The organism is Bradyrhizobium valentinum, from assembly GCF_001440405.1.
GTDB classification, from domain to species: domain Bacteria; phylum Pseudomonadota; class Alphaproteobacteria; order Rhizobiales; family Xanthobacteraceae; genus Bradyrhizobium; species Bradyrhizobium valentinum.
The window spans coordinates 1-91,472 of the sequence record NZ_LLXX01000120.1 but is presented as its reverse complement, the minus strand read 5'-3'; the positions used below and the strand labels follow the sequence as shown (position 1 = coordinate 91,472).

89 protein-coding genes and 2 riboswitches are annotated in these 91,472 nt (G+C 63.0%); of the genes, 41 read left to right on the top strand and 48 right to left on the bottom strand.

Annotated features, from left to right (window positions below; translation table 11 throughout):
• Nucleotides 1-1,508, top strand: a 1,508-nt coding sequence (locus CP49_RS20055) for a PAS domain-containing sensor histidine kinase (RefSeq protein WP_156438527.1), incomplete at its 5' end; no start/stop codon positions are given.
• A gap of 149 nt (nucleotides 1,509-1,657) precedes the next feature.
• On the opposite strand, the gene CP49_RS20050 is transcribed toward CP49_RS20055, so the two are convergent.
• Entirely contained in the window at nucleotides 1,658-2,374 is a 717-nt protein-coding gene (locus tag CP49_RS20050) for a glutathione S-transferase family protein (protein WP_057851938.1), read from the bottom strand.
• 108 nt (nucleotides 2,375-2,482) lie between these two features.
• Between CP49_RS20050 and CP49_RS20045 the strand changes: the two genes are divergently transcribed.
• The 4 genes from CP49_RS20045 to CP49_RS20030 all read left to right on the top strand — a co-directional run bounded on the left by CP49_RS20045 (nucleotide 2,483) and on the right by CP49_RS20030 (nucleotide 6,421).
• Nucleotides 2,483-3,127 carry a TetR/AcrR family transcriptional regulator gene (locus CP49_RS20045; protein ID WP_057851937.1) on the top strand — a complete coding sequence of 215 codons (645 nt, stop codon included), beginning with the start codon at nucleotides 2,483-2,485 and terminating at the stop codon, nucleotides 3,125-3,127.
• 344 nt (nucleotides 3,128-3,471) lie between these two features.
• On the top strand, nucleotides 3,472-4,440 hold the full coding sequence (locus tag CP49_RS20040) for a Bug family tripartite tricarboxylate transporter substrate binding protein (protein WP_057851936.1): 969 nt from the start codon (nucleotides 3,472-3,474) through the stop codon (nucleotides 4,438-4,440).
• Nucleotides 4,437-4,922 carry a tripartite tricarboxylate transporter TctB family protein gene (locus CP49_RS20035; protein ID WP_057851935.1) on the top strand — a complete coding sequence of 162 codons (486 nt, stop codon included), beginning with the start codon at nucleotides 4,437-4,439 and terminating at the stop codon, nucleotides 4,920-4,922. The genes CP49_RS20040 and CP49_RS20035 overlap by 4 nt, the downstream gene beginning before the upstream one ends.
• Nucleotides 4,922-6,421: a tripartite tricarboxylate transporter permease gene (locus CP49_RS20030; protein WP_057851934.1), complete on the top strand. Its 1,500-nt coding sequence runs from the start codon at nucleotides 4,922-4,924 to the stop codon at nucleotides 6,419-6,421. Before CP49_RS20035 ends, CP49_RS20030 begins: the two co-directional genes overlap by 1 nt.
• 87 nt (nucleotides 6,422-6,508) lie before the next feature.
• Here CP49_RS20030 and CP49_RS44795 read toward each other — a convergent pair whose 3' ends face one another.
• A complete protein-coding gene (locus CP49_RS44795; protein ID WP_156438526.1) occupies nucleotides 6,509-6,829 on the bottom strand; it encodes a hypothetical protein in 321 nt (106 codons plus the stop codon).
• Nucleotides 6,830-7,215: 386 nt separating this feature from the next.
• Here CP49_RS44795 and CP49_RS20025 point away from each other — a divergent pair, with 386 nt between their 5' ends.
• Together CP49_RS20025 and CP49_RS20020 are read left to right on the top strand one after the other, a co-directional pair.
• A complete protein-coding gene (locus tag CP49_RS20025) occupies nucleotides 7,216-7,497 on the top strand; it encodes a hypothetical protein (protein WP_057851933.1) in 282 nt (93 codons plus the stop codon).
• 248 nt (nucleotides 7,498-7,745) lie between these two features.
• On the top strand, nucleotides 7,746-8,573 hold the full coding sequence (locus CP49_RS20020) for a metallophosphoesterase family protein (protein WP_057851932.1): 828 nt from the start codon (nucleotides 7,746-7,748) through the stop codon (nucleotides 8,571-8,573).
• Here the strand turns inward: CP49_RS20020 and CP49_RS20015 are convergent.
• Together CP49_RS20015 and CP49_RS20010 are read right to left on the bottom strand one after the other, a co-directional pair.
• A complete protein-coding gene (locus CP49_RS20015) occupies nucleotides 8,512-8,997 on the bottom strand; it encodes a Crp/Fnr family transcriptional regulator (RefSeq protein ID WP_057851931.1) in 486 nt (161 codons plus the stop codon). The two genes, CP49_RS20020 and CP49_RS20015, sit on opposite strands and share 62 nt — an antisense overlap.
• Before the next feature lie 136 nt (nucleotides 8,998-9,133).
• On the bottom strand, nucleotides 9,134-9,451 hold the full coding sequence (locus tag CP49_RS20010; RefSeq protein ID WP_057851930.1) for an ArsR/SmtB family transcription factor: 318 nt from the start codon (nucleotides 9,449-9,451) through the stop codon (nucleotides 9,134-9,136).
• A 115-nt stretch (nucleotides 9,452-9,566) separates the two neighbouring features.
• Between CP49_RS20010 and CP49_RS20005 the strand changes: the two genes are divergently transcribed.
• The 3 genes from CP49_RS20005 to CP49_RS19995 all read left to right on the top strand — a co-directional run bounded on the left by CP49_RS20005 (nucleotide 9,567) and on the right by CP49_RS19995 (nucleotide 13,585).
• Nucleotides 9,567-10,523, top strand: a complete 957-nt coding sequence (locus tag CP49_RS20005; protein WP_057851948.1) for a threonine/serine dehydratase — start codon at nucleotides 9,567-9,569, stop codon at nucleotides 10,521-10,523.
• Nucleotides 10,524-10,705: 182 nt separating this feature from the next.
• Nucleotides 10,706-11,731: a Fe(3+) ABC transporter substrate-binding protein gene (locus CP49_RS20000; protein ID WP_057851929.1), complete on the top strand. Its 1,026-nt coding sequence runs from the start codon at nucleotides 10,706-10,708 to the stop codon at nucleotides 11,729-11,731.
• Nucleotides 11,732-11,938: 207 nt separating this feature from the next.
• Nucleotides 11,939-13,585, top strand: a complete 1,647-nt coding sequence (locus CP49_RS19995) for an ABC transporter permease (protein ID WP_057851928.1) — start codon at nucleotides 11,939-11,941, stop codon at nucleotides 13,583-13,585.
• A 164-nt stretch (nucleotides 13,586-13,749) separates the two neighbouring features.
• Here CP49_RS19995 and CP49_RS19990 read toward each other — a convergent pair whose 3' ends face one another.
• The 7 genes from CP49_RS19990 to CP49_RS19960 all read right to left on the bottom strand — a co-directional run bounded on the left by CP49_RS19990 (nucleotide 13,750) and on the right by CP49_RS19960 (nucleotide 20,596).
• Nucleotides 13,750-14,406 (bottom strand): GNAT family N-acetyltransferase, encoded by a 657-nt coding sequence (locus tag CP49_RS19990; protein WP_338060368.1) that lies wholly within the window; start codon nucleotides 14,404-14,406, stop codon nucleotides 13,750-13,752.
• 1 nt (nucleotide 14,407) lies between these two features.
• On the bottom strand, nucleotides 14,408-15,058 hold the full coding sequence (locus CP49_RS19985) for a 3-oxoacid CoA-transferase subunit B (protein WP_057851927.1): 651 nt from the start codon (nucleotides 15,056-15,058) through the stop codon (nucleotides 14,408-14,410).
• A gap of 21 nt (nucleotides 15,059-15,079) precedes the next feature.
• On the bottom strand, nucleotides 15,080-15,787 hold the full coding sequence (locus CP49_RS19980; protein WP_057851926.1) for a CoA transferase subunit A: 708 nt from the start codon (nucleotides 15,785-15,787) through the stop codon (nucleotides 15,080-15,082).
• An 84-nt stretch (nucleotides 15,788-15,871) separates the two neighbouring features.
• On the bottom strand, nucleotides 15,872-16,645 hold the full coding sequence (locus CP49_RS19975; protein WP_057851925.1) for a hypothetical protein: 774 nt from the start codon (nucleotides 16,643-16,645) through the stop codon (nucleotides 15,872-15,874).
• Nucleotides 16,645-16,773, bottom strand: a complete 129-nt coding sequence (locus tag CP49_RS48670) for a hypothetical protein (RefSeq protein ID WP_276326486.1) — start codon at nucleotides 16,771-16,773, stop codon at nucleotides 16,645-16,647. The genes CP49_RS19975 and CP49_RS48670 overlap by 1 nt, the downstream gene beginning before the upstream one ends.
• Before the next feature lie 77 nt (nucleotides 16,774-16,850).
• Complete coding sequence (locus CP49_RS19965) at nucleotides 16,851-17,303, bottom strand: hypothetical protein (RefSeq protein ID WP_245310766.1); 453 nt, start codon at nucleotides 17,301-17,303, stop codon at nucleotides 16,851-16,853.
• Between the two features lie 26 nt (nucleotides 17,304-17,329).
• Complete coding sequence (locus CP49_RS19960) at nucleotides 17,330-20,596, bottom strand: CHAT domain-containing tetratricopeptide repeat protein (RefSeq protein ID WP_245310765.1); 3,267 nt, start codon at nucleotides 20,594-20,596, stop codon at nucleotides 17,330-17,332.
• Between the two features lie 480 nt (nucleotides 20,597-21,076).
• Between CP49_RS19960 and CP49_RS19955 the strand changes: the two genes are divergently transcribed.
• Nucleotides 21,077-23,002, top strand: coding sequence for an AsmA family protein (locus CP49_RS19955; RefSeq protein ID WP_057851945.1), 1,926 nt, complete (start codon nucleotides 21,077-21,079; stop codon nucleotides 23,000-23,002).
• Nucleotides 23,003-23,129: 127 nt separating this feature from the next.
• Here CP49_RS19955 and CP49_RS19950 read toward each other — a convergent pair whose 3' ends face one another.
• The 4 genes from CP49_RS19950 to CP49_RS46140 all read right to left on the bottom strand — a co-directional run bounded on the left by CP49_RS19950 (nucleotide 23,130) and on the right by CP49_RS46140 (nucleotide 24,737).
• On the bottom strand, nucleotides 23,130-23,438 hold the full coding sequence (locus tag CP49_RS19950) for a hypothetical protein (RefSeq protein WP_057851922.1): 309 nt from the start codon (nucleotides 23,436-23,438) through the stop codon (nucleotides 23,130-23,132).
• A gap of 17 nt (nucleotides 23,439-23,455) precedes the next feature.
• Nucleotides 23,456-23,785 (bottom strand): type II toxin-antitoxin system RelE/ParE family toxin, encoded by a 330-nt coding sequence (locus tag CP49_RS19945; RefSeq protein WP_057851921.1) that lies wholly within the window; start codon nucleotides 23,783-23,785, stop codon nucleotides 23,456-23,458.
• A gap of 166 nt (nucleotides 23,786-23,951) precedes the next feature.
• On the bottom strand, nucleotides 23,952-24,179 hold the full coding sequence (locus CP49_RS19940; RefSeq protein ID WP_057851920.1) for a hypothetical protein: 228 nt from the start codon (nucleotides 24,177-24,179) through the stop codon (nucleotides 23,952-23,954).
• Between the two features lie 147 nt (nucleotides 24,180-24,326).
• Nucleotides 24,327-24,737, bottom strand: a complete 411-nt coding sequence (locus CP49_RS46140; RefSeq protein ID WP_197423158.1) for a hypothetical protein — start codon at nucleotides 24,735-24,737, stop codon at nucleotides 24,327-24,329.
• A gap of 98 nt (nucleotides 24,738-24,835) precedes the next feature.
• Between CP49_RS46140 and CP49_RS42960 the strand changes: the two genes are divergently transcribed.
• The 7 genes from CP49_RS42960 (at nucleotide 24,836) to CP49_RS19905 (ending at nucleotide 31,935) form a co-directional block, all read left to right on the top strand.
• Nucleotides 24,836-25,015, top strand: a complete 180-nt coding sequence (locus tag CP49_RS42960; protein WP_244608723.1) for a DUF3072 domain-containing protein — start codon at nucleotides 24,836-24,838, stop codon at nucleotides 25,013-25,015.
• Nucleotides 25,016-25,112: 97 nt separating this feature from the next.
• Nucleotides 25,113-25,532: a hypothetical protein gene (locus CP49_RS19930; protein WP_057851918.1), complete on the top strand. Its 420-nt coding sequence runs from the start codon at nucleotides 25,113-25,115 to the stop codon at nucleotides 25,530-25,532.
• A 5-nt stretch (nucleotides 25,533-25,537) separates the two neighbouring features.
• Nucleotides 25,538-26,731: an extracellular catalytic domain type 1 short-chain-length polyhydroxyalkanoate depolymerase gene (locus CP49_RS19925; protein ID WP_057851917.1), complete on the top strand. Its 1,194-nt coding sequence runs from the start codon at nucleotides 25,538-25,540 to the stop codon at nucleotides 26,729-26,731.
• Between the two features lie 643 nt (nucleotides 26,732-27,374).
• Nucleotides 27,375-27,524, top strand: coding sequence for a helix-turn-helix domain-containing protein (locus CP49_RS19920; RefSeq protein WP_245310764.1), 150 nt, complete (start codon nucleotides 27,375-27,377; stop codon nucleotides 27,522-27,524).
• Nucleotides 27,525-28,642: 1,118 nt separating this feature from the next.
• Nucleotides 28,643-30,028: an ABC transporter substrate-binding protein gene (locus CP49_RS19915; protein WP_057851916.1), complete on the top strand. Its 1,386-nt coding sequence runs from the start codon at nucleotides 28,643-28,645 to the stop codon at nucleotides 30,026-30,028.
• A 186-nt stretch (nucleotides 30,029-30,214) separates the two neighbouring features.
• Nucleotides 30,215-31,087, top strand: a complete 873-nt coding sequence (locus CP49_RS19910) for a carbohydrate ABC transporter permease (protein WP_057851915.1) — start codon at nucleotides 30,215-30,217, stop codon at nucleotides 31,085-31,087.
• Nucleotides 31,084-31,935, top strand: coding sequence for a carbohydrate ABC transporter permease (locus tag CP49_RS19905; RefSeq protein WP_057851914.1), 852 nt, complete (start codon nucleotides 31,084-31,086; stop codon nucleotides 31,933-31,935). Before CP49_RS19910 ends, CP49_RS19905 begins: the two co-directional genes overlap by 4 nt.
• A gap of 117 nt (nucleotides 31,936-32,052) precedes the next feature.
• On the opposite strand, the gene CP49_RS19900 is transcribed toward CP49_RS19905, so the two are convergent.
• Genes CP49_RS19900 through CP49_RS19890 form a run of 3 tightly spaced genes read right to left on the bottom strand, consistent with a single transcriptional unit; the run spans nucleotide 32,053 to nucleotide 34,879 of the window.
• On the bottom strand, nucleotides 32,053-32,868 hold the full coding sequence (locus CP49_RS19900; protein WP_057851913.1) for an ABC transporter permease: 816 nt from the start codon (nucleotides 32,866-32,868) through the stop codon (nucleotides 32,053-32,055).
• Nucleotides 32,868-33,782 (bottom strand): ABC transporter permease, encoded by a 915-nt coding sequence (locus tag CP49_RS19895; RefSeq protein ID WP_057851912.1) that lies wholly within the window; start codon nucleotides 33,780-33,782, stop codon nucleotides 32,868-32,870. Before CP49_RS19895 ends, CP49_RS19900 begins: the two co-directional genes overlap by 1 nt.
• Complete coding sequence (locus tag CP49_RS19890) at nucleotides 33,779-34,879, bottom strand: ABC transporter ATP-binding protein (RefSeq protein ID WP_245310767.1); 1,101 nt, start codon at nucleotides 34,877-34,879, stop codon at nucleotides 33,779-33,781. The genes CP49_RS19895 and CP49_RS19890 overlap by 4 nt, the downstream gene beginning before the upstream one ends.
• 225 nt (nucleotides 34,880-35,104) lie before the next feature.
• Here CP49_RS19890 and CP49_RS19885 point away from each other — a divergent pair, with 225 nt between their 5' ends.
• Nucleotides 35,105-36,424 (top strand): tetratricopeptide repeat protein, encoded by a 1,320-nt coding sequence (locus CP49_RS19885; protein WP_057851911.1) that lies wholly within the window; start codon nucleotides 35,105-35,107, stop codon nucleotides 36,422-36,424.
• A 78-nt stretch (nucleotides 36,425-36,502) separates the two neighbouring features.
• Here CP49_RS19885 and CP49_RS19880 read toward each other — a convergent pair whose 3' ends face one another.
• The 3 genes from CP49_RS19880 to CP49_RS19870 all read right to left on the bottom strand — a co-directional run bounded on the left by CP49_RS19880 (nucleotide 36,503) and on the right by CP49_RS19870 (nucleotide 41,782).
• Nucleotides 36,503-37,537: an adenylate/guanylate cyclase domain-containing protein gene (locus CP49_RS19880; RefSeq protein WP_245310763.1), complete on the bottom strand. Its 1,035-nt coding sequence runs from the start codon at nucleotides 37,535-37,537 to the stop codon at nucleotides 36,503-36,505.
• On the bottom strand, nucleotides 37,534-39,003 hold the full coding sequence (locus CP49_RS19875) for a glycerol-3-phosphate dehydrogenase (RefSeq protein ID WP_057851910.1): 1,470 nt from the start codon (nucleotides 39,001-39,003) through the stop codon (nucleotides 37,534-37,536). The genes CP49_RS19880 and CP49_RS19875 overlap by 4 nt, the downstream gene beginning before the upstream one ends.
• Nucleotides 39,004-39,079: 76 nt before the next feature.
• Nucleotides 39,080-41,782: a sensor domain-containing protein gene (locus CP49_RS19870; protein ID WP_057851909.1), complete on the bottom strand. Its 2,703-nt coding sequence runs from the start codon at nucleotides 41,780-41,782 to the stop codon at nucleotides 39,080-39,082.
• Nucleotides 41,783-42,040: 258 nt separating this feature from the next.
• Between CP49_RS19870 and CP49_RS19865 the strand changes: the two genes are divergently transcribed.
• Nucleotides 42,041-43,144, top strand: coding sequence for an NAD(P)/FAD-dependent oxidoreductase (locus CP49_RS19865; protein WP_057851908.1), 1,104 nt, complete (start codon nucleotides 42,041-42,043; stop codon nucleotides 43,142-43,144).
• Nucleotides 43,145-43,245: 101 nt separating this feature from the next.
• Here CP49_RS19865 and CP49_RS42955 read toward each other — a convergent pair whose 3' ends face one another.
• A complete protein-coding gene (locus CP49_RS42955) occupies nucleotides 43,246-43,431 on the bottom strand; it encodes a YdcH family protein (protein WP_082646108.1) in 186 nt (61 codons plus the stop codon).
• A gap of 240 nt (nucleotides 43,432-43,671) precedes the next feature.
• Between CP49_RS42955 and CP49_RS19855 the strand changes: the two genes are divergently transcribed.
• The 3 genes from CP49_RS19855 (at nucleotide 43,672) to CP49_RS19845 (ending at nucleotide 44,639) form a co-directional block, all read left to right on the top strand.
• Entirely contained in the window at nucleotides 43,672-43,878 is a 207-nt protein-coding gene (locus tag CP49_RS19855; RefSeq protein WP_057851906.1) for a YdcH family protein, read from the top strand.
• Nucleotides 43,879-44,091: 213 nt separating this feature from the next.
• Nucleotides 44,092-44,358 (top strand): hypothetical protein, encoded by a 267-nt coding sequence (locus tag CP49_RS19850; protein ID WP_057851905.1) that lies wholly within the window; start codon nucleotides 44,092-44,094, stop codon nucleotides 44,356-44,358.
• A gap of 29 nt (nucleotides 44,359-44,387) precedes the next feature.
• Complete coding sequence (locus CP49_RS19845; protein WP_057851904.1) at nucleotides 44,388-44,639, top strand: hypothetical protein; 252 nt, start codon at nucleotides 44,388-44,390, stop codon at nucleotides 44,637-44,639.
• Between the two features lie 29 nt (nucleotides 44,640-44,668).
• Here CP49_RS19845 and CP49_RS19840 read toward each other — a convergent pair whose 3' ends face one another.
• Nucleotides 44,669-45,352, bottom strand: a complete 684-nt coding sequence (locus CP49_RS19840) for a GGDEF domain-containing protein (protein WP_057851903.1) — start codon at nucleotides 45,350-45,352, stop codon at nucleotides 44,669-44,671.
• Nucleotides 45,353-45,504: 152 nt separating this feature from the next.
• On the opposite strand from CP49_RS19840, the gene purE reads away from it, so the two are divergent.
• Complete coding sequence (gene purE, locus CP49_RS19835; protein ID WP_057851902.1) at nucleotides 45,505-45,993, top strand: 5-(carboxyamino)imidazole ribonucleotide mutase; 489 nt, start codon at nucleotides 45,505-45,507, stop codon at nucleotides 45,991-45,993.
• Nucleotides 45,990-47,093: a 5-(carboxyamino)imidazole ribonucleotide synthase gene (locus CP49_RS19830; protein WP_057851901.1), complete on the top strand. Its 1,104-nt coding sequence runs from the start codon at nucleotides 45,990-45,992 to the stop codon at nucleotides 47,091-47,093. The genes purE and CP49_RS19830 overlap by 4 nt, the downstream gene beginning before the upstream one ends.
• 322 nt (nucleotides 47,094-47,415) lie before the next feature.
• Here the strand turns inward: CP49_RS19830 and aqpZ are convergent, their stop codons facing one another.
• Complete coding sequence (aqpZ, locus tag CP49_RS19825; protein ID WP_057851900.1) at nucleotides 47,416-48,138, bottom strand: aquaporin Z; 723 nt, start codon at nucleotides 48,136-48,138, stop codon at nucleotides 47,416-47,418.
• Nucleotides 48,139-48,391: 253 nt separating this feature from the next.
• Between aqpZ and rpsU the strand changes: the two genes are divergently transcribed.
• Nucleotides 48,392-48,694 carry a 30S ribosomal protein S21 gene (gene rpsU, locus CP49_RS19820; protein ID WP_028350145.1) on the top strand — a complete coding sequence of 101 codons (303 nt, stop codon included), beginning with the start codon at nucleotides 48,392-48,394 and terminating at the stop codon, nucleotides 48,692-48,694.
• Nucleotides 48,695-48,936: 242 nt separating this feature from the next.
• Nucleotides 48,937-49,581 (top strand): tetratricopeptide repeat protein, encoded by a 645-nt coding sequence (locus CP49_RS19815; RefSeq protein WP_057851899.1) that lies wholly within the window; start codon nucleotides 48,937-48,939, stop codon nucleotides 49,579-49,581.
• A gap of 123 nt (nucleotides 49,582-49,704) precedes the next feature.
• Here the strand turns inward: CP49_RS19815 and CP49_RS19810 are convergent, their stop codons facing one another.
• From CP49_RS19810 to CP49_RS19745, 14 genes are all read right to left on the bottom strand, one after another.
• On the bottom strand, nucleotides 49,705-50,790 hold the full coding sequence (locus CP49_RS19810) for a hypothetical protein (RefSeq protein WP_057851898.1): 1,086 nt from the start codon (nucleotides 50,788-50,790) through the stop codon (nucleotides 49,705-49,707).
• A 185-nt stretch (nucleotides 50,791-50,975) separates the two neighbouring features.
• Nucleotides 50,976-51,269, bottom strand: coding sequence for a cupin domain-containing protein (locus CP49_RS19805; protein WP_057851897.1), 294 nt, complete (start codon nucleotides 51,267-51,269; stop codon nucleotides 50,976-50,978).
• Nucleotides 51,270-51,284: 15 nt separating this feature from the next.
• On the bottom strand, nucleotides 51,285-52,382 hold the full coding sequence (locus CP49_RS19800) for a calcium:cation antiporter (RefSeq protein WP_057851896.1): 1,098 nt from the start codon (nucleotides 52,380-52,382) through the stop codon (nucleotides 51,285-51,287).
• Nucleotides 52,383-52,442: 60 nt separating this feature from the next.
• Nucleotides 52,443-53,249: an alpha/beta hydrolase gene (locus CP49_RS19795; protein ID WP_057851895.1), complete on the bottom strand. Its 807-nt coding sequence runs from the start codon at nucleotides 53,247-53,249 to the stop codon at nucleotides 52,443-52,445.
• 18 nt (nucleotides 53,250-53,267) lie between these two features.
• Nucleotides 53,268-54,665: an NAD(P)(+) transhydrogenase (Re/Si-specific) subunit beta gene (locus tag CP49_RS19790; RefSeq protein ID WP_057851894.1), complete on the bottom strand. Its 1,398-nt coding sequence runs from the start codon at nucleotides 54,663-54,665 to the stop codon at nucleotides 53,268-53,270.
• A gap of 47 nt (nucleotides 54,666-54,712) precedes the next feature.
• A complete protein-coding gene (locus CP49_RS19785) occupies nucleotides 54,713-55,030 on the bottom strand; it encodes a proton-translocating transhydrogenase family protein (RefSeq protein WP_057851893.1) in 318 nt (105 codons plus the stop codon).
• Nucleotides 55,031-55,041: 11 nt separating this feature from the next.
• Nucleotides 55,042-56,169 carry a Re/Si-specific NAD(P)(+) transhydrogenase subunit alpha gene (locus tag CP49_RS19780; RefSeq protein ID WP_057851892.1) on the bottom strand — a complete coding sequence of 376 codons (1,128 nt, stop codon included), beginning with the start codon at nucleotides 56,167-56,169 and terminating at the stop codon, nucleotides 55,042-55,044.
• Nucleotides 56,170-56,304: 135 nt separating this feature from the next.
• On the bottom strand, nucleotides 56,305-56,457 hold the full coding sequence (locus tag CP49_RS19775) for an aa3-type cytochrome c oxidase subunit IV (RefSeq protein ID WP_057851891.1): 153 nt from the start codon (nucleotides 56,455-56,457) through the stop codon (nucleotides 56,305-56,307).
• Between the two features lie 83 nt (nucleotides 56,458-56,540).
• Nucleotides 56,541-56,927, bottom strand: coding sequence for a type II toxin-antitoxin system death-on-curing family toxin (locus CP49_RS19770; RefSeq protein WP_057851890.1), 387 nt, complete (start codon nucleotides 56,925-56,927; stop codon nucleotides 56,541-56,543).
• Nucleotides 56,924-57,184, bottom strand: a complete 261-nt coding sequence (locus CP49_RS19765; RefSeq protein WP_057851889.1) for an AbrB/MazE/SpoVT family DNA-binding domain-containing protein — start codon at nucleotides 57,182-57,184, stop codon at nucleotides 56,924-56,926. The genes CP49_RS19770 and CP49_RS19765 overlap by 4 nt, the downstream gene beginning before the upstream one ends.
• 118 nt (nucleotides 57,185-57,302) lie before the next feature.
• Nucleotides 57,303-57,923: a dioxygenase family protein gene (locus CP49_RS19760; protein WP_156438525.1), complete on the bottom strand. Its 621-nt coding sequence runs from the start codon at nucleotides 57,921-57,923 to the stop codon at nucleotides 57,303-57,305.
• A 70-nt stretch (nucleotides 57,924-57,993) separates the two neighbouring features.
• Nucleotides 57,994-59,856, bottom strand: coding sequence for a M3 family oligoendopeptidase (locus tag CP49_RS19755; protein ID WP_057851887.1), 1,863 nt, complete (start codon nucleotides 59,854-59,856; stop codon nucleotides 57,994-57,996).
• Nucleotides 59,857-59,902: 46 nt separating this feature from the next.
• Complete coding sequence (locus tag CP49_RS19750) at nucleotides 59,903-60,346, bottom strand: hypothetical protein (RefSeq protein ID WP_057851886.1); 444 nt, start codon at nucleotides 60,344-60,346, stop codon at nucleotides 59,903-59,905.
• A complete protein-coding gene (locus CP49_RS19745; protein ID WP_057851885.1) occupies nucleotides 60,343-60,675 on the bottom strand; it encodes a helix-turn-helix domain-containing protein in 333 nt (110 codons plus the stop codon). The genes CP49_RS19750 and CP49_RS19745 overlap by 4 nt, the downstream gene beginning before the upstream one ends.
• A gap of 168 nt (nucleotides 60,676-60,843) precedes the next feature.
• On the opposite strand from CP49_RS19745, the gene CP49_RS19740 reads away from it, so the two are divergent.
• The 5 genes from CP49_RS19740 to CP49_RS19720 all read left to right on the top strand — a co-directional run bounded on the left by CP49_RS19740 (nucleotide 60,844) and on the right by CP49_RS19720 (nucleotide 67,829).
• Entirely contained in the window at nucleotides 60,844-61,095 is a 252-nt protein-coding gene (locus tag CP49_RS19740; RefSeq protein ID WP_156438524.1) for a hypothetical protein, read from the top strand.
• A gap of 119 nt (nucleotides 61,096-61,214) precedes the next feature.
• A complete protein-coding gene (locus CP49_RS19735; RefSeq protein WP_057851942.1) occupies nucleotides 61,215-61,859 on the top strand; it encodes a TerC family protein in 645 nt (214 codons plus the stop codon).
• Nucleotides 61,860-61,960: 101 nt separating this feature from the next.
• A complete protein-coding gene (locus tag CP49_RS19730) occupies nucleotides 61,961-63,460 on the top strand; it encodes a sigma-54-dependent transcriptional regulator (RefSeq protein WP_057851883.1) in 1,500 nt (499 codons plus the stop codon).
• Nucleotides 63,461-63,823: 363 nt separating this feature from the next.
• A complete protein-coding gene (locus CP49_RS19725) occupies nucleotides 63,824-65,971 on the top strand; it encodes a L,D-transpeptidase family protein (RefSeq protein ID WP_057851882.1) in 2,148 nt (715 codons plus the stop codon).
• Between the two features lie 253 nt (nucleotides 65,972-66,224).
• Nucleotides 66,225-67,829: a peptidoglycan L,D-endopeptidase MepK gene (locus tag CP49_RS19720; RefSeq protein ID WP_245310761.1), complete on the top strand. Its 1,605-nt coding sequence runs from the start codon at nucleotides 66,225-66,227 to the stop codon at nucleotides 67,827-67,829.
• Between the two features lie 35 nt (nucleotides 67,830-67,864).
• Here the strand turns inward: CP49_RS19720 and CP49_RS19715 are convergent, their stop codons facing one another.
• Together CP49_RS19715 and CP49_RS19710 are read right to left on the bottom strand one after the other, a co-directional pair.
• On the bottom strand, nucleotides 67,865-68,137 hold the full coding sequence (locus CP49_RS19715) for a DUF2312 domain-containing protein (RefSeq protein ID WP_057851880.1): 273 nt from the start codon (nucleotides 68,135-68,137) through the stop codon (nucleotides 67,865-67,867).
• 257 nt (nucleotides 68,138-68,394) lie between these two features.
• A complete protein-coding gene (locus CP49_RS19710) occupies nucleotides 68,395-68,697 on the bottom strand; it encodes a DUF1244 domain-containing protein (RefSeq protein WP_057851879.1) in 303 nt (100 codons plus the stop codon).
• A 200-nt stretch (nucleotides 68,698-68,897) separates the two neighbouring features.
• Between CP49_RS19710 and CP49_RS19705 the strand changes: the two genes are divergently transcribed.
• Together CP49_RS19705 and pyk are read left to right on the top strand one after the other, a co-directional pair.
• The gene (locus CP49_RS19705; RefSeq protein ID WP_057851878.1) at nucleotides 68,898-69,479 is read left to right on the top strand and encodes a DUF1036 domain-containing protein; all 582 of its coding nucleotides are present in this window, start codon (nucleotides 68,898-68,900) and stop codon (nucleotides 69,477-69,479) included.
• A complete protein-coding gene (gene pyk / locus CP49_RS19700) occupies nucleotides 69,476-70,912 on the top strand; it encodes a pyruvate kinase (RefSeq protein WP_057851877.1) in 1,437 nt (478 codons plus the stop codon). Before CP49_RS19705 ends, pyk begins: the two co-directional genes overlap by 4 nt.
• 54 nt (nucleotides 70,913-70,966) lie before the next feature.
• On the opposite strand, the gene CP49_RS19695 is transcribed toward pyk, so the two are convergent.
• Together CP49_RS19695 and CP49_RS19690 are read right to left on the bottom strand one after the other, a co-directional pair.
• A complete protein-coding gene (locus tag CP49_RS19695) occupies nucleotides 70,967-71,392 on the bottom strand; it encodes an OsmC family protein (RefSeq protein WP_057851876.1) in 426 nt (141 codons plus the stop codon).
• A 93-nt stretch (nucleotides 71,393-71,485) separates the two neighbouring features.
• A complete protein-coding gene (locus CP49_RS19690; protein ID WP_057851941.1) occupies nucleotides 71,486-72,160 on the bottom strand; it encodes a TetR/AcrR family transcriptional regulator in 675 nt (224 codons plus the stop codon).
• Between the two features lie 286 nt (nucleotides 72,161-72,446).
• On the opposite strand from CP49_RS19690, the gene CP49_RS19685 reads away from it, so the two are divergent.
• On the top strand, nucleotides 72,447-73,256 hold the full coding sequence (locus CP49_RS19685; protein ID WP_057851875.1) for a sialate O-acetylesterase: 810 nt from the start codon (nucleotides 72,447-72,449) through the stop codon (nucleotides 73,254-73,256).
• 57 nt (nucleotides 73,257-73,313) lie between these two features.
• On the opposite strand, the gene CP49_RS19680 is transcribed toward CP49_RS19685, so the two are convergent.
• From CP49_RS19680 to CP49_RS19665, 4 genes are all read right to left on the bottom strand, one after another.
• Nucleotides 73,314-74,537: a glycosyltransferase family 87 protein gene (locus CP49_RS19680; protein WP_057851874.1), complete on the bottom strand. Its 1,224-nt coding sequence runs from the start codon at nucleotides 74,535-74,537 to the stop codon at nucleotides 73,314-73,316.
• A gap of 252 nt (nucleotides 74,538-74,789) precedes the next feature.
• Nucleotides 74,790-75,920: a ribonucleotide-diphosphate reductase subunit beta gene (locus CP49_RS19675; protein ID WP_082646106.1), complete on the bottom strand. Its 1,131-nt coding sequence runs from the start codon at nucleotides 75,918-75,920 to the stop codon at nucleotides 74,790-74,792.
• Nucleotides 75,921-75,946: 26 nt separating this feature from the next.
• On the bottom strand, nucleotides 75,947-78,865 hold the full coding sequence (locus tag CP49_RS19670; protein WP_057851873.1) for a ribonucleoside-diphosphate reductase subunit alpha: 2,919 nt from the start codon (nucleotides 78,863-78,865) through the stop codon (nucleotides 75,947-75,949).
• 119 nt (nucleotides 78,866-78,984) lie between these two features.
• Nucleotides 78,985-79,200, bottom strand: a riboswitch (cobalamin riboswitch).
• 145 nt (nucleotides 79,201-79,345) lie between these two features.
• Nucleotides 79,346-80,767: a short-chain fatty acyl-CoA regulator family protein gene (locus tag CP49_RS19665; RefSeq protein WP_057851872.1), complete on the bottom strand. Its 1,422-nt coding sequence runs from the start codon at nucleotides 80,765-80,767 to the stop codon at nucleotides 79,346-79,348.
• A 134-nt stretch (nucleotides 80,768-80,901) separates the two neighbouring features.
• Between CP49_RS19665 and CP49_RS19660 the strand changes: the two genes are divergently transcribed.
• From CP49_RS19660 to CP49_RS19635, 6 genes are all read left to right on the top strand, one after another.
• Nucleotides 80,902-81,333 (top strand): acyl-CoA thioesterase, encoded by a 432-nt coding sequence (locus tag CP49_RS19660; RefSeq protein WP_057851871.1) that lies wholly within the window; start codon nucleotides 80,902-80,904, stop codon nucleotides 81,331-81,333.
• The gene (locus CP49_RS19655) at nucleotides 81,330-82,883 is read left to right on the top strand and encodes an MmgE/PrpD family protein (protein ID WP_057851870.1); all 1,554 of its coding nucleotides are present in this window, start codon (nucleotides 81,330-81,332) and stop codon (nucleotides 82,881-82,883) included. The genes CP49_RS19660 and CP49_RS19655 overlap by 4 nt, the downstream gene beginning before the upstream one ends.
• An 11-nt stretch (nucleotides 82,884-82,894) precedes the next feature.
• A complete protein-coding gene (prpC, locus tag CP49_RS19650; protein ID WP_057851869.1) occupies nucleotides 82,895-84,067 on the top strand; it encodes a bifunctional 2-methylcitrate synthase/citrate synthase in 1,173 nt (390 codons plus the stop codon).
• A gap of 10 nt (nucleotides 84,068-84,077) precedes the next feature.
• On the top strand, nucleotides 84,078-84,998 hold the full coding sequence (gene prpB / locus CP49_RS19645) for a methylisocitrate lyase (RefSeq protein ID WP_057851939.1): 921 nt from the start codon (nucleotides 84,078-84,080) through the stop codon (nucleotides 84,996-84,998).
• 104 nt (nucleotides 84,999-85,102) lie between these two features.
• Nucleotides 85,103-85,316, top strand: a riboswitch (cobalamin riboswitch).
• 108 nt (nucleotides 85,317-85,424) lie between these two features.
• Nucleotides 85,425-87,809 carry a 5-methyltetrahydropteroyltriglutamate--homocysteine S-methyltransferase gene (gene metE, locus CP49_RS19640; protein WP_057851868.1) on the top strand — a complete coding sequence of 795 codons (2,385 nt, stop codon included), beginning with the start codon at nucleotides 85,425-85,427 and terminating at the stop codon, nucleotides 87,807-87,809.
• Between the two features lie 392 nt (nucleotides 87,810-88,201).
• On the top strand, nucleotides 88,202-88,399 hold the full coding sequence (locus tag CP49_RS19635) for a hypothetical protein (RefSeq protein WP_057851867.1): 198 nt from the start codon (nucleotides 88,202-88,204) through the stop codon (nucleotides 88,397-88,399).
• Between the two features lie 136 nt (nucleotides 88,400-88,535).
• Here CP49_RS19635 and ftsH read toward each other — a convergent pair whose 3' ends face one another.
• Entirely contained in the window at nucleotides 88,536-90,458 is a 1,923-nt protein-coding gene (gene ftsH / locus CP49_RS19630) for an ATP-dependent zinc metalloprotease FtsH (protein ID WP_057851866.1), read from the bottom strand.
• 266 nt (nucleotides 90,459-90,724) lie between these two features.
• Nucleotides 90,725-91,472: tRNA lysidine(34) synthetase TilS (tilS, locus tag CP49_RS19625; protein ID WP_057851865.1), on the bottom strand; the 748-nt coding region annotated here is incomplete at its 5' end.

The window sequence follows — 91,472 nt, the reverse complement described above, 5'->3', positions numbered from 1 at the left end:
TCGGCATCCTGATCTACCGGCTCGACCGGCTGCTGTATGCCAACCCTGCCTTCCTGACGCAGATGGGCTATCTGAGCCTGCATGCGCTGGAAGACGCCGGCGGCCTCGACGCGCTCTACGTCGAACCAGGCGCCTCCAACGCCTCCTCGACATCGGACACCGGCAGACCGGTGACGATTTCCGCAAGCATGCCCGCGGATGCCGATGCGCAATCATCGGCCGCCGACGCCCGCCTCTACACGATTTCATGGGACGGCGATTCCGCCCTCGCCTTGATCTTCTCGGGCACCCGCCATGAGGGCGCGGCGATCGCGGCCGCCATCGCGCGAGCCGAGCCGGCATCGGCGCCTGACGTCTTCGAACCGGAGCCTGACGCTTCCGAACCGTCGGATGTCGGCCATGCCAACGCCGAAGACCTCGCCGCCATCCTCGACACCACGGCCGAAGGCATCCTGATGTTCGACGCCGAGGGCAACATCAATGCGGCCAACCGTAGCGCCGAAGCGCTGTTCGGCCATGACGGCAACGAACTCGCCAGGCGTAATCTCGCCGATCTCTTCGCGCCCGAGAGCCAGCACGGCGTGTTCGAATATCTCGCCGGCATCAAGGCGTCCGGCGTCGCCAGCCTGCTCGATCACGGGCGCGAGGTACTGGGCCGCGAAAGCAAGGGCGGCATCATCCCGCTGTCGATGACCATGGGCCGCACCCGCTCTGACGGCCCGAATTTCTTCGCGGTGTTCCGCGATCTCTCGCAAGCCAGGAAGACCGAGAGCGAATTGCGCGAGGCGCGGCGGCTGGCCGAACGCGCCGCCAATGCCAAGGCCGACGTGCTGGCGCGGATCAGCCACGAGGTCCGCACGCCGCTGAACGCCGTCATCGGCTTTTCCGAAGTGATGATCGGCGAGCGTTTCGGCGCGCTCGGCAACGAGCGCTACCTCGAATACATGAAGGACATCCGCGCCTCCGGCGAACGCGTGGTCGCCATCATCAACGACCTGCTCGATCTCTCAAGGATCGAAACCGGCAAGCTCGATCTCGCCTTCACCAACCAGAACCTTAACGAGCTGGTCGAGAGCTGCGTTGCGGTACTGCAGCCGCAGGCCAACCGCGAGCGCATCATCATCCGCACGTCACTGGCGCACACGCTGCCGCCCGTGACCGCGGACGCGCGGGCGCTGCGCCAGATCACGCTCAACCTGATCGGCAATTCGATCCATCTCGCCAATGCCGGCGGACAGGTCATCGTCTCGACCGCCTTGTCCGATTTCGGCGAGGTGATGCTGCGGGTCCGCGACACCGGCCATGGCCTCAACGATAATGAGGTCGCCGCCGCGCTCGAGCCGTTCCGCACGCGGGCGCCGTCGGATCAGGCCGAGAGTTCGAACTTCAGCCTGTCGCTGACCAAGGCCCTGGTCGAAGCCAACCGCGCGAAATTCCAGATCAAGACCGGCGGCCGTTCCGGCACGTTGATCGAGATCGTATTTCCGCACGCGATCGCGCGGGCTTAATCTTACTGCATCATAGCGGCTCAACCCTCATCCTGAGGAGCCCGCAGAGCGGGCGTCTCGAAGGATGGGCCACGGGCCTCATGGTTCGAGACGGCGCTCCGCGCCTCCTCACCATGAGGGTTACAGGCGTACGTAGCCGCAAGCGTCGATCATTCCGCTTTTGACGGAAGAAACGCCGGTACGCTGAGGCCCTGGCCGCGCAAGTAATCGGCCATCGGACCGACTACTTTGATGACCGCCGGTCTTGCCGTCATGCGCTGCCGCCATTGCAGAAGCCTCGGCGTTTCGCTGGTCATGTCGGCGCCCCAGCGCGCGCCGAAGAGCTGGGCCATATAGAACGCGATATCGGCAAAGGAATACGCGCCGCCGAGAAACTCGCGGTCATCAAGCACGCTCTCCATTGTTCGATAGTAAGCGGCAGCGCCCGCGCGCGCGAGCTCCGCGGCGGGATCATCAGGCGTTTTCCAGAGCTGCATCAACTTGATGATATGAGGGAAATAGACCTCATCCGATTCATGTTCCAGCCGGCGAGACCACGCGCGCGCTGCAGACATCGCAGGCCACAGCGCAGGATGAGGCTCGATGTCTTCAAGATACTCGAAAATTTGGGTGGAATCGAAGATCTCGAGGTCACCGTCGATCAGTACTGGGACCTGTCGTTTCGGATTGATGCGCAGCACTTCAGGATGCTTTGGCGCATAACCCTCCTTCATGGTGAAGGGGACCATGACCAGTTCGAAATCGATGTTCTTCTCGTGCGCCGCGATCTGGACCTTTGCGCCGAACATGCTCAGGGGACCGGAGAACAGCCGGATTTTGCGATCGCTGCCTCGCGCTTCTCGATCGGATCGAACATTCTCGGGCATCGATGTTCCTCCACGATCATCACACTCGCGAGATCAAAAACAAACAGGTTGCCCTGTTTTTGTCAATCCGATAGACGGCTTCTGTGCCGATAGCGGTGGGAGTTCCTCATGACCAAGAAACCGGCCAGCGGCCGCTCGCGAACCAACGATCCCGCCGGAGTGAGAAAGCGCATCCTGGATGCAACAGCGGACGCCTTCCAGAAGCGGGGCTATCACTCGACCAGCACGCACGACATTGTTCGCGCGGCCGGCGTAACGGCGGGCGCCCTCCACCATCATTTCCCCACGAAGAAGGTGCTTGCGCTCAACGTCATCCAGGAGCGCGTCGCGCAAGCCGTCGACAAGCATTGGCTCGAGCCGGTCAGGTCCGCACGCGGCGCGGAGGAAGGGATACGTACGGCGTTCGAGCAGATCGCGTCGGCCCTCGATCGGTCCAGGGCTATTCTGGGATGCCCGCTCAACAATCTGGCGCTCGAGCTTTGCGCGGCAGATTCCGAATTTCGAGAGGCGATCGAGAGCATCTATGACAATTGGCGCAAGGTGATTGCCGACAAACTGCGGGCGGATTTCGCCGGCGCTTTCGACGCCGAGGCCTTGGCCACCTTCGTCATTGCGTCTTATTCAGGCGCTATCGCCCAGGCCAAGGCAAAGCAAAGCACGACTCCTCTTCGGACGTGCGCCACGCAATTGGCGTTTCACTTTCGCTCAAGGCAAATGCCGAAGACGAAAGCCGCCCGCGCTTCAAGGCCGTAGCGAAATTTTCGGAGGCTAATCCAGAATCGCGATCAGCACACGGTGCTTTCTCCGCTCCCTCTCCCCGTCCTTCACGGGGTCGAGACGAGCGAAGCTCGCTCTTAGAGGGTTGGGGTGAGGGGCCCTCTCCGCGAGCTCTGAATGACGTGAGACCTGTACCCCCTCACCCGGCGCTTCGCGCCGACCTCTCCCCGCAAGCGGGGCGAGGTTGGAGATGCGGCGAGATCTTTTACTGAAGGACCGGGTTCGGACACGTAAAGGTCCTGCTGGACAGCGACGCCTTTTCCGGCTGATATGCGACGAATTGACACATAATGGCTCCGCGTGAGCCTGGAGGAAATCCCATGATCCCGTTTCATGCGCGCCTGTTCGGCGCGGTCGTCGCGTTGAGCCTTGCAGCAGGCGGCCCTGCCCTCGCGCAGCAGCTCGAGCTCAAGATAATGGCGCCTGCTGCACCCGGCGGCGGATGGGATCAAACCGCCCGCTCGATGCAGCAGGCGCTGGTCGCCGCCAAGATCGCCCGCAGCGTCCAGGTGACGAACGTTGCCGGCGCCGGCGGCAGCGTCGGCATCGCGCAGTTCGTCAACGGCGCCAAGGGCGACGGCAACCAGATGATGGTGAACGGTTTCGTCATGGTGGGCGCGCTCGCCATGAACAAGTCGCCGGTGACGCTCGAACAGGTGACGCCGATTGCGCGGCTAACCGAGGAAATCCAGGTGATCGTGGTGCCGGCGAATTCGCCGATCAAGACGGCGGAGGATCTCGCCGCCGCCGTGAAGGCCGATATCGCGAAAGTGACCTTTGCCGGCGGCTCCGCCGGCGGCGTCGACCATGTGATGGCGGCGTTGTTTGCGGGAACGATCGGCGCCGACGCGAAGAAGATCAACTACATCCCGTTTTCCGGAGGCGGCGAGTCGCTGGCGGCGATTCTCGGCGGCAAAGTCACCGCCGGCATTTCCGGACTGAGTGAGTACGAAGGCCAGATCAAGTCAGGCAAACTGCGCGCGCTCGGCGTGACGTCGGAGAACCGCATCGCCGGCCTCGATATTCCGACCTTCAAGGAACAGGGGATCGACCTCGTGCTCGCCAACTGGCGCTCGGTCGTCGCGCCTCCCGGCATCACGCCGGAACAGCGTAAGACCCTGAGCGATGCGGTGGAGAAGATGGTCAAGTCGGACGCCTGGAAGGACATCCTCAAGCAGAAGGGCTGGGATGACGCCTATCTCGGCGGCGATGCGTTCGCGGATTTTCTGAAGAAGGAAACCGCGCGCGTCACTGACGTGCTGAAGTCGGTCGGCCTAGTCAAATCATGACGGATAGTCCGCAGGAGCCGGCGGCGCGGCGCGTCGATCGTGCCGGCGTCGTCGTTGCGCTCGCGCTCGCGGCACTTGCCGCGGTGCTGGTATGGGACTCGCGTCAACTGCCATCAACCACGATGTACGGGATGGGGCCCGAGGTGATGCCGGTCGTCATCGCGATCGGACTCGGCCTGCTCGCGATCGGCAATCTGATCGACGCCCTGCGCGGCGACCTGCCGCCGCGCGAGAGCGCCGATCCCAGGGCTGTGCTGCTGATCCTCGGGGGTCTGGTGCTGCTGATCGCCATCATCGGCCTCGGCGGCGGCTTCATCCTTGCGACCTCGGCGCTGTTCGTCACCACCTCGGCGGCCTTCGGACGGCGCGCCATCCTCGCCGACTTCGCGATCGCCATCGTGATCACCACGCTCGTCTACCTCGCCTTCGATCGGCTGCTGACGCTCAGTCTTCCTGCCGGCCCTCTGGAAAGACTGCTGTAATGGAAACTTTTGCCGCGCTCGCGCATGGCATGGCTGTCGCCGTGCAGCCCATGAACCTGCTCTACGCGCTGGTCGGCGTGTTCCTCGGCACTGCGGTCGGCGTGCTGCCCGGCATCGGCCCGGCGCTCACCGTCGCATTGCTGCTGCCGGTCACCTACAAGCTCGATCCCGGCGGCTCGCTGATCATGTTCGCCGGCATCTATTACGGCGGCATGTATGGCGGATCGACCACCGCCATCCTGATCAACACGCCCGGCGAGAGCGCATCGATGGCGACCGCGCTCGAGGGCAACAAGATGGCCAGGGCCGGGCGCGGCGGTCCGGCGCTTGCGACCGCGGCGATCGGCTCGTTCGTCGCGGGCACGCTCGCGACCATCGGCCTCGCCTTTCTGGCGCCGTGGCTGGTCGATTTCGCGGTGCGCTTCGGGCCTGAAGATTACTTTGCGCTGATGTGCGTGGCCTTTGTCACGGTGTCGGCGACCTTCGGAAATTCGCCGGTCCGCGGACTGACCAGCCTGTTCATCGGGCTGACGCTCGGCCTGATCGGCATCGATAAGCTCACCGGCCAGGCCCGGCTCGCGTTCGGCATCCCCGAACTGCTCGACGGCGTCGAGGTGACGACGCTGGCGGTCGGCCTGTTCGCCTTGGGCGAAGCGCTCTACGTCGCATCGCGCCGCCATCACGCCGAGGAGAAGATCGAGCCGGTGCGCGGCTCGCTGTGGATGACGATGGAAGACTGGAAGCGGTCGTGGAAAGCGTGGCTGCGCGGAACGATGTTCGGTTTTCCGATCGGCGCGCTGCCTGCCGGCGGCGCGGAAATTCCGACCTTCCTGTCCTACTCGACCGAGAAGCGGCTGTCGAAACATCCAGAGGAATTCGGCAGGGGCGCGATCGAAGGCGTCGCGGGGCCGGAAGCCGCCAACAACGCCTCCGCCGCCGGCACCCTGGTGCCGCTGCTGACGCTCGGGCTGCCGACCTCGGCCACGGCTGCGATGATGCTGGCGGGCTTTCAGCAATACGGCCTGAACCCGGGGCCGCTGCTGTTTGCCGAGCGGCCCGATCTGGTGTGGGGCCTGATCGCCAGCCTGTTCATCGCCAATGTCATGCTGCTGGTCCTCAACCTGCCGCTGGTTGGCCTGTGGGTGAAGCTGCTCGCGATCCCGCAGCCGTGGCTGTACGCCGGCATTCTCGTGTTCGCGACCATGGGCACCATCGCGGCAAAGCCATCGGTCGTCGAACTGTCGATGCTGGCAGGTTTTGGCGTGCTGGGCTTTTTGATGCGCAGGTTCGATTTTCCGATCGCGCCTGTCGTCGTCGGTCTCATCCTGGGGCCGATCGCCGAAAGCCAGTTGCGCCGGGCGCTTGCGATCAGCCTCGGCGATCCGCTGGTGCTGCTGCAAAGTCCGATGTCGGCCACGCTGCTCGGCATCGCGCTGATCGCGCTACTGGCGCCGTTCGTGCTGAAGGGGCTCGGTCGGTTCAGGGCAAGCGAGGATTAGGGCCGACCGAGTTGAGCGGCCGGCCACCACCGCTGTGCTGCGATCAGACGCGGCCCACGATGCTTCACGGTCCGCTCGAATGCGTTGTTAGAAGGCAGCACGTTTACCCCTCACCAGTCGCGCCAATCCCCATAATGGCACTGCAAGAACAGCACCCCAAAGAATGCTGTTTCCAAGAACGACCGCCCACTGTAGCGGGGACGATAACCCCTTGGTTTGGACGTGTGAGATGGGCGAAAGGAGCGTGTCCGAAAGCGCCGTGGCCAAACTTTCGAGTTGGCTCATATCGCCACCCGAGTCGAAGCGCCCCATTCCCAAGGAAAAACTGACGAGAAGAGAACTCAACGCCAACAATAAATGAACGGTTGCCAAAACTGCGGCAATCGTGAGGTATCTCAGGCGATTCATGCCGCCTCCTAACGCCCTGGTTGACCGGCGGCAAAATTAAACGGGCTCATGAACATTCGTACCTTTCCTTGTTTGCGGCAGTCGATAGGACATCATACAACTTGTCTCCGCCGATCACGCCAAGCCGGTCAATCAATCGCGGGCGGGCGAGAACGACTGCTTTGGAGAAAAGGCTCGAACTTCCGATTTTGGCACTTTTGCGAAGTGCCGGCCGGCACGGAGATTGTCTGCTTATCGGGGTAGACCGGAAGTGGTCGGCCTAAATTTTTGGGTCGCCGATTTCACGAAATATTGGTCGACTTCTCTCCGGTAAAGGCGCACCGTTCCTGTGACGCTTGGACTGAGTTTGCGTAAACTTATCTAAACCACACTCCAGGCGGCCTAACATGCGCGCCCCAGACCCCGTCGTAACGTTTATTGTAGTTCTCGTAGTCGGCCTCGCCGCTGGCTTTCTGTTCGACCGGCTTGCGGGGCCGTCATGGCTTGCTCGTCAATTCTCCGGATCAACCCGCGGCATCGTCACAAGCGCATTGGTGGGTATTGCTGGCGCGTTGATTGGCTATCACATCGCGGTTCTTCTCGCCCTCGGCGGCGGGATAGTGACGTCGGTAATTGCAGCGGCGCTCGGGGCGACTGTGGTGCTGTTCGCATGGCGGATGGCTAAATAGTAAAAAATAATTCTGCTCGTGGCACTTAGCGTCGTTTCGCTGCGATGCGGCATTTGGTCCGCCATCGGCGCATATCGGACATCGAGTAGCCATCAAGCTCGATTTATGGGTACGCGCCCTGATCCTTTCAGCGGGGAGCGATCCCGTCTGAACATCAGGGTCGGCACAATTCTTGCTCGAATCCAGTCTGCCTGAACGCATCCGCCTGCGGATCGCCTGTTTCCCGGGCATTTTTGGATTTGATTATTATGCGCTGCCTTGTCGTTGCCGATTTGCATTATTCATTGCCGCAGTTCGACTGGCTGCTTGCGGCAGCGCCGCAATTCGACGTCGTCATTTTCGCCGGCGACGCGCTCGACGTTGGATCGTTGGTCGATTTTCGCGCGCAGATTCTGGTCGTGAAAAAATACCTGTCGCTGCTATCAGGCATCACGCGGGTCATTCTCTGCTCGGGCAATCACGACCTCGACGAGCGCAGCGCGGAAGGCGAAAAGATCGCACGCTGGATCGGCGATATCAGCGAACTCGGCATCGCCTGCGACGGCGACAGCCTCACCATCGGCGGCACGCACTTTACCGTGTGTCCATGGTGGGACGGGCCGCTCGTCAAGAGCCGCATCGAATCCCAGCTTCGCGACGCCGCGGCGGAACGGGCGCAGCGCTGGATCTGGGTGCATCATGCGCCGCCGGCAAATTCGCCGACGAGCTGGGGCGGCAAGCGGTTCTTCGGCGACGTCGAGCTGTTGCAATGGATCGCGCAGTACCAGCCTTCCATGGTGATCTCAGGACACGTCCATCAATCGCCGTTCGTCCCCGACGGGTCGTGGTTCGACCGCATCGGCACGACCTGGGTATTCAATGCCGGCCTGCAGCACGGCCGTCCGCCGGTCTGCATCGTGCTCGACTTCGATGAGGGCGCAGCGTTCTGGATTGCGGCCGGCGAGGCGCAACGTATCGACCTGTGCGCGCCCTTGCTGCGGCCGGCGGCGGGAATCGAGAACCCGCCGGCCTGGCTTACATCCTTGGGTCGGATTGCCGATCCGAGCCTGGCGAAACCTGCGTCGGCGGCAGGTTGATCATGCTCTGCAGGAGCTCGCCGACCATCGAGAGGTGGTTACCGTGATCGCTATACTGATGCATGAGATCGGCGAGATAGGTGGTCGCGACATTGAGGCGCTGCGCCAGCAACCGCGCGATCAACAGCGCCACCGCCGGCTGGTCACGCAGGAACGCCGCGGCATCGTCGAACTCGTAGACCACTGAATCGGAAGCGGCGCGCACGGTTGCCGTATGGGGCTGCTCGAGCAGCACCGACATTTCCCCGAGCATCGCCCCCGGCTCGCTGAGGACGGCCACGACGCTGTCGCCCTTTATGACTTCAAGCCGCCCCCGGACCAGGACAAAGAGATGCCCGGTCCTGCTGCCCTCGTGAATGAAAGCCGTGCCGGCCGGCACCTCCCGTTCCACCCCTCCGGTGCAATAGTCCAGTACCGCGCGCATTGGCATCATCTCCGCTTCGGCCGAGACTAGGCACTGATGACGCCGAGGTCGAACGGATAACGTGCGCTGCGCTGCTCAAAATGTCGGCACGGAGCGCCCAGCGTCGGCGCGCGCTGGCGCAGCCCGCGACCGAACATCAGATCTTCTCGAGCATGCGGGCTTTCAGCTTGGCGATGCGCGCTTCATCGCGCTTGTAGAACGTCCACTGCTTGACGCGCTTGGCGCTCACCAATCCCGCCTGCGATAATATCTTCAGATGCTCGCTCACGGTGGGCTGGCTGACGCCGAGCTTTTCGGCAATCAAGACACCGCAGACCCCGTCCTTGACAAGGTCGCCGTCGACCTGGGGGCGAAAATGCGCCCGGGGGCGTTTCAGCCATTCCAGGATCAACAGCCGCCGATCGCTGGCGAGCGCGCGAAAAGCAGACTCGACGCCATCCTCGAAAGAAGCCATATTGCTAATTAGCTAAATGACTAATTTCTGTCAATCGGGCCCGTCTCGGCTTGGGCTTATCGATTTCGCCCTGTTCGATTTCGCCTTGTTCGATCTTGCTTGGGAGTGCGTTGCAATGGATGCGTCAGCGGATGCCGTTACATCGGAAATGATCGCGCAATGCGAGCGGCTGATCCGGCCCTTTGTCCGGCGGACGCCGGTGGTCCAGGTCGATGGCGCCGAGTTCGGTCTTCCGAGCCATCCCCTCACGCTCAAGCTAGAGCTTCTGCAGCATTCCGGCTCGTTCAAGGCGCGCGGCGCTTTCGCCAACCTGCTGACCCGCGACGTGCCGAAGGCCGGCGTGGTGGCGGCGTCCGGCGGCAACCACGGCGCGGCCGTCGCCTATGCGGCAATGAAGCTCGGCAAGCCGGCCAAGATCTTCGTTCCCAGCGTCTCTTCGCCGGCGAAGGTGCAGCGTATCAGGGACTACGGCGCCGACCTCACGATCGAGGGCGAACGCTATGCCGATGCGCTCGCCGCCAGCGAGGCATGGGCGCAACAAACCGGCGCATTGCCGGTGCCGGCATTCGACCAGAACGAAACCATCATGGGACAGGGAACGCTCGGCCTCGAACTCGCCGGCCAGGCGCCGGATATCGATACGCTGCTGGTGTCGGTGGGCGGCGGCGGATTGGTCGCAGGACTTGCCGCCTGGTACGCCGGCCGTATCAAGGTGATCGGGGTCGAGCCGCTTGCATCGCCGACGCTGACGAGGGCTTTTGAGGCCGGCCATCCGGTCGATGCGGAGGCCGGCGGACTGGCGGCGGATTCACTGGCGCCGAGACGTGTGGGTGAACGGGTTTTTCCGATCGTCCGGAAATACGCACGACAAACGGTGCTGGTTTCCGACGCCGCGATTGCCGATGCTCAGGAGACGCTTTGGCGCGCCCTGCGCATCGTGGCAGAGCCGGGTGGCGCGGCTGCATTTTCCGCGATCCTGTCGGGCGCGTACAAGCCCAGCGCGGACGAACGAATTGCGATCATCGTCAGCGGCGGCAACACCGCCGCTGTTGATTTCGACCGCACCCGTTGATTGCTAACAGGCCGCGTGACCGCTTGCTTCCGGCCCCGGAAGCCCGCCACATTTGGAATCGCTCTAAAATCAGATACTGGAATCGCTCTAAATGAAGCCGGTCGCGACATCCGGTCGCTGACGGCACGGTGGTCGCTGCGCTACTGAAATCGACACCTCAACCAATCTGCCGGGCAGCTTTCATGATGAACTTTCGCGCTACCGCCGCAACCGCAGCGTTGCTTTGTTTCACCGCGTTTGGAGCGTCGCCGGCGTCCGCCGACGGCGAAGTCAACGTCTACACCTATCGCGAAACCAAGCTGATCCAGCCGCTGTTCGACGCCTTCACCAAGGACACCGGCATCAAGGTCAACGTCGTTTCCGCAAGCTCTGGCCTCGAGCAGCGCATGAAGACCGAAGGCGCCAACAGCCCCGCCGACGTGCTGCTGACGGTCGACATCGGCCGCCTCGACGACGCCGTGAAGGCCGGCGTCACCCAGCCGATCAAGTCGGTGGTGATCGACGAGATCGTGCCGGCGCAGTACCGCGATCCCGACGGCCACTGGGCCGGCATTTCCATGCGAGCGCGCGTGATCTACGCCTCGAAGGACCGCGTCAAGCAGGACAAGATCACCTACGAAGAGCTCGCCGATCCCAAATGGAAGGGCAAGATCTGCATCCGCTCCGGCCAGCACATCTACAACAACGGCCTGTTCGCGGCCTACACGGCGAAGTACGGCGAGGCCAAAGCCGAGGAATGGTTGAAGGGCGTGAAGGCCAACCTGGCGCAAAAACCCTCCGGCGGCGACCGCGAAGCCGCGCGCGACGTCGCGGCCGGCAAGTGCGACATCGGCATCGGCAACACCTATTACTGGGCGCTGATGATGAACAACGACCCCGAGAAGAAGCCGTGGGCGGAAGCCACCAAGGTGATCCTGCCGACCTTCGAAGGCGGCGGCACCCACGTCAATCTCTCCGGCGTCCTCCTGGCGAAGAACGCGCCCAACAAGGCCAACGGCGTCAAGCTGATCGAGTGGCTCGTCGGTGACAAGGCGCAGCAGATCTACGCCGATTCCAACTACGAATACCCGGTTCGCGCCGGCGTCGCCGTCAACCCGACGATTGCGGGTTACGGCAAGCTCACGGCCGATCCGCTGCCGATCGCCAAGATCGCCGCCAACCGCAAGGCGGCCTCGACGCTGGTGGACAAGGTCGGATTCGATAATTGAGCTTCCGTGAAGCGATAGAACCGTGATCGTGCGGAGAGCACAACTGCGTCCCCTCCCCCCTTGCGGGGGAGGGTTAGGGAGAGGGGTAAGCCACACGGGCAGTTTAGCTCGTGGCTACCCCTCTCCCCCGCCCTCCCCCGCAAGGGGGGAGGGAGCCCACCTGTACAAGCGGACATATTTCGGCCCATCCCGCCGACGTGTGCCGACGTGAATCCCGCCGCGCGCTCGGGGCGGATCGCCGCGGCCATCGCGGTTGCCACCGCCGTTCTCGTCGCCGCCCCCGTTATTTCCATCATCGCTCTCGCGATGCAGCCCGCGCCCGACGTCTGGCAGCACCTCATCGATTACGTGCTGCCGCGCACCCTGCTCGACACCACGCTGCTGCTCGGCGGCGTCGGCGCCTTGTCGCTTGCGATCGGCACCGGCACGGCGTGGGCGGTCTCGCTGCATGAATTCCGCGGCCGGCAAATGCTGCTATGGCTGCTGCCGCTGCCGCTCGCGATCCCCACCTACCTCGCTGCCTATGTCTATGTCGACCTGTTCGAGCCGCTGGGCCTGGTCCACCGTACGCTCGCGCTGTGGCTTCCGTTGCAGGACGCGGTGCGCGTGCTTCCCAATTTGCGCTCGCTGCCCGGCGCCATCATCGTGATCGGGTTGGTGCTTTACCCTTACGTCTATCTTTCAGCGCGTACGATGTTCCAGTTCCAGAGCGCTGAGTTCGCCGAGGCTGCGAAGACGCTTGGCGCCGGCCGCTGGATCACTTTCTGGCGCATCTCGCTGCCGATGGCGCGGCCGGCGCTGGCGGTCGGCGTGGCGCTGGTGTCGCTGGAAACGCTGAACGACATCGGCGCCAGCGAATATCTCGGCGTCCGCACGCTCACGGTGTCGGTGTTCACCACCTGGCTCAACCGCGGCAGCCTTGCCGGCGCGGCGCAGTTGTCCTGCTTCATGCTCGCCATCGTGGCCGGGCTGATTGCGATCGAGCGCTACGGCCGGCGCAATGTCACGACGGAATTCTCCGCCGAAAGCCCGCGGCTTACGCAACGGACCCCGCTCACCGGCATCAAGGGCGGTTGCGCCCTCGCCGCCTGCCTGCTGCCGGTCTGCCTCGGATTTCTGGTGCCGCTCTGGTATCTCGCGCATCAGAGTTTCAAGCGCGGGCTGTTTGCGAATTTCGACATGGCGCTGTGGCGCGACGCCTTCAACTCGGTCGCGTTCGCGAGCCTTGCGACGCTGACTGCGCTGCTGCTGGGATTTGCGACCATCCTGGCCTGGCGCTGGCGGCCGAATACGCTGCGCTCCGTCGCGATGAACATCGCACAGACCGGCTACACGCTGCCCGGGCTGGTGCTGGCGCTCGGGCTGCTCGCGCCGGTGCTCGCCATCGACAACGCGCTGAATACGCTCGCCGGATGGCTCGGCCGTTCGCTGCCGGGACTGATCATCGTCGGCTCCGGCGCCGCCGTTGTCATCGCCTATGTGATCCGGTTTCTGGCGGTGCCGACCGGATTCATCAAGGCAGGCTTTGAGCGGATTCCGCGCGACTACGACGACAGCGCACGCGCGGTCGGCGCCGGCCAGACCATGACGATGCGGCTGATCCATCTGCCGCTGCTGCGCCCCGCCATGGTCGGTGCCGTCATCGTCGTGTTCGTGGATTGCCTCAAAGAGTTGCCGGCGACACTGTTGCTGCGACCGCTTAACGTCGAAACGCTGGCAACCTCGATCTACCAGTACGCCAGCCGCGGCAGCTTCGAGGAAGGCGCGCTCGCGGCGCTGCTGATCGTCGCCGCCAGCATCGGCCCGGTGGCGTGGCTGACACGGTTTTCGGACATCCCGAGCGGGCCGGCGTAGGTTGAACAACACTCTCGTCGTCCCTGCGAACGCAGGGACCCATAACCACCGGCCGTTGTTGTTACGAAGGCAACTGGCTCCAGCGCCAAAAAGAGAGGCCGCGGCGTATGGGTCCCTGCGTTCGCAGGGACGACAGCGACAGCGATCTCTATGCCATTCACGTTCTAGATCGCGCGCGCAAACCGCCGGAAGCCCGGCGAACCTGTAATCGCTTCGAATGCCGGGGCGCGTTTTTCTTCAGCAAAGGAAAAACCGGCTTTGGAATAACAGCGCTCGGCCGCCTCGTTGCCGATCAGAAACGAGATCGAGGCCCGCTCGAATCCCGCTTCCCTGCCGGCCGCGAGTGCGTGACCGATCAGCGCCTGCACCAGTCCGCGCCCGCGATACTCCGGCAGCGTCGCGACATGCTCGATCAGCCAGTCGCCCTCGCCGCCCTGCACCCAGCAATTCGCTCCATAGGCGCCACGCCGGAAGATCGCCTTCAGATCGGTGGCGCTCAGCCCTATCGCGGTCGCCACCTCCTGGATCGCTGCTCGCGCGGCGGCCTCGGTGCCTTCAGCGGGCAGCGCGCAGAGCGATGCCGCCGGCTCACCCTCGACTTCAGCGACGATGAACTGGGTGATGTGCCACCACGATTGCGTTGGCGCGATCGCGATGCATTCGACGAACGCAAGGCATTGCGGCTCGTCCCAGCCAAGCGCGATGTCAAACCAGCCGCGCGGGAACGGGCCGCGCTGCGAGGACAGGATATTGCGGGCAATGAAGCTTGCGTCTTCGGGACGCGCGGGACGGATCGCAGGTCGCGACCGCCCCGCCATCATGTCAGGCGTTCTTCAGCGCGACGCGGAACTCGGCTTCGGTCTTCGCCTTCACCTCGTCCAGCGTGACACCGTCGGCGAGTTCGATCAGCGCCATGCCGTCCTTGCCGTGCTTGTCGATGGTGAAGACGGCGAGATCGGTCACCACCATGTCGACGACGTGCTCGCCGGTCAGCGGCAGGTTGCACTTCTTCAGAAGCTTGGGGCCGTCCTTGGCGGAGTGCTCCATCACGACGACGACGCGCTTGACGCCGGCGACGAGGTCCATGGCGCCGCCCATGCCCTTCACCATCTTGCCGGGGATCATCCAGTTGGCGAGGTCGCCGTTCTGCGCCACCTGCATCGCGCCGAGGATCGACAGATCGATATGCCCGCCGCGCACCATGCCGAAGGAATCGGCCGAGGAGAAATAGCTGGTCGACGGCAGTTCGCTGACCGTCTGCTTGCCGGCGTTGATGAGGTCGGCATCCACCTCATCCTCATAAGGGAATGGTCCCATGCCGAGCATGCCGTTCTCGCTCTGCAGGTTCACGTCCATGCCCTCGGGGATGTAGTTCGAGACCAGCGTCGGAATGCCGATGCCGAGATTGACGTAATAGCCGTCGCGCAACTCTTTCGCGGCACGCGCGGCCATCTGTTCACGGGTCCAGGCCATGTCAGTTCTCCTGTGTCGCGCTTAGGCTGCGGGGCGCGGGCGGGTGTTGCGGAACTCGATCCGCTTCTTTCCCGTGCCCACTTCGATGATGCGCTTGACGAAAATGCCGGGGGTGTGGATGTGATCGGGATTGAGTTCGCCGGCGGGAACCAGATGCTCGACCTCGGCCACCGTGATCTTGGCGGCGGTCGCCATCATCGGGTTAAAGTTGCGCGCGGTCTTGCGATAGATCAGGTTACCGGCGGTGTCGCCCTTCCAGGCATGAACGATGGCGAGGTCCGCGAACAGGCCGCGCTCCATGATGTATTTCTCGCCGTCGAATTCCTTCACTTCCTTGCCTTCGGCGATCAGCGTGCCGACGCCGGTCTTGGTGTAGAAGGCCGGGATACCGGCGCCGCCGGCGCGGATGCGCTCGGCCAGCGTGCCCTGCGGGTTGAATTCGAGTTCCAGTTCGCCGGCAAGGTATTGCTGGGCGAACAGCTTGTTCTCGCCGACATAGGACGAGATCATCTTTTTGATCTGCCGCGTTTCCAGGAGCCGGCTCAGGCCGATGCCGTCCACGCCGGCATTGTTGGAGACAACCGTCAGATTCTTGACGCCGGAATCGCGGATCGCGTCCGACAGGGTTTCGGCAATACCGCACAGACCGAAACCGCCCGACATGATCATCATGCCGTCCTTTAGGACGCCATCGAGTGCCGATTTGGCGTCAGGGTAGACCTTGTTCATGGATGTTTGACCTGATGGAGGGAACGGCCGAATGCCGGCATTGTCGGGATTATTAGGCGAATTTTTCGCGGTGCGTCAATGTGCTCAGCCGCCAATAACGCCCTTCAGACCGGCATACAGGGACCCGGCAGCGGTCCCCACGATCCCCACCATGGGCCCGGCCGCCGTCATCAGGTCCTGAATGATGCGAGCGCGGCGGCGCAGGTGCTCCGGGCCGACATGCCGACCGACGAGCAGGCCTGCAGCCTTGTAGGCGAGCGGGTTGGGCTTGCCGCCGCCCTGCGTCACCGTTTTCGGCAGCACATCGACAATCAGGAAGCCGAGAATGTTGCCGGTCACGAAAGCGAGCGCGATGCTGGCGGTATATTCGATCACCTCTCGCCATTCGACCCAAGGCCCGGGCACGATCGGAACATTGTCGTTGATGCCGGTCACGGCGAGCATGCATGTCACGGCGATCGCCGCCGTCAAAAACCCGACCGCAATGGCGCCGCGCCACCCGATTTTCAGATGCGAATGAATCAGGAAGCCGAACGGCAGCGGAATGACCACCGAAGCAAGCCGGAGATAGAGCGGAGTAATGTCCAAGATGATGGTGATGAGGATGTGAGCGGCCACCAGCAGGATAACCGGGATCAGGACATAGGCGAGCGAATGAACGCCGTAGTATCGCAAAGGGGAACGAATCCGCTCGATGCGCGCATTGGTCCGATCGAGCTCACGCTGCAGGGCGTCGAGTTCGATGACGATTTTCTCGATCTCGATGATGACAGGGCGTACGATCCGCAGATCCCGCGAGCAATGTTTGCAGACGACCGCCTCATCCTTGATCGTTTCGGCGCAGAACGGGCATTCCATCAGGCTGACCGATTTTTTCTGCGGCGCGTGAGCGCCTCGAGTTCGCTCTTCGCGCGCTCCAGTTCGAGGCGCAACGTGTCGCGCTTGCGCGCCAGTTCGTTACGCTCCGCCATCAGCGACTCCGGCACCGCGATCTCCCGCGAGCAGGAGCCGCACACCAGCGCCTCGGGTGGATTTTCCCTCGCGCAGTATGGACAGGCGGCGCTCAGGGGACGACCTTCAGGATGAAGCTCGTCGTCCCGACACGCCCGTCGGTGTCCTTGACGTCGACCCGCACCATGTGCTCGCCAGCCGGCAGTTCGACCTCCGGCATATCAATCCCGCGCGGCCCAACGAAGGATTTGACGCGCGACGTGAGATCGACGTTCGGGGTCCGGAGATAGGTCATCTTGACCGAATCCGGATCGATCTTGGCCCCGCCATAGGGTTCGAATTTGAGCTGAAGCCGCATCGGAGACCGGAGCTGCCCGCCGCCGGTCAGGAGATCGACCTTGGGTCCCCGCGTGATTCCGCGCCGCTCGGTCGCGATCGCGCCTTTTGGCGGCGGCAGCGCGGCTTCCTCGGCCGTGATCAAAACCTGCGCCGCTTCCGCCGGCATCGCTCCGGCGGCGATAATCGCAATACTTCCCAACAGAAGCCGCAAGCCGCAGATACGCACGATCGTTCTCCCCCTGCCCTTCAACATTATCTCACGCCGCCATCGCCGATGATGGTGTACGGCGCCCAAAACAGCGGATGTGCATAAGCGAATTCGGCCTTGCCGTCGGCACCAGCGTAGCCGGAGCCGTCCACCAGAGCCATCATCGCCAGCCGCAGCGCTTCACCACGCGTCAATTTAGGATCCTGCGCCTGCCGCCTGAACAGATCGGTCACCAGTTCACGCGCCGACTGCGAGTGAACCGACCAGTTGGTCACCAGCAGCGCGCGGGTGCCGGCGTAGAAAAACGCGCGGCCGAGGCCTGAGGCGGCTTCGGCGCCGGCGCCTGCTCCGGCGCCGGTGTTGCACGCCGACAGCACGACCCAGTCGGCGTCGAGCTTCAGCCCAAGGATTTCCTCCATCGTCAGCAGGCCGTCACCCTCGCCTCCGGTGACGGTGGGCGATGACAGCGCCAGCGCAGGCTGCGACAGGCCGTTCAGCTCGCCGGGCACGAGGCCATGAGTGGCGAACGCCAGCACCTTGAAACCCGAAAGATCCATCGTCTTGACCGCCTGCTCGCTGGCCTGCTTGCCGAGGTTGAGGACTTTCGACGGATCGGCCTGCAGCGCCAGCGCGATCGACTTCAACTCGTCCGACGTATCGGGCAGCCGCGGCAACATCGCCAGCTCGGCGCTGTCGACGCCATCGAGTTTCGGGCTGTTGCGCCGCTTCAATGGACCGCCGCGCGTCGTGTTGCCGGAGGCATCGGCGACCCTGACCTTGTCGGCGTTGTCAGCCTCGGCTTCCTGTTCCTTGCTGAAGTATGGATCGCCGAACGCGATCAGCTCGCCGCGGCCCGGCTTGCCGGGCGGCAGTTGACGCAAGGTGCGCAGCGCCGCGGCCGAAGGGACGGTCGTGACCGCGTGCGTCCGCGCCAGCCACGGCACATCCTTGTAGCTTGCAAACAGCGGACCGTCGTCGCTGCGGATCTCGGCCGGCGCCGTTGGCAACAGCGACAATGGCAGCAGGCCGAGCGCGCCGTTGGTCACCACGATCAGGTTCTTTGCCGGTCTCCATCCGCTCTCGACTGGCTGCAGCAGCAGCGAATAAAGCTCATGCGCGAGCTTGAGATCGAACGGCGGAATATCCGAGATCATCGCCGCCTGCGGCTCCAGCGCCTCGCGCAGCTTGCGGACCTTGCTCTCGATATCGCCGCTTGTTGCCTTGATCGCGGCGAACGCGACCGGGCCGTTCTTCGGCACCGCCCAGACGAAGCTGCTGGTCTGCCCGAAATAGAATGACAGCATCGCCTCGCCGTCGGCCAGCGTCGCCCTGATCTGCTCGACCGATGGCGGCTTTGGCGAGATCAGGTCTGCATAAACCGGGAAGCGCCGGCTGATTTCCTGCCGCGCCTTGGTGCGATCGGCGCGCAGGGCGTTGATCGAAGCATTGATCGCCTGAACGCCTTTCTCGTCCCGCTCGTGCGACGGCAGCGACAACACGTTGGTGAGCGTTCCGAGCTGCGCATTCACCTGCTTGCCGAGGTCCTGTTCTTTCCGCACCAGTTCGGCCAGCGCCGGATCCTTGGCGGCGGCACGCGCACTCGATGCCGCCAGCGCCTGCTGCACTGAGCGGCCGCGAATGGCATCGGCAAGGCTGAAGGTCTCAGCGCCGACATCGCCGGACGCATTCTTCTCCTGCGCCAGCATGTTCAGATACGCCTCGACGATGCCCTGCAGGCGCTGGCTGCGCGCCGCAACCGCGGTTGTATTATCGTCATCGGCGTTCTCGCGCGAGGACGCCATCAGGATCGGAATCGTCGCCCTGAATTCGCGGATCGCGTCCTGGTCGCGTTCGGCCCGCATCAGGCCGATCGCCAGCGTACCGCGGGCCGAGGCGGTATCGAAATGATTTTCGCCGACGCGGGAAATCTGCTTCTTCACGAGCTGTTCGGCCGCCGCGATGCCGGCCTCGAGCTGCCCGGAGGCATAGAGCGAGGAAATCCGCCCGCCGTTGAGCTCAAAGGTCTGCCGTCGCGCCGGCTCCCAATTGGCGATGGCCTTGTCGATCTGCGCATAGACCGCGATCGCATCCCGGCCCTTGCGCTGGAGGTTGAGGATGCCGCCGAGCTGCGACAATTGCTGCACGTTGTTGACGGAATCCTCGGCGACGCCAACGGTCCGGCTGATCTCCAGGGATACCCGCGCCAGTTGCTCTGCCTCGACGTAACGGCCCTGCCCGACCAGAATGTCGGCCAGCCCCCCGATGAAGCGTGGCGTGACGGGACTGTACTTGCCCTGATTTTTCAACTGCGACAGCAGCGCACGGCGGGCGTCGACCTCGGCCTCCGCGAGCCGTCCCTGCCGCGCCTTCACGCGAGCTTGGCTGAGTACGGTAAAGTCAACAGCGAGCACGAGGCTGGACTCGGAAGGCGGATGCTCTGAACCTAACAGGCCTTTGATCCCTGCTCGCCTGCGCAGTTCGCCAAGTTTGAACGAGGCCTCGGCCTCGCGGAATTGCCCCCGCGCTTCGAACAGCATGGCGCGGCCGAGCTCGATTTCGGCCTCCCAGTTCTGGCCGTAGTTATTGTAGGCCTCCCGCTTGCCCGGATGGCCGCTGGTCCGGAATTCCTGAATCTGCGGCTGGCTGCGGCGCAGATAGGCGTCCGCCTGGGCGATATCGCCCATCTGGATCAGGAATCCCGCAATCGCGCGGTTGGCGCCGTACACGAACCCCCTGGCCCCCTTCTGGTTGGATGTCTCGCGAAGCAGCCGCTGATACAGTTCAAAGGCCTTCTTGGGATCGCCGGCCGCGGAGTATTGTTGGGCAGCGAGCGAAATCAATCTTCCCATCAAGAGGGCGGAAACCGCCCCACGTCCGACTTCAATGGCCTTGTTCGCGTCGGCGATGGAATCGGCGAGCCGGCCGAGCTGGGCCCTGGCGTTGCCGCGGTCGAAATAGAACTGCGCCAGGTCTTCCCGCGATTCCTTGCCGGTCGGCTTTGCGTCTGCCTCGGCCTTCAGCTCCTCGATCGTCTTGAGATCGGCCTTCTCGCTGTCCAGGATCGCGGTGATATCGGTGATCGTTCGCGGTGGCGCAACGAATCCGGCGGGCAGCGCGCTGCCGGGCGCAACTTTCGGTGCGGCTTCGGTTGGAATGGCGACCGCGACATTGGCGCGGCCATTGGCCTTGTCGAGCGCGGCCATCACGCAGGCGCGGACCTGGGGCCTCGCCTTCTCGCGGCAGGCCTCGATATTTCCCGCCCCACCGGAGGCTCGCATGCAGGCCTGAACAATCGGCCTGCCGACGCTCATCCTGCAACTCTCCAGCGCGGACTCGACGCTAAGCGCGTGCGCCACCGAAGCCGTTACCGCAAGCACCGCCGTCACGATGGCGCATCTTGACGTAGCGGCTTGAATTGCAAGGAAGTCGGCGCGCTTAAAACGCAGCAGGAGAGAATTACTATGCGAGGACATTTAATGACCCCCAATAAACATTCACAATGTGCAATAAGGAAATACTAGCAAGTCGGCCCATGGCTGTCATGGAATTCCAAAGCCGGGCATCCAGGGACCTCTGGTCGCATCCGGAATCGTACGGGCTTTGGGCGGAGCGGGCTGTAAAGGCCTGTGATCTCCACCTAAGAACCGGCGTTGTCGGCCTTGAAAGCGTCAAGAAAACGCTTCAAGTTGCGTGGGTTGGCAGGGGCTTACCGATGCGCCGCCTGCCCTGATCAGCGCCCTTTAAGCAGCAACCCGAGCTCGGTTTAGCCAGATCCGGATATGTCATTGACGATGGCCCAAGGAATGAAGCGCCTCGGGATGCCGATTGCGGCGCTGTTTGGCGTGGCCGTGCTCGCCCTGATCGGAACCTCCTGGTTCCTCAACCGCGACGCGCTGCGGCAGGCGGTCGAAGCGCAGATCCGCGCGGTCACCGGGCTCGATCTGGTCGTCACCGGCGCGATCGACGTTTCGGTGTTTCCGGGGAGCTATGTTTCCTTTCACAATGTCGGGCTGAAGGGCGGCGGCACCGCCGACCCCGCGCTGCAGGTCGATGTGCTGACCGCGAACCTGCGCCTGCTGCCGCTGTTGCTGCGCCGTTTTGAAATCGCAGATGTCATGATGCTGCGGCCGCATATCCGCGTCGTCAGGGAAGCAGGTGGCGAGAGCAACTGGACGCCGTTCATCGAACGGATCGCGCGCACGATGAAGCCCGGCGCCGAGAACCAGGTCTCGTTCTCCGAAATCCGAATTCAGGACGGCGTGATCAAATATGAGGACGCCACCAACAACGTCAAAGAGCAGCTGAGCGACATAGATCTGTCGCTGGCCTGGCCGTCGATCTCGCGCTCGTTCGCGGCGACCGGACAATTCGACTGGCGCGGCGAGCGCGTCGACGGCTCGATCTCGGCCAGCGACTTCGTTGCGATGCTGTCTGGCGACCGCTCGGGCCTGAAGGCGCGGCTGGTCAGCGCGCCCTTGAAACTCGCCTTCGACGGCGCGGTCGCCAACCGCACCAGCCTGATGATGGAAGGCACCGTCACCGCCGACAGCCTGTCGCTGCGCAACGCGCTGCGCTGGATGGGGCAGCCGGTGCCCGGCAGCGGCGGCTTCGGCCGTTTCGCGCTGAAAGCCCGCGCCAATGTCGTCGGCGCCTCGGTCGCGCTGACGAACGTGAATGTCGAGCTCGACGGCAATGTTGCCGAAGGCGTGATGACGGTTGCCAATAACGGCCGCCAGACACTGCAGGCAACGCTGGCGGCCGGCGCGCTGGATTTCACGCCCTACATCTCGACCTTCCGCCTGCTGGCGAGCGGCGCGCGCGACTGGAATCGGCAATTGTTCGACCTGACGTCGCTTTCCGCCACCGACCTCGACATGCGCCTGTCGGCGGCGCGGGTGACGGTCGGCGGGACCAAGCTCGGCCGCACCGCCCTGGGCGCCAACCTGCGCGGCGGCGCGCTGGCGCTCTCGGTCGGCGAAGCGCAGATGTATGGCGGCATTGCCAAGGGCTCGTTCGGGATCGCGCGCTCGGATACGGTGGCCGACGTCAAGGCGCAGTTGCAGTTCACCGACGTCGATCTGCAGGCCTGCGCCAATGAATTGTTCGGCATCACCAAACTGTCCGGCCGCGGCAATCTCGGCCTCTCGCTGGTGGCGTCGGGCGCGAGCCCGTTCGGGCTCGCCTCCTCGCTCGACGGCACAGCGACGATGACCGGTCATGACGGCGCGATCGCAGGCTTCAATGTCGAGCAGCTCCTGAAGCGGCTGGAGCGGCGGCCGTTGTCCGGCGGCGGCAACTTCCGCAGCGGTTCGACGCCTTACGACAATCTCTCGGTTTCGGTGCGGTTCAACGACGGCATCGCCACTGTCGAGGATATCCGCGTCGACGGACCGACGACGCGCCTGACCTTGACCGGCACCGCCTCGGTGCCAAGCCGCGAATACGATCTCAAGGGCGTCGCCAGCCTGACCTCGGCCGCCGCCGGCGGCGACAAGGGCTTTGAGCTGCCCTTCGTGGTGCAGGGCCCGTGGGACGATCCGCTGGTATTTCCCGATCCCGAAAGCCTGATCCGCCGCTCGCCTGGCGCAGCCCCGCTGCTGGACGCCGTGAAAGACCGCAAGACGCGGGACGCAGTGCGCTCGGTGATCGAGCGGTTTACGGGTGGCGGACCGAGGCCGGCGGCGGCGGATGGGCCGGCTGGGGCGAAGGCGAATTAGCTTGGTCGCCCGGATGAGCAGCTTGTCCGCTGTAGCTCGAAGAGCGTAGGCGGAAGCGACATCCGGGGTCTTACCTCTCAAATCGCTGCGCTCATGCGGGCTTCTGTTGTCGGTGACGCCGCGTCCCCTATGCGACGTGAAGTTCCAAACCCGCGTGCTTCTGAAGATAACCGAGAACGTTAAAGAGGTTCTTGGCCTGGGGATTACCGCGCGGACCGAACATCCGGATAAGACTCTTGGGCTGGGTCCCGGTCGCTTCGCCAAGTTTTTCAAATCCGACGGTTGCCTTGATATAGTCACGCAGGATCGTCTTGCCGGTTTCGACATCCCCGCTCAGCATCGCATCGATGCCTTCGCGAAGAAGCGCTTCGGCAAACTTTTTGTCGTTCTTGACGCGCGTCTGCACCAGTTCCTTGAAGCTTCCTGTCTTCGCCATCTGTCTCTCCACTCTCCTCAACGCCGGCCGCGCTTGCTCAGCTTGTAGTCCCGCCAGTACGCCTTTGCCGCATCGATATCCCGTTGCTGCCGCTTCTTCGTACCTCCCGTGAGCAAGATGACGATCGTGTCGCCGTCTCGCCCGAAGTACACGCGATAGCCCGGGCCAAAATCGATCTTGTATTCCAGCACGCCCTCTCCAACGCCCTTGGCGTTGGAGAAATTGCCTTGCTCCATGCGGGCAATGGCACGCGTAATCTTGGCGCTTGCCATCTGCTCTAACTCCGCAAACCATTCGGCAAACGGCGCTACGCCGCTAACATCGACGTAGTAGCGGATGTCAACCATGGGAGTAGAGTAACACATATGTTACCCTACTTCAACCTGCGATATCGAATGGTCGGCGTATCGAACGTATTTTGAATGCGGCCTAAATCACTGAAAAATTTTCACGCGACGGACCCGTTGGCGGCAATCAGCCCGGCTCCTCTGCAATTCAACAAACCCCTGCCAATCACGGGACGTTCTCGCTCTTGCCTCCCCCAACTCCATACGGCTTGTTGAGAAAGTAACTCCGGTTACCCAGCGCCGCCTCGGCATACTGATCGATCGCAACAATGATCGCCTGGACGTGGGCGTGGCACCAGCCCTCCCGCGTCGCCCTGATCCGCACCTCCGCCAGGGCTTTTATCCACGGCGGGTTGTCCGCGCTGTGGTCGTACCATCTGATCGGTCCGGACATAACTGGCCCCTGTCGATGAAGTCTTTCAGCTCCGCTCGCATGCGCGCGAGCAAGAGCTGCGCCCGCGCATTGTCCAGTCCGGAGTGATCGAGCTGACGCATGAGCTTGTCCAGTTCGGCAATCCGTTGGCGCAGTGCTTGAACCGGGTCATCGCTCACGGCGGTCTCGAGCCTTTTCCGTTCCGATAAAATCGGAACGGGGCTCTGGATTCTTGATTTGACGCGTTTCCTTGACGCGAACCGGTCCCCACCCCGGATCAAGTCCGGGGCTGGCTTTCGCTGAAAAACGCTCTGGCGCCCCGTTCGAAGGCTTCCTGCTGACCGCGCGAACGTCCAGCTTCAACCGCTCATCGACGTTGAGCAGCCGTTCTTCGCCGCCGAGCCGGTTCCGCTCGCCGATGAGACTGACCATGGTGATCCGCATGGACATCAGGTGAACAGCGGCTGCCGAGCAGTCCTCATCCCGGTTGACCTGTTTGCGGATATTATCCTCCGCACTCAGCATCTCCGCCCGCAAGAGCCTGATTTTTCTACGAATTTCATTCAATTTGTTGTCCATGGGCCACCTCGGCTGCGGTTGAACCTTATAAGAACAAATAAAGAACAAATTTCAAGTTAAGAGTCGGCTCCCGAGCAAAGATTCTTTGGAGCTGCCCGATGTCCCGCTTACCCGACCAAGTGGACGCCCCGATGACACCCCGCCAACTGGCAACGCTCCGCACGCTCAGCGCCGAGGCCTACCAGCCCAAACTGTTCGAGAAGGATTTGACGGCCAGGGAAGCCGAGCGGCGGATTGCGGTGTTGAAGGCCGAGATCGAGCTGGCGAATTCGTTTTGAACGGTCGGCTGTTGCTTCAACAAGATAAGCCAGCCCTTGAAACGATATTTTGGACATCCATATACCATCCATCCAGATGGTATATGGATGGTGCAATATGGAAACTAATGTCCGGGAACTTCGACCCAAGCCGCCCGAAACAGAAAAAATCACGGTCAATCTTGGTTATGTCGACCTTGGTCACGTCGATCTAATGGTTCAGGAAGGGTTCTACTCGAACCGTACCGACTTCATCCGAACAGCGATCCGGAACCAGCTCGAACGTCACGCCGACGTCGTAAAGCAGTCAACGGCCCGAAAAAGTCTGGACCTCGGTCTGCGTAACTACAGCCGCGAGGATCTCGAAGCGGTGCAGCGCGCGGGTGAGATGCTGCACATCAATGTTCTGGGCCTTGCAAGCATCGCCCAAGACGTCACGCCTGAGCTTGCTCGCGCCACCATTGCCTCAGTTTCCGTGCTGGGCGCATTGCACGCCAGTCCCGCGGTCAAGGCCGCCCTCGCCGACAGGACGCGGTGAAGGCTATGCTGAACCAGCACATAATTCGGGAGGCGACACGCCTCACGCGCGCGGGCCAACTCGTTGAGGCCACCGCGCTTCTTCAGCGCATGCTTCGCGGCGAGAGTGCGCCAGACACCCCATCGCGTACCGACGGTCGCATCGGTCTTACAGGACGCGAATCGCTCATCATTGATGCGAAGGCCAATGATATTGAGGAGACGGATAGTCATCCGCAATTAAAGCCAGCCACCTCCGCACAACCGCGCATGTCCAGGGCGTTGCTGGACCGCAAAGAGGGGCGCTCTGGGATTGGACTGCGAGGTGTGATGAAGCGCGCCCCGCTGTCCACACCGGACATCGTGCCGGAAGGCGCGCGGTTCATGGAAAGGACGTACAGCAGTCCCGCAGGAAGCCGCGCCTACAGGCTCTTCATCCCGAGCCGTTATCGGGAGCAGCCACTTCCCTTGGTCGTCATGCTTCACGGCTGTACCCAATCGCCGGATGATTTCGCCGCCGGCACGAGGATGAACTTTATCGCTGAGGAACAAAATTGCTTCGTGGTCTATCCTGCTCAGCCCAGCCAGGCAAACCAGGCGAAATGCTGGAACTGGTTTCGCACAGCCGATCAGCAGCGAGGCAGAGGTGAACCCTCGCTTATCGCAGGCATCACTCGCCAAATCATGGATGACTATTTGGTTGATCGAAAGCGCGTCTACGTGGGTGGGCTGTCCGCCGGAGCGGCCGCCGCGGCCATCATGGGAGCAACATACAACGATCTGTACGCGGCAATCGGTATACATTCTGGCCTCGCGTGCGGAGTTGCCACCGACCTTCCCTCTGCGCTTGTCGCGATGCGACAAGGCGGGTCCGATCACAGGGTAATTTCAGGTGACCGGCCACCGACTATTGTTTTTCACGGCGATCGCGACACTACCGTTCATCCAAACAACGGCGATCAAATTCTTGAGCAGTCTTTGGGAACGATGAGCACACAAAAGAAGGTGCATCGCGGGCAAGTACCCGGAGGGCATGCCTATACCCGAACGATCCTGAGCGACGCGAGTGGACGCGGAATGTTGGAGCACTGGAATATCCACGGAGCCGGACACGCATGGTCCGGAGGGAGCCCTGCGGGCTCCTACACTGATCCGCGAGGACCGGACGCAACAAGGGAAATGCTTCGTTTTTTCCTCGAGCATTCGCTCCCAGAGGAGTAAGGCCGCCTCAGTCGGCGGCCAATCTCGCGATGTCGCCTGTTGCGCACATCGCCGGCCGCCAAATGTCCGCGTTGCGCCGGAAGCAGCAAGCGTGGCCCGGATGAGCGTAGCAACATGCAGGGGACTTGTTCTGCTGATCCCGCATATCGCTGCGGGCTACGTGCTGGCGAATTCGTTTTGAGCGGTAGGCTGCTACTTGAAACACACAAGCGCGTAGAGTGGATATGCATCAGCGTAGCCACGCTCCAGGCGAAGGTACCCGATCTTCAGTCCTCAGAATCACGGGGCTTATCAGGGCAGTCTTGCACTTTTCCAAATCTCAAAATTGGGTAATGCCTCAGTTTGAAATTTCGATTTCGGTAACCCGCTTCTTGTAAGGTCCACGAAGAGCAGGCGCTTGGTTTGCATTCATCAGCGCGGCGCAACCAACCTCATGTAATACTTTATCGGCAATTCCTGCAGCTATTGCAGGGATTACGGCCAATGTCTTTTGAATCCGCATGAAGTTGTGAAAGTAGAAGCAGAGCGTTACGGCATGGCAATGATCGTCACACCGTGCAACCAACTCCATTCCCCGAGTACGATGTGTTGGCTCCGGAATTTGAGATAGCCGCCGAACCGCTCCGCTCGCCTGCGCGCAGGCTTGTCGCAGGCCGAACTTGCCCGGAAGGGCACCGGCCAATCCACCATCGCGCGACTTGAAAACGGCCAGACGCTTCCGAGCACCAAGACGCTCCTGCGCTACGCCGAGGCAACCGGCAGCAAATTCCGCGTGCGGCTATCGGCGGCTTGACACATCAGCGAGCATGGACCAGATGACCGCGGCAACATCTGGCGCCTTCGCTATCCAGTTCCCCGCATATCGCGGAGCCTGTCATCGGGCGCGCGTTCGCGCGACCCGTTGGTCATGCGGGCTACGCTTGCTGCGTTTTCGACCACAGGCCCGTTGCGCCAAAACACTAATTTCCTTAAACCAATCAATCTGATTTGCCCCGTCCAGCCCTCGCTCCAAAAATATTCCCCTTCCTGTTTCCCCCAAATCACCCCCATAACTCCCGCACCTCATCCCCTTGAACGAGGGGCGTATCGCGATCGTCACGAAACGTTGGGATGGGATGCGGTGGACGCGGCAGCGTTGGGCGCGCAGGCATGTTCGCAGGGCGGTTTTCCGTGAGCGATCGACAGCGTGTAGACGAACGGCGCTTAAACGCCTCCGCCAAAACTTCGGTTGGTCGCACGGCCGGTCGAATGGTTTGGTGAAGGAAGCTGCGTACGGCAAAACCGTGTGGTCCTGGCACCCGTGGCTGGTGCCAAATCGGCGGAGGTTGTTCGAGCCCAACCGGGCTTCGATCAGCCGCTAATTCGCCGATGACGGAGGCAAGAGGAATTCGTCTCCGGGGAGAGCACGGCATAAGCCGTCAAACCATTGCGCAGGGAAGGCCGGATGCTCTCCGCTGGACCTGTATGCTCGTGTGCGCACTTCTTTGTGCACATTGCACACGAGACCGCCGGTGCAGCGCGCACCCGGTCTTCCCTGCGCCCTCATTGGGCGAGAGCTTCGGTCAAGCCTCGGGCGCATCGCGCCGCGAGATCGTGAACCCATATTCGGTCGTCATCGTCCGCGAAGGCGGACGATCCAGTATTCCAGAGACAGCAGAATTTGATCGATAGGCCGCGGCGTACTGGATGCCCCGCTTTCGCGGAGCATGACAGTCGTTGTGTGGCGCGATGGTATGGATTGCTTTCACCTTCCCTAAAGCTTCGGCGAACAAATTGCCTCGCCCGCAATGACGCCACAAACATCCGCTCCCCCTACGCAAGTCTGGCATTTGGCATCTGGATCAGGCCGCGCGCATGCGCTAAGTCTTTTATCCAACCGGTTAACAAGCCGGCGTTTTCAGGGAGAACAACGTGATATCCAAGAAACTAGGTGGGCTTTCACTCGCGGTCGCTGCGGTCGGGCTGTTTTACGCCACCGCACCCGCACTGGCCCAGCAAAAGACCATCACCGTCTGGTTCGGCAAGGGCTTTTACAAGTCCGAGGACGACGCACTTTTGGAGGCGATCAAGAAATTCGAGGCCAAGACCGGCATCAAGGTCGAACTGTCGCAATACGCCATTCAGGACATGATCCCGAAGACCGTGGCGGCGCTGGATTCCGGTACCGTGCCCGACGTCGCCTATTCCGACAGCTATGACGTGCAGGCGCAGGGCAAATGGGCCTATGAGGGCAAGCTTGAGGATCTCGGCGACATTCTGCTGCCGATGAAATCCGCGTTCGCGCCGAACACGCTGGAAACCGCGCTGCTCTATAACGACGTCGCCAAGAAGAAGGCCTATTACGGCTTTCCGCTGAAGCAGCAGAGCATGCACGTCCAGATCTGGCAGGACATGCTGGAGCAGGCCGGCTTCAAGCAGAGCGACATCCCGACCAAATGGGAAGACTACTGGTCGTTCTGGTGCAACAAGGTGCAGCCGGCGATCCGCAAGGCCACCGGCCAGCGCGTCTACGCCGTCGGCCAGCCGATGGGCGTCGAATCCACCGACTCGTTCCAGTCGTTCTACACCTTCATGGACGCCTACAATGTCAAGCTGGTCGATGACGACGGCAAGCTTACGGTCGACGATCCCAAGGTGCGCGAGAACCTGATCAAGGCGATGAAGGATTACACCGACACCTACATCAAGGGCTGCACTCCGCCCTCCTCCACCACCTGGAAGGATCCGGACAACAACGTAGCTTTCCACAACAAGACGATCGTGATGACGCACAACTTCACGATCTCGATCGCGGCGAAATGGCTCGACGACGCCAACAACCCGGCGCTGACGCCGGAACAGCGCGCGCTCGGCAAGAAGAACTATGACGAGACCATCATCACCGCCTCGTTCCCCAACAAGCCGGACGGCACGCCGATCAAGTACCGATCGGACGTCAAGACCGGGTTGATGTTCACGGTCGCCAAGAACAAGGCTGAGGGCAAGGAATTCATCAAATTCCTGCTGCAGGAGGAGAACGTGCGGCCCTATATCGAGGGCGCGCTGGGCCGCTGGTTCCCGGTGACATCAGCCAGCCAGCAGAGCCCGTTCTGGCAGGCTGACCGGCATCGCAAGGCCGTGTACAATCAGTTCACCGGCGGCACCACGCCGTTCGACTTCACCAAGAACTGGAAGTTCACGATCCTGAACAACGAGAACGTCTGGGCCAAGGCGATGAACCGTGTGGTGAGCGAGAAGGTTCCGGTCGACAAGGCCGTCGACGAACTGATCGCCCGCATCAAGCAGGTCGCGGGTTGACGTAAACGATGCCAGCCGCCGCGAGTCGTCCCTGCGAAAGCAGGGACCCATACTCCGCGGCGGTCGTTTTTGGACGATGCTGGTTAACGGCTTTGCGCAACAACGACCGCCTGTGGTTATGGGTCCCTGCGTTCGCAGGGACGACCGCGTAGCCGCATCTCGTTCTAAGACTGCAAGAGTAAACGTATGGCAATCACGCTTTCGGGCGATCCGGCAATAGCAAGCCCGCCGCTCTCAGCCCGGCTGACTACACCGCAAGTCTGGGGCATCGTGCTGCTCGCGCCCTACATCCTCGTGTTCCTGGCCTTCGTGGTCTATCCCGTCGGCTACGGGCTGTGGCTGGCGCGGCATCCGGCGAGCTATGTCGCGCTCTATCACGATCCGATCTTCGCGCGCGCCGCCGTCAACACGCTGATCTTCCTGCTCGTCGGCATCAATCTCAAGATGGCGATCGCGCTGTTTTTGTCCGGCTTCTTCGCGCAGCAGCGTACCTGGATCAAATGGCTGTCGGTGCTGTTCATCCTGCCCTGGGCGGTGCCGTCGATCCCGACCATCCTCTCCGTGCGCTTCATGTTCAATCCGGAATGGGGCGTGGTCAACCAGTTGATCTTCAAGTTCACCGCCGAGGACGGCCCGAACTGGCTGAACGATCCGACGGTGGCGCTCGCGATGGCTATCGGCGTGCACATCTGGAAATCGCTGCCGTTCTGGACGCTGATCCTGATGACCGGGCGCCTTGCGATCTCGCACGACCTCTATGAAGCGGCCGAAGTCGACGGCGCCACCTGGTGGCAGAAATTCCGCTTCATCACCTGGCCGTCGATGCAGACGCTCTACGTCACCTGCACCCTGCTCTCGATGATCTGGACGCTCGGCGATTTCAACAGCGTCTATCTGCTCACCGGCGGCGGCCCCGCCGACCTCACCCACGTACTGGCAACGCTCGGCATCCGCTATCTCCGGCTCGACCAGCTCTCGCTCGCGATGGCCTCCATCGTCTGCGCGCTGCCGTTCGTGCTGCCGCTGGTCTATTTCATGATGAAACGGTTGTCGCGATGAAGCTGCCAACACTCCGCGAAATCGGCACCGAAGCAAAGCTGCTGCTGATCGGCATCCCCGTGCTCATCTGGACGCTGGTGCCGATCTACCACATGTTCCTGTTCGCGATCTCGCCGAAGGAGGACGCGTTCTCGGGAAAACTCTGGCCCACGCATCCGACGCTGAACAATTTCAAGATCGTGTTCTACCAGGAGCATTACTTCCTGCGCGATTTCTGGATCCAGTTCTTCAATTCGGTGGTGATCGCGCTTTCGGCGGGCGCACTGACATTGATGATCGCGACCGCCGCGGCGTTCTCGATCTCGCGGCTGCGCGTGCCCGGCGGCCGCTGGGTGATGAATCTGGCGCTGTTCACCTACTTCATCCCGGCGGCCTTCCTCGCCGTGCCGATGTACCGGACCATGGGCAACTATGGCCTCTTGAACAATCACTGGTCGCTGATTCTCGCGATGGTAACGATCGCCTCGCCTTACGCGATCTGGGTCTTGAAGCAGGCCTCCGACAAGCTGCCGGTCGAGCTCGACGAGGCCGCCACCATGGACGGCGCCACTACGCTGCAGTTGTTCCGCCTGGTCTATGTGCCGCTGATGATGCCCTCGCTGGTCGCGATCGGCACCTACGCAATCCTGCTCGCCTGGAACGAATATCTCTATGCCTTCCTGCTGCTCTCGAAGGACACCGAGATCACGCTCCCCGTGGCGCTCGGCAACTTCCTGGCCGCGGACGATTCGCCGTGGGAACTCTTGATGACCACCGGCTTCATCTACGCGCTGCCGCCGGCCGCGATCTATTACGCGTTCAAGCGCTATATGGTGGGCGGGCTGACAGCCGGCGCGGTGAAGTCGTGATTGTGCCGTCATTCCGGGATGGTGCGCTAGCACCAGACCCCGGAATCTCGAGATTCTCAGGGGCGCAAGGGCGCCCCATAGTTCGATGTTTCACATCGCCCCGGAATGACGGGGCTACTATAACGGCGCCGCGCTCTTAGCCTCCGAGTTCGACAGCTTCGAGGCGAGCGAAGCGATCACGATCACCACCGCGATCAGCGCGATCACCATGGTGCAGATCGCGTTGATCTCGGGCTTCACGCCCAGCCGCACTTCGGAATAGATCCGGATCGGCAGCGTCGCCGAGCCGGGACCGGTCGTGAAACTTGCGATCACGACATCGTCGAGCGAGAGCGTGAAGGCCAGCATCCAGCCGGCGGCGATCGCCGGGATGATCAGCGGCAAGGTCACCGAGAGAAACGCCTGCACCGGATCGCAGCCGAGATCCATCGCCGCCTCTTCCAGGCTGCGGTCGAGCGAGGCGAGGCGCGACTGCACTACCACCGTAACGAAGCACATGGTCAGCGTGGTGTGGGCGATCGTCACCGTCCAGAAGCCGCGTTCGGCGTTGAGCGCGACGAACAATAGCAGCAGAGAAAGCCCCGAGATCACCTCCGGCATCACCAGCGGCGCGTAGAGCATGCCGGAAAACAGCGACCGGCCCTTGAAGCGCTCGCCGCGGACCAGCCCGACGGCCGCCAGCGTGCCCAGCAGCGTGGCGATCGTGGCCGACACCGCGGCGACACGAAGGCTCATCCAGGCCGCGTCCAGCATGGCGCGATCGTTGAAGAACTCTTGATACCAACGCAGCGACCAGCCGCCCCACACCGTCACCAGCCGCGAGGCGTTGAAGGAATAGATGACGAGGATCACGATCGGCAGGTACAGAAACGCCATCCCGAGCGCGAGCGCGGTGACGTTGAATGGCGACAGCCTGTTGACCCTGCCGGCCATCAGCGTCCGCCCTCCAGCGTGCGGCGCTGCAGCCGGTCGTAGAGCAGTAGCGGCGGCACCAGCAGCGCCAGCAATGCGATGGCGGCAGCGGAAGCGACCGGCCAGTCCTTGTTGGTGAAGAATTCCAGCCACAGCGTCTGGCCGATCATCATCGAGCTGGAGCCGGCCAACAGATCGGGGATCACGAACTCGCCGACGATCGGGATGAAGCACAAAAGCGCGCCGGCGCCGACGCCCGGCAGGGACAGCGGGAACGTCACCAGCCAGAACGCCTGCTGCGGCGACGCGCCGAGATCGCTTGCGGCTTCCAGGAGCGCGGGATCCATCTTGGAGAGCGTCGCGTAGAGCGGCAGGATCATGAACGGCAGATAGGAATAGACGATGCCGATATACATCGCGGTGTCGGTCGAGAGCCACACCACCGGCGACGAGACCAGATGCAGCGCGAGCAACACCGTGTTGAGCAGGCCGTCATGCTGCAAAATGTTGATCCAGGCATAGATGCGGATCAGGAACGAGGTCCAGAAGGGCACGATCACCAGCATCATCGCAATCGCCTGCCAGCGTTGAGGCAGCCGCGCCATGCCATAGGCAATGGGGTAGCCGATCAACAGCAGGATCAATGTCGAGGTCACCGCGACGATGAGGCTGCGCAAGTAGGAGCTGAGGTAGAGATTGTCCGAGACCAGCAGCTTGAAATTATCCAGCGAGAGCTGCGCGAAGGCCGCCTTGATCGCCGCCCATCCTTCGGTGAAATCGAACACGGGCACATAGGGCGGCTGCGCGATCGCGGTCTGCGACAGGCTGATCTTCAGCACGAATCCGAACGGCACCAGAAAGAACAGCACCATCCACAAATATGGTGCGATGGCGGCATAGCGTGCCGGCTGGGCGAAGATGCGGCGCGTGCTCATTGTTCCAGCACCACGCAATCATCTGATGTAAACCACGCCACCACGCGCTGGCTCACATCATAAGTATCGGTGTCCAGCCGCGCGGTATTGGCCACCGACGAGCGCAGGATCGCGCCGGAATCGAGCTTGACCTTGTAGACGGTCGAGCCGCCGAGATAACTGACGTCGGTGACGACCCCTTCGAGCCGGTTGATCGGCTGCGAATTGGACGCATCCGATGCCACGCCGGGGCGCGACAGCTTTACCTTCTCGGGGCGGATCGCGACCGAGACCGGGGACTTGGCGACGGGCTGACGCGGCACCGCGACCACGATGGCTCCGCCGTCCCGGGTCGCAATGGTCAGGCGATGATGTTCGTGCGACGTGACTTCGCCGTCGAACAGGTTGACGTCACCGACGAACTGGGCGACCCAGCGCGAGGCCGGCGCCTCGTAGAGATCGCGCGGGGGCGCGACCTGTTCGAGCCGGCCGGCGTTCATAACGCCGATTCTGTTGGCCATCGTCATCGCCTCTTCCTGGTCGTGGGTGACGACGATGAAGGTCATGCCGAGGCGGCGCTGCAGCTCCATCAATTCCTGTTGCGTGCTCTCACGCAGCTTCTTGTCGAGCGCGGCCAGCGGCTCGTCGAGCAACAGAACCTTGGGCCGCCGCGCCAGCGAGCGCGCCAGCGCCACGCGCTGCCGCTGGCCGCCGGAAAGCTGGTCCGGCCTGCGCTTCTCCATGCCCTCCAGCTTGACCAGCGCCACCATCTCGGCGACGCGGGTGTCGATGGCGGCGCGCGCCATCCCCGCGCGCTTCAGCCCGAACGCGATATTGTCCCGCACCGAAAGATGCGGGAACAGCGCGTAGTTCTGAAACATCATGTTGACGGGCCGTTCGTGCGGCAGCACCGGCGCGATGTCGCGGCCGCCAAGCAGGATGCGGCCCTCGTCGGGCGTCTCGAAGCCGGCAAGCATTCTCAGCAGCGTGGTCTTGCCGCAGCCGCTCGGGCCGAGCAGCGCAAAGAACTCGCCTGCCCTGATGTCGAGCGAAAGGTGGTCCACCGCGGGGAAACTGCCGAATTTCTTGGAAACCCCTTCGACCCGGAGCAGCGGCATGTCCGCGGCCGCCGCGTCGGGAGGGCCCGCTGATACATCGATATTCGGCCTGCCGATATCAGGCGATTCTAAGGTCATGTCACCTGCCAACCTGTCGCGAGCGCACGCTAGCGGCGGATCGGCATCCGCTCAACCGCCTGAAGACAGGCAGCCACAATATTGTGGATGCCCCGCATCTCGTCTCTGCTAGGCTTGCGCGATCCCACAGCACCCAAGGACAAGAAAATGAACCGGGACAGATATGACCTGCCGCTGACAACCACCTCGGGCCGCGCCGCGGCGCATTACCGCGACGGCGTCGACTGCATGCTGTCGGCCTGGCATGGTGCCGAGGACGCCTTCGACAGGGCGATTGCGGAAGATCCGAGCTTTGCGCTGGCGCATATCGGGCGCGCGCGGCTGCATCAGCTCAACATGGAAGGCGGCAAGGCGCGCGCCATGGCAGCACAGGCCCGCGAGCTTGCCGCCGGCGCAACGCCGCGCGAAAAAAGCCATGTGGAGATCATGGCCGCCGTGATCGAGAGCAAGCCGAAGGTCGCGGTGACCGCCGCCGAGGCGCATCTCGACGAATATCCGCGCGACGCGCAGGTGCTGTCGATCCTGCTCGGCGCGTTCGGTCTCTACGCGTTCTCGGGCCGTCCCGATCACGATGCGGCCAAGCTCGCGATCTGCGAACGGCACGCACGCCATTATGGCGACGACTGGTGGTTTGTCAGCTACCTCGGCTGGTCGCACACCGAGGCGGGAAATCTCTCCACGGGCCGGGCGCTATCCGAACGTGCAATGGAGTTGCGATCGGCCAACGCCAATGCCGCGCACGGCCTCTCGCATGCGATGTTCGAACAGGGCGATATGGACGCCGGCCGCAGCTTCCTGTCGCAGTGGATGCCCGCGCATGACCGCCAGAGTTTTCTGCATGGGCACCTCGCCTGGCATGTCGCGCTGACCGCGCTCGACGCCGGCGATCTCGACGGCGCGCTTGCGATCTACGAGCAGCATATCAAGCCGGCAGGCCGCCCCTACCCGCCGCTAAACATCTTCACCGACGGCGCCTCGCTGTTGTGGCGGCTTTCGCTGGCCGGCCAGACCGGCCTGGAGCCGCATTGGCGGGATGTCGCCGCCTACGGCGAAAAGTACTTTCCGCAAGCGGGAGCGCATTTTGCCGACGTTCATTTCGCACTGGCGACCGCAATGACCGGCAGCGATGCGCTGAATATTCGACTGGCGCAACTCGAAGCACGCGACGCCGACGGCAAGCTGATGCCGGGCCGCGCCGCCATCGACCTCTGCCGCGGCATTTGGGCATTTGCCGAAGGCGACAATGCGGGCGCGATCCGCTTGCTCGAACCTGCCCTTGCTGACCTTGCGCGCATTGGCGGCAGCCACGCCCAGCGCGAATTGTGGGAGGATACGCTGATCGTTGCATACCTGCGCGCCGGTCAGGGCGACAAGGCGGCCCGATGCATCTCGGCCCGGCTCGACCGCAGGCCTTCCGCTCGCGACGAGGCCTGGTCGCGGCAGGCAGAGCGAAACCAGAGAAACTGATAGCGATGGTTCACGACTTGCGCCGGTCGCAGAGATAGAGAGAGTAGAAAGAGAGAGAGAGAGAGAGAGAGAGAGAGATCAGATACGCCGCTCGACGGCAAATACCTCGATGGCGGCCGCCCGGCCCCGCAAGCGAACCTCTCCAAGCGCTTCGACGGCGAAGGCCGGCCTCAGCTTCATGTGGCGCAACAGGTCAGCAGACACCAGAAAATTCCGACCGACCTCCTTGCAGTGCTCCTGCAGCCGCGCCGTCACATTCACGGTATCGCCGAAATAGGCAAGCTGGCGGCGCGAGCTGCCGCACTCGCTGATCACCACGTGACCGGCATGCAGACCGGCGCGGAAGCTCGGCACCATGCCGAACTCCTGCAGGTAAGATTCCGCCTTTTCCGCGATGCTGTCGGCAATCGCGAAGAAACAGTCGATGCAGCGTCCTCCCGACATCCTGTCATCGAGCGGCCATGTCACGATGACCTGATCGCCGACATAGGCGTGGACATCGCCGCCATGCGTGACGATCGCGCCGTCGATGTCGAAGAAGAACCGGGTAAGCAGGCCTTGCACGCGCAATTCTCCCATCGACTCGGCAAGCGAGGTCGAGCCTGCCAGGTCGAGGAACATCAAGACGCGCTCTTCCCGCACCGGACTTCGGTATCGCCCGAGCGCTATATTGAAAAGCACGCGGCTGCCGACCAGCCGAGTCAGTTCGAAGGTTGACAGGATGAGCAGGGACGCGAAGAAGCTAAACGCAACGACAATAGGAAACTTCTCAATCAGCCACTTCGTCTCGATCCATTCCCAGTATAGCGTCACCTGCAAGACCAGCGCCACGCTCGCGACCACGATGGCCATGGTCGCGGAGCGCACCGCCAGATCCATCAGCAGCGGCCATCTGCTGATCCACTCACTTCGTCGTGACGTGAAGTAGAGATGAACGCCCCAGGCGGCCAGCGTTATGCCCATCCCGTGCAAGCTGCTCCGGAAATAGTACGGCAGCGTTGCTTCGATCGGATCATCAATGAAGTAGCGATAGACTAATCCCCCAAACAGGCCGCCAATCGCAAAGAAAACAGTTGGCCTGATCGCGCGCTGCATGTCCGCTTCATTCCTCATCTTGATGCCGCCATGAAGGCGGCCAGCGCCTCGCGGTCCGCCGGCCCCATGGTTAAGCCGAGCTTCGAACGCCGCCACAATATGTCGTCCGGAAAACGCGCCCATTCCTTTTGCATGAGGTAGCGCAGCTCGGCGCCCGTCAGTTCCGCTCCAAAGGCCGGGCCGAGATCACTGCGCTCCCTGGCGTCGCCAAGGATCTCCTTGACGTTCGACCCATAGGCGGCGACCAGGCGCTTTGCTTCTTCCTCGCCGAGAAACCGCCAGCGTTCGCGCACTTCGTCGACCTCGTCGTCGAAACGGCTCCATGCAAAATCGCCGCCGGGCAGCGGTGCCATCGCGGTCCAGCGTGCCGACATCGGATAGAACGGCGTCAGCTTAGAGACCGCCCGCTCCGCGCGCAGCCGCGAGGTCGTGACGTCGCCGCCGAAAACCGTGATCAGCGGGGCCTTGCCGCGCCCGTGATCGAGCGTCATCGCGCCGTCGCGCTGATATCGCCTGCCCGCGGGGCTCGGCACCATGTTGGCGCCGGAAAGCGTACGCACCACGTCGACCGTCTCGATCCGCTCGCGGAAATAGCGGTTCGCCGCATCGCAGAGATAGGCGACGTCGCTAGCCGCCATCGCAATGATGGCGGGATCGCCCTTGAAGGCATGGCTGGCGGTGCCGATCAGGGTAAAATCGCGCTCATAGGGGCTTGCGAAAATCAATCGTCCGTCGCTGTTCTGGAACACATAGATGTTGTCGCTGTCGAACAGGCGGCGGACAACGATCTGGCTCATCTGCACGGCGGCCACCTTCGGCGGCGATGTACGCAACACCGTCTCGGCGACGGACGGCGTCCAGGCGCCGGTGGCGTTGGCGACCGCCCTTGCCGTGATCACCTGGCGATAGCCGCGATCGATCGTCACCAGCCGCCACTCCCCGCCACGTTCGGCCCGGGTGCAGCGCGCGCCGGTGCGGATCACGGCGCCGTGCGCCGCGGCATCGACGGCGGTGAGGATCACCAGCCGGGAATCGTCCACGACGCAGTCGGAGTACTCGAAGGCGGTACCGAACGGCCGCTTCAGCGCGTTGCCGACCGGATGATGCGTGACGTCGACGGTGGCCGAGGGCGGCAGACCGCTGCGCGAGGCCAGCCGGTCGTACAGCAGGAGCCATGAGCGCAACTGCCAGATAGGACGTTCGTCCGAATGGGCGGGGATGGCAAAGCGCATCGGACGCACGAGATGCGGCGCGATCCTGAGCCAGATGTCGCGCTCGGCGAGCGCTGAACGGACGCGAAGGAAATGCCGGCGCTCCAGATCAGCGAGATCGCCATGGATCAACCGCGGCGAGGCCGAAGAGGCGCCTGCCCCGAGATCGCCCTGCTCCAGCAGGATGACGCGCAGGCCGCGTCCGGCGGCGTCGCGCGCGATGCTGACGCCGTTCAACCCGCCGCCAATGATCGCGAGATCGTAGTCCGCCATACGCAAGGGCTACTGTAGAGAAGCTGACTTCACTACACTAGGTCATGATGGCCAAAAGTGGATGTCGCTTCTGGAATCAGGCGCTGGCGAGCTTGCGCGCGGACTCGACGTCGTTTGCGGCGCTGCGGCCGACCAGCGAGGCGTAGTGTCCGATCGGCTGGGGCTTGCCGAGGAAATAGCCCTGCACTGCGTCGCAGCCCTCGTCCGAGAGGAATCCGAGCTGCTCCTGGGTCTCCACTCCTTCGGCAACAATCGACATTTCGAGGCCGTGGCCGAGATCGATGACGGCGCGAACGATCGCCGCCGACTGCGGATTGCGTCCGAGATTCATGACGAAGGCGCGGTCGATCTTGATCTTGTCGAACGGGAACGCCTGCAGATAGCTCAGCGAGGAATAACCGGAACCGAAATCGTCCATCGAGATCCGCACGCCGAGTGACTTCAGCCGCCGGAGCAGGGCGAGACCGCGGTCAAAATCCTCGATCAGCACGCCTTCGGTGATTTCGAGTTCGAGCCGGTCGGGCGCGAGGCCTGTCTCGAGCAGGATCGAGTGCACCAGGCTGACCAAATCGCCATGCATGAATTGCGCCGGTGACAGGTTGACGGCGATCTGCATCGGCACCGGCCAGGAGGCGGCCTCCCGGCAGGCTTCGCGCAGGATCCAGACGCCCATTTCGACGATCAGGCCGCTTTCTTCCGCCAGCGGAATGAATTCGCCGGGCGACACGAAGCCGCGCACCGGATGTATCCAGCGCGCCAGCGCCTCGAAGCCGATGACCCTGCTGGCGCCGACGGTAGGCCCCGCCGCGGCCTGTGGCTGGTAGTGCAACGACAATTCGCCGTTCCTGATCGCCATCGAAAGGTCCTGATGCAACACGCGGCGGTCGCGGATCTGCTGATCCATCTCGGGTTCGAAGATGCTGATCGAGCCGCGCGATTTCTGCTTGGCGCGGAACAATGCCGCGCCGGAATTGGCAAGCAGCGAAGCGGCATCCGAACCGTTATGCGGAAATACCGAGATGCCGGTCGTCACCCCGGTCCGCACCGACTTGCCGTCGATCACGAACTCGTCCGACAGCGTTTGCGCGAGTTTTTCGGCGAGCGCCTTGCCCGCATCCGGCTGCTTGCCGTCGATGATCAGGCCGAACTCGTCACCGGAGAGCCGGGCCACCGCGCCGCCACGGGCGCAGGACTGGATGCGGCCGCCAACCTCGATCAGGAGCTTGTCGCCCATCGCGTGGCCGAACACGTCGTTGATTTCCTTCAACCCGTCGAGGTCGACGCAGAGCACCGCGAATTCCTCGTCCGTGCCGGCGCAGGCTTCGATCATCTGGGCCAGCGCCTGCAGGAAGGCGGCGCGGTTCGGCAGATCGGTCAGGCCGTCATGATAGGCCATGTGCGCCATCCGCGATTCGGTCTGGCGGCGATCGGTGACGTCCTCGTGGGTCTTGATCAGATATTGCGGCTCGCCGGCCTCGTCGAGCACCGTCATGCGGCGGGTCAGGAACAGCCGCAGCCCGTCCTTGGTGGAAATCGGGTGCTCTTCGGTGAGCAGGCCGCGTTTCTTGATCGCGGCCTCGTCGCGCGCGATGATCAATTTGGCTTCGCGCGGATTGAAGATGTCGGCGGCGGTCAGGCCGGTGGCATCCTCGCGGCGGCGATTGAGAATGGTCTCGGCGCTGCGGTTGGCGAGCAGGTAGCGTCCGTCGCTGACCCGCTCCACGATCAGCGACACCGGGATGTTGTCGACAACCAGTTCGAGGAACTTCTTGGTGTTTTCAAGTTCGCGCGACAGCGACCGCCGATCGGTGACATCGTCGAACAGAGTGATCAGGAATTCCGGCTCGTCGTTTTCGTTGCGGGCGACCACGCGGTTGGCGGAGAGAACGCGCCGGTCATCGCCCCGTTCGACGGTGTATTCGTTGCGATGGTAGCCTTCGAGCGCCGTCAGCGCCGCGTGATCCGCCGCCTCGATGCTTTTGGCGGTTTCCAGCCGAAAGATCTCGTCTGCACGCTTGCCGATGATATGATCACGAGAGAAGCGGGAGAAGCGCTCGAACGCCCGGTTGGCGAAAATATATCGGCCGTCCTCGATGTTCTTGGCGGCGACGCAGACCGGAACGTTGTCGAGCACCGATTCCAGAAATTTGGTGGTCGATGCCAGCTTGCGCGACAGTCTGCGCTGCTCGGTGCAATCCTCGTGTGTTCCGATCGTCCCGCCATTGGGCAAGCGAAAGATCTTTGAAAGCACCGATCGTCCGCCCGGCAGTTCGGTGACGACGCCTTCCGGGCGGCGGGCAAGCTTGCTGAACTCTTCGACGGTGAGATTGAGCAGTCCCCGTGCGCGCCGCAGTTCGAGCAGTTCGCGGCCGGTCATCGTGCTCGAAATCTCGGCACGGCTGAGCCCGTACATTTCGAGAAAGCGGTCGTTGCAGAAGACCACGCGGTTCTGCGCGTTGGTCATCATCACGCCCTGGTTGAGCGTGTTGAGCGCCGAGCTGATGAATGCGCTGCGCTGCAATTGGGCGCTCTTGGCCCCGCGCAACGCCGCCATTATCCAGATGCTGATCGCAGCCAGGAAGGAGGCGACGACGATCCCCCAGATCAGGAATTCCCAGACCAGATTGGAATCGAATTCGCCGATATGGCTCGCCGGTGCAAAGCCGGAAGGCGCGGCTCCCCACGCAAATCCGCACGGCGCAGCACTGGCGAGCAGACAGACGAGGGCCTGCGCCGGAATCGAATTCTTCCGTCCTGCCTGCCAGTTTCTGTCAGCCATTACCCACCCGAGGTTTGCGGGCGGAGTGTCTGGCTTGACGAGTTTGGATCGGGTAAACGACTACCCGTGCAATTCTAAAATGTGACCCAAATTACGGCAATTGGCCCGACATGATTAATGCTTCACTAACAAGACCGCGCTCGAGGCGTATTTCGAGGCAAACCAACGGGTTGTTCGAATACTGCGCCAAGCGAAACGCTGATGACCGAGCGCGGCAAACGCTGATTTTCACGCCAGATTCCCAGGTCCGAAGCTGACATGGACAAGGTCGATTGCGTCGTCGTCGGAGCGGGGGTGATCGGGCTCGCGATCGCACGACGGCTGGCCCAGGCGGGCCGCGAAGTGATCGTGCTCGAGGCCGCCGAGGGCATCGGTACCGTCACCTCCTCGCGCAACAGCGAGGTGATCCATGCCGGCATCTATTATCGCGCCGGCAGCCTGATGGCGCAGATGTGCGTCAACGGCAAGCGCGCGCTTTACCGATATTGCCTCGACCACGGCATCCCCCATCGCAATTGCGGCAAGCTGATCGTGGCGACGACACCAAGCGAAACCGAAAAACTGCAATCGATCCGCGCGCATGCCGAAGCCAATGGCGTCGACGACCTGCAGTTGCTGACGGGCGACGCGGCGCGGGCGCTGGAGCCGGCGCTCAACTGCGATGCGGCCCTGCTCTCACCATCCACCGGCATCATCGACAGCCACGCCTATATGCTGGCGCTGCGGGGCGATGCGGAGGAAGCCGGCGCAGCCTGTGCATTTCATACGCCGCTCTTGCGCGCCCGGGCCGATGGCGGCCGGATCGAAATCGAGGCCGGCGGCGACGTGCCGATGACACTTGCATGCAACCTGCTCGTCAACGCGGCGGGGCTGGGAGCGCCCACGGTGGCACGCAGCATCGAGGGTTTGCCGGTCGGGATGATCCCCTGCGCTTATCTCGCCAAGGGCAATTATTTTAGCTGCAGCGCGCGGGCCCCGTTTTCACGCCTGATCTATCCGGTGCCGGAGCCCGGCGGGCTCGGCGTGCACCTGACGCTCGACATGGCGGGACAGGCCCGGTTCGGCCCCGATGTCGAATGGGTCGAGAGCATCGACTATGCGGTGGATCCTGCCCGTGCCGAGCGCTTCTATCCCGCGATCCGGCGCTACTGGCCGACGTTGCCGGATGGCGCGCTGATGCCGAGCTATTCCGGAATCCGGCCGAAGATCGTGCCGCCGGCCGTCGCCACGCAGGATTTTCTGATCCAGGGCCCCGCCGATCACGGCATCGCCGGACTGATCAACCTGTTCGGGATCGAATCGCCGGGACTGACATCGTCGCTCGCGATCGCCGATCATGTCGGCACGCTGGCAGAGCTCTGACGATGGCCGCAGCGTTCGATGGCCGCAGCGTTTCCTGCGGACGGATGAGCGCATCGGCGCCCATCCGATCGCGTGGGGATTTCGATACTCTGCTGGACTGGTTAGTGGAGGGTTTCTTCGGCGGTATGCTTCAACCGCTCGATCTGATCCTTGACCATCAACTTGCGGCGCTTCAACTCGACAATTTGCAGATCGTCTGTGGAAAGGTGCACGAGCGCTTCGTGCAATTCATTCTCGAGAATCTTGTGTTTACGTTCAAGTTCAACAAGATGCGCCTGTAGTGCCATACGAAATCTCCTCGGTGGGTGAAACCTCAGATTCGATCCGGGCGAGGGAGTGTACACCAGCCGACGAATCTGTCGATGGATATCCGGAATCGCGCCTCTCATATTTTCCAATTTATCTGTAACCAATCGTGAGTATGGGAACCCGGTCAGCTTGCGGACCGGCCTTGCAGAGACGATATTCACCGCCAGCCGGAGGAAAATCCGTTCACAACCTCATCGCGATTTCAGCTAACGTACACCATGACCGACGATGATGAGCGCGAGCTTGAAAACGAGCTCGCCCGCCTGCAGCAGGAACATCGCGATCTCGATGCAGCGATCGACGCGCTGCATCAGTCGCCGGCGCCGGATTTGCTGCGGCTGCAGCGGTTGAAGAAGCGCAAGCTGCAATTGCGCGACCGCATCGCCTTCATCGAAGACCAGATCACGCCTGACATCATCGCCTGATCGTCAAGTCTGCTGCGTTCGGCAAACTCGGTTCGCCAAACCGTGCGCCTTTCGGGCAGATTCTTTCCCCGACATCCACACATCTCGACGTTGCGGCGGCCTTTGCCGCGGCGGCCCTGCTGGAAAACAGGCTTCCGGTTTGCGGAAGCGGCTTGACTTAGAGAGAACAAAAGAGGAACATACTTCCCTGCCGCCAGCCTCGGGAGTTCCGCCATGTCTGCCACGCCATCCCTGTCCGACAACAGCCGCTACGAGCAGGCCTGCGATCAGGCCATCGCGATGTGCGACGGCAATCTGCGCTCGACCATCAAGGCGCTGATCATGGCGAACGAGTATCTGGAAATCGAGTTGGAGGAATTGCAGGCCGCGGTCGCCGCCGGCTGCGTACCGTCGCAAGCATTTTCAAGCGAAGCGGGTGCCGGCTCGCGTGAAGAGAACGCGTCGAAACGACGACCGCACGCAAGTAGCAACGCTGCCTGAATCCGGATCGATCACACGGGAGCGATACAATGGCCGATGTTACTTATTACGTCGCAATGCCATTCCTGCAGGACGATAGCGGCTCGCCGGTGGCGGGCGCCGCGGAAGAATGCCAGAGCCCGACAACGGCGTTGCGGCGCGCCGAGACGATGTCGCGGATGGCCGGCAGCATCGGCGCCATAGCCTTCAGCCGCAGCGGCGATCCCATGATCGGCGAGTTCGGTGATGCGAAACTGCTGCGCAAATTCGGCAACGTGCCGGACGATCTCAGCGGGCTGTAAGCTCGCAACAACGCCGCGAACTAATCAGCTCACGACGCCTCATGCCGCCGCAGCGCCTTGCGCACATACATGGCGCTGTCGGCCGCTTCCAGCGCACGGCCGGCTTCGGAGTGAGTGTCGAGAACAGCGACGCCAGCGGAGGCGCCAGCGGTAATGCTGCGGCCATCGAACATGAAGGTGAGGCGATCGATCGCTTCCTCCAGCGCGGCCGCCTTGGCCCGGGCGTCGGTCTCGCTGAGATTCCATAACAGCAGCGCGAACTCGTCGCCGCCAAGCCGGCCGACCACGTCGGAAGATCGCACTTGTGCAAGGAGTGTCGCGACGATGGCCTTGAGCACCTGGTCGCCTGCGGCGTGCCCGAAGGCGTCGTTGATCGGCTTCAGGCGATCGACGTCGAGCAAGACCAGGGCGCCGGAGGCGCGATAGCGCTTGATGTAGGCAATCGCACGGTTGAGCTCGCGCTCGAAGCCGCGCCGGTTCGGGATGCCCAGCAGGAAGTCGGTATCGGCGGAGGCCTGAAGTTCCTCGATCTGCGCCTGCGTCTGGGCCAGTTGCGCCTTCAGCCGGCGAATCGTCGCCTTGGTGCCGTTGGATGCCGCGGACGGCCGGGATCCCGGTTCGGCCGACCGTCGAGGTGCGACTTTTCGCCCGGAAACCGCGCTTTTGGGGCGTTTTCCGGCCCTGGAGGCGGTCGCCCTGGTTTTCTTCTTCATGGCCTTCCCTGTGCAGGCTCGCTTATGAAGGCTTGCCGGGATTCACCAAGACAGGATAGTCCATTCCTGATCCCTTGCCACGCCTTGGATGAGCCCCTGGCCGACCCTATAATCCGGCCTATGTTTCTGGATTCCCGAACAGAATTGACGAGATGACCGCACCGATCGCCATCATTATGGGTAGCCAGTCCGACTGGGAGACCATGTGCCACGCCGCCGAGACGCTGGCAGCGCTCGGGATCGATTGCGAAAAGCGCATCGTCTCGGCCCACCGGACCCCGGACCGGCTGTTTGCCTTCGCCAAGGGTGCCAAGGCCCAAGGCTTCAAGGTCATCATCGCCGGCGCCGGCGGTGCCGCGCATCTGCCCGGGATGGCGGCCGCGTTGACGGAACTCCCGGTGTTCGGGGTTCCCGTCGAATCCAAGGTGCTGTCGGGGATCGATTCGCTGTACTCGATTGTGCAGATGCCGGCCGGCGTTCCCGTCGGCACGCTGGCGATCGGAAAGGCCGGTGCCATCAATGCGGCGCTGCTCGCGGCAAGCGTGCTGGCGCTGAATGACGCGCCGCTCGCCGCACGGCTCGCCGCCTGGCGCAAGCAGCAGACGGACGCGATCAAGGAGCGCCCGGAGGAATCGACGTGACAGCTTCAGGCACGGTGAAGCTGAAGCCGGGCGACACCATCGGAATTCTCGGCGGCGGACAATTGGGCCGGATGCTGGCCATGGCGGCAGCGCGCCTTGGCCTCAAATGCCAGGTGTTTTCGCCGGATCCGGACTCGCCCGCCTTTGACGTGGTGCTGAACGCGACCTGCGCCGAATATGCCGACGTCGAAGCGCTCGAGCTGTTCGCCAACGATGTCGACGTCATCACCTATGAATTCGAGAACGTGCCGGCCGCTACCGCCATGGTGCTGGCCGCGCGGCGTCCGGTATTGCCGGCGCAGAAGATCCTCGAGACCACACAGGACCGGCTGATCGAAAAGGACTTCATCAAGCGGCTCGGCATCGGCACCGCCGACTATGCCGACGTGTCGTCGGTGGAAACGCTGCAGAGCGCCATCGCGCGCATCGGTCTGCCCGCCGTGATCAAGACCCGCCGCTTCGGCTATGACGGCAAGGGCCAGGCGATCATCCGCGAGGGCGACGATCCCGCTCAAATCTGGGAAGAGCTCGGCACCAAATCCGCAATCCTCGAAGCCTTCGTGCCATTCGAGCGCGAGATCTCCGTGATCGCGGCGCGCTCGGCCGACGGTGAAGTCCAATGTTACGACGTCACCGAAAACGAGCACCGCGATCACATTCTGAAATTCTCACGCGTGCCGGCCGCGATCTCCGATGCGTTGGCTGCAGACGCGCGTGCCGTCGCCGCGAAGATCGCGAACGCGCTCGACTATGTCGGCGTGCTCGCAGTCGAATTGTTCGTGGTCGCGGGAAACGGCGGGCCGCATGTGCTGGTCAACGAGATCGCGCCGCGGGTGCATAACTCCGGGCACTGGACGCTGGACGGCGCCTCGATCTCCCAATTCGAGCAGCACATCCGGGCGATCGCCGGCTGGCCGCTCGGCAAGCCGATTCGTCACGGCCAGGTCACCATGACCAACCTGATCGGCGACGATATCCTCACCTACGAGCAATGGCTGACGGTGCCCGGCGCCACGGTTCACCTCTACGGCAAGGGCGCGCCGCGGCCGGGCCGCAAGATGGGCCATGTCACCGAGGTGGCCCCGGCGAAGAGGAAATAGGGCTCGTCGCACTCGCGCCCGGACCGTAACGCAAGTGAGGTGAGCACGCTCGTCAGGCTCCCTCCCCCCTTGCGGGGGAGGGGTAACCGCGCACTCGAACGAAGAGATCAGGCTTACCTATACCAAGCCATCGCGAGCTACGCGCAAGCTGACAACCTCGTGCCGCGCTTCGTCTGGCAGCGGAGCAAGCGGCACCCCTCTCCCTAACCCACGAGCGAGCTTCGCTCGTCTCGGACCCCGCAAGGGGGAGGGAACCCTTCCGACGGTGCGTCCCTGACTAATGGCGAGGAACAGCCGTACCGCCATTGTGCGCAATCGCAGGTCAGGCCGTCTTCAGGCCCTCCACAACGCCAGCCGGCTCCTCGCTGAGCCAGCGATAGATCACGCCGCCGAGCGCACCGCCGATCAGGGGCGCAACCCAGAACAGCCAAAGCTGCGCCAGCGCCCAGCCGCCGACGAACAGCGCTGGCCCTGTGCTGCGCGCAGGATTCACCGACGTGTTGGTGACGGGAATGCTGACGAGATGGATCATCACCAGCGCCAATCCGATGGCGAGCGGCGCAAAGCCCGCAGGCGCCTTGCCGTGGGTAGCGCCCATGATGATGAACAGGAACATCATGGTCATCACCACCTCGGTGATGAAGCAGGCCACCATGCCGTACTGGCCGGGCGAATGCGCGTCATAGCCGTTGGAGGCAAAACCCTTGCCGAGATCGAAGCCGGGCGCGCCGCTTGCGATCACATAGAGCAGCGCCGCGCCAGCCACAGCGCCAATCACCTGCGCGATCACGTACGGCAAAATCTGCGCTGCCGGAAAACGCCCGCCCGCGGCGAGACCAACCGTGACCGCGGGATTGAGATGGCAGCCGGAGATGTGGCCGATCGCATAGGCCATGGTCACGACGCTCAGGCCGAACGCCAAGGATACACCGACCAGGCCTATACCGACCTGCGGAAAGCCGGCGGCAATGACCGCGCTGCCGCATCCCGCAAATGTGAGCCAAAACGTACCGATCGCTTCAGCCGTATATTTTTTGGTATTCATACGCGCCTCCCGCATGTTTTGCGTTGCCGGATGCTAGGGAAGCGCCGTGAGGGGCCCGTTATTTTCGGAAATCGGGGGCATGTTGGCCGAATCCCGCCTATTTTCATGGTTTTTCGGGCCGGAAACCGCCTTCTCAGGTGGACATCAGCGGTTTTGTCTGCTACATGCCCGCGCTCAGGGTTAAGGGCCAGGCCTTTCGTCGGCTCTTCACTTCACCAGAATTCCTATCCGATCAATTGAAAGAGGATGCCGCGTGCAGGTTCTCGTCCGCGATAACAATGTCGACCAAGCCCTCAAGGCGCTGAAGAAGAAGATGCAGCGCGAGGGTATCTTCCGCGAGATGAAGCTCCGCGGCCACTACGAAAAGCCGTCCGAGAAGAAGGCCCGTGAAAAGGCCGAAGCCGTGCGCCGCGCGCGCAAGCTGGCCCGCAAGAAGCTGCAGCGCGAAGGCCTGCTGCCGATGAAGCCGAAGCCGGTGTTCGGCGCCGGTCCTGGCGGCGACCGTGGTGGCGCTGGCGGCCGTGGCCCGGGCGCAGGTCCGCGCGGACCGCGCTGAGCGCATTCTTAAGAGATTTGAATTGAAAACGCGGGCCTCGGGTCCGCGTTTTTTTGTTTCTGCCATCGCAGGTCCGATAGAATCTGATAATCGGCGGGGGCGCACGGCGTGCTCGATCACTTGCACATCACTTGTGCACATCACTTGCACCTCCTTCGCCGGCCTTGCGGCCATTTTGACCGATGCATTTTACGGCCCGTCGCGCTACCTATGCCGCATTGAACGCGAGAGTATTCCGCTGCATGGCCGTTACGGATTGCAATGCCCTCCCCCGCGCTTCGCGCTTTACGACCGTCCCCATCGCGGTGCTCGCGATCGTTCTCACCGTTCCTCTCGGCGGCTGTTCGTTCGACCTGGGATCGTGGGGATCGGACAAGGAAAAGCCACAGGCCGTCGAGCAGAAGCCGACCGGCACGATCAGCGGACAAAGCGTCAACGACGCTCAGGGCAATGCTGCGCGCGGCCAGGCTCTCGCCAAATCCGGCAAGACCGAAGAAGCGCTCGCGGAATTCGAGCGCGCGCTCGCCCTCGATCCCTACAATGTGCCGGCCCTGTACGGCCGCGGGCTGATCTATCAAGCTGATAAGCAGCATGAGCAGGCTATCGCGGATTTCACGGCAGCCAACGGCCTGACGCCGCAACGGGTCGAGCCGCTGCTGGCACGTGCAACCAGCTACCTCGCCATCGACAAGGCGAAGGAAGCCGCGTCCGATCTCGACGAAGCGGTGCAGGCCGATCCCAACAGCGCGCCAGCCTGGTCGGCTCGCGGCGTCACCTATGAGCGGCTCGGCGACAAGGCCAAGGCGTTCACGTCCTACGGCCGTGCGCTTGCGCTCCGGCCCAAGGACGAAACTGCGCGAAGCGGCCTCGCGCGCACCGGCGGCTAGAGCTTTGCCGGTTTGATTGAATCAGAATCCAGCGCCAGCTTTGCTTGACGCGCTGTCTTCGCGCCAGACGGAAGCCACCCCGGATCAAGTCCGGGAGCGTGCTTCGCTCGAAGAAACCACCAACTATTTCGGCAGCACCGCGTGGAAGATCGACTTGGCGGTCGACAGTGCGTCCTCGGCAGCCGCCGTTGCGCGTTCGCGCACGGAAGGCTCCGCAACTTCGGCACGCAGATCGAGCGGGCGCGATACCGGAATCTCGGCAGGCGGGGTTGGGCGGTTCGGGTCGACGGCCTCGGCATAAGGCGGCCGCGCTCGCGACGAAGCCTGACCAAAGGGTTCGCCGGCCGGCGAGCCCGAGACCATGATCGGCGGCGGCAGCGGACGAAGCGCGGGCGCATTCGCGGCGGCAGGTGCATTGGCAACCGCCGGTGCATTCGCTACCGCCGGTGCATTCGTTACCGCGGGCGCATTCGCAACCCTGGGCGCCTCAGGAGCGCGGGCGGTCTCGGGGGCTCGCGGCGAGGTTTCGCGCAGGCGCTCGATCGCAGCGCGCGCCAGATCGTTGGCATCGCGGCGTTCATCCGGTGCAACCGCAGTCTCGACCGGGGCGGCGGGTGCTGCCGCCGCAACCGGAGCCGCCGAGGACGACGCCACGGGCTGCACGGGCGACGGCAGTATGACCCTGATCTTTTCCTTTTCGCGCGGCGCCGCGGCATGACGGCGCTGGTCGGCCGGATTGCTCGCGGCCTCGGCCGGGCTTTCGGCCGATCTCACGTCGGACTTGGTATCGGCGGATTTGGTATCGGGTTTGGCATCAGCCTTCTCTTTAGCGTCAGCCTTCCTAGCATCAGCCTTCGTTTCGGTTTTCGCGTCAGCTTTTTCCTGGGCCCTTTCAACCGCCGCCGGCCGTTCGGCAGCGGTCTTGTCCATGATGGCCTTCTCGGAGATTCCCCTCGCCTTGACGCCGGCGGCCGGGAGATTGCTGACATTGGCCGTGGCTTCGCCCGACTTGGTGTCCGGCGCCGCGTTGGCTTCGGATTTGGCTTCAGCCTTGCCTTCCCCCTTGGGGTTAGCTGCCGACACCGCGGCGGCGGGCGCGTCCGCGCCGGGCTTGGTCACGATGTAGTGGTTGACGATGTACGCCCCGATGACAGTCGCGGCCACCGAGGGGAAGATGTCCACCGCAAATTTCTTCAGGTAATTCAGCATTCCGGCCACTCCCCGCGGCCCTATAATTGCTGGAACTTTGAGGCACATTGAGGGATCAACTGCGACGGATCGGTGGCAATTCAGCAGTTCCCGTGCAGGTCGGGCGACACCGGCTTGGGTCGGTTAGAATAGCCTAACTAGTCCGGGTCACAGGGCGAGGCCCGGAAACAGCCTGGAACCTGCGGCTAGGTGGTCAGGGGCTTCAGTTCGACCTCCAGAAACACGATCTCGCTTGCCGTCTCGTTGAGCACGTCGTGCTGGACGCCCGCTTTCCGAAAATAGGACTTGCCGGCCCCGAGCTGCGCCTTGGTGCGTTCGCCGCTCGGCGCCACGATCGTCATCTCGCCCGAGGTCACCGGCACGATCACGTAGTCCATCTCGTGGGTGTGATGGCCGGTGGCGCTGCCCGGCGCCAGCCGCCATTCGGTCACGCGGACTTCGGGGGTATCGACCTGAACGTCGGATTTGGCGGCAAGCATTTCATTCGTCTCCGATTACGGCACGAACACCATAAACACGAACACGGCAAACACCACCATGTGCACCAGCCCGAACAGGATGTTGGTGCGGCCGGTGCCGAAGGTGAGCATGCTCAGGAAGAACGTGAGCAGCAGCAGTACCATGCCCTGACCGTTGAGCCCGAGCACGAGTTCCTTGTCGAGCACGGCGGTGGCCAGGCCGACCGCGGGAATAGTCAGCCCGATGGTCGCCAGCGACGATCCGAGCGCGAGATTGATGCTCTTCTGAAGATCGTTGTTGCGCGCGGCTGCAATAGCGGTGACCCCCTCCGGAAGCAGGATGAGGACCGCGACGAGCACGCCCGCGAACGCCGGTGGGGCGCCGATCATCGCGGTTACGACATCGACCACGAGCGAAAATTTCTTCGCCAGAAGCACCACGGCAAGCAGGGAGATAAGCAGCAGCGCGACGCTGAGCGCCAGCATCCGGTTCGACAGTGATGAGGTTTCGGTGGCAGCATCGGCCCCTCCCTTGATGAAATAATCGCTGTGCCGGATCGTCTGGGTATATAGGAACACGCCGTAGAGCATGAGCGTGACCAGGTCCACGAAACCAAGCTGCGCCGCCGAATAGATCGGCCCCGGCGCCGTCAGCGTATAATTGGGCATGATCAGCGTAATGGTCGCCAGCACGAACAGCACGCTGAGATAAAGGTTTGCGCCGGAGACCTGGAAATCCTGCTCGCGGTAGCGCAAGCCCCCGATGAAGATACACAGGCCCACGAGGCCGTTGCACACGATCATCACCACCGCAAACACCGTATCGCGCGCCAAGGCGGGCTGCGGCTTTTCGCCGAGCATGATGGTGGCAATCAGCGCGACCTCGATGATGGTGACCGCAAGCGTCAGTACCAGCGTGCCGTAGGGTTCGCCGATCCGCTCGGCGATCACCTCGGCATGATGCACCGCTGCGAATACAGTGCCGAACAGGATCGCCAGCAGCGTGGCCGCGAACAAAAACCCGCCAACTGACGGCGTAAAGCTGAGCTCAAGGCCGGTGGCCACGGCAAACAGCAGCATTGCCAGCGCCGGGAATATCCAGGCCGATTTCGGCATCGGTCCGTGTGCGCTCATGCGGTCAACTCCCCAACGGGTCGTGGACACAAGATGTGTCCATGAGGGCGAGGGCGGCCATCACCCCCTTGCAAGGTTGATGAAATTTCGTGCGATTTCAATCGCGCCGAAATTGTCCAGATCGTTATGACCGCCTCGGGCAAGGCGGACAAACCGTTTCGGCTCATTCGCCAGCGCAAACAGCCGTTCACCGAACGTAACAGGTATCGTGGGATCGAGCGCGCCATGCATCACGAGCAGCGGGACCTTGACTCTCGCGATCTGCACGTCGGAACGGAACTGATCCCGCATCAATAGACGCACCGGCGCGAACCAGTATGCCGACGCGGCGACATCGGTGATCGACGTGTAGGGAGCCTCCAGGATCAACCTCCCGATCCGCTGCTCCGCTGCAAGCGTCACCGCAACGCCGGTGCCGAGCGAAAAGCCCCAGACGACGATGTTGTCCGCGCGATAGCGTGCGACTGTAAAGGCGTAGGCCGCCGCTGCGTCCTGCAACAATCCGTGCTCGCTCGGCCGCCCGGTTGAGCCCGCATAGCCGCGATAAGACAAGGCGACGACGCCGGTCCCGTCGGCGATGATGCTGCGAAAGCGGCCGAAGAAGCCGGCGAGATAATCGCCATTGCCGTGAAAGTAGAGAACGACCGGACGGCCCGGCTTGGCCGGAACGTGCCAGACGATGACCTTCTCGCCGTCAGCCGTAGTCAGGATATGCTCTTCCGCTTCCGGAAAGCCCGCCGCGTGCGGCGCCGTGCGCGCACTCGTCGGGGCCGGAAACAGAACGGCGCGCTGCGCGAAGAACAGTGCGAGCAGACCACAGACATAACCAGCCGAAACGACAATCAGCAGCCATTTCAGTACGGTCATGAATTTCCTGCGAGCGCGTTACATCCCCTTGACGATGTTCTCGGTGACCTTCTTGGCGTCGCCGAGCAGCATCATGGTATTATCGCGATAGAACAGCGGATTGTCGATGCCGGCATAGCCTGATGCCAGCGAGCGCTTGATGAACATCACGGTGCCGGCCTTCCAGACCTGCAAGACCGGCATGCCGTAGATCGGCGAGGTCTTGTCCTCCTCGGCGGCCGGGTTGGTGACGTCGTTGGCGCCGATCACGAAGGCGATATCGGCCTGCGCGAATTCGGAGTTGATGTCCTCGAGCTCGAACACCTCGTCATAGGGCACGTTGGCTTCCGCCAGCAGGACGTTCATGTGGCCGGGCATGCGGCCGGCGACCGGGTGGATGGCGTACTTCACCTCGACGCCCTCCTTCTTCAGGAGGTCGCCCATTTCGCGTAGCGCGTGCTGGGCCTGCGCCACCGCCATGCCGTAGCCGGGCACGATGATCACCTTCTGCGCGTTCTTCATGATGAAGGCCGCGTCGTCGGCCGAGCCGAGTTTGGCAGGCTTCTGCTCGCCGCTGCCGCCGCCCGCAGCCGCTGTCTCGCCGCCGAAGCCGCCGAGGATGACCGAGATGAAGGAACGGTTCATCGCGTGGCACATAATGTAGGACAGAATCGCGCCGGAGGAGCCGACCAGCGCGCCGGTGATGATCAGCGCGGAGTTGCCGAGCGTGAAACCGATGCCGGCGGCGGCCCAGCCGGAATAGGAGTTCAGCATCGAGATCACGACCGGCATGTCGGCGCCGCCGATCGGGATGATCATGAGCACGCCAAGCACCAAGGCGATGATGGTGATCAGCCAGAAGTCGAGCGCGCTACCGGAGCGCACCAGACCGAAAATGAAGAACACCAGCGCCAGCGCCAGCGCGATGTTGATGATGTGCCGGCCGGGCAGGATGATCGGCGCGCCGCTCATGCGCGCGGAAAGCTTCAGGAACGCGATCACGGAGCCGGTGAAGGTCAGCGCGCCGATGGCAACGCCGAGCGACATTTCGACCAGGCTGGATGCGTGAATGGCGCCGGGCTTGCCGATATCGAAGGCTTCGGGCGCGTAGAACGCGCCGGCGGCGACCAGCACCGCGGCCATGCCGACCAGCGAGTGAAAGGCCGCGACCAGTTCCGGCATCGACGTCATCGGCACCCGCCGCGCGATCACGGCGCCGATGCTGCCGCCGATGGCGATGCCGAGCACCACCAGCAGCCAGGCCACGCCGTCAGCCGGCGGGTGGCTCGCGAGCGTCGTGCCGATCGCGATCGCCATGCCGATCATGCCGAACAGATTGCCCTGGCGTGACGTCGCGGGGCTGGACAGTCCGCGCAGCGACAGGATGAAGAGCACGCCCGCCACGAGATACAGCAGTGCAGCCAAATTGGCGTTCATCTCAGGTCCCCATTGTCTTCGTCACCCGCGAGGTGCACGCCGTCATTTCACTTGGCCTTCTTCTTGTACATCGCCAGCATGCGCTGGGTGACAAGGAAGCCGCCGAAGATATTCACACAGGCAAAGATCAGCGCGATGAAGCCGAAGCCGCGTGCCCAGCCGCTGCCGCTCGAGATCATCGGCACGCCGACCGCCAGCAACGCGCCGACCACGATTACCGAGGAGATCGCGTTGGTCACCGACATCAGCGGCGTATGCAGCGCCGGTGTCACCGACCAGACCACGAAGTAGCCGACGAAGACGGCGAGGACGAAAATCGACAGCCGGAATACGAAGGGATCGACGGCCTGCGCAATGTGCTCCATGGCTTCTCTCCTTAGGCTTTCGGCTGGAAGTTCGGATGGATGACGGCGCCGTCCTTGGTCAGCATAGTGGCTTTCACCAGTTCGTCCTCCCAGTTGACCGCGAGCGCCTTGTTCGTCTTGTCGACCATGGTCTCGATGAACGAGAACAGGTTGCGGGCGTAAAGGCTGGAAGCCGACTGCGCGACGCGGCCGGCGACGTTGGTGTAGCCGACGATCTTGATGCCATCGACATCGACGACTTCACCGGCCTTGGCGCCCTCGACGTTGCCGCCGCGCTCGACGGCGAGGTCGACCAGCACCGAGCCCGGCTTCATCGACTTGACCATCTCGGCGCTGACGAGCATCGGCGCCGGCCGGCCCGGGATCAGGGCCGTGGTGATGACGATGTCCTGTTTCTTGACATGCTCGGCGGTGAGTGCGGCCTGCTTGGCCTGATACTCTTTCGACATTTCCTTGGCGTAGCCGCCGGCGGTCTGCGCGTTCTTGAATTCCTCGTCCTCGACCGCGAGGAATTTGGCGCCAAGGGATTCGACCTGCTCTTTGGTGGCCGGGCGCACGTCGGTTGCGGTGACGACGGCACCGAGCCGGCGCGCGGTCGCAATCGCCTGCAGGCCGGCGACGCCGACGCCCATCACGAACACTTTCGCGGCCGGAACTGTGCCGGCCGCGGTCATCATCATCGGGAAAGCACGACCAAAGGATTCGGCCGCCTCGATCACCGCACGATAGCCGGCGAGGTTCGCCTGCGAGGACAACACATCCATCACCTGTGCGCGCGTAATGCGCGGCATCAATTCCATCGCAAACGCCGAGACGCCGGCATCCGCGATCGTCTGCAGCGCCGCTTCATTGCCGTAGGGGTCCATGATCGCGATAACGAGCGCGCCGCGTTTGTACCTGGCAAGCTCGCTGGCCTCCGGCCGCTTCACCTTGATGATGATGTCGGCATCCTTCAACGCGTCCGCGCTGACGGTGGCGCCAACAGCGGTGAATTCGGAATCCGGCAGGCCCGATTTGATGCCCGCACCCGGCTCGATCGCGACTTCGGCGCCGATCGCCCTATATTTCTTCACGGTATCGGGGGAAGCGGCGACCCGCGATTCAGACGGATCGATTTCCTTGGCAACGGCAATCTTCATAAGCCCTCCCCGCTGCGCGGCAGGCGCGCGCAAGCAAACTAGCGTCTTTTTCGCTTAGCTGGATACCGGTTTCGCAACCGGCATGCGTGCAATTTCCGGCCACCGCCCGATATCGGCGGTGCGGGCGGTGAGGCGTCAGGTCAGGAAGTAGCCCATCAGGGCGACGATGATCACGACGGCGACGGTGCCGTATTTGACCAGCATGATGAAACCTTCATAGGTCTGCTCATGGGCCTCGTAGTCGTTGCCGTCAGCGGTCGTGTAGGCCACTTCGTTATGGTCTGCCATCGGTATCCCCAGTCAAAATCCGCGTTTCTCGCGTGCAATTACCGCAAAGCGTTTGGGAGGGCAACGGCCCCCTGCCTATCGGGTCATTCGGAAGGCCAATTATCCCGGATCCAGCGGGTCAGGCTTTCCTCGCTGACCTCGCCCGCGGCGAGGGAGAGGATAATGGCCGTGGCGTGTGCCGGGTCGGGCGCAAAACGTATCTCGTTGATGCGCAAGAAGACCATCATGGCGTGGAACGCGATACGCTTGTTGCCGTCCACAAATGCATGGTTGCGAGCAAGACCGAAGGCATAGGCCGCGGCGAGTGCAGCCATATCCGTCTGACCGTAATTCCATTGGTTGACCGGTCGCAAAACCGCCGACTCGAGAAGGCCGCGATCCCGAATGCCCTCCGGTCCACCAAATATCGCCAGTTGCTCGGCATGCATGTCGATGACTTCATCGACATCGAGCCAAATTGGCTCGCTCATTTTGCAAGCGCTGCAAACGTATCGCGATATTCGTGCATGACCTGGCGAGCGATTTCCATGGTCCGCGCGTGCTTGGGGTTGAATGGCGAAAGCCGCAGACTGCCATCCGGTTGCTCGACCGGGTAGAACTTGTCTCCCTCCTTGAGATTGAGCCGGGCAAGAAGCTCTTTCGGCAGGATCACACCAACCGAATTGCCGATCTTCCGAATTTGAAGCGCGGTGTCCTCCAGCTTGTAATCGCGAGAGGCCTCTTCCATGCCGCGAGGGGTTTTGTTCATGGCACCAGCTCCGTTATACAATATGTATAACAGGCCTTCTCAATCCGTTCAACAAATGTTTTACGCCCGCAAACTCCCGGCTTCGCTTGAAAACGCCCTATCCGAGCACGAAGTCGAAACGCCCGGCGAGCCATCCTGCGTTCTTGGCCGTGCGAATCTGCAAGTCCTTGCGGAAGAGGCCGTCGGAGCGGTTTTGTGCCTCGCCGGGGAAATAGAGCTGGGTCGTCAACACGCGGCCGCCGCGCGGCTGCACCTTCACATGGATGTGGCGCGTCCGGCCAACGTAAATGCCGGGCACGATGCTGCGCAATCGATAGCGCCCTTCCGCGTCGGAGAATTGATGGCCGCGCAGGCGGAAACCGGAATTGTCATAGCGGCCCTTGTCGTCGGCCTGCCAGAAATCCAGCAAGGCGCCGGCGAGCGGCTTGCAGGCGCGACTGAGCACGAAGCCAACCAGTTCGATCGGCTGTCCTGCCATGCCCTCTTCGAACAGCTCGGTTCGCTCAGGCGACGACGGCTTGAAGAATGGCCCTTCGGTTTGCGGCACTGTGGCGGCGTCGCCGTCATGGCATTCGGGCGTAAGGGCAAGCGGGGCCTGGGCCAAGCTGCCATCGGCCATGAGCAGCGAACCGGCTGCGAAGACTCCGGCTCCAAGTACAACGCGCCGCGTCGGGGTGTCGATCATGGGGCACTCCCCTTCTGTCGTCACCGCCATCATGGAGGGCGACGGCGGCTGAAATTGTGTCCGCGCCCATCACAATTCCGTTTCGTGGCCGCGGGCGCCGCCGTCAGCCCATTGTCTCCAACTCGTCGATCATGCCGGATATGACCGACAGCCCGCCGTCCCAGAACTTGGGGTCCTTGGCATCGAGCCCGAACGGCTTCAGCAGTTCGGAATAGTGCTTCGTGCCGCCGGCCGCGAGCATGGCGAGATAGCGCTCGGCAAAGCCTTCGGAGGCGTTCTCGTAGACCGCGTACAGCGAGTTCACCAGGCAGTCGCCGAACGCATAGGCGTAAACGTAGAACGGCGAATGGATGAAGTGCGGAATGTACATCCAGAAATTCTCATAGCCCGGCCGGATATCAATGGCCGGGCCAAGGCTTTCGCCCTGCACGCTGAGCCAGATCTGGCCGATACGCTCCGCCGTCAATTCACCGTTCTTGCGTTCGGTATGAATGGCGCGCTCGAACGAATAGAACGCGATCTGCCGCACCACGGTGTTGATCATGTCCTCGACCTTGCCGGCGAGCAGCGCCTGGCGCTGCTTGGCGTTCTTGGTCTGAGACAATAGCCGCTTGAAGGTGAGCATTTCGCCGAACACGCTCGCGGTCTCCGCCAGCGTCAGCGGCGTCGGCGCCATCAGCGCGCCATTCTTCGCCGCCAGCACCTGATGCACGCCATGGCCGAGTTCATGCGCCAGGGTCATCACGTCGCGCGGCTTGCCCTGGTAATTCATCAGCACATAGGGATGCGCGGACGGCGTAGTCGGGTGCGAGAACGCGCCCGGCGCCTTGCCCGGCCGCACCGGCGCATCGATCCAGCGATCGGTGAAGAAGCGCTCGGCGATCGCGGCCATCTCGGTGGAGAAGCCGCGATACGCCGTCAACACCATCTTCTGCGCCTCGGGCCAGGCGATCGTGCCGGTCGCAGCAAACGGCAGCGGCGCATTGCGGTCCCAATGCGCGAGCTTCTTTTTTTTGAACCAGCCGGCCTTCAGATTGTAATAGCGGTGCGACAGCCGCGGATAGGCCGCGCGAACCGAGCCGACCAGAGCATCGACGACCTCGCGCTCGACGCGGTTGTTCAGGTGGCGCGAATCCGCGACATCCTGGAAACCGCGCCAGCGGTCGGAAATCTCCTTGTCCTTGGCGAGCGTGTTGGTGATCAGCGCAAACGTCCGCTCATTGTCCTTGAACGTCTTCGCCAGCGCTTGCCCGGCGGCCTTGCGCTTTTCCGGCGCGCGGTCCTGCAGCAGATTGAGCGTCGGCTCGATCGCGAGCTCCTTAGCGCCGACCTTGAAACGCAGGCCGGAGATGGTCTGGTCGAACAGCCGATTCCAGGCGGCATAACCGCTCTGGGACTTTTCGTGAAACAACTGCTCGACACGATCCTCAAGCTGATACGGCTTGTCCTTGCGCAGATCCTCGATCCACGGCCGGTAATGCCCGAGCTCCGGCGTCTGCATCGCGCGCTCGATGACGGCATCGTCGATGCGATTAAGTTCGAGCGCGAAGAACAGAAGATGCAGCGAGGCCGCCGTCAGCCGCTCGGAGACGTCGCCATAAAACTTGGAGATCGCGGGATCGACGCTGTCGCCGGCATGAACGAGGCCGGCATAGGAGCCGAGCCGGCCGGCGAGATCGTCGATCGCCTCGTAACGCCTGACGGCTTCGGCGAGCCAGCGGCCGCCATCGTCCTCAGCGAGACCTTCCGCCAACTTGCCCTTGTAGTCCGTCTCAAACGCAACGCAGTCGGCATCCATCTTTTGCAGATCGCGGGCGATCTCAGATGCGGCGATACCGGAATAGAGATCGGCGAGGTTCCATTCCGGCAGTTTGCCGGTTTTGGATTTAGCTGCGGTCACCTTGCTGCTGGTGGCGGGCTTGCGGGACGATTTGCCGGCTCGGGAGGTCGCAGATTTTGCGCGCATGACACTTTCAAAAATTGGGAGGTGATCAGGAAATCGGCTTGCGAGATCAGGCGAAAGCCGCGAGCTGCGGCACGAACTGGACGAACAGCTCTTCGCCCTCGAGGAGCATCAGATCGAGCTTTTCGTCGGTCGCACTACGAATCGCACACCACAACATGATCACGCGGACCATGAGCCACGACGTCGACGGGACGGCGGCCTTCGCGTGCAGCGCCACGAGATCGAGGTTGCGATGCTCGAACAGCAGCCGGCCCGATCCGTCTTCCAGGATGTAACGGCCCCCGATCCGGGACACGCACAACTCACAGGCCTGATCCGGCAGCGGGCTCAGCAGATAGAACTGGACGTCGCCCCTTTCCGTCACGCCGGTTTCCCATTCGCGTCCGGTCCCCGGCGCAGTCGCCGCGCTCAGCGCCGCCAAGATGGTGCTCAGCTCCCTTTCACTCCATTCGCCGGTGTTCTGTTTGCGCTCGAACGCCACGACGCTCATTTGTTTTCCGCTCCGAACAGCAGCCGGTGCAATTCCGGCTCGTAGTATATTAACAGATGCTTAGCGAAGGCTGCCTGTTCAATACCCAATTCGTCGGCCCATGCCCCCATGATTTCAGTTGGAACTCGGCTGAAGCCGTTCTCGACCTGTGAGATGAAAGTGTAATACTTCAAGCCAAGGCGTGCAGCGAGATCCGCCTGCGACAATTCGGCATCCGCCCGACGCTGCTTGAGCCAATCCCCAGCCAGTTTCCGCAATTGCTTGGCTTCGGGCGCAGCCTTGCCCGGAAGCCGTTCAGTGAAAACGCCTTGATGTTTCGCTCGTTTCATGATTACTAAACTAGTCAGAATGAATACCGGGATCGGTGAAGTTCCCTACCACAATCTCAGCTCGCGAATAAGATTCCGATGGCTTTTTTGGACCGCAGTCAGATTGCCCGAACGAATGACCGAGCACCTGCGGCTCGCGGCAAGGAGTTGTTTGCCGGCATTCTGATCGTGGCGCTGATCGCGACCTTCGGTATCCGAAACGTAGTGCCGGCGGATGCTCTGGCGCCCGCGATCGTCACCCTGCTGTTTGCTGTTGCTGCTGTGACAGCGGGCTTCGCGCTGCTTTGCCGGCGCGATCGCTTCCGCATCATGTGGTTCGACCTCGCCGGAAGCCTGACGTTCATCGGCGTCGTCCTCTCCGTTTTGATCGAGCCGGACCAGATGGTCAGGCTTTTCACCCTCTCGAACCAAGCTGAGTAACCGGAACAACATTTCCGCAGTCTGACTGCGTCTTTTGTCTACGCACGTCCAAGCCCGGGCCCCTCTGGCAGTTCAAGCGAACTGCGATGTCGGATTGGACCTTCAACGGAGTGGCCCGCATGCTGGAACTAATCTCCTCAGAACACCTGACAGCGCTTTTCCAGGTCATCATGATCGACCTGGTGCTCGCCGGCGACAATGCGATCGTCATCGGGCTTGCAGCCGCAGGCCTCCCCGAGGGTCAGCGCAGGAAGGCGATTGTGATCGGCATATTGGCCGCCACGGCGCTGCGTATCGGTTTCGCCTCCGTGACGGTCCAGTTGCTGCAGATCATCGGGCTGTTGCTCGCCGGCGGCATTCTCCTGCTTTGGGTGTGCTGGAAGATGTGGCGCGAGTTGCGTACGTCGCATCATCATGAACCGAAAGTGCAGAGTCTCTCAGCCGCAAGCACGATCGAAGGCTCCGCCCCGGCCGGCCATAAAAAGACACTTGGCCAGGCCGTCTGGCAGATCACGCTCGCCGACGTGTCGATGTCGCTCGACAACGTGCTCGCCGTCGCGGGCGCTGCGCGCGAGCATCCGATGATTCTGGTATTCGGCTTGGCGCTTTCCATCGCACTGATGGGGCTCGCCGCCAACTTCATCGCGCGCCTCCTGGAGAAGCACCGCTGGATCGCCTATGTCGGCCTCGCGATCATCCTCTATGTGGCCTTGGACATGTGCTATCGCGGCGCGCTGGAGGTATGGCCCCACCTCAACGTCTAGCTGCTCCTCAACTTCGCCGTTCTCAACGATTAAGGGTACGTTAATCGGCATCGGCGAAAGTGCCCCGATTCGATACAATTCAGTAGCGTGCGGGGAGAGCCATGGCTGCCACCATTTTGATTGCCGATGACGACGCGGTGCAGCGCCGTTTGGTTGAAAACATGGTGCAGAAGTGCGGCTATGAGCCCCTCGTCGTCGATAGCGGCGATGCAGCCGTGGCATTGCTGACCGCCCCGGATGCGCAGGCGATCGACGCGGTCGTGCTCGACCTCGTCATGCCCGGCCTCGACGGGCTCGGCGTGCTGGCAAAAATGCGTGAAGCCGGCCTGAGCATCCCCGTCATCGTGCAGACCGCGCATGGCGGCATCGACAACGTGGTTTCGGCGATGCGCGCCGGCGCGCAGGATTTCGTGGTCAAGCCGGTCGGCTTGGAACGGCTGCAGGTGTCGCTGCGCAACGCGCTCAACGCTTCAGCGCTGAAGGGCGAACTGCAGCGCATCCGCCATAGCCGCGAAGGCCGGCTGACCTTTGCCGACATCATCACGCGCAGCGAAACCATGGCAGCCGTACTGCGCACCGCGCAGAAGGCGGCCACATCAAGCATTCCGGTACTGATCGAGGGAGAATCCGGCGTCGGCAAGGAATTGTTCGCCCGCGCCATCCACGGTTCCGGCGACCGCAAGTCCAAGCCCTTCGTCGCGGTCAATTGCGGCGCCATCCCAGACAATCTCGTTGAATCGATCCTGTTCGGTCACGAGAAGGGCGCCTTTACCGGCGCCACTGAACGCCATATGGGCAAGTTCGTCGAAGCTTCCGGCGGCACGCTGTTTCTCGACGAGATCGGCGAGTTGCCTCTGGCTGCGCAGGTAAAGCTGCTGCGCGCGCTGCAGGAAGGCACGGTCGAGGCGGTCGGCGGCCGCAAGCCGGTCAAGGTCGACGTCCGCATCATTTCCGCGACCAACCGCAAACTGCTCAACCTCGTGAAGAGCGGCGCGTTCCGTGAGGACCTGTTCTACCGGCTTCACGTGCTGCCGCTGACGATTCCTCCGCTGCGGATGCGGCGCGAAGACATTCCGCATCTGCTGCGCCACTTCCTCGCGCGCATTGCCGCCGAGGAAAACCGCACCATCACCGGCATCAGCGGAGAGGCCGTGGCCCATCTCGCGCAGCTCGATTGGCCCGGCAACATCCGCCAGCTCGAGAATACGGTGTATCGCGCCATCGTCATGAGCGAGAGCGACCAGCTCAGCCTGTCGGATTTCCCGCAGACCGTTGGCCAGGCCGTTCCGGACGGCCAGCTCCCGCACAGCGAACCGTTGGTCGTCGCGCCGTCGACAGCGCCCGCCATGGTTTCGGGTAGTGAAATACCGATAGCCCCGCTCGCCAATGCCGGCAGTCTTGTGATGCTGACGCCGACCGGCGAGGTGCGGCCGCTCGAAGACATGGAAAACGAGATCATCCGCTTTGCGATCTCGCATTATCGCGGTCAGATGTCGGAGGTCGCGCGACGGCTCAAGATCGGCCGTTCCACGCTCTACCGCAAGCTCGATGAGGCGGCGGCCAACGACCCGGCCGAAGGCGGCGCGCAGGACGCGAACTGAGACGCGAATTGAGCGGCCGGCCATCGGGCGATTATGGCGTCCGCGTGGCAAAGATCGTGGCAAACCAACGACATCAGCCATTCGGAAGCTTTTGAACCGTGGCTTGCCGGTGACAGACAAATAGCAGGGGTCGTGGCAAAAACGCGTGACCCGAGTGCAAACGGGTAGTTTGAGGTCAGTTTGTCGTGAGTTGTCCCGCATGGCGCTGGCTGCATGAAAGGGGCACATGTATCGTCTGCGTTTGATCGTGGCGTGCAGGCGTACGAGAACCAATCGAGGCCGGCGCTTTTCCCGCGCAAGCTATGACGAGCAATACCAACGACTGTTCCATGCCGGAGCAGTTTCGCCCAAGGGGGTGTGACGATGCGTGACTGTTCGATGAATCGTGCAGGATTTGACCGCGTGCTGATGGCAGTCGCGGCAACCTTCCTCACGGTGTCCGCGACCTCAGCACTGGCGGCCCAGTCGACGACGCCGCGCGCCAGCGCCGCCGAGCTCGCGATCGACGCAGCAGTTCCCCGTCCCGAACCCGCCAACGTCCCGCCTCCGACCATCGGCGACTTCAAAATGGACTCCACCGCCTCGGTGCCTGACCCAGCCAAGGCAATCGACAAGGCATCCGAAAAGCCGGCCGAGCCCAGCCCGGCCGCAAAGGCAACCGAATCCAAGCCGGCCGAAATCACCGCGCCTGCGACCAACGCCAACGACGCCGCAACCGCCGCGCCGCCGGCTGCGACGGCCACCGCACCCGCTCCCGAACCTGCCAAGGAACCGGTGAAGATAAGCACCGTCGCACAGGCCGACCAGCCGGTCGCCGACAGGCTGCGCGACATGCTCGGCGCCAAGTCGCTGCGCTATTTCGACCGCAAGAACGAGCGCGCCGCCGTCGAGAAGTTCTACTTGGCGCGCGACTACGCGCCGCTATGGACCCAAGCCGGCGCATTGACCGCCGGCGGCAAGGGCGTGATCGCCCGCCTGAAGGACGCCGCCGCCGAAGGCCTCAATCCGGCCGACTATCCGGCGCCGGATTTTGCGGCCGCCGCTTCTTCGCCCGACCAGCTCGCCGAAGCCGAACTGAAATTGACCGCGAGCATGCTGGACTATGCGCGACAGGCCCAGAGCGGCCGGATGCACTGGTCGCAGGTCGCTGCCGACATCCTCTATCCCGAGCACCCGACCGATCCCGCGGAAGTGCTGGCCAACATCTCTGCCGCCAAGGACGCTTCCGCAGCGCTTGACGGCTACAACCCGCCGCACAAGCTCTACAAGGACCTGAAGGCCAAGCTCGCCGAGCTGCGCGGCCAGGGCGACGGACCGATGATCCACATCGCCGAAGGGCCGGCGCTGGCGTTCAAGGCCGCCACCAAGAAGCAGGGTGAAGTTGCACCGGAAGACTCGCGCGTGCCGCAACTGCGCGCCAAGCTCGGCGTCGCCGAGAATCCCGACGGTACTCACTACGACGCCAAGGTTGCCGCCGCCGTGCGCAAGTTCCAGGAGAGCGTCGACCTCAAGCCGACCGGCGTGCTCGACGATCGCACGGTCAAGGCCATCAACAGCCCGAAGCGCGACCGGCACATCGACACCGTCCTCGTCAATATGGAGCGCTTGCGCTGGCTGCCGCGCCAGCTCGGCGCGGCCTCGCTCGGCAATGCCTATGTCATTCTGAACGTTCCCGACTTCACGCTGAAGGTGATGCAGAACGGAGCGCCGGTCTGGACAACGCGTGTAGTAACCGGAAAGCCCGGAAAACATGCGACGCCGATGCTGACGGAAACGATGAAGTTCATCACCGTCAATCCGACCTGGAACGTACCGCCGTCAATCATCTACAACGAATACCTGCCGGCCCTGCAGCAGGACCCGACCGTGCTGGATCGCATGGGTCTGAGGCTCGAGCGTCGCCGAGACGGCAGCATCCACATTTCGCAGCCGCCCGGCGAGGCCAACGCGCTCGGCCGCATCCGCTTCAACTTCCCGAACAAGTTCCTGGTCTATCAGCACGACACGCCGGACAAGCATCTGTTCGCCAAAGAAGAACGCGCGTTCAGCCATGGCTGCATGCGGGTGCAGAATCCGGATCAATACGCATCGACGTTGCTCAACATCGTGATGCCGAACGAGCGCTACTCGCCGGAAAAGATCCGCAGCATGTACGGCCGCAGCGAGATCGACTTGAAATTCCCGACGCCGATCCCGGTCAACATCACCTACCAGACCGCGTTTGTGGATGACGCCGGCAAGCTGCAGATCCGCAAGGACATCTATGGCCGCGACGCCGCGATGATCGCCCTGCTCAAGAACGGCCGTAGCAGGGACCTGGAGGCCATGGTCGCCCATGCGCAGCCGAGCTATTCGCGTCCGAAGGACGGTTTGCCGGCCGGCGTCAACTTTGCGAGCGACAACACCTACTCGTCCGGTCCGTCATTCTTTGAGCGCCTGTTCGGGGGACCGTCGACCGTCACGCCGCCGGCCCCGGTTGGCCGCCGGCCGCAACAGCGGTTCACCCGGTAACCGCGCCGAGCGCGATTTCCGCACAAAATCAACGATCTCGTCTCTAGGGCGAGTTCGTTTACGTTAACCACTATCCATGCCGGATTCGGCACCGGGCACTTTTTCGCCACAGTCCACGCGTTAGGTTAAGGCGTGCTTGGGGGCGGGATGGTAAACTTCGGTTAACCCTCCCGCTTTAAGAAAGCGTTCACCCTCTTTTGCCGGGGTCTGCAAAAGAACACCGTGAACGCTCGTCGACTGGGTGGGCTCATACGTGCTGGCTGGTTTCGCGCGCCAATTCAATCCGCTTGCTCTGCCAAAGGCCGGATATCGGATCGGCCTAACTTCGCTATTGCTGCTCGCAGGCGCCGGCACGGTACATGATGCGACAGCGCTGAACGAAACCCGCACCCTTTCTTTCCACCACACCCATTCCGGCGAAGACCTCACCGTTACCTTCAAGCGCGACGGGCGCTATGACGAAGAGGCGCTGAAGAAGCTCAATCATTTCCTCCGCGACTGGCGCAGCCAGGACCAGACCACGATGGATCGTCACCTGTTCGACATCCTCTGGGAAGTTTACCGCGACGTCGACGGCAGGAAGCCGATCCAGATCATCTCCGCCTACCGCTCCCCCGCCACCAACTCCATGCTCCGCCGTCGCTCCTCCGGCGTGGCGCGCTTCAGCCAGCACACGCTCGGCCACGCCATGGACTTCTACATTCCGGACGTGCCACTCGAGCAGATCCGGGCCGCCGGGCTCCGGTTGCAGCGTGGCGGCGTCGGCTTCTATCCGACCTCAGGCTCGCCGTTCGTCCATCTCGATACCGGCAGCGTCCGACACTGGCCGCGCATGACCCACGATCAGCTCGCCAGGATTTTCCCGGACGGACGCACGGTGCATTTGCCCTCCAATGGCGGTCCGCTGAAGGGCTATGAGCTTGCCCGCGCCGACATCGACCGCCGCGGCAACGGCAGCGACGCCACCACTGTCAAGATGCCGAACCTGTTCGCGGCGCTGTTCAGGGGCGGCAAGTCGACCGAAGAGGATGACGAGGGCGCCAGCGCTCCGCTCAAGAACGAGAAGCCCGCACCGGCCAGCGTGGCGGCTGCGAAATCCGCCGATCCGGTGCCGACACCGCGCGCGAAGCCGGTCGGCGCGACCATTCAGCTAGCCTCGGCCGACGCACAGATCGTAGCGGCGCCCAAAGCCAAGGCTGAGGCGAAACCGGCTGCGCAGGCTTCCGCCGACAAGGCCGAGCCGAAACCGCAGACGCCGGCAGATATCATCAACTCCCGCGGCTTCTGGGACGACGTGCCGTCCGCGGCGAATCAGGCTACCCCCGCCCAGGTCGCAGCCCTCCGGGCACGCCAGATGCTCGCCGCCACCACTGATCCGCAGCCGACCGCCAGCGTCACCGAAGCGTTCAATAAGGCGATGGCCTACGCGCCGGCCGCTTCTTCGCCGGTCGACCGCACGAACATCGTCGCGGCCTCCGCGGCGATCCCGCGTCCTGCCCGTCCGGCGCGCAATTCCGGTGCAGCCGCGACCGAAATCAATACCGTGGTCGCCAAGGGAGCCCAGGGCCAGGACAGCGTGGTCGCAACCTCGACCCGTCTCGCCGCCACCCAGGGCAACAGTGTCTGGATGCGGGTCGTGATGCTGGCGCCGAGCGCAAGCAGCGCGATGTCGACGACGGTGCTCGGTGATACCGAGATGACCCAGATGCGCAGCCACTTCGTCAAGCCGCAGGCCGCGATCGCCATGACCTTCTCGGAAGACCCGATGATGGGCATGACCTGCGACCGCTTCACGGGATCGGCGACCATGCAACTGCCGACGCAGTCGTTCGTGCTGCGTACCGCCGCGCTGCGCTAGGGTTCGCTGTCTCCGGGCTACGCGAAGCGTGTGCCTCACAGCATCCCGAGCGCCTGCATGTAGGTTTCCAAAATGGTTTCCTGCTCGGCGCGCTCGTTGGCGTCCTGCTTGCGCATCCGCACGATGGTGCGCAGCGCCTTGACGTCGAAACCGTTGCCCTTGGCTTCGGCATAGACGTCGCGGATGTCGTCGGAGATCGTCTTCTTTTCTTCTTCCAGACGCTCGATGCGCTCGATGATGGCCTTGAGCTGGTCTTTGGCGAATCTTGTCGCGGGCTCGTCCTGGACGGCGGCGGCGGAAGTGGCCATCGGGTACTCCTGAATGGGAACTGACGGTAAAGCTGAAAGATCAAGCGCCGCACGCGTTACCGCACGGCGCTTTTTTCAGGATTGACCCTCAAGATCGGGGGGCCCTGCGTCAAGGAAACATCGCGCTCATCCACAGCGCGCCCACAGGAGATGCGGAAAGCCGTCATTCCGGGGCGATGCGGAGCATCGAACCCGGAATCTCGAGATTCCGGGTCTGGTCCCTTCGGACCATCCCGGAATGACGGAGCAACTTGCGATCAATGCCCGGGGTGAATTTTCTTCATCTCGGCCAACTGCTCCGGGGTGGCCGTGCCCTGATGTTTCGCCTTCCACTCCTCATAGGGCATGCCGTAGACCGCCTCGCGGCTCTCATCCTTGCTGACGGCGACCCCCTTGGCGTCGGCCTCTTCCTTCATCCAGTTGGAGAGGCAGTTGCGGCAGAAGCCGGCCAGATTCATCAGATCGATGTTCTGGACATCGGTACGGGTGCGCAGGTGGCTGACCAGACGCCGGAAAACGGCGGCTTCCAGTTCCGTTCTGGTTTTGTCGTCGATCGTCATGGCCTTGGGTCCTGCGTCACATGGTGCCGAGCATATTGATATCAGGTGGGAATTGTCACAGATTTTGCCATATCTGCGCGCAAAATTGGCAAACCTTCACATGGAGCCGGTTTCCCATAGCGTGGGAAAGGCGTTCCCCTTCCGTTGACAGGCCCGCCTGGTCACGCGAAATCGTCAATGATTTGATATAGCTTTGCTGCATGACTGCAAAAGATTCGCGCTGCCTGACCTCCCTCTCCGATCGCATGACCGCCGGCCTGGCGCCGGTGCTTGCATTGGCGGCAGCGTGTCTGTGGAGCAGTCCGGCGGCGGCCGATTTCCGGCTCTGCAACAATACTTCCAGCCGGGTCGGCATCGCGCTGGGTTACAAGGACGCCGAGGGCTGGACTACAGAAGGCTGGTGGAATGTATCATCGCGTAGTTGCGAGACGCTGCTGCGGGGAACTCTTGTCGCACGTTACTATTACATCTACGCGCTCGACTATGACCGCGGCGGCGAATGGTCGGGGCAGGCCTTCATGTGTTCGCGCGACAAGGAATTCACCATCAAGGGAACCGAGAATTGCCTGGCGCGGGGCTACGACCGCACCGGCTTTTTCGAGGTCGACACAGGCGAACAGCGAGCGTGGACCGTGCAACTGACCGAAGCCAACGAGCAGCCCGCGCAGCGCGTGCCGGGAATTCCGGGCACAATGGGACCGGGCGGACCCGGCGGGGTACCCGGCCTGTCCAATCCGCCGGGCGGACCGGGTCTGCCGCCAGCCCCGGCGCCCAAGCAATGAGACGGCTCCGTCGTATCAAGATTCTCGCGACCCTCGGACCGGCATCGTCAGACAGCGCGATGATCCGGAAGCTGTTCGAGGCCGGCGCGGACGTGTTCCGCATCAATATGAGCCACACCCCGCACGACAAGATGCGCGAGCTGGTCAATACTATCCGCAATGTCGAGAGTAGCTACGGCCGTCCGATCGGCATCCTGGTCGACCTGCAGGGACCGAAGCTGCGGCTCGGCGCCTTCGCCGAAGGTTCGACCCAGCTCAAGAACGGCCAGAGCTTCGTGCTCGATTCCGACAAGACACCCGGCGACAATAACCGCGTGCAGTTGCCGCATCCGGAAATTCTCGCAGCGCTTCGGCCGGGCCATGCGCTGCTGCTCGACGACGGCAAGGTGCGCCTGATCGCCGAAGAGACTTCGAGCGAACGCGCGGTGACGCGGGTGGTGATCGGCGGCAAGATGTCAGACCGCAAGGGCGTCAGCCTGCCCGATACGGATCTGCCGGTATCGGCGATGACGCCGAAGGACCGCGCCGATCTGGAAGCGGCGCTGGTGACCGGGGTCGACTGGATCGCGCTCTCCTTCGTGCAGCGCGCCGAGGACGTCAACGAAGCCAAACGGATGATCCGCGGCCGCGCCGCTGTCATGGCCAAGATCGAGAAGCCGCAGGCGATCGACCGGCTCGCCGAAATTATCGACGCTTCCGACGCGCTGATGGTGGCGCGCGGCGACCTCGGCGTCGAGTTGCCGCTGGAGCGCGTGCCGAGCCTGCAGAAGCAAATGACGCGGATGGCGCGCCGCGCCGGCAAGCCGGTGGTGATTGCTACCCAGATGCTGGAATCGATGATCCAGGCGCCGGTGCCGACGCGCGCCGAAGTCTCCGACGTCGCAACCGCCGTCTATGAAGGCGCCGATGCCATCATGCTGTCGGCCGAGTCTGCCGCCGGCAAATTTCCCGTCGAAGCGGTTTCGACCATGAACCGCATCGGCGAGGAAGTAGAGCGCGACCCAACCTATCGCTCGGTGCTGTCGGCGCAGCGGCCCGACCCGGAGAATACGGTCGGCGACGCCATCGCGGACGCCGCGCGGCAGATTGCCGAGACGCTGGAATTATCGGCGATCATCTGCTGGACCTCATCGGGCTCCACGGCGATCCGCGTGGCCCGCGAGCGGCCGAAGCTGCCGGTGGTGGCGATCACGCCGAACCTTGCGACCGGCCGCAAATTGTCGGTCGTCTGGGGCGTGCATTGCGTGGTGGCGGAAGATGCGCACGACCAGGACGACATGGTTGACCGCGCCGGCTCGATCGCGTTTCGTGACGGCTTCGCCAACGCAGGCCAGCGCGTGATCATCGTCGCCGGTGTGCCGCTTCGCATCCCCGGCACCACCAACATGGTGCGTATCGCCACTGTCGGTGGGGAAGGCAAGCCGGAGAAGTGACCGGCCCCGTCATTCCGGGGCGGCGCGAAGCATCGAACCCGGAATGACGGTGAACTACTGCAACGTCGCGTCCAGCGTGATCTTGGTGTTGAGCAGTTTCGACACCGGGCAACCGGCCTTGGCCTTATCAGCCAGTTCCTCGAACGTCGCCTTCTCCGCGCCCGGGATCTTCGCATTCAACGTCAGATGAACCGAGGTGATGGCAAAGCCATCGCCCTGTTTTTCCAGCGTGACGTCGGCCTTGGTTTCCATGTGTTCGGCGGTGAGCTTGGCTTCTCCCAAAATCAACGACAGCGCCATGGTGAAGCAGGCGGCGTGCGCGGCGCCGATCAGTTCTTCCGGGTTGGAGCCGGGCTTACCCTCGAAGCGGCTGGAAAAGCCGTAAGGATAATCTTTCAGCGCGCCGCTTTGGGTCGAGATCGCGCCCTTGCCGTCCTTGATGCCGCCCTGCCATTTGGCCGATCCTGATGTCGTCGTCATCGCATGCCTCCTGATCACGGGTTGAACCGGTCGATAAGCCGCAGCGTGGCAAATGGTTGCGACAAAGTCGTGTCGCGAACAGGATGGAAGTTTCTACGCCCCGACCAGCGCCTTCGCCGGCAGCACCGCCTGCACCACGAGGCCACGGGCACGGGCATCCATCACGCCGACGGCACGCAGCGCCAACAATGTGACGGTTTGCACGGCGTCGCGCAGCCTCGCGGGGTCATCCAGATTCTCGGGCGCCAGGGGACCGACCAGCGATTCATGCAGCGCGCCGAGCAGCGCGGTGGCGGCGAGCGCCGTGTCCTGAGCGGGGAGATGTCCGGCGCGCACCGCGGCATCGATTCTGGCAGCAATCTCGCCGGAGATTTCGCGGCGGCTGGCGAGCCGCGACACCGAGACGTCGACATCGACAGGTTCGGCCAGAATGCCCCAGGCGAGCTTGCGCTGCGACAGCACATGCACGGCAACCGTGGTGACGGCGGCGGCCAGCGCCGAGGACGGCCCCGGAGCGGCATCCGCCGCACGGCGGATCGCGGCCAGTTCGTCGCGCGAGACCTCGGCGATCAGTTCGGAAATCAGCTCCGCCTTGGAGGGGAAGTAACGGTAGACGGTGCCGGCCGCGACATTGGCGCGGACCGCAACGGGGGCAATCTGCACCGCCGCCATGCCGCCCTCGGCCGCAGCGTCCCTTGCCGCCGCCAGAATCGCGCTACGCCGCGCCGCCAGCCGCTTTACGACCTGATGGGTTCGCCGATACACCATGGCGCGTTCCGTCCCCGGCGCGCCCTCGGGCCCCGTGGAGCCTGCCAGAACGCGCACACCTTCAATGTCTTGAGCGATAAGCGCACTCATCGCCTTGAAGAAGTGAACAACTATTCACGACTGATGACAAGACGGTTTCAAGACTTTCCGAACCGTTAACAGGATCGCAACGCCGATCCGCTAGCCTGTATCGAGGGCAGCCTCCGATTGTGCGCCCTGCCCTGCATGCGGCCACCGCGGGATGCCCCGGGCTTCGACGAGAACCAAACTATCCGGAGACTATTCATTGCGGCGTAAGGTGACGTTCCTGATTGGTGGCGTGCTGATCGGCGCTGTCGGCTACAAGCTCCTGACCCCTGCCACTCCCCACGTCGATTTGGCCGCAACGGCGCTGCCAGCGCGAGACGAGCGACCGTGCGCCGCCGCATCTGCGCGAACGGCCATCATCGTCGTGCATGGCCAGAGCAACGCGGCCAACTTCGGAAGCGCCCGACACTCGGCGCGCGAAGCCGTCGACAATTTCGATCCCGCGACCGGCAAATGCTTCGCCGCAGTCGATCCGCTGCTGGGCGCCGACGGCTTGGGCGGGAGCTTTGCAACGCGGCTCGGCGACATCCTGATCCAATCCGGGCGCTACGATCGCGTGATCCTAGCGCCGCTCGCCAGGGGCGGCGCTTCGCTCTTCTTCCTGAACAACGAGGGAGCGGTTCTGACCACCAACGGCATCTCGAAGCTGAAGGCAGCCGGATTAACGCCGACACATATTCTGTTCCAGCAAGGGGAAACGGACGCGACATCGACGACGTCAGCCGAACAATATGCTTCGCTGTTGCGTCAGCTTGTGAAACGATTTCGCGCGGCCGGTTTCGATGCGCCCTTCTATCTGTCACGCAGCGCAAAATGCGATTACGTCGCGCCGAAGAACATGGCTGCGGTACGTGCCGGTCAACTATCTGCCGTCGATGAAGCACTGAACATCCGCCTGGGGCCCGACACCGACACGATCGGAAATGAAGGCCGCAGTCCTGACGGCTGCCACATGAACGAGGCCGGCACGCTTGCGAATGCTGCACTGTGGGCGGCGTTCATCAAATAGCGAGCAGTGGTTTTCAAGCGACCCGCGTGCGACCGCGCCGCCATCATCTCGCGTGATTCAGGCCCCTGCCGCGACGAGCTTCGGCACCGGCTCATGCCGCCACCACGACCTCGCCCGGCGCAGGATCAGCGCGGCCACCACCAGCGTGGCGCCGAGGCCCGTCGGAATACCCGTGAACATGTAGCAGACGATGAGGGCGACGACGGTGCCCAGCGCCGGAAGCTCGTAGGCGCGAAAACCGGTCTTCAGTCCGGCGCGGACCAGGAAGCCGATCGGGATCGCCAGTACCATCATGTCGTACATGAAGAGATAGGGCGTGGTCAGCAGCGTACCGGCGGCAAGTGCCGCGGCTTTCATCGTGTAGGGCACGCGGCTTCGCCACATCAGCGCCAGCACCACGGCGACGGAAGCAGTGAGAACCCACTGGAATGCCCAGCCAAGCGGCTCGCTGCCGCCGAAGTAACGCACCATCGAGAAGATGCTTTGCAGCTTCCACCATGTCGCCTTGCCCTCGGTCAGGAAGGCTTGCGAGAATCTCGGCATCCAGTGGAAGAACGCCAGCCAGCTTTCGATGCCGAAGGCGAGCCAGGAAGCTGTGGCCAGCACCACCGCCGTTACGGCGGCGCTAATGAACACGCGCCAATGCCCGGCCGCGATCAGCACGACCGGAAACAGCAACCCGTATTGCGGCTTGTAGGTCAGCAGTCCCAAGCAGATGCCGGCGAGGACCGGCCGTATCGGGATCAAATAGAGCGTGCCGCCGATCAGCGCCGCGGTGAGGAATCCGTTCTGCCCGACATAGGAATTGACGATCACAGTCGGAATGGCGAGCGCGAGCAGAAGGCCGAAATTGTGGCCGACGATCGCGCGCATGACGGCGAGATAGGGCAGCAGGCTGACATACACCCAGCCGGCATAGCCCACCGAAAAGGGCAGCATCGCCAGCAGCGATGCGACGAACAGGAATGGCGGCGGATAGTGCCAGGCAAAATAGCCAACGAAATCCTGACCGAGCTTGGCAACCTCGATCTGCTTCTGGATATCCCAATCATAGGCCTGCGCGGGAACGCCATCGAGCACCAGGCGGCCGGCCGCCCAGACGTTGATGAAATCAGTCGGAATGCCGATGCCCTTCGGATCGTAAATCCACCAGCTCGAGAAATAGGCCACCGGGCAAAGGGCCAAATTGGCCAGCGCCAGCGCAAAGCACACCTTCACGAGCCACTCGGGAATCGGGGCTGGCTCGCGTGCGGTCCTGAGAGTGGAAAGAGAGGCGGTCATGCGCGGTCCTTGCCTGGGCGCGTCCTGTTCGAACGCGCACACCCCAAAGCAATAGGCCGGACTGAATTGAGGAAATCTTAAGTTTTAGCGCGGCAACGGCGGTTTTTCCCGTCGTCCCTGCGAACGCAGGGACCCATAACCACCGATGCTGGTTGCTTCAGGTCGGCGTCTCCCGCAGTGCCTCATTGATGGATTACGCGGTATGGGTCCCTGCGTTCGCAGGGACGACCGTTTGGGCATACAGCAATCCCTCTACTCCCAGCTCAGCGCACCGCCGTTCTGATACTCGATCACCCGTGTCTCGAAGAAGTTCTTCTCCTTCTTCAGGTCCATCGCCTCCGACATCCAGGGAAACGGATTCTCGGCTTCATCAAACACCCGCGCCAGCCCAAGTTGCGCGCAGCGGCGGTTGGCGATGAAGTGCATATAGCTCTCGCACAGCGCCGCATTCAGGCCGAGAAAGCCGCGCGGCATGGTGTCCCGCCCATAGGCCGCCTCTAGCTCAGCCGCCTCGCGCACCATGGCGCGGACTTCGTCCTGAAACGCCTTGGTCCACAGATGCGGATTCTCGATCTTGATCTGGTTGATGACGTCGATGCCGAAGTTCAGATGAATCGATTCATCGCGCAGGATGTATTGGTACTGCTCCGCGATCCCGACCATCTTGTTGCGGCGGCCGAGCGAGAGGATCTGGGCGAACCCGGTATAGAACCACATGCCCTCGAAGATGACGTAGAAGGCAACGAGGTCGCGCAGGAACGCCTGGTCGGCCTCCGGCGTCCCGGTCCTGAAATCGGGATCGTCGAGATGCTGGGTATGTTTCAGCGCCCAGGCCGCCTTGTCGGTGATCGACGGCACCTCGCGGTACATGTTGAACAGCTCGCCCTCGTCGAGGCCGAGGCTTTCGACGATGTACTGGAAGGTGTGGGTGTGAACGGCCTCCTCGAAGGACTGCCGCAGCAGATACTGCCGGCATTCCGGATTGGTCAGATGGCGGTAGATCGCCAGCACGATGTTGTTGGCGACGAGGCTTTCGGAGGCCGCGAAAAAGCCGAGATTGCGCTTGATGGCGCGGCGCTCGTCCTCGGTAAGGCCGTCGCGCGACTTCCACAGTGCGATGTCGGCCTGCATCGAGACTTCGGTCGGCATCCAGTGATTGTTGCAGCCGGCGAGATATTTCTCCCATGCCCATTTGTATTTCAGCGGCAGCAATTGATTGACGTCGGCGCGGCAGTTGATCATCCGCTTGTCGTCGACGGATACCCTGCCGCCGCTTCGGTCGATGGTGCCGAGGCCGGTTTGATCGGCCACAACGATGGTTTGGGCCACCACGGTGGGCGGCATCTGGCGCGAGGGCGCAGCGGGTTCGGACCAGTCGAGCATTGTCATTTCCTTCTTTTCTTGTCTGCTTACTGGCAGGCTTCGCATTCGGGATTGTCGATGGAACACGCGACCGCGTCGGACAGGTCAGGCGCCGTGATCGCCGACGGAACGATGATCGGTGCGGCGGCCGACAGCACAGGCGCGGCCGCAACGGCGTTGAGCTTGCCGTCGGTGCCCCGCAGCGTGGACTTTTCGACATGCGTCGCGCTGCGCGAGCGCAAGTAATAGGTCGTCTTCAGACCGCGCACCCAAGCCAGACGATAGAGTGCATCGAGCTTCTTGCCGCTAGGGTTGGCGATGTAGAGGTTGAGCGACTGCGACTGATCGATCCATTTTTGCCGCCGCGAGGCCGCCTCGATCAGCCAGGCGCTATCGATCTCGAACGCGGTGGCATAGAGCGCCTTGATGTCGCCTGGAATGCGATCGATCGCACCGACGCTGCCGTCGAAATATTTGAGATCGTTGACCATCACCTCGTCCCACAGCCCGCGCGCTTTGAGGTCGCGTACCAAAAACCCATTCACTACGGTGAAGTCGCCGGACATGTTGGATTTGACATAGAGGTTCTGGTAGGCGGGCTCGATCGACTGCGCCACGCCGCAGATGTTCGAAATGGTGGCCGTCGGCGCGATCGCCATCACGTTCGAATTGCGCATGCCGGTCGATTTGACGCGCTCGCGCAGAAGGTCCCAGTCGAGCGTCACGCCGCGGTCCATCGCGAGGCCGCCGCGGGCTTCCGCCAGCAGCTCGATCGAATCGATCGGCAAAATGCCCCGGCTCCACAGCGAGCCGTCGAACGACGGATAGCGCCCGCGCTCGGCGGCGAGATCGACCGAGGCCGAGATCGCATAATAGGAAATCATCTCCATGCTGGTATCCGCGAAGGCAACCGCCACATCGGAAGCCATCGCGATCCGCAACGCCTGCAGCGCATCCTGGAATCCCATCAGCCCGAGCCCGACCGGGCGGTGCCGCAGGTTGGAGCGGCGCGCTTCCGGGATGGTGTAGAAATTGATGTCGATGACGTTGTCGAGCATCCGCATCGCCGTGGTCACGCTACGCTTCAGCCGCGATTCATCCAGCCGCCCTTCCCGCACATGGTTGAGCAGATTGATCGAGCCGAGATTGCAGACGGCGGTTTCGTCGTCGGAGGTATTGAGTGTGATTTCGGTGCAGAGGTTCGAGGAATGGATGACGCCGGCATGGCGCTGCGGCGAGCGCAGATTGCAGGGATCCTTGAATGTGATCCAGGGATGCCCGGTCTCAAACAGCATGGTCAGCATCTTGCGCCAGAGATCGGTGGCGCGGACCTGCTTAAACACGCGGATTTCGCCGCGCTCCGCCTTGGCTTCATAGGCCGCGTAGCGCTCGGCGAAGGGCTGGCCATAGAGGTCATGCAGATCGGGCGTTTCATCCGGCGAGAATAGCGTCCATTCGCCGTCAGCCTCGACGCGCTGCATGAACAGGTCAGGCACCCAGTTCGCAGTGTTCATGTCATGGGTGCGGCGGCGGTCGTCGCCGGTGTTCTTGCGCAGATCGAGGAATTCCTCGATGTCGATGTGCCAGGTTTCGAGATAGGCGCAGACCGCACCTTTACGCTTTCCGCCCTGATTGACGGCGATCGCGGTGTCGTTGGCGACTTTCAGGAACGGCACCACGCCCTGGCTCTCGCCATTGGTGCCCTTGATATGGGCGCCGAGCCCGCGCACGCGTGTCCAGTCATTGCCGAGCCCGCCGGAATATTTCGCCAGCAGAGCGTTGTCCTTGACCGACTTGAAGATGCCGTCGAGATCGTCGGCAATGGTGGTGAGGAAGCAGGACGACAGTTGCGGCCGCAGCGTGCCCGAGTTGAACAACGTCGGCGTCGAAGCCATGAAGTCGAAAGAGGACAGCAAATCGTAGAATTCGATGGCGCGCGCCTCGCGGTCGATCTCGCGCAGCGCAAGGCCCATGGCGACGCGCATGAAGAACGCCTGCGGCAGTTCGATGCGGTTGCCGCGCTCATGCAGGAAATAGCGGTCGTACAGCGTCTGCAGCCCCAGAAACTGAAACGCCAGATCGCGCTCCGGCTTCAGTGCCGCGGCGAGCCTTTTCAGGTCGAACCGCGCGAGATCGGGATCGAGCAGTTCGGCATTGATGCCGGTCTTGATGTAGGCCGGAAAGTATTCGCCGTAGCGCACGGCCATGTCGGCCTGCGAGGCGCTGGTCGGCGTCCCCTCCACAAAAGACAGCACCTCGGTGCGCAGCTTGTCGAGCAGCAGCCGCGCGCTGACATAAGCGTAGTTCGGCTCCTGCTCTACCAGCGTGCGCGCGGCCATCACCGACGCCAACGCCAGTTCGCCCTCGCCGATGCCGTCATAGAGATTGCGCTGCGTCTCAGAGAGCACGGCCGCGGCTGCCACGCCCTCGAGCCCGGCGCAGGCCTCTTCGATGATCAGCGTCAGACGCGCGATATCAATCGGGACCTGCATGCCGCTCGCCAGCGTGACGCGCAGCGAAGGCTCCGCCGAGGGCTGAGCGGCATTGGCTGCTTCCTGCCCGGCGCGCTGGCGTGTGCGCTCTTCGCGATACAGCACATAGGCGCGCGCGACCTTGTGGTGCTCGCTGCGCATCAAGGCGAGTTCGACCTGGTCCTGCACGTCCTCGATATGAAAGGTGCGCCCCTCGCTCATCCGGCGCGACAGCGCGCCGACGACTTCGGAAGTCAGTTGCTCGACGATTTCATGGACGCGGCGGGAGGCGGCCGCGCCATGCCCCTCGACCGCGAGGAACGCCTTGGTCATCGCGACCGAGATCTTGCTGGCGTCGAATTTCGAAACCGTGCCGTTACGGCGGATCACCTGCATCGGCAGCGCACCTCCCGGCAAAGCTGACGATTCGGTGCGCAACGCGAGAAAGGGAGCGGCTTTGGCTTCGGGAGAAACGAGTTGAGAAGATTGCGACATCGGCAGACCCCGTAGTGTTGTTGAGGCTCTGGATGTCTTGAGGCGACGCTGCATAGGATGCCCGGCGCAAGGTACCGGCATGAATCTGCAAGCGACCGCCGGGACACCCCGCCCGTGGACGTTTTTTCGGTGTCGCGGCAGGTCTCCTGGCTCGCAGGTCAGCGTTGCACCCGGTCTTCCCAATGCGTGGCCGCATCAGTGACGTGAAATCGGGAGCAACTCACTGCTTACAGTTGCGGGGGCAGCGCCGGACTCTCGCAAAACATGCGATACACCGGCTTCCCTCTTAGCCACCAAATCTTGCGATCTGGCGGGCCGTGACGCCTATATCTGGTATTATTCGCAGCGGAGTGTCAATGGGGCCGGGGGAATCGATGCCCGCAATTTCCAAAAAAATCCGCAAGAGGGATGGGGAACACGAAAGAGCCGATTCTTTCTCCGCGTGAAAGCCGTTTTCCCCGATATCCCGGCTATGTGAGATCATGACGTGGCATAGGGCGCGAAGCGCGATCGCGTCTCGTCGATTCGAAGGGCCCGGCCAACAGGTGGAAACGCCCGCTGCGGACAAGCGGGCCGTTCGCACACCTTGCAGCCCATGCCGATCGGCGTCGCCAGCGATGGATCGATCTTGAGGCCCTGCGAATAGATGATTCGCTCGGCATGGCGAACATCACATCCCAGGGCAACGGCAAACGTCTTGGCGGGCGCTCCGTAGCCTCCGCTGCCGTGCGACACCGTCCGGGCAACCCAGAGATAGGTTCGCTCATCAGGCATCCGCGCCAATTGCGTCAGAATACGCCCCGGGTTGGCGAAGGCCTCATAAACGTTCCACAGCGGACAGGTGCCACCGACCCGCGAAAAATGGAAGTCGGTCGCCGATTGCCGCTTCGATATATTTCCGGCGCGATCGACGCGGATGAAGAAGAACGGCACGCCCCGCGCATTATGGCGCTGCAGGGTGCTGAGCCGGTGACAGATCGTTTCAAAGCCCACGCCGAACCGGTGACTGAGCAATTCGATATCGTAACGGCATCGCTCCGCCTCGTTGAGGAAAACAGCGTATGGCAAAATCAGCGCGCCGGCGAAATAATTCGCAAGCCCGATGCGGGCCAGGCCGCGCGCTTCGTCGCTGGTGAACTTTGCCTTGTCGACGATCGAACGGATCGCCTCGTCCAGTTCCAGAATGGCGATCTGCGTCGCGAGCTGGAATGCCTGCTGGCCCGGATCAAGGCTTGGCGACAGCCGCAGCGTTCGTGTGCGGCCATCGAACAGGCGCTGCGTTCCCGATCCCAGCTCGTCGCTTGCGTCGATCAGGACAGTCACGCCATGCCGGCTTTCGAGATACGACACCAGGCCCGGCGTCATCCGCCCGATCGGCAATTCCATCCGGCCCGCGATCGCTTCCGCCGCATCGTCGAGCTCGGCAATGTGGTTGTGCTGCAGATAAAAGAAGTCGCGGACTTCCTCGAACGGCGTGGACGCCAGAACCGCCGCCGTTGCCTGACGGTCCTCGCCGAGCCGCGCGGAAAGCGCCGCATATTGCTCGGCGGCATGGCGATATTTGCGGTTCAGATTGACCAGCGCGCGCCCGACCGCGGGCATGCTCTGCGCGAGTTCGCGAAGTTCGGCGACAGCGATTGTCTCACCCAACGAAGGATCCGCAAGCGCTTCGCGCAAGTCCGAGATCAAGCGGGCTTCGTCGCCCTCGGCGAACGACTGCACGTCAAGGCCGAACACCGAATTGAGCGCCAGCAGCACCGGCACGGTGAGTGGACGCTGATTGTTTTCCAGTTGGTTGAGGTAGCTCAGCGATATCCCGAGTTTGCCGGCAAGCGCCGCCTGCGTCAGGCGCTGCTCCTCGCGCAATCTTTTCAACCGCACGCCCATGAAGGTCTTTTTCATCACATCACCTTCGCAAACTTTGCAGGCTGGCTGGGGTTTCTTCGCAAGACTATGCTTTTTCAGCCATTTCGATGGGGCCCGCTTGTAGATATTGCGAAGTCGGTACGGAATGACAAGTCGTCCGGAGCAGGAAAATGCATGCAGCGGCGTCGCCAAACCTTCATCCCGACGAAACCCGGTTCGTGGAGATGGTGTTTCCGGAGCAGGCCAATCACTACGGCACGCTGTTCGGCGGCCATGCCCTGAGCCTGATGGGCAAGGCGGCATTCGTCACGGCCACGCGGCGCGCCCGCCAGAGCGTCGTCATGGCGACCTCGGACAAGATCGAATTTCACGAGCCGATCCATGTCGGCGAGCTCATCGAACTCATTGCTCAGGTCGTACGCGTCGGCCGCAGCTCCATGACGGTTACCGTCGACATGGTCCGCGAAGACCTGATCAGCGGCCGGCGGAAATCCGCGGTGCGCGGGACATTCGAGATGGTCGCGGTGGACGAATTCGGCCGTCCGGTCCCGATCACGCGACCAACCATGACCGATCCAATTCAGAAGGAAGCTGCGTCTTGAAACAGCATAGCGTTCGTACTTTCAAATCGGCCGATCGTCTCCCGCGCGCGAGCCAACTGGCCTGGAAGATCGCCGAGGTGGCCGCTGACCCGGTCGCGGTCGAGAGCGATGTGGTGGAAATGCTGGGCAACCGCATCATCGACAACGCCGCCGTTGCCGCAGCCTCGGTCGCTCGGCGTCCCGTCGTCAGCGCGCGAACGCAAGCCGAGGCGCATCCATTTCAGCCGGGGGCCACCGTGTTCGGATTGACGCGGTCGCAGCGGATTTCGCCGGAATGGGCCGCGTGGGCCAACGGCGTCGCCGTCCGCGAACTCGATTTCCACGATACGTTCCTGGCGGCGGACTATTCGCATCCCGGCGACAACATTCCGCCGGTACTGGCTGTCGCCCAGCACTGCGGGCTAGCGGGCGCGGACCTCGTTCGCGGGCTGGCTGCGGCCTACGAGATTCAGATCGATCTCGTGAAGGGCATCTGCCTGCACGAGCACAAGATCGATCACATCGCCCATCTCGGGCCGTCCGCCGCCGCCGGGATCGGCGCGCTGCTCGGATTGCATGCCGAGACGATCTATCAGGCCGTTCAGCAGGCGCTCCACGTCACCACGACGACGCGGCAGTCGCGCAAGGGCGAGATATCGAGCTGGAAGGCCTATGCGCCGGCTTTCGCTGGCAAGATGGCGATCGAATCCGTCGATCGCGTGATGCGCGGCGAAGGCGCGCCGTCACCCGCCTATGAGGGCGAGGACGGCTTCATCGCCTGGCTGCTCGGCGGGCCCAGCGCGGAATACACGGTGCCGCTGCCGGAAAAGGGCGAGCCCAAGCGCGCCATTCTCGACACCTACACCAAGGAGCACTCGGCCGAATATCAGAGCCAAGCCTTGATCGACCTCGCGCGCCGGCTCGGACCGAAGATCGGCGATCTCTCGAAGATCGAAAGCATCGTCATCCACACCAGCCATCACACCCACTACGTCATCGGCACCGGCGCCAACGACCCGCAGAAGATGGACCCGAAGGCGAGCCGCGAAACGCTCGACCATTCGATCATGTACATTTTCGCGGTCGCGCTGGAAGACGGCGGCTGGCATCACGAACGATCCTATGCCCCAGAGCGCGCGGGCCGCGACACGACGGTCGCGCTGTGGCGCAAGATCTCGACCGTCGAAGACCCCGCATGGACCCGCCGCTACCACAGCCACGATCCGAAGGAAAAGGCGTTCGGCGGCCGCGTCGTCGTGAAGCTGAAGGGCGGCTCCGTCTTCAGCGACGAAATTGCGCTGGCTGATGCGCATCCGCTGGGCACCCGCCCGTTCAAGCGGCCGGACTACATCCGGAAGTTCCGCAACCTGGCGGAAGGCGTGATCAGCGCGGCTGAGCAGGATCGCTTCATCGCAACGGTCGAGAGGCTGGCCTCACTCAAAGCAGGAGAGCTGACCGACCTCACCTTCACGGTCGATCCAAAATTCCTCGGCAGGGCGTCAACGCACGGCATCTTCGATTGGCATGACGCCGCCGCGGTTGCGGTCCACTGCGCTGCCGGCAATCGATAAGGGAGATTGAGATGACGGACATCAAGCCCGCCCCCAAAAAATCGGTTGCGCTCTCCGGCGTCATTGCCGGCGACACTGCGCTGTGCACGGTCGGCCGCACCGGAAACGACCTGCATTATCGCGGCTACGACATTCTCGATGTCGCGGAAAGCTGCGAATTCGAGGAGATCGCGTATCTTCTCGTTCACGGCAGCCTGCCCACGCTGCCCGAGCTCAGAAACTACAAGGCCAAGCTGAAGGCGCTGCGCGGGTTGCCGCTCGCGGTGTTGCAGACGCTGGAGTTGCTGCCCGCCGCCGCACATCCGATGGACGTCTTAAGAAGCGGCGTCTCCGCGCTCGGCTGCATCCTGCCGGAAGCCCATGATCACAATCAGCCCGGCGCGCGCGATATTGCCGACCGGCTGATGGCCTCGCTCGGATCGATGCTGCTCTACTGGCACCACTACGCCCACCACGGCCGCCGGATCGACGTCGAAACCGACGACGATTCGATCGGCTCGCACTTCCTGCATCTGCTCCATGGCAGGAAGCCGCCACCATCGCACGAGCGTGCGATGCATACCTCGCTGATCCTCTACGCGGAGCACGAGTACAACGCCTCGACGTTCACTGCGCGCTCGATCGCCGGAACCGGCTCGGACCTCTATTCCGCGATAACAGGCGCGATCGGCGCGCTGCGCGGACCAAAGCATGGCGGCGCCAACGAAATCGCCTTCGAAGTGCAGAAGCGCTACGGCGACACGGAAGAGGCGGAGGCCGATATCCGTCGGCGCGTCGCGGCCAAGGAAGTCATCATCGGCTTCGGTCATCCAGTCTACACCATTGCCGATCCACGCAACAAGGTGATCAAGGAAGTCGCGCGTCGCCTCAGCATCGAGGGCGAAAGCACCCGGATGTTCGAGATCGCGGAGCGGATCGAGGCTGTGATGGCCGACGCCAAGAAGATGTTCGCCAATCTCGACTGGTTCAGCGCGGTCTCCTACCACGCGATGGGGGTGCCGACCGCGATGTTCACGCCGCTGTTCGTGATTTCACGGACGTCCGGATGGGCGGCGCATGTGATAGAACAGCGCATCAACAACAAGATCATCCGCCCGGCCGCAAACTATGTCGGCCCGGAGAATCTGAAGTTCGTGCCGCTGCATGAGCGTGGCAAAGCCGCCATCGCCCCACGCGCCGCGTAAGGAAGCAACGATGGTATATCTCCTGGGTACTGATCTCGCCGACAACCCCGCAGGGGCCCGCTTCCGCGACCTCCTGGGCAGACCAGGCATTCTTCAGATGCCGGGCGCGCACAACGGAATGGCCGCGCTGCAGGCCCGCGACGCCGGTTTTTCCGCGCTCTATCTGTCAGGCGCGGCAATGACGGCTTCGATGGGCCTGCCCGATCTCGGCATTATCACAATCGAGGAAGTCGCCTTCTTCATCCGCCAGGTGGCGCGCGCCGGCGGCCTGCCGGTTCTGGTCGATGGCGACACTGGTTATGGCGAAGCGCTCAATGTCATGAACATGGTGCGCACCTTCGAGGATGCCGGTGCAGCGGCCGTTCATATCGAGGACCAACTTCTTCCGAAGAAGTGCGGCCATCTCAACGACAAGAAGCTGGCGGATGCGCGCGACATAGCCGCCAAGGTCGCCGCCGCCGCAAAGGCGCGGCGGCATCTCTATCTGATCGCGAGGACGGATGCCGCGGCGAGCGAAGGGATGGACGGCGCGGTGGCGCGTGCCAAACTTTATCTGGAAGCGGGAGCGGACGCGATCTTCCCGGAAGCGATGATCTCGCGCGAGATGTTCGAGGAGTTTGCAAGGCGCGTTCCCGGCGTTCCATTGCTCGCGAACATGACGGAGTTTGGCAAGACGCCCTTCTTCACCGCATCCGAGTTCGAGGCCATGGGCTATCGCATGATGATCTGGCCGGTGTCGTCGCTCCGCGTCGCCAACAAGGCCCAGCAGACTCTATTCACGACCCTCAAACGCGACGGCAGCACCTGCAAGATGCTCGACCAGATGCAGACGCGCGCCGAACTCTACGCAACGATCGGGCTGCACGACTACGAGGCGCTCGACGCCTCCATCGTCAAAACCGTCGTTCCCACAGGCATGCCGCAGAGGTGAATATGTAGCTATCGCAGCTTCGATCGGAACGGCGTTCATCGAACGATGGCAGAGAGCGCAGCGGGGGAACGACCGATCTCATGTTGACTGAGACCGCCATTGATCTTAACTGAACCCGTCGTGGTTCTTCGGGCTGGTTCGGCCCGAAGCTAAGAGGGAAGCCGGTGCGGCCGAAAAGCCAAAGCCGGAGCTGCCCCCGCAACTGTAAGCGGCGAGCCGCTGTCCAACAAAGTCACTGAGACCTTTCAAGGTTTCGGGAAGGCCGGACAGCAGCACTGACCCGCGAGCCAGGAGACCTGCCTCGACAACATACACGTCCTCGGGCGGGGTGTCCCGGTGGTGCGGTTGCGATTCCGCGCGCGCTGCCGCACGCGGAATCCAGACGTGTCACTTCGGCCTTTGCCCCCAACTTTTGGGGTTAAGCCAATGTCTTCTACATCGCCATCTTCTACATCATCTACTTCCACAATCTCCACTTCCTCGCTTGCCGTTGCCTCCCTCGGCACGCCACGTATCGGCCCGCGCCGCGAGCTGAAATTCGCCTTGGAAAGCTTCTGGTCGGGCGCAACCGACGAGAGGGCGCTGATCGAAACCGGTGCCGGGCTTCGCGCCGCCAACTGGGCGCGCCAGAAGAAACTCGGCGTCAGCGTGATTCCATCGAACGATTTCTCATTCTACGACCAGATGCTCGACACGTCAGTGATGGTCGGTGCTGTTCCGGAAATCTATCGCTGGAACGGCGGCCCGGTCCCGCTTGCGACCTATTTTGCGATGGCCCGCGGTGCGCAAGGCAAAACGCAAGAGGCGAGCTGCGGCCATATCAATCACGGGCGCGACGCCGCGCAAGGCATGCCGGCGCTGGAAATGACAAAATGGTTCGACACCAACTACCACTACATGGTGCCCGAACTCGCAAGGGACCAGAAATTCACCCTCGCCTCGCGCAAGCCGATCGAAGAGTACGAGGAAGCGAAAGCGCTGGGCTATCAGACCCGCCCGGTGCTGGTCGGCCCGGTCACGTTTCTCAAACTCGCCAAGAGCAAGGATGCCGGATTCAATCCGCTGTCCCTGCTTGATCGGTTGCTGCCGGTTTACATCGACGTCCTGCGCGAACTGGCTTGCCGGGGCGCCGAATGGGTGCAGATCGACGAGCCATGTCTTGTGCTCGACCTCGATATCGTCGGGCAGCAGGCGCTGCATTACGCCTATACGGAGATCGCGAGTGCGGTGCCGCAGCTCAAGATCATGCTGGCAACCTATTTCGGCGGGCTGGGCGGCAACCGCGATACCGCGCTGGCGCTGCCCGTCGCCGGCCTGCATCTCGATCTGGTACGCGCGCCTGAGCAGATCGACGGCCTGGCCGATTTTTCTGATGACCGCGTGCTGTCGCTCGGCATCATCGACGGCCGCAACATCTGGCGTGCGGATTTGAGCCGGATCCTCCACCGGCTCGAGCCTGTGATCGCGAAGCTCGGCAAGGACCGAGTGCAGATCGCACCCTCCTGCTCACTGTTGCATGTCCCGATCGACCTGGCGCTGGAAACGGGGCTCGATTCCGAAATCAAAAGCTGGCTGGCGTTCTCGGTGCAGAAGCTCGAGGAACTGTCGACGCTCGGGACGGCGCTCGCCGGTGGGCGCGGCGCCGCGGAAGCCAGCCTGCGCACCTCGGACGAGGCGGCCGCCGCCCGCAAGGCGTCGCCGCGGATTCACGATGCAAAGGTTGCGGCGCGCATTGCCGGTATCGATGACGCCATGCGTCGCCGCGCCAACGCATTCGCCGAGCGCGCCGGCGTTCAGCACGAGCGCTTCAACCTGCCCGCCTTTCCGACCACGACCATCGGCTCGTTCCCGCAGACGGCCGAAGTCAGGAAAGCGCGCGCCGCGCACGCCAGCGGTGCCCTGACTGACGAAGTCTACAAGATCTATCTGCAGGACCAGACGGCCCGCGCCGTGCAGTGGCAGGAAACCATCGGTCTCGACGTGCTCGTGCATGGCGAGTTCGAGCGCAACGACATGGTGCAGTATTTCGGCGAACAGCTCGCGGGCTTCGCCTTCACCACGCACGGCTGGGTGCAGTCCTACGGATCGCGCTACGTCCGTCCGCCGGTGCTGTTCGGCGACGTCTCGCGCCCGAAGCCGATGACGGTCGAGTGGTGGCAATACGCCCAGTCGCTGACGAAAAAGCCGATGAAGGCGATGTTGACCGGTCCCGTCACCATCCTGAACTGGTCGTTCGTCCGCGACGATATTGCGCGCAGTGAGGCCTGCCGTCAGATCGCGCTCGCGATCCGCGACGAGGTCGCCGATCTCGAGGCTGCCGGCGCCGGGATGATCCAGATCGACGAGGCGGCGCTGCGCGAGGGATTGCCGCTACGCCAATCGGAATGGAAGGCGTATCTGGACTGGACCGTTGACGCCTTCCGTCTCTGCTCGTCCGGCGTGCGCGACGAGACGCAGATCCACACCCACATGTGCTACTCGGAGTTCAACGACATCATCGATGCGATCGGCGCGATGGACGCCGACGTGATCTCGATCGAAACCTCGCGTTCGAAAATGGAGCTGCTCGATGCGTTCAGGAACTACCGTTATCCGAACGAAATCGGCCCCGGTGTCTACGACATTCATTCGCCGCGGGTGCCGGAGATCGAAGAGATGACTGCCCTGCTCAAGCTGGCACGGATGCGCCTCACCGATACCCAGATCTGGATCAATCCGGATTGCGGATTGAAGACCCGCAAATGGGAAGAGGTGCGACCCGCGCTCGTCAACATGGTGGCGGCGGCCCGCGAATTGCGGGCGTCCGCCTAGCGCGAGAACGACCCCTTCTCTAGTCTTGCCGCAGATGCGTAGGTGGGCAAAGGCGCACTTCGCGCCGTGCCACCTATCTTTCCAAGATCGTCAGTGAGAATGGTGGGCACGCTTCCGCCTTCGCTCTTCGAGCCACGGCGGACAAGTCGCTTTGCCTACCCACTGCCGGCAGACCTCATCCTGAGGAGCGCGTCTTCGCGCGTCTCGAAGGATGAATGGCACCAGCGGGGCCTCGTGGTTCTCCCGGCGATGCGAAGCATCGTCCGGAGACGGCGCGGAGCCCGTCATCGGGCCGCGCTATGCGCGGACCCGTTGGCGCCTCCTCACCATGAGGGTTCAATAGCTGCTACGACTATCTTTATGATCACCGCGAGAGATCGAAGGAGACTGCGATGCGCTTCTGGATTCAATGCACGAGGTTCGAGACGGGGCAACCCGTCCACATCAATATCGCGCTCGTCGGCAGCATGTCACGCGACGGCGAGCGCACCGTGCTTGCCTTTGTCAGTGGCGACGGGGAGACGATCGAAGTGGTAGAGACGCCGGAGCATATCCTGGCCGTGCATCTCGGCGCACCGGCGAAAGCATAACTCACCTCGTCGCGGCAACCACGTCATTGCGAGCGAACGGGGCGCGCATTCGCGCGACCCGTTGGCCCGCAATGACGACAGCGCGCAAAAAAACGCGGCGTCTCCGCCGCGTTTCTTGTTCGAGATGGCAATCAGCTTACGCCTGCGGTTGCGGCTCCAGACCCGGGTCCGGATCGGGACGCGGGCGCGGCTTGCCGGCGGGCGGCACGGCGGAAGCGCGCGGCGTGCTCGGCTCCAGCACCGACTCGCGGTTGGGCTTCTTGCCCTTCAACAGGTCGATGATCTCGTCGCCGCTCAGCGTCTCGAATTCGAGCAGGCCCTTGGCGAGCGTCTCTAGGTCATCACGCTTGTCGGTGAGGATCTTGGTTGCCTCGTTGTAGCCTTCCTCGACCAGCCGCTTGATCTCCTTGTCGATCTTCTGGACGGTCGCTTCCGAGGCATTCTGCGTGCGCGACACCGACATGCCCAAAAACACCTCGTCCTGGTTTTCGCCGTAGGACACGGTGCCGAGCTCTTCAGACAGACCCCAGCGCGTCACCATCATGCGCGCCAGGCGCGTCGCCTGCTCGATGTCGGAGGCGGCGCCCGAGGTGACCTTCTCGCGGCCGAAGATCAGCTCTTCCGCGACGCGGCCGCCCATCATGATCGCCAGCCGCGACGTCATCTGCTCGAGCGACATCGACAGCTTGTCACGCTCGGGGAGCTGCATCACCATGCCGAGCGCACGGCCGCGCGGAATGATGGTCGCCTTGTGGATCGGATCGGTCGCGACGACGTTGAGGCCGACGATGGCGTGGCCGCCCTCGTGATAGGCCGTCAGCAGTTTCTCTTCCTCAGTCATGACGAGCGACTTGCGCTCGGCGCCCATCATCACCTTGTCTTTGGCTTCCTCGAACTCGGCCTGCGTCACCATGCGCTTGTTGCGCCGGGCAGCGGTCAGCGCCGCCTCGTTGACGAGGTTCATCAGGTCAGCGCCGGAGAAGCCCGGCGTGCCGCGCGCGATGGTCTTGAGGTTGATATCCGGCGCCAGCGGCACCTTGCGAACGTGAACTTTCAGGATCTGCTCGCGGCCGACGACGTCCGGATTCGGCACCACGACCTGGCGGTCGAAGCGGCCGGGACGCAGCAGCGCGGGATCGAGCACGTCGGGACGGTTGGTCGCCGCGATCAGGATCACGCCTTCATTGGCCTCGAAGCCGTCCATCTCGACCAGCAACTGGTTGAGCGTCTGTTCGCGCTCGTCATTGCCGCCGCCGAGGCCGGCGCCGCGATGGCGGCCGACCGCGTCGATTTCGTCGATGAAGATGATGCAGGGCGCGTTTTTCTTGGCCTGCTCGAACATATCCCTGACACGAGAGGCGCCGACGCCGACGAACATTTCGACGAAGTCAGAACCGGAAATGGTGAAGAAGGGCACGTTGGCTTCGCCCGCGACCGCGCGCGCGATCAGCGTCTTGCCGGTGCCGGGAGGACCGACCAGCAGCACGCCGCGCGGAATCCGTCCGCCGAGGCGCTGGAATTTTCCGGGGTCGCGCAGGAATTCGACGATCTCCTGCAGGTCCTGCTTGGCTTCGTCGACGCCCGCGACGTCCTCGAAGGTGACGCGGCCGTGGGCCTCCGTCAGCATCTTGGCGCGCGACTTGCCAAAGCCCATCGCCTTGCCGGCGCCGCCCTGCATCTGCCGCGACAGGAAGATCCACACGCCGATCAGCGCGATGAAGGGCAGCCAGGAGACGAGCAGCGACACGAACCACGGCACGTTGTCGCCGGGCGGCTTCGCGGTGATCGAAACTTTGCCGTCATAGAGGCGCTTCACCAGCGTGGGATCGTTGGGCGCATAGGTCTGGAACGAGGAGCCGTTGGTGAAGGTGCCGTGGATTTCCGGCCCCTGGATCACGACGTCGCGAACGCGGTTCTGATCGACCTCGCTCAAGAGCTGCGAAAACGAGATGTCCTGCGAGGACGCGCGCTGACCGGGATTCTGGAAAAGCGTGAACAATGCCAACAGCAGCAAAACAATGATGACCCAGAGGGCGAAGTTACGCAGATTGGCGTTCATTGATCTTCCTTCGTGGTCGCGCGGATCGCGGCCTTATGTCCTTGGCAGTAACCCTAGAGTATTCCTTGGGTAGTGAGGCGAGAATCCCCGGTCCACTACACCCAATCTAGGTGGCGCCCCGGTCAATGCCAAGGGAACAACACGGGACTATTTAACGCATCTTAGCGCGATTTCCCGGTCAAAAAATGGCGCAAAAGCCGGGGCTTTTGCGGGGTGGTTAAGGCTCTCCGTCCAATACCACGGATATTGCGATATGGGGACGCTTCTCACGCACGGCTACCCCGCCGCGGCGGCGCTGGATCGACATGAATTCGCCCCCCCGTCAAGCTGATCGCAGCCCCGGCAAGCGTCTGCTTCAGCCTTGCCTGTTTCTGACCGTTCGCAATGGCCCGGTCAAGCACCGCCAGTAGCGCCTCGACCTTGCCGAGTTCCGCCGGCCCTTCGTGACCGGCCCGGTCGATCACGCGCTTGAGCAGCCGAAGCCGGATTTCCTCGGGCAGACCGGCAAACGCCCCTGCATCGAACCCGAAGCGCGAGGCATCGTTGCGATCTCTCAAGGCGAGGTAGCGCTCGGCACCGTCGGTCAGCACTTCAATCGCGGCATTGGCCCGCGCCAGCCTCGATGCCAGCCGCGCCAGGTTCCGACTGTCGCCGCCCTCCCCGGCCAGAGCCGGCATCAACGCGCGCAGCCGCGGCCGCGTGAAGCTCATGTCGCGATTGGTGGCATCGTCGGCAAAGGTGATCTTCGCCTTGCCCAGCGTCGCAACGAGCCGGGATTTCGGGATGTCCAGCAACGGCCGCACCAGCCACACGCCGTCGCGCTCGGCCTCGCGCGCCATCGCCGCAAGACCGGCGATACCGCTGCCGCGCAGCAGCCGCATCAATAGCGTCTCGGCCTGGTCGTCGCGGGTATGCGCGGTCAGGATATGCGTCGCGCCAGTCGACCGCGCGGCTTTCGCCAGCAGGCGATAGCGCGCCGCGCGCGCTGCGGCCGGCAGGCCGGTCTTCGGTTTG

Coding starts and splice junctions, on each gene's coding strand:
- CP49_RS20050 (WP_057851938.1), bottom strand. CDS start 2,374: ATGCCCGAGAATGTTCGATCCGATCGAGAAGCGCGAGGCAGCGATCGC.
- CP49_RS20045 (WP_057851937.1), top strand. CDS start 2,483: ATGACCAAGAAACCGGCCAGCGGCCGCTCGCGAACCAACGATCCCGCC.
- CP49_RS20040 (WP_057851936.1), top strand. CDS start 3,472: ATGATCCCGTTTCATGCGCGCCTGTTCGGCGCGGTCGTCGCGTTGAGC.
- CP49_RS20035 (WP_057851935.1), top strand. CDS start 4,437: ATGACGGATAGTCCGCAGGAGCCGGCGGCGCGGCGCGTCGATCGTGCC.
- CP49_RS20030 (WP_057851934.1), top strand. CDS start 4,922: ATGGAAACTTTTGCCGCGCTCGCGCATGGCATGGCTGTCGCCGTGCAG.
- CP49_RS44795 (WP_156438526.1), bottom strand. CDS start 6,829: ATGAATCGCCTGAGATACCTCACGATTGCCGCAGTTTTGGCAACCGTT.
- CP49_RS20025 (WP_057851933.1), top strand. CDS start 7,216: ATGCGCGCCCCAGACCCCGTCGTAACGTTTATTGTAGTTCTCGTAGTC.
- CP49_RS20020 (WP_057851932.1), top strand. CDS start 7,746: ATGCGCTGCCTTGTCGTTGCCGATTTGCATTATTCATTGCCGCAGTTC.
- CP49_RS20015 (WP_057851931.1), bottom strand. CDS start 8,997: ATGCGCGCGGTACTGGACTATTGCACCGGAGGGGTGGAACGGGAGGTG.
- CP49_RS20010 (WP_057851930.1), bottom strand. CDS start 9,451: ATGGCTTCTTTCGAGGATGGCGTCGAGTCTGCTTTTCGCGCGCTCGCC.
- CP49_RS20005 (WP_057851948.1), top strand. CDS start 9,567: ATGGATGCGTCAGCGGATGCCGTTACATCGGAAATGATCGCGCAATGC.
- CP49_RS20000 (WP_057851929.1), top strand. CDS start 10,706: ATGATGAACTTTCGCGCTACCGCCGCAACCGCAGCGTTGCTTTGTTTC.
- CP49_RS19990 (WP_338060368.1), bottom strand. CDS start 14,406: ATGATGGCGGGGCGGTCGCGACCTGCGATCCGTCCCGCGCGTCCCGAA.
- CP49_RS19985 (WP_057851927.1), bottom strand. CDS start 15,058: ATGGCCTGGACCCGTGAACAGATGGCCGCGCGTGCCGCGAAAGAGTTG.
- CP49_RS19980 (WP_057851926.1), bottom strand. CDS start 15,787: ATGAACAAGGTCTACCCTGACGCCAAATCGGCACTCGATGGCGTCCTA.
- CP49_RS19975 (WP_057851925.1), bottom strand. CDS start 16,645: ATGGAATGCCCGTTCTGCGCCGAAACGATCAAGGATGAGGCGGTCGTC.
- CP49_RS19960 (WP_245310765.1), bottom strand. CDS start 20,596: ATGAGCGTCGGCAGGCCGATTGTTCAGGCCTGCATGCGAGCCTCCGGT.
- CP49_RS19955 (WP_057851945.1), top strand. CDS start 21,077: ATGGCCCAAGGAATGAAGCGCCTCGGGATGCCGATTGCGGCGCTGTTT.
- CP49_RS19950 (WP_057851922.1), bottom strand. CDS start 23,438: ATGGCGAAGACAGGAAGCTTCAAGGAACTGGTGCAGACGCGCGTCAAG.
- CP49_RS19945 (WP_057851921.1), bottom strand. CDS start 23,785: ATGGTTGACATCCGCTACTACGTCGATGTTAGCGGCGTAGCGCCGTTT.
- CP49_RS19940 (WP_057851920.1), bottom strand. CDS start 24,179: ATGTCCGGACCGATCAGATGGTACGACCACAGCGCGGACAACCCGCCG.
- CP49_RS46140 (WP_197423158.1), bottom strand. CDS start 24,737: ATGGACAACAAATTGAATGAAATTCGTAGAAAAATCAGGCTCTTGCGG.
- CP49_RS42960 (WP_244608723.1), top strand. CDS start 24,836: ATGTCCCGCTTACCCGACCAAGTGGACGCCCCGATGACACCCCGCCAA.
- CP49_RS19930 (WP_057851918.1), top strand. CDS start 25,113: ATGGAAACTAATGTCCGGGAACTTCGACCCAAGCCGCCCGAAACAGAA.
- CP49_RS19925 (WP_057851917.1), top strand. CDS start 25,538: ATGCTGAACCAGCACATAATTCGGGAGGCGACACGCCTCACGCGCGCG.
- CP49_RS19910 (WP_057851915.1), top strand. CDS start 30,215: ATGGCAATCACGCTTTCGGGCGATCCGGCAATAGCAAGCCCGCCGCTC.
- CP49_RS19905 (WP_057851914.1), top strand. CDS start 31,084: ATGAAGCTGCCAACACTCCGCGAAATCGGCACCGAAGCAAAGCTGCTG.
- CP49_RS19900 (WP_057851913.1), bottom strand. CDS start 32,868: ATGGCCGGCAGGGTCAACAGGCTGTCGCCATTCAACGTCACCGCGCTC.
- CP49_RS19895 (WP_057851912.1), bottom strand. CDS start 33,782: ATGAGCACGCGCCGCATCTTCGCCCAGCCGGCACGCTATGCCGCCATC.
- CP49_RS19890 (WP_245310767.1), bottom strand. CDS start 34,879: ATGCCGCTGCTCCGGGTCGAAGGGGTTTCCAAGAAATTCGGCAGTTTC.
- CP49_RS19885 (WP_057851911.1), top strand. CDS start 35,105: ATGAACCGGGACAGATATGACCTGCCGCTGACAACCACCTCGGGCCGC.
- CP49_RS19880 (WP_245310763.1), bottom strand. CDS start 37,537: ATGAGGAATGAAGCGGACATGCAGCGCGCGATCAGGCCAACTGTTTTC.
- CP49_RS19875 (WP_057851910.1), bottom strand. CDS start 39,003: ATGGCGGACTACGATCTCGCGATCATTGGCGGCGGGTTGAACGGCGTC.
- CP49_RS19870 (WP_057851909.1), bottom strand. CDS start 41,782: ATGGCTGACAGAAACTGGCAGGCAGGACGGAAGAATTCGATTCCGGCG.
- CP49_RS19865 (WP_057851908.1), top strand. CDS start 42,041: ATGGACAAGGTCGATTGCGTCGTCGTCGGAGCGGGGGTGATCGGGCTC.
- CP49_RS42955 (WP_082646108.1), bottom strand. CDS start 43,431: ATGGCACTACAGGCGCATCTTGTTGAACTTGAACGTAAACACAAGATT.
- CP49_RS19855 (WP_057851906.1), top strand. CDS start 43,672: ATGACCGACGATGATGAGCGCGAGCTTGAAAACGAGCTCGCCCGCCTG.
- CP49_RS19850 (WP_057851905.1), top strand. CDS start 44,092: ATGTCTGCCACGCCATCCCTGTCCGACAACAGCCGCTACGAGCAGGCC.
- CP49_RS19845 (WP_057851904.1), top strand. CDS start 44,388: ATGGCCGATGTTACTTATTACGTCGCAATGCCATTCCTGCAGGACGAT.
- CP49_RS19840 (WP_057851903.1), bottom strand. CDS start 45,352: ATGAAGAAGAAAACCAGGGCGACCGCCTCCAGGGCCGGAAAACGCCCC.
- purE (WP_057851902.1), top strand. CDS start 45,505: ATGACCGCACCGATCGCCATCATTATGGGTAGCCAGTCCGACTGGGAG.
- aqpZ (WP_057851900.1), bottom strand. CDS start 48,138: ATGAATACCAAAAAATATACGGCTGAAGCGATCGGTACGTTTTGGCTC.
- CP49_RS19815 (WP_057851899.1), top strand. CDS start 48,937: ATGGCCGTTACGGATTGCAATGCCCTCCCCCGCGCTTCGCGCTTTACG.
- CP49_RS19810 (WP_057851898.1), bottom strand. CDS start 50,790: ATGCTGAATTACCTGAAGAAATTTGCGGTGGACATCTTCCCCTCGGTG.
- CP49_RS19805 (WP_057851897.1), bottom strand. CDS start 51,269: ATGCTTGCCGCCAAATCCGACGTTCAGGTCGATACCCCCGAAGTCCGC.
- CP49_RS19800 (WP_057851896.1), bottom strand. CDS start 52,382: ATGAGCGCACACGGACCGATGCCGAAATCGGCCTGGATATTCCCGGCG.
- CP49_RS19795 (WP_057851895.1), bottom strand. CDS start 53,249: ATGACCGTACTGAAATGGCTGCTGATTGTCGTTTCGGCTGGTTATGTC.
- CP49_RS19790 (WP_057851894.1), bottom strand. CDS start 54,665: ATGAACGCCAATTTGGCTGCACTGCTGTATCTCGTGGCGGGCGTGCTC.
- CP49_RS19785 (WP_057851893.1), bottom strand. CDS start 55,030: ATGGAGCACATTGCGCAGGCCGTCGATCCCTTCGTATTCCGGCTGTCG.
- CP49_RS19780 (WP_057851892.1), bottom strand. CDS start 56,169: ATGAAGATTGCCGTTGCCAAGGAAATCGATCCGTCTGAATCGCGGGTC.
- CP49_RS19775 (WP_057851891.1), bottom strand. CDS start 56,457: ATGGCAGACCATAACGAAGTGGCCTACACGACCGCTGACGGCAACGAC.
- CP49_RS19770 (WP_057851890.1), bottom strand. CDS start 56,927: ATGAGCGAGCCAATTTGGCTCGATGTCGATGAAGTCATCGACATGCAT.
- CP49_RS19765 (WP_057851889.1), bottom strand. CDS start 57,184: ATGGAAGAGGCCTCTCGCGATTACAAGCTGGAGGACACCGCGCTTCAA.
- CP49_RS19760 (WP_156438525.1), bottom strand. CDS start 57,923: ATGATGGCGGTGACGACAGAAGGGGAGTGCCCCATGATCGACACCCCG.
- CP49_RS19755 (WP_057851887.1), bottom strand. CDS start 59,856: ATGCGCGCAAAATCTGCGACCTCCCGAGCCGGCAAATCGTCCCGCAAG.
- CP49_RS19750 (WP_057851886.1), bottom strand. CDS start 60,346: ATGAGCGTCGTGGCGTTCGAGCGCAAACAGAACACCGGCGAATGGAGT.
- CP49_RS19745 (WP_057851885.1), bottom strand. CDS start 60,675: ATGAAACGAGCGAAACATCAAGGCGTTTTCACTGAACGGCTTCCGGGC.
- CP49_RS19735 (WP_057851942.1), top strand. CDS start 61,215: ATGCTGGAACTAATCTCCTCAGAACACCTGACAGCGCTTTTCCAGGTC.
- CP49_RS19730 (WP_057851883.1), top strand. CDS start 61,961: ATGGCTGCCACCATTTTGATTGCCGATGACGACGCGGTGCAGCGCCGT.
- CP49_RS19725 (WP_057851882.1), top strand. CDS start 63,824: ATGCGTGACTGTTCGATGAATCGTGCAGGATTTGACCGCGTGCTGATG.
- CP49_RS19715 (WP_057851880.1), bottom strand. CDS start 68,137: ATGGCCACTTCCGCCGCCGCCGTCCAGGACGAGCCCGCGACAAGATTC.
- CP49_RS19710 (WP_057851879.1), bottom strand. CDS start 68,697: ATGACGATCGACGACAAAACCAGAACGGAACTGGAAGCCGCCGTTTTC.
- CP49_RS19705 (WP_057851878.1), top strand. CDS start 68,898: ATGACTGCAAAAGATTCGCGCTGCCTGACCTCCCTCTCCGATCGCATG.
- pyk (WP_057851877.1), top strand. CDS start 69,476: ATGAGACGGCTCCGTCGTATCAAGATTCTCGCGACCCTCGGACCGGCA.
- CP49_RS19695 (WP_057851876.1), bottom strand. CDS start 71,392: ATGACGACGACATCAGGATCGGCCAAATGGCAGGGCGGCATCAAGGAC.
- CP49_RS19690 (WP_057851941.1), bottom strand. CDS start 72,160: ATGGTGTATCGGCGAACCCATCAGGTCGTAAAGCGGCTGGCGGCGCGG.
- CP49_RS19680 (WP_057851874.1), bottom strand. CDS start 74,537: ATGACCGCCTCTCTTTCCACTCTCAGGACCGCACGCGAGCCAGCCCCG.
- CP49_RS19675 (WP_082646106.1), bottom strand. CDS start 75,920: ATGCTCGACTGGTCCGAACCCGCTGCGCCCTCGCGCCAGATGCCGCCC.
- CP49_RS19670 (WP_057851873.1), bottom strand. CDS start 78,865: ATGTCGCAATCTTCTCAACTCGTTTCTCCCGAAGCCAAAGCCGCTCCC.
- CP49_RS19665 (WP_057851872.1), bottom strand. CDS start 80,767: ATGAAAAAGACCTTCATGGGCGTGCGGTTGAAAAGATTGCGCGAGGAG.
- CP49_RS19660 (WP_057851871.1), top strand. CDS start 80,902: ATGCATGCAGCGGCGTCGCCAAACCTTCATCCCGACGAAACCCGGTTC.
- prpC (WP_057851869.1), top strand. CDS start 82,895: ATGACGGACATCAAGCCCGCCCCCAAAAAATCGGTTGCGCTCTCCGGC.
- prpB (WP_057851939.1), top strand. CDS start 84,078: ATGGTATATCTCCTGGGTACTGATCTCGCCGACAACCCCGCAGGGGCC.
- metE (WP_057851868.1), top strand. CDS start 85,425: ATGTCTTCTACATCGCCATCTTCTACATCATCTACTTCCACAATCTCC.
- CP49_RS19635 (WP_057851867.1), top strand. CDS start 88,202: ATGCGCTTCTGGATTCAATGCACGAGGTTCGAGACGGGGCAACCCGTC.
- ftsH (WP_057851866.1), bottom strand. CDS start 90,458: ATGAACGCCAATCTGCGTAACTTCGCCCTCTGGGTCATCATTGTTTTG.